Source organism: Duganella sp. FT27W, from assembly GCF_009295655.1.
Classification (GTDB): Bacteria; Pseudomonadota; Gammaproteobacteria; order Burkholderiales; family Burkholderiaceae_D; genus Rugamonas; species Rugamonas zoogloeoides.
This window is the reverse complement of the sequence record NZ_WHIV01000007.1, coordinates 1-114,151: the sequence shown is the minus strand read 5'-3', so window position 1 is coordinate 114,151 and position 114,151 is coordinate 1. Positions and strand designations below refer to the sequence as shown.

103 protein-coding genes and 1 rRNA gene (1 of these 104 cut by a window edge) are annotated in these 114,151 nt (G+C 63.5%); 36 read left to right on the top strand and 68 right to left on the bottom strand.

Features of this window, described 5'->3' with window-relative positions; genetic code table 11:
• Together F8197_RS27810 and F8197_RS27805 are read left to right on the top strand one after the other, a co-directional pair.
• Positions 1-200, top strand: the final stretch of a protein-coding gene (locus F8197_RS27810; RefSeq protein ID WP_152885273.1) for a class I SAM-dependent methyltransferase. Its footprint begins 1,348 nt before the window's first position; only the last 200 of its 1,548 coding nucleotides appear in the window; its start codon lies beyond the left edge, outside the window; the stop codon is at positions 198-200.
• A 40-nt stretch (positions 201-240) separates the two neighbouring features.
• Positions 241-1,779: a class I SAM-dependent methyltransferase gene (locus tag F8197_RS27805; protein WP_152885272.1), complete on the top strand. Its 1,539-nt coding sequence runs from the start codon at positions 241-243 to the stop codon at positions 1,777-1,779.
• A 16-nt stretch (positions 1,780-1,795) separates the two neighbouring features.
• On the opposite strand, the gene F8197_RS27800 is transcribed toward F8197_RS27805, so the two are convergent.
• Genes F8197_RS27800 through F8197_RS27790 form a run of 3 tightly spaced genes read right to left on the bottom strand, consistent with a single transcriptional unit; the run spans position 1,796 to position 4,363 of the window.
• Positions 1,796-2,764: a threo-3-hydroxy-L-aspartate ammonia-lyase gene (locus tag F8197_RS27800; protein WP_152885270.1), complete on the bottom strand. Its 969-nt coding sequence runs from the start codon at positions 2,762-2,764 to the stop codon at positions 1,796-1,798.
• A 14-nt stretch (positions 2,765-2,778) separates the two neighbouring features.
• Positions 2,779-3,405, bottom strand: a complete 627-nt coding sequence (locus F8197_RS27795; RefSeq protein ID WP_152885268.1) for a transcriptional regulator — start codon at positions 3,403-3,405, stop codon at positions 2,779-2,781.
• Positions 3,406-3,424: 19 nt separating this feature from the next.
• Positions 3,425-4,363: a pyridoxamine 5'-phosphate oxidase family protein gene (locus tag F8197_RS27790; protein ID WP_152885265.1), complete on the bottom strand. Its 939-nt coding sequence runs from the start codon at positions 4,361-4,363 to the stop codon at positions 3,425-3,427.
• A gap of 101 nt (positions 4,364-4,464) precedes the next feature.
• Here F8197_RS27790 and F8197_RS27785 point away from each other — a divergent pair, with 101 nt between their 5' ends.
• Together F8197_RS27785 and F8197_RS27780 are read left to right on the top strand one after the other, a co-directional pair.
• The gene (locus tag F8197_RS27785; protein WP_227012450.1) at positions 4,465-5,478 is read left to right on the top strand and encodes a LysR family transcriptional regulator; all 1,014 of its coding nucleotides are present in this window, start codon (positions 4,465-4,467) and stop codon (positions 5,476-5,478) included.
• 116 nt (positions 5,479-5,594) lie between these two features.
• A complete protein-coding gene (locus F8197_RS27780) occupies positions 5,595-6,053 on the top strand; it encodes a DUF2147 domain-containing protein (protein WP_152885263.1) in 459 nt (152 codons plus the stop codon).
• 104 nt (positions 6,054-6,157) lie between these two features.
• Here F8197_RS27780 and F8197_RS27775 read toward each other — a convergent pair whose 3' ends face one another.
• Positions 6,158-6,925, bottom strand: a complete 768-nt coding sequence (locus F8197_RS27775; protein WP_152885261.1) for a ThuA domain-containing protein — start codon at positions 6,923-6,925, stop codon at positions 6,158-6,160.
• 90 nt (positions 6,926-7,015) lie between these two features.
• Between F8197_RS27775 and F8197_RS27770 the strand changes: the two genes are divergently transcribed.
• Complete coding sequence (locus tag F8197_RS27770; RefSeq protein ID WP_152885259.1) at positions 7,016-7,396, top strand: YbaN family protein; 381 nt, start codon at positions 7,016-7,018, stop codon at positions 7,394-7,396.
• A gap of 6 nt (positions 7,397-7,402) precedes the next feature.
• Here F8197_RS27770 and F8197_RS27765 read toward each other — a convergent pair whose 3' ends face one another.
• The 11 genes from F8197_RS27765 to tyrS all read right to left on the bottom strand — a co-directional run bounded on the left by F8197_RS27765 (position 7,403) and on the right by tyrS (position 16,491).
• A complete protein-coding gene (locus F8197_RS27765) occupies positions 7,403-7,861 on the bottom strand; it encodes a YaiI/YqxD family protein (protein ID WP_152885310.1) in 459 nt (152 codons plus the stop codon).
• Positions 7,861-8,919: a Holliday junction branch migration DNA helicase RuvB gene (gene ruvB, locus F8197_RS27760; protein ID WP_152885257.1), complete on the bottom strand. Its 1,059-nt coding sequence runs from the start codon at positions 8,917-8,919 to the stop codon at positions 7,861-7,863. The genes F8197_RS27765 and ruvB overlap by 1 nt, the downstream gene beginning before the upstream one ends.
• Positions 8,920-9,027: 108 nt before the next feature.
• On the bottom strand, positions 9,028-9,606 hold the full coding sequence (gene ruvA, locus F8197_RS27755) for a Holliday junction branch migration protein RuvA (RefSeq protein WP_152885256.1): 579 nt from the start codon (positions 9,604-9,606) through the stop codon (positions 9,028-9,030).
• Between the two features lie 29 nt (positions 9,607-9,635).
• Entirely contained in the window at positions 9,636-10,208 is a 573-nt protein-coding gene (ruvC, locus tag F8197_RS27750) for a crossover junction endodeoxyribonuclease RuvC (RefSeq protein ID WP_056141688.1), read from the bottom strand.
• Positions 10,209-10,289: 81 nt separating this feature from the next.
• Positions 10,290-11,876 (bottom strand): bifunctional phosphoribosylaminoimidazolecarboxamide formyltransferase/IMP cyclohydrolase, encoded by a 1,587-nt coding sequence (gene purH / locus F8197_RS27745; protein WP_152885254.1) that lies wholly within the window; start codon positions 11,874-11,876, stop codon positions 10,290-10,292.
• A 98-nt stretch (positions 11,877-11,974) separates the two neighbouring features.
• On the bottom strand, positions 11,975-12,208 hold the full coding sequence (locus tag F8197_RS27740) for a helix-turn-helix domain-containing protein (protein WP_008445162.1): 234 nt from the start codon (positions 12,206-12,208) through the stop codon (positions 11,975-11,977).
• Positions 12,209-12,332: 124 nt separating this feature from the next.
• A complete protein-coding gene (dusB, locus tag F8197_RS27735; protein ID WP_373997004.1) occupies positions 12,333-13,349 on the bottom strand; it encodes a tRNA dihydrouridine synthase DusB in 1,017 nt (338 codons plus the stop codon).
• 109 nt (positions 13,350-13,458) lie between these two features.
• Positions 13,459-14,106 (bottom strand): histidine phosphatase family protein, encoded by a 648-nt coding sequence (locus F8197_RS27730; RefSeq protein ID WP_152885251.1) that lies wholly within the window; start codon positions 14,104-14,106, stop codon positions 13,459-13,461.
• Complete coding sequence (locus F8197_RS27725) at positions 14,103-14,771, bottom strand: YbhB/YbcL family Raf kinase inhibitor-like protein (RefSeq protein ID WP_152885249.1); 669 nt, start codon at positions 14,769-14,771, stop codon at positions 14,103-14,105. The genes F8197_RS27730 and F8197_RS27725 overlap by 4 nt, the downstream gene beginning before the upstream one ends.
• Positions 14,772-14,782: 11 nt before the next feature.
• Positions 14,783-15,241, bottom strand: a complete 459-nt coding sequence (gene dtd, locus F8197_RS27720; protein ID WP_152885247.1) for a D-aminoacyl-tRNA deacylase — start codon at positions 15,239-15,241, stop codon at positions 14,783-14,785.
• The gene (gene tyrS, locus F8197_RS27715) at positions 15,238-16,491 is read right to left on the bottom strand and encodes a tyrosine--tRNA ligase (RefSeq protein WP_152885246.1); all 1,254 of its coding nucleotides are present in this window, start codon (positions 16,489-16,491) and stop codon (positions 15,238-15,240) included. The genes dtd and tyrS overlap by 4 nt, the downstream gene beginning before the upstream one ends.
• 160 nt (positions 16,492-16,651) lie before the next feature.
• Here tyrS and F8197_RS27710 point away from each other — a divergent pair, with 160 nt between their 5' ends.
• Together F8197_RS27710 and F8197_RS27705 are read left to right on the top strand one after the other, a co-directional pair.
• Positions 16,652-18,046, top strand: a complete 1,395-nt coding sequence (locus tag F8197_RS27710) for a peptidoglycan DD-metalloendopeptidase family protein (protein WP_026637750.1) — start codon at positions 16,652-16,654, stop codon at positions 18,044-18,046.
• Between the two features lie 156 nt (positions 18,047-18,202).
• Positions 18,203-19,300, top strand: a complete 1,098-nt coding sequence (locus F8197_RS27705; protein WP_152885244.1) for an anhydro-N-acetylmuramic acid kinase — start codon at positions 18,203-18,205, stop codon at positions 19,298-19,300.
• 91 nt (positions 19,301-19,391) lie between these two features.
• Here F8197_RS27705 and erpA read toward each other — a convergent pair whose 3' ends face one another.
• The 4 genes from erpA to rplM all read right to left on the bottom strand — a co-directional run bounded on the left by erpA (position 19,392) and on the right by rplM (position 21,887).
• Positions 19,392-19,754 (bottom strand): iron-sulfur cluster insertion protein ErpA, encoded by a 363-nt coding sequence (gene erpA / locus F8197_RS27700; RefSeq protein ID WP_026637751.1) that lies wholly within the window; start codon positions 19,752-19,754, stop codon positions 19,392-19,394.
• Between the two features lie 97 nt (positions 19,755-19,851).
• Positions 19,852-20,889, bottom strand: coding sequence for an N-acetyl-gamma-glutamyl-phosphate reductase (gene argC, locus F8197_RS27695; RefSeq protein ID WP_152885243.1), 1,038 nt, complete (start codon positions 20,887-20,889; stop codon positions 19,852-19,854).
• A gap of 167 nt (positions 20,890-21,056) precedes the next feature.
• Positions 21,057-21,449, bottom strand: a complete 393-nt coding sequence (rpsI, locus tag F8197_RS27690) for a 30S ribosomal protein S9 (RefSeq protein WP_019924401.1) — start codon at positions 21,447-21,449, stop codon at positions 21,057-21,059.
• A gap of 9 nt (positions 21,450-21,458) precedes the next feature.
• Positions 21,459-21,887 (bottom strand): 50S ribosomal protein L13, encoded by a 429-nt coding sequence (gene rplM / locus F8197_RS27685; protein ID WP_019924402.1) that lies wholly within the window; start codon positions 21,885-21,887, stop codon positions 21,459-21,461.
• Between the two features lie 213 nt (positions 21,888-22,100).
• Here rplM and F8197_RS27680 point away from each other — a divergent pair, with 213 nt between their 5' ends.
• Complete coding sequence (locus tag F8197_RS27680) at positions 22,101-22,526, top strand: OsmC family protein (RefSeq protein ID WP_019924403.1); 426 nt, start codon at positions 22,101-22,103, stop codon at positions 22,524-22,526.
• 17 nt (positions 22,527-22,543) lie between these two features.
• Here the strand turns inward: F8197_RS27680 and coq7 are convergent, their stop codons facing one another.
• Together coq7 and F8197_RS27670 are read right to left on the bottom strand one after the other, a co-directional pair.
• Complete coding sequence (gene coq7 / locus F8197_RS27675; protein ID WP_152885241.1) at positions 22,544-23,185, bottom strand: 2-polyprenyl-3-methyl-6-methoxy-1,4-benzoquinone monooxygenase; 642 nt, start codon at positions 23,183-23,185, stop codon at positions 22,544-22,546.
• Between the two features lie 40 nt (positions 23,186-23,225).
• A complete protein-coding gene (locus tag F8197_RS27670; protein ID WP_227012449.1) occupies positions 23,226-23,660 on the bottom strand; it encodes a hypothetical protein in 435 nt (144 codons plus the stop codon).
• A gap of 132 nt (positions 23,661-23,792) precedes the next feature.
• Here F8197_RS27670 and F8197_RS27665 point away from each other — a divergent pair, with 132 nt between their 5' ends.
• From F8197_RS27665 to F8197_RS27650, 4 genes are all read left to right on the top strand, one after another.
• Positions 23,793-24,572 (top strand): ATP-binding cassette domain-containing protein, encoded by a 780-nt coding sequence (locus tag F8197_RS27665; protein WP_019924406.1) that lies wholly within the window; start codon positions 23,793-23,795, stop codon positions 24,570-24,572.
• Positions 24,573-24,575: 3 nt separating this feature from the next.
• Positions 24,576-25,772, top strand: a complete 1,197-nt coding sequence (locus F8197_RS27660) for an ABC transporter permease (RefSeq protein WP_152885239.1) — start codon at positions 24,576-24,578, stop codon at positions 25,770-25,772.
• A 173-nt stretch (positions 25,773-25,945) separates the two neighbouring features.
• Positions 25,946-26,839, top strand: coding sequence for an ABC transporter ATP-binding protein (locus F8197_RS27655; protein ID WP_152885237.1), 894 nt, complete (start codon positions 25,946-25,948; stop codon positions 26,837-26,839).
• Between the two features lie 8 nt (positions 26,840-26,847).
• The gene (locus F8197_RS27650) at positions 26,848-30,408 is read left to right on the top strand and encodes a M1 family aminopeptidase (RefSeq protein ID WP_152885235.1); all 3,561 of its coding nucleotides are present in this window, start codon (positions 26,848-26,850) and stop codon (positions 30,406-30,408) included.
• A 1-nt stretch (position 30,409) separates the two neighbouring features.
• On the opposite strand, the gene F8197_RS27645 is transcribed toward F8197_RS27650, so the two are convergent.
• The 5 genes from F8197_RS27645 to F8197_RS27625 all read right to left on the bottom strand — a co-directional run bounded on the left by F8197_RS27645 (position 30,410) and on the right by F8197_RS27625 (position 37,852).
• Positions 30,410-31,948 (bottom strand): methyl-accepting chemotaxis protein, encoded by a 1,539-nt coding sequence (locus tag F8197_RS27645; protein WP_152885233.1) that lies wholly within the window; start codon positions 31,946-31,948, stop codon positions 30,410-30,412.
• A gap of 191 nt (positions 31,949-32,139) precedes the next feature.
• Complete coding sequence (locus tag F8197_RS27640) at positions 32,140-34,818, bottom strand: DNA topoisomerase III (RefSeq protein WP_152885231.1); 2,679 nt, start codon at positions 34,816-34,818, stop codon at positions 32,140-32,142.
• 195 nt (positions 34,819-35,013) lie between these two features.
• Positions 35,014-35,478 (bottom strand): DUF494 family protein, encoded by a 465-nt coding sequence (locus F8197_RS27635; RefSeq protein ID WP_019924413.1) that lies wholly within the window; start codon positions 35,476-35,478, stop codon positions 35,014-35,016.
• A 67-nt stretch (positions 35,479-35,545) separates the two neighbouring features.
• Positions 35,546-36,661, bottom strand: coding sequence for a DNA-processing protein DprA (gene dprA / locus F8197_RS27630; protein WP_373997003.1), 1,116 nt, complete (start codon positions 36,659-36,661; stop codon positions 35,546-35,548).
• A gap of 168 nt (positions 36,662-36,829) precedes the next feature.
• Positions 36,830-37,852 (bottom strand): LysM peptidoglycan-binding domain-containing protein, encoded by a 1,023-nt coding sequence (locus F8197_RS27625; RefSeq protein ID WP_152885229.1) that lies wholly within the window; start codon positions 37,850-37,852, stop codon positions 36,830-36,832.
• 197 nt (positions 37,853-38,049) lie between these two features.
• Between F8197_RS27625 and def the strand changes: the two genes are divergently transcribed.
• The 3 genes from def to F8197_RS27610 all read left to right on the top strand — a co-directional run bounded on the left by def (position 38,050) and on the right by F8197_RS27610 (position 40,272).
• The gene (gene def / locus F8197_RS27620; protein ID WP_152885227.1) at positions 38,050-38,592 is read left to right on the top strand and encodes a peptide deformylase; all 543 of its coding nucleotides are present in this window, start codon (positions 38,050-38,052) and stop codon (positions 38,590-38,592) included.
• A 14-nt stretch (positions 38,593-38,606) separates the two neighbouring features.
• Entirely contained in the window at positions 38,607-39,554 is a 948-nt protein-coding gene (fmt, locus tag F8197_RS27615) for a methionyl-tRNA formyltransferase (protein WP_152885225.1), read from the top strand.
• A gap of 79 nt (positions 39,555-39,633) precedes the next feature.
• On the top strand, positions 39,634-40,272 hold the full coding sequence (locus F8197_RS27610) for an NAD(P)H-dependent oxidoreductase (protein WP_152885223.1): 639 nt from the start codon (positions 39,634-39,636) through the stop codon (positions 40,270-40,272).
• Between the two features lie 8 nt (positions 40,273-40,280).
• On the opposite strand, the gene F8197_RS27605 is transcribed toward F8197_RS27610, so the two are convergent.
• Positions 40,281-41,240, bottom strand: coding sequence for a DUF2145 domain-containing protein (locus F8197_RS27605; protein WP_152885221.1), 960 nt, complete (start codon positions 41,238-41,240; stop codon positions 40,281-40,283).
• Positions 41,206-41,667: a hypothetical protein gene (locus F8197_RS27600; protein ID WP_056141742.1), complete on the bottom strand. Its 462-nt coding sequence runs from the start codon at positions 41,665-41,667 to the stop codon at positions 41,206-41,208. Before F8197_RS27600 ends, F8197_RS27605 begins: the two co-directional genes overlap by 35 nt.
• A gap of 230 nt (positions 41,668-41,897) precedes the next feature.
• Between F8197_RS27600 and metH the strand changes: the two genes are divergently transcribed.
• Positions 41,898-45,671 (top strand): methionine synthase, encoded by a 3,774-nt coding sequence (gene metH, locus F8197_RS27595; RefSeq protein ID WP_152885306.1) that lies wholly within the window; start codon positions 41,898-41,900, stop codon positions 45,669-45,671.
• A gap of 22 nt (positions 45,672-45,693) precedes the next feature.
• Here the strand turns inward: metH and F8197_RS27590 are convergent, their stop codons facing one another.
• From F8197_RS27590 to rsmB, 10 genes are all read right to left on the bottom strand, one after another.
• Positions 45,694-47,016: an ABC transporter permease gene (locus tag F8197_RS27590; RefSeq protein ID WP_152885219.1), complete on the bottom strand. Its 1,323-nt coding sequence runs from the start codon at positions 47,014-47,016 to the stop codon at positions 45,694-45,696.
• 11 nt (positions 47,017-47,027) lie between these two features.
• A complete protein-coding gene (locus tag F8197_RS27585) occupies positions 47,028-47,978 on the bottom strand; it encodes an ABC transporter ATP-binding protein (protein ID WP_152885218.1) in 951 nt (316 codons plus the stop codon).
• Between the two features lie 229 nt (positions 47,979-48,207).
• Complete coding sequence (locus F8197_RS27580) at positions 48,208-49,485, bottom strand: EAL and HDOD domain-containing protein (protein WP_152885216.1); 1,278 nt, start codon at positions 49,483-49,485, stop codon at positions 48,208-48,210.
• A gap of 89 nt (positions 49,486-49,574) precedes the next feature.
• On the bottom strand, positions 49,575-50,360 hold the full coding sequence (locus F8197_RS27575; protein ID WP_056141753.1) for a class II glutamine amidotransferase: 786 nt from the start codon (positions 50,358-50,360) through the stop codon (positions 49,575-49,577).
• Positions 50,361-50,452: 92 nt separating this feature from the next.
• Complete coding sequence (locus F8197_RS27570) at positions 50,453-50,710, bottom strand: DUF3567 domain-containing protein (protein ID WP_019924426.1); 258 nt, start codon at positions 50,708-50,710, stop codon at positions 50,453-50,455.
• A 98-nt stretch (positions 50,711-50,808) separates the two neighbouring features.
• Complete coding sequence (locus tag F8197_RS27565; protein ID WP_373997002.1) at positions 50,809-51,216, bottom strand: GTPase; 408 nt, start codon at positions 51,214-51,216, stop codon at positions 50,809-50,811.
• Positions 51,209-51,934, bottom strand: a complete 726-nt coding sequence (locus F8197_RS27560) for a response regulator (protein WP_019924428.1) — start codon at positions 51,932-51,934, stop codon at positions 51,209-51,211. Before F8197_RS27560 ends, F8197_RS27565 begins: the two co-directional genes overlap by 8 nt.
• A gap of 77 nt (positions 51,935-52,011) precedes the next feature.
• Positions 52,012-54,306 (bottom strand): ATP-binding protein, encoded by a 2,295-nt coding sequence (locus F8197_RS27555; RefSeq protein WP_152885214.1) that lies wholly within the window; start codon positions 54,304-54,306, stop codon positions 52,012-52,014.
• Positions 54,307-54,315: 9 nt separating this feature from the next.
• On the bottom strand, positions 54,316-54,951 hold the full coding sequence (locus F8197_RS27550; RefSeq protein ID WP_152885212.1) for a DUF4390 domain-containing protein: 636 nt from the start codon (positions 54,949-54,951) through the stop codon (positions 54,316-54,318).
• Complete coding sequence (gene rsmB, locus F8197_RS27545) at positions 54,944-56,356, bottom strand: 16S rRNA (cytosine(967)-C(5))-methyltransferase RsmB (protein ID WP_152885210.1); 1,413 nt, start codon at positions 56,354-56,356, stop codon at positions 54,944-54,946. Before rsmB ends, F8197_RS27550 begins: the two co-directional genes overlap by 8 nt.
• Before the next feature lie 240 nt (positions 56,357-56,596).
• Between rsmB and argS the strand changes: the two genes are divergently transcribed.
• Genes argS through F8197_RS27510 form a run of 7 tightly spaced genes read left to right on the top strand, consistent with a single transcriptional unit; the run spans position 56,597 to position 62,895 of the window.
• Positions 56,597-58,306: an arginine--tRNA ligase gene (argS, locus tag F8197_RS27540; protein WP_152885208.1), complete on the top strand. Its 1,710-nt coding sequence runs from the start codon at positions 56,597-56,599 to the stop codon at positions 58,304-58,306.
• Positions 58,307-58,326: 20 nt separating this feature from the next.
• Positions 58,327-59,019, top strand: coding sequence for an SPOR domain-containing protein (locus F8197_RS27535; protein ID WP_056142040.1), 693 nt, complete (start codon positions 58,327-58,329; stop codon positions 59,017-59,019).
• Positions 59,020-59,048: 29 nt separating this feature from the next.
• Positions 59,049-59,720, top strand: coding sequence for a thiol:disulfide interchange protein DsbA/DsbL (locus tag F8197_RS27530; RefSeq protein WP_026637762.1), 672 nt, complete (start codon positions 59,049-59,051; stop codon positions 59,718-59,720).
• A gap of 36 nt (positions 59,721-59,756) precedes the next feature.
• The gene (locus tag F8197_RS27525; protein ID WP_152885207.1) at positions 59,757-60,548 is read left to right on the top strand and encodes an SDR family oxidoreductase; all 792 of its coding nucleotides are present in this window, start codon (positions 59,757-59,759) and stop codon (positions 60,546-60,548) included.
• Positions 60,545-61,381, top strand: coding sequence for a biotin--[acetyl-CoA-carboxylase] ligase (locus tag F8197_RS27520; protein ID WP_152885205.1), 837 nt, complete (start codon positions 60,545-60,547; stop codon positions 61,379-61,381). The genes F8197_RS27525 and F8197_RS27520 overlap by 4 nt, the downstream gene beginning before the upstream one ends.
• Positions 61,372-62,133, top strand: coding sequence for a type III pantothenate kinase (locus tag F8197_RS27515; RefSeq protein WP_152885203.1), 762 nt, complete (start codon positions 61,372-61,374; stop codon positions 62,131-62,133). Before F8197_RS27520 ends, F8197_RS27515 begins: the two co-directional genes overlap by 10 nt.
• Before the next feature lie 21 nt (positions 62,134-62,154).
• A complete protein-coding gene (locus F8197_RS27510) occupies positions 62,155-62,895 on the top strand; it encodes an SPOR domain-containing protein (RefSeq protein WP_373997001.1) in 741 nt (246 codons plus the stop codon).
• Between the two features lie 63 nt (positions 62,896-62,958).
• Here the strand turns inward: F8197_RS27510 and F8197_RS27505 are convergent, their stop codons facing one another.
• The 8 genes from F8197_RS27505 to F8197_RS27470 all read right to left on the bottom strand — a co-directional run bounded on the left by F8197_RS27505 (position 62,959) and on the right by F8197_RS27470 (position 73,632).
• A complete protein-coding gene (locus F8197_RS27505; protein ID WP_152885201.1) occupies positions 62,959-64,236 on the bottom strand; it encodes a septal ring lytic transglycosylase RlpA family protein in 1,278 nt (425 codons plus the stop codon).
• A 13-nt stretch (positions 64,237-64,249) separates the two neighbouring features.
• Positions 64,250-66,397 carry a penicillin-binding protein 2 gene (gene mrdA, locus F8197_RS27500; protein WP_152885199.1) on the bottom strand — a complete coding sequence of 716 codons (2,148 nt, stop codon included), beginning with the start codon at positions 66,395-66,397 and terminating at the stop codon, positions 64,250-64,252.
• A complete protein-coding gene (gene rodA, locus F8197_RS27495; RefSeq protein WP_152885197.1) occupies positions 66,394-67,548 on the bottom strand; it encodes a rod shape-determining protein RodA in 1,155 nt (384 codons plus the stop codon). The genes mrdA (F8197_RS27500) and rodA (F8197_RS27495) overlap by 4 nt, the downstream gene beginning before the upstream one ends.
• Positions 67,548-68,660: a rod shape-determining protein RodA gene (gene rodA / locus F8197_RS27490; RefSeq protein ID WP_056141788.1), complete on the bottom strand. Its 1,113-nt coding sequence runs from the start codon at positions 68,658-68,660 to the stop codon at positions 67,548-67,550. Before rodA (F8197_RS27490) ends, rodA (F8197_RS27495) begins: the two co-directional genes overlap by 1 nt.
• Before the next feature lie 10 nt (positions 68,661-68,670).
• A complete protein-coding gene (gene mrdA, locus F8197_RS27485; protein ID WP_152885195.1) occupies positions 68,671-70,650 on the bottom strand; it encodes a penicillin-binding protein 2 in 1,980 nt (659 codons plus the stop codon).
• 13 nt (positions 70,651-70,663) lie between these two features.
• Entirely contained in the window at positions 70,664-71,176 is a 513-nt protein-coding gene (gene mreD, locus F8197_RS27480; protein WP_152885194.1) for a rod shape-determining protein MreD, read from the bottom strand.
• Positions 71,173-72,495 (bottom strand): rod shape-determining protein MreC, encoded by a 1,323-nt coding sequence (gene mreC / locus F8197_RS27475; protein WP_152885192.1) that lies wholly within the window; start codon positions 72,493-72,495, stop codon positions 71,173-71,175. Before mreC ends, mreD begins: the two co-directional genes overlap by 4 nt.
• A gap of 93 nt (positions 72,496-72,588) precedes the next feature.
• Positions 72,589-73,632 carry a rod shape-determining protein gene (locus F8197_RS27470; protein WP_008445008.1) on the bottom strand — a complete coding sequence of 348 codons (1,044 nt, stop codon included), beginning with the start codon at positions 73,630-73,632 and terminating at the stop codon, positions 72,589-72,591.
• Between the two features lie 396 nt (positions 73,633-74,028).
• On the opposite strand from F8197_RS27470, the gene gatC reads away from it, so the two are divergent.
• The 5 genes from gatC to F8197_RS27445 all read left to right on the top strand — a co-directional run bounded on the left by gatC (position 74,029) and on the right by F8197_RS27445 (position 79,195).
• Positions 74,029-74,331, top strand: a complete 303-nt coding sequence (gatC, locus tag F8197_RS27465; RefSeq protein ID WP_152885190.1) for an Asp-tRNA(Asn)/Glu-tRNA(Gln) amidotransferase subunit GatC — start codon at positions 74,029-74,031, stop codon at positions 74,329-74,331.
• Between the two features lie 74 nt (positions 74,332-74,405).
• On the top strand, positions 74,406-75,890 hold the full coding sequence (gene gatA, locus F8197_RS27460) for an Asp-tRNA(Asn)/Glu-tRNA(Gln) amidotransferase subunit GatA (RefSeq protein ID WP_152885188.1): 1,485 nt from the start codon (positions 74,406-74,408) through the stop codon (positions 75,888-75,890).
• A gap of 5 nt (positions 75,891-75,895) precedes the next feature.
• Positions 75,896-77,371, top strand: coding sequence for an Asp-tRNA(Asn)/Glu-tRNA(Gln) amidotransferase subunit GatB (gatB, locus tag F8197_RS27455; protein ID WP_373997006.1), 1,476 nt, complete (start codon positions 75,896-75,898; stop codon positions 77,369-77,371).
• Between the two features lie 175 nt (positions 77,372-77,546).
• A complete protein-coding gene (locus tag F8197_RS27450) occupies positions 77,547-77,927 on the top strand; it encodes a BlaI/MecI/CopY family transcriptional regulator (protein WP_056141806.1) in 381 nt (126 codons plus the stop codon).
• Positions 77,924-79,195: a M56 family metallopeptidase gene (locus F8197_RS27445; protein WP_152885184.1), complete on the top strand. Its 1,272-nt coding sequence runs from the start codon at positions 77,924-77,926 to the stop codon at positions 79,193-79,195. Before F8197_RS27450 ends, F8197_RS27445 begins: the two co-directional genes overlap by 4 nt.
• Positions 79,196-79,203: 8 nt before the next feature.
• Here F8197_RS27445 and F8197_RS27440 read toward each other — a convergent pair whose 3' ends face one another.
• Positions 79,204-80,169, bottom strand: coding sequence for a LysR family transcriptional regulator (locus tag F8197_RS27440; protein ID WP_152885182.1), 966 nt, complete (start codon positions 80,167-80,169; stop codon positions 79,204-79,206).
• A 109-nt stretch (positions 80,170-80,278) separates the two neighbouring features.
• Here F8197_RS27440 and F8197_RS27435 point away from each other — a divergent pair, with 109 nt between their 5' ends.
• Positions 80,279-81,214: a sodium-dependent bicarbonate transport family permease gene (locus F8197_RS27435; protein ID WP_152885180.1), complete on the top strand. Its 936-nt coding sequence runs from the start codon at positions 80,279-80,281 to the stop codon at positions 81,212-81,214.
• A 2-nt stretch (positions 81,215-81,216) separates the two neighbouring features.
• Here F8197_RS27435 and F8197_RS27430 read toward each other — a convergent pair whose 3' ends face one another.
• Positions 81,217-81,588 (bottom strand): hypothetical protein, encoded by a 372-nt coding sequence (locus F8197_RS27430; RefSeq protein ID WP_152885178.1) that lies wholly within the window; start codon positions 81,586-81,588, stop codon positions 81,217-81,219.
• 81 nt (positions 81,589-81,669) lie between these two features.
• Positions 81,670-82,335 (bottom strand): orotate phosphoribosyltransferase, encoded by a 666-nt coding sequence (pyrE, locus tag F8197_RS27425; RefSeq protein ID WP_152885177.1) that lies wholly within the window; start codon positions 82,333-82,335, stop codon positions 81,670-81,672.
• 96 nt (positions 82,336-82,431) lie between these two features.
• Here pyrE and F8197_RS27420 point away from each other — a divergent pair, with 96 nt between their 5' ends.
• Positions 82,432-83,205 carry an exodeoxyribonuclease III gene (locus tag F8197_RS27420; protein ID WP_019924455.1) on the top strand — a complete coding sequence of 258 codons (774 nt, stop codon included), beginning with the start codon at positions 82,432-82,434 and terminating at the stop codon, positions 83,203-83,205.
• Positions 83,206-83,208: 3 nt separating this feature from the next.
• Here the strand turns inward: F8197_RS27420 and F8197_RS27415 are convergent, their stop codons facing one another.
• The 13 genes from F8197_RS27415 to F8197_RS27355 form a co-directional block, all read right to left on the bottom strand.
• Positions 83,209-84,117: a pseudouridine synthase gene (locus tag F8197_RS27415; protein ID WP_152885175.1), complete on the bottom strand. Its 909-nt coding sequence runs from the start codon at positions 84,115-84,117 to the stop codon at positions 83,209-83,211.
• A complete protein-coding gene (locus F8197_RS27410; RefSeq protein WP_152885173.1) occupies positions 84,117-85,007 on the bottom strand; it encodes a M48 family metallopeptidase in 891 nt (296 codons plus the stop codon). Before F8197_RS27410 ends, F8197_RS27415 begins: the two co-directional genes overlap by 1 nt.
• A complete protein-coding gene (locus F8197_RS27405) occupies positions 84,994-86,247 on the bottom strand; it encodes an AmpG family muropeptide MFS transporter (RefSeq protein WP_152885171.1) in 1,254 nt (417 codons plus the stop codon). Before F8197_RS27405 ends, F8197_RS27410 begins: the two co-directional genes overlap by 14 nt.
• Positions 86,247-86,855, bottom strand: a complete 609-nt coding sequence (gene metW / locus F8197_RS27400; protein WP_152885169.1) for a methionine biosynthesis protein MetW — start codon at positions 86,853-86,855, stop codon at positions 86,247-86,249. The genes F8197_RS27405 and metW overlap by 1 nt, the downstream gene beginning before the upstream one ends.
• Positions 86,852-88,021: a homoserine O-acetyltransferase gene (locus tag F8197_RS27395; protein WP_152885167.1), complete on the bottom strand. Its 1,170-nt coding sequence runs from the start codon at positions 88,019-88,021 to the stop codon at positions 86,852-86,854. The genes metW and F8197_RS27395 overlap by 4 nt, the downstream gene beginning before the upstream one ends.
• Positions 88,022-88,099: 78 nt before the next feature.
• Complete coding sequence (gene ptsP, locus F8197_RS27390; protein WP_152885165.1) at positions 88,100-89,848, bottom strand: phosphoenolpyruvate--protein phosphotransferase; 1,749 nt, start codon at positions 89,846-89,848, stop codon at positions 88,100-88,102.
• Between the two features lie 44 nt (positions 89,849-89,892).
• Positions 89,893-90,162, bottom strand: a complete 270-nt coding sequence (locus tag F8197_RS27385) for an HPr family phosphocarrier protein (protein WP_019924464.1) — start codon at positions 90,160-90,162, stop codon at positions 89,893-89,895.
• A gap of 65 nt (positions 90,163-90,227) precedes the next feature.
• Positions 90,228-90,629, bottom strand: coding sequence for a PTS sugar transporter subunit IIA (locus tag F8197_RS27380; protein WP_026637766.1), 402 nt, complete (start codon positions 90,627-90,629; stop codon positions 90,228-90,230).
• A 71-nt stretch (positions 90,630-90,700) separates the two neighbouring features.
• Complete coding sequence (gene gshB, locus F8197_RS27375) at positions 90,701-91,648, bottom strand: glutathione synthase (RefSeq protein ID WP_019924466.1); 948 nt, start codon at positions 91,646-91,648, stop codon at positions 90,701-90,703.
• Positions 91,649-91,691: 43 nt separating this feature from the next.
• The gene (gene gshA / locus F8197_RS27370; RefSeq protein WP_152885164.1) at positions 91,692-92,993 is read right to left on the bottom strand and encodes a glutamate--cysteine ligase; all 1,302 of its coding nucleotides are present in this window, start codon (positions 92,991-92,993) and stop codon (positions 91,692-91,694) included.
• Positions 92,994-93,172: 179 nt separating this feature from the next.
• The gene (locus tag F8197_RS27365) at positions 93,173-94,705 is read right to left on the bottom strand and encodes an ammonium transporter (protein ID WP_152885162.1); all 1,533 of its coding nucleotides are present in this window, start codon (positions 94,703-94,705) and stop codon (positions 93,173-93,175) included.
• A gap of 10 nt (positions 94,706-94,715) precedes the next feature.
• On the bottom strand, positions 94,716-95,054 hold the full coding sequence (locus F8197_RS27360; protein ID WP_008444920.1) for a P-II family nitrogen regulator: 339 nt from the start codon (positions 95,052-95,054) through the stop codon (positions 94,716-94,718).
• 11 nt (positions 95,055-95,065) lie between these two features.
• Positions 95,066-95,836 (bottom strand): TorF family putative porin, encoded by a 771-nt coding sequence (locus tag F8197_RS27355; protein ID WP_152885300.1) that lies wholly within the window; start codon positions 95,834-95,836, stop codon positions 95,066-95,068.
• Positions 95,837-96,129: 293 nt separating this feature from the next.
• Between F8197_RS27355 and F8197_RS27350 the strand changes: the two genes are divergently transcribed.
• Positions 96,130-96,429 (top strand): accessory factor UbiK family protein, encoded by a 300-nt coding sequence (locus F8197_RS27350; RefSeq protein WP_152885161.1) that lies wholly within the window; start codon positions 96,130-96,132, stop codon positions 96,427-96,429.
• A gap of 39 nt (positions 96,430-96,468) precedes the next feature.
• On the opposite strand, the gene F8197_RS27345 is transcribed toward F8197_RS27350, so the two are convergent.
• The 3 genes from F8197_RS27345 to F8197_RS27335 all read right to left on the bottom strand — a co-directional run bounded on the left by F8197_RS27345 (position 96,469) and on the right by F8197_RS27335 (position 102,075).
• A complete protein-coding gene (locus F8197_RS27345; RefSeq protein WP_227012446.1) occupies positions 96,469-98,118 on the bottom strand; it encodes a glycoside hydrolase 43 family protein in 1,650 nt (549 codons plus the stop codon).
• A complete protein-coding gene (locus F8197_RS27340; RefSeq protein WP_152885159.1) occupies positions 98,115-101,255 on the bottom strand; it encodes a glycoside hydrolase family 2 TIM barrel-domain containing protein in 3,141 nt (1,046 codons plus the stop codon). Before F8197_RS27340 ends, F8197_RS27345 begins: the two co-directional genes overlap by 4 nt.
• 88 nt (positions 101,256-101,343) lie before the next feature.
• On the bottom strand, positions 101,344-102,075 hold the full coding sequence (locus F8197_RS27335; RefSeq protein WP_152885157.1) for a hypothetical protein: 732 nt from the start codon (positions 102,073-102,075) through the stop codon (positions 101,344-101,346).
• A 181-nt stretch (positions 102,076-102,256) separates the two neighbouring features.
• Between F8197_RS27335 and F8197_RS27330 the strand changes: the two genes are divergently transcribed.
• Together F8197_RS27330 and F8197_RS27325 are read left to right on the top strand one after the other, a co-directional pair.
• Positions 102,257-103,840 carry a YifB family Mg chelatase-like AAA ATPase gene (locus tag F8197_RS27330; protein ID WP_152885156.1) on the top strand — a complete coding sequence of 528 codons (1,584 nt, stop codon included), beginning with the start codon at positions 102,257-102,259 and terminating at the stop codon, positions 103,838-103,840.
• Between the two features lie 27 nt (positions 103,841-103,867).
• Positions 103,868-104,806, top strand: a complete 939-nt coding sequence (locus tag F8197_RS27325; RefSeq protein WP_152885154.1) for a DUF6624 domain-containing protein — start codon at positions 103,868-103,870, stop codon at positions 104,804-104,806.
• Between the two features lie 14 nt (positions 104,807-104,820).
• Here the strand turns inward: F8197_RS27325 and F8197_RS27320 are convergent, their stop codons facing one another.
• Positions 104,821-107,109, bottom strand: a complete 2,289-nt coding sequence (locus F8197_RS27320; protein ID WP_152885153.1) for a hypothetical protein — start codon at positions 107,107-107,109, stop codon at positions 104,821-104,823.
• A gap of 195 nt (positions 107,110-107,304) precedes the next feature.
• On the opposite strand from F8197_RS27320, the gene F8197_RS27315 reads away from it, so the two are divergent.
• The 3 genes from F8197_RS27315 (at position 107,305) to F8197_RS27305 (ending at position 110,027) form a co-directional block, all read left to right on the top strand.
• A complete protein-coding gene (locus F8197_RS27315) occupies positions 107,305-109,023 on the top strand; it encodes a M1 family metallopeptidase (RefSeq protein ID WP_152885151.1) in 1,719 nt (572 codons plus the stop codon).
• Positions 109,020-109,529, top strand: coding sequence for a hypothetical protein (locus F8197_RS27310; RefSeq protein ID WP_152885150.1), 510 nt, complete (start codon positions 109,020-109,022; stop codon positions 109,527-109,529). Before F8197_RS27315 ends, F8197_RS27310 begins: the two co-directional genes overlap by 4 nt.
• Positions 109,530-109,685: 156 nt before the next feature.
• Positions 109,686-110,027: a DUF1840 domain-containing protein gene (locus F8197_RS27305; protein WP_026637769.1), complete on the top strand. Its 342-nt coding sequence runs from the start codon at positions 109,686-109,688 to the stop codon at positions 110,025-110,027.
• On the opposite strand, the gene F8197_RS27300 is transcribed toward F8197_RS27305, so the two are convergent.
• Together F8197_RS27300 and rrf are read right to left on the bottom strand one after the other, a co-directional pair.
• Positions 110,024-113,929 (bottom strand): two-component regulator propeller domain-containing protein, encoded by a 3,906-nt coding sequence (locus tag F8197_RS27300; RefSeq protein WP_193333588.1) that lies wholly within the window; start codon positions 113,927-113,929, stop codon positions 110,024-110,026. The two genes, F8197_RS27305 and F8197_RS27300, sit on opposite strands and share 4 nt — an antisense overlap.
• A 102-nt stretch (positions 113,930-114,031) precedes the next feature.
• A 5S ribosomal RNA gene (gene rrf, locus F8197_RS27295) occupies positions 114,032-114,144 on the bottom strand.
• Between the last annotated feature and the right edge of the window lie 7 nt (positions 114,145-114,151).

Genomic DNA, 114,151 nt, shown 5'->3' with positions numbered 1-114,151 from the left:
CGCAAGGCGTGCGCGGTGCGGCGGCCTGGAGCGAGTTTGCGTGGGCCATCGTGGCCGGCCAGGAGATGCCGCTACAGCGCGACGGCCAGCCGCTGACCACCGCCGCCGACCAGCTGGCCGAACTGCGGCGCAAGGCGGAAATTTTCGAAAGCGCGTACCTGGCCATGTACCAGCTGCTGGGCATCGCCGATACTGCGTGATGCATTTAAATATTATCAAGTCAAACCAAGGAATCGCACCATGAACGACTGGATCGGCGGCGATGTCGCAGATCTCAACTACACCCACGTCTACTACCAGGAACTCAGCCCCTTGCGGATTGCCATGGCCTTCGCCAGCGCCGGTCTGCAAACGCCGGCGAGCGGGATAGCCTGCGAACTCGGCTTCGGCCAGGGTGTCTCCGCCAATATCCACGCGGCCGCCGGCATCACCCGCTGGCACGGCACCGACTTCAATCCGGCCCAGGCGGCGTTCGCGCGCGATCTGGCCGCAGCCTCGGGCAATGGCGCGCAACTGGTGGACCAGTCGTTTGCCGAATTCGTCGTCCGCGACGACCTGCCCGACTTCGACTACATCTGCGTGCACGGCATCTGGTGCTGGGTGTCGCCCGCGAACCAGGCGCTGATCGTCGACTTCGTGCGCCGCAAGCTCAAGGTGGGCGGCGTGCTCTTCATCAGCTACAACTGCCAGCCCGGCTGGGCGCCGATGGCGCCGGTGCGCGGCTTGCTCACCAGTTATACTAATATCATGACCGCCCCCGGCGCCGGCCGCACCCAGCGCATCGACAGCGCGCTCGATTTCACCGACCGCCTGCTGGAAACCACACCCGCCTATTTCGCCGCTTATCCGCGCGTGGCGGAACGATTGAAGTCGCTGCGCGCGCAAAACCGTCAATACCTGGTGCACGAATACTTCAGCCGCGACTGGCAGCCGACGAGCTTTGCCGAGATGGCGGACATCCTCGGGGAAGCCAAGCTCACCTATGCCTGCTCGGCCCAGTATCTCGACCACATCGTCGAACTGAACTTGAGCCGGCCCCAGCATGCGCTGCTGGCCGAGCTGACCGACCCGGTCTTCTTCCAGAGCGTGCGCGACTTCATGGTCAACCAGAATTTCCGCTGCGATTACTGGGTCAAGGGCGCGCGCCCGCTGTCGCTGCTGGAAAAGGCCGAAGCCATGCGCCGCCAGCGCGTGGTGCTGGTGGCGCCACCGCATTTGTTCGAGCTGAAAATCACGGGCCGCGCCATTGAAGGCCAGTTGAGCGAAGCGATCTACCTGCCGCTGCTGCAACTGCTGGCGGACTACCAGCCGCACACGGTGGGCGAACTGGAAGCGGCGTTGGCGGACCAGGGCCTGACGCTGACGCAGGTGTTCGAGGCAATGCTGATGATGATCGGCAAAGGCAATGTGATGCTGGCGCAGGAAGCGGATGCCATCGAGGCCGCCACTGCCACCGCCCAGCGCCTGAACCTGGCCCTGTTCGAGCATGCGCGCAGCAGCGAGGAAATCGCCTTTATCGCGTCGCCGGTGCTGGGCGCAGGCGTGTCGGCGCCGCGCATCGTGCAGCTGTTCCTGCTGGCGCATGTGCAAGGCTTGCGCGGCGTGGCCGCCCTCACCGACTTCGTGTGGAACACGCTGTCGTCGCAGGATCACCGCATAGTCAGGGACGGCGTGCGGCTCGATGACCCGGCCGACAGCATTGCCGAAATCACGCTGCAGGCCGAACGCTTCGAGAAAGACTTCCTGGCGATGTACCTGGCGCTGCGCGTCATCGCCTGATCGCCTGATCGCCTGGTTATTGCGCCAGCAACTCGGCGTAACGCGCCACGTCGACGTTGCCGCCGCTGATGATGATGCCCACGCGCTGGCCTTGCAGCTGCTCTTTCATGGCGCGCGCGGCAGCCAGGCCCAGGCAGCCGGTCGGTTCCACCACGAGCTTCATGCGCGCGGCAAAGAAACGCATTTCCGCGCGCAACTGCGCATCGCTCACGGTCACAATATCGTCAACATCGCGGCGGATGATGGGGAACGTCAGGTTGCCCAGGTGCTGGGTCTGGGCGCCGTCGGCGATCGTCTTCGGGGTGTCGATGTGGACGATGCTGCCGCTGCGGAACGATTGCTGGCCGTCATTGCCCGCTTCCGGCTCCACACCGTACAGTTTGGTGGCCGGCGACAAGGCACGCGTGGACAGCGCCGAACCGCTCAGCAACCCGCCGCCACCGAGGCACACGAACAGCGTGTCGAGCGAGCCCACTTCCTCGAACAGCTCCTTGGCGGCCGTGCCCTGGCCGGCGATCACGTCGGCGTGGTCGTACGGCGGAATGAGCGTGAGGCCACGCTGCTGCGCCAGGTCGCGGCCGATCTGTTCGCGGTCTTGCGTGTAGCGGTCGTACAGCACCACTTCCGCGCCATAGCCACGGGTGGCGGCGATTTTCGATGGCGGCGCATCGTGCGGCATGACGATGGTGGCCGGGATGCCGGTCAGCTGCGCCGACAAGGCAATGCCCTGCGCATGGTTGCCGGACGAGAAAGCCACGACACCGGCACGGCGCTGCCCGGCATCGAACTTGGCCAGCGCGTTATACGCGCCGCGGAACTTGAACGCGCCCATGCGCTGCAAGTTTTCACACTTGAAAAACACTTCGGCGCCCAGCTCGCTGTTGGCGGTGCGCGAAGTCATTACCGGCGTGCGGTGGGCAACGCCGGCAATGCGTTCCGATGCAGCAACCACATCGGCATAGGTGGGCAGAGTTTGATCGGTCATGATGGTTTCCTTGATTAACGGGCGTCGTTGTAGACGGTGGCACGGGAGACGTTGAGGTAGGCGGCAACGATGTCCATCGCGCGCCGCACGTCGGACAGGCCGCTGTCCTTCAGTTCGCGCATCAGCGCGCGGCGCTCGTCGGCCTTGAGCGCGCGCGGCGTGGTGCCGTGGCGGGCGGCAAAGTCGTCGATGCGCAGGCGGATGGCGTCGGCGCCGGTGGGCTGCAGGGTATCGTTGACGGCGGCGACCGTGTCCACGCTGCCGAACTGGGTCAGCATGGTGTTGAGGCTGCGGAACACGGTGAGATCGACATTCAGGCACAGCGCCGCCACGTAGCGGCCGTCGCTGTCCTTGATGCCGACCGACGTGCTCTTGGCCAGGCGGCCGTCCGGGAAGGTATTCGGGTAGTTGGCGATCACCTGGTCGAAGTCGGGATCGGCCGCGCGCGCCAGCCCCAGCTCGGTAGCCGGCTCGCCCACGCTGCGCCCGGACAGGTTGTTATGAATCGCCAGAATGGCGTGCTCGGGCTCGGTCAGGTCATGCAGCACCACTTCGCAAAAAGGCGCCAGCGTCTTGCCCAGGCCATCGGCCACCTGCTGGAGCTGGGCCAGCAGGTTCTGGTGTTCGGAAGTTTTTTTCATCCAAACATATTATCTTGTTTTAGACTTTTTGTACAATACCTGGATTGAATGGCGATGCGTCGAGGTATTCCCATTCCAGCGCCAGCGGCATGTCGCGCAGCAGCCATTGTTCCACCTTGAAATCGAGCGAGCGCCCGGTGTCGCCGTCGAGATGGCCGGGGGCAAGCTCGTGCCATTGCAGCGTGACGGTGCCCGTCAGTTGCAGCAGGCGGCCCTTGTCGAAGTCGGGAATGATCAGCCCCGCATGGGGATCGACCGCGAAGTTGCCCAGCGTGTTGAACATGCTGTTGCCGTGATAATCGGGGATGCGCAAGGTGTGCTCGTCCAGCAGTTGCACGAAACCGCGGTTGCCGCCCCGGTGCGAGGCATCGGCGCCGCTGTCGGCGTGATGGCTGGCGATGAACACGGTATCGGCCTGGCGCACGATCTCTGCCACGGCGCCGCGCAGTACGGTGCCGCCGGCGGCCTGCTGCGGCAACACGCGCGGACCTGGCTGACTGCGCTGGCGCAACTGGCGGCGCTGGATGTACTGCGGGCAGTTCGGATACGCTTCCCGCACTTCAACCTCGACATGGCGCCCGTTGAGATGGCGGACCACGCCATTGACGCGGTAGCGGCGGCGCTTGCCGAGGTCGATGAACAGCATGCCCAGTTGCCCGCCCACGGCCAGGTTGGCCCACAGCGGATCGGCGGCATCACGCGCGGCAGCCGGCGCCTCGATCAGCACCGCGTCGCCGTCCGCGTGGACAAAGCCCGGTTGGCCGAACAGCATCGACGACCACATCCGTCCGGCGCTGTCCGCACTGGCCAACACCACCATGAAATGGCCGGCAATGAACGGCCGCGCGCCCGCCATCACGGTGGCAGAGATCATCCCGGTGCGCTGCTCGGCGATATGGCGCTGCCCGGCGCGTTGCTGCACGGCCAGCTCGCCGGCATGAAAAGTATGGTCGTCCATGGTCTGTCTCCCGATCGATTGCTGATGTTGTCATTGTGCGAAATAATGGGCCACGCGAGAATAGCCGCGCTGCGACAATCACCGTTTCGCCTGGAGAAAGAATGGACCAGTTTCACCTGATGAATGTTTTTGTTGCCACGGGCGAGGAAGCCAGCTTTGCCAGGGCGGCGCGGCGCCTGGACCTGTCGCCGGCAGCCGTCACCCGCGCCATTGGCGCGCTCGAGGAACAGTTGGGCGTCAAGCTCCTGCAGCGCACCACGCGCCACGTGCGCCTGACCGAGGCGGGCCAGCGCTACCTCGACGACAGCCGCACCATCCTGGCCAGCCTCGAGGAAGCCAACCAGGCTGCCGCCGGCATCAACGCAGCGCCCCGTGGCAACCTGTCGGTGACGGCGCCGGTATTGTTCGGCAAATTATTCGTGATGCCGGGCATCGTGCAATTCCTGGACAGGTATCCCGAGGTGGACGTGTCCGCCTGGTTCCTCGACCGCGTGGTCAACCTGGTCGATGAAGGCATGGACGTGGCCGTGCGCATCGGTCACCTGCCCGACTCCGGCCTGAAGGCGGCGCGCGTGGGCCAGGTGCGGCGCGTGCTGTGCGCGGCGCCCGCCTATCTCGACCGCCACGGCGTGCCCGCCGACCCGGCCGACCTGTCACGGCACACCATCATCTCCGCCAATCACATGTCGCCGCGCGTGGAATGGAAGTTCGGCGCGCAGGACGACCCGACTACGGTACGCCTGCACGCGCGCCTGACGGTCACCAGCAATGATGCGGCCATCACCGCAGCCGTCGCCGGGCTCGGCATCTGCCGCCTGCTGTCCTACCAGGTGGCCGACGACGTCGCTGCCGGCCGCCTGCGCATCCTCCTGGCCGAGCACGAGGAAACCCCGTGGCCGGTGCACGTGGTGCACCGCGAGGGCAAGTTCGGCTCATCGAAGGTGCGGTACTTCATCGACCTGCTGGTGGCCCACCTGCGCGCGCATCCGTACCTGCGCGACCTGCCGAAGGCCGAGCTGCACCTGCTCGACACCGGTCACTTCGCACTGGAAGAAGACAGCGCTGCCATTGGCGCCCTGATGCGCGATTTTCTCGGTCGTCACGTCAAGCGCTAACCGGGTGGCGGACCGGTGTGCGGTTTTCGACACCGTCCTCTAATCCAGGCGTATCGGTGCGCCGCAGTGCGGGACAGTTCGTATAATGGTCCAACAACAACCATTGGAGACCGATCATGAAACTGCTTGCCGCCACGGCTGCCGCCGCCACCGCCCTGCTCGCTTTTGCCGCCCCGCTTGCGCACGCCGCCGACCTGGCGTCGCCGGTGGGACTGTGGCAAAACATCGACGACGAGACCAACAAGCCCAAGGCGCTGATCCGCATCACCGACACCAACGGCACTCTGCAAGGCCAGATCGAAAAACTGTACCGCGATGCCGGCGAAGACCAGAATCCGCTGTGCGTGAAATGCGAAGGCGCCAAGAAGGACCAGCCGATCACCGGCATGGTCATCCTCACCGGCCTGAAGAAAGACGGCGACGAATACACGGGCGGCGAAATCCTCGACCCGGCCAAGGGCAAAACCTACAAGAGCAAGATGCACCTGACCGACGGCGGCAAAAAGCTCAGCGTACGCGGCTACATCGGCACGCCGATGCTGGGCCGCACGCAAACCTGGGTACGGCAGGACTGATTCAACTGCCTGCAACGACAACCAGCCGGCGTGATGCCGGCTTTTTTACGCCGCTCAGGGAACCGATGCGTTGGGCGCACGATAGCGGTGCGCGTGCGCCACGCCTACTGCTGTATGCCCTTGCCGGTGGCGGTCCAGTAAATGCCGCCCATCAGGTGCGCCAGGTATTGCGGGTCGCGGTACATTTCGCCGTTGTGGCCCAGCGAGGTGACGAATACCCGCCCCTTTTCAACCTGGTGATACCACGCCACCGGGTGGTCGCGGCCCATGCCTTGCGTGGTCTGGCCGGGCCAGATTTTGGTCGGGTCGTAGGTGCTTTCATCGACGTTCAGCACCGGGTGGATCGCGATGTTGTGGGGATTGTCGAAGATGTACCATTCGTCGCTCCAGATCCAGCGGTCGGGAATGCCGAATGTTGCCGGGAATTTTTTATCGACCACGTACGCCACGCCGGTTTGCAGCATCGGGTGGTTGCCCACCCGGCGGCCCACCAGCTTTTCAAACCACGGCCAGGTGTTGGGCGGAATGATCAGCGAGCGGTGCACCAGCATGGCGTTGCCGCCGCCGCGCATATAGTCCTCGAACTTTTTACGGCGCGCTTCGTTCAGTTCCTCGCCCGGCGTGTTGAGGAACATGATGGTGGCGTACTGTTTGAGATCGCCATCGAACGCCTCGGGTCGGTGCGTGTACACCACCTCGAACGCGTGCAGCTTGCCCAGCTTTTCCAGACTGTCGCGGGCGATCGGGATGTATTCGTAGTGGTATTTGCCGGGCATGGCAAACACCAGTATCTTGTACTGGTCGTCGGCGCGGCTGGGCGCGGCCAGCAGCAAGGTGGCGATAGCCAGCACGGCCAGCAGGATTTTTCGCATGGTTGTCTCCGTGATTTTGATCTAGTTAGCGCTAACATCGGACTGATCAATATACACGTTTTTACTACGCAAGTGATACGATTCTCGACGATGAAAATATTCCTGATCTTGGTGGGTTGGATCGCCGTGGCGCTCGGTGTGCTGGGCATCTTCCTGCCGCTGCTGCCGACCACGCCGTTCCTGCTGCTCGCCTCCGCCTGCTTCGCGCGCGGCTCCTCGCGCATGCACAACTGGCTGCAAACCAACCGCGTGTTCGGCAAATACCTGCGCGACTATGAAAACGGCCACGGCATGCCGCTGCGCGCCAAGGTCTGGGTGCTGATCTTCATGTGGTGCTCGATGGGGTATTCGATGTGGCGCCTGCAGCATTTGCCGGCGTTGCAAGTGCTGCTGGTGGTGATCGGCGCTGGCGTGACGATCTATCTGACGCGCTTCGTGCCGACCATGGTGATGGCGAAAAAGCCGGAGTAAGCCAGACTAAACCGGCGGCGTCGCATGCTTGCGCAAGTGCCGGTCCAGGCTGTTGGCAAAGCTCTGGCGGTCGCTCTGGCTGAAGGCGGCCGGGCCGCCGGTATCGACCCCACTGCCGCGCAGCTCATCCATGAAGGCGCGCATGGTCAGCATCTGGGCGATGTTATCGTTGGTGTAGAACTCGCCGCGCGGGTTGAGCGCAAAGCCGCCCTTCTTCAATACATCGGACGCCAGCGGAATGTCGCCCGTTACCACCAGGTCGCCCGGTGCCAGCAGGCGCACGATTTCCTGGTCGGCCACGTCGGCGCCGGACGGCACTTGCACCGAACGGATAAAGCGCGACGGCGGCACTCTGAGTAACTGGTTGGCTACCAGCGTGACCTGCAACTGCATGCGGTCGGCCACGCGGTACAGGATATCTTTTACGACAGCCGGACAGGCATCGGCATCGACCCAAATCTGCATCACAGGTCCGCCCACAGTTCGCCGTTGGGGCTGGTGCGCGGGGGCGTCACGCCGAAGTGGCGGTAGGCGGCCGGCGTGGCTACCCGGCCGCGCGGCGTGCGCTGCAAAAAGCCTTGCTGGATCAGATAGGGTTCGAGCACGTCTTCGATGGTGTCGGCCGCTTCGCCGATGGCTGCCGCCAGGTTGCCGATACCCACCGGGCCGCCGCCGAACTTGAACAGCACCGCTTCGAGCAGCTTGCGGTCCATCACGTCGAAGCCGACGGTATCGACATCGAGCATGACCAGCGCGGCATCGGCCGTGGCCTTGGTGATGTCGCCATTGCTTTTCACTTCCGCGTAGTCGCGCACGCGGCGCAGCAGGCGGTTGGCGATACGCGGCGTGCCGCGCGCGCGGCGGGCGATTTCCACGGCGCCGTCGGGGTGGATATTGGCCTTGAGCAGCGCGGCGCTGCGGGTGACGATCTTGGTCAGTTCCTCGGTGTTATAAAACTCGAGGCGGGCGACGATGCCGAAACGGTCGCGCAGCGGATTGGTCAACATGCCGGCGCGCGTGGTGGCGCCGACCAGCGTAAACGGTTGCAGGTCGAGCTTGACGGAGCGCGCAGCCGGGCCTTCGCCGATCATGATATCGATCTGGTAGTCTTCGAGCGCCGGGTACAGGATTTCCTCGACCACCGGCGACAGGCGGTGGATCTCGTCGATGAACAACACGTCGTTCGCTTCGAGGTTGGTCAGAATCGCGGCCAGGTCGCCCGGACGCTCGAGCACCGGGCCCGACGTCTGGCGCAGGTTGACGCCCATTTCGCGGGCAATGATGTTGGCCAGCGTGGTCTTGCCGAGGCCAGGCGGACCGAACAGCAAAGTGTGGTCAAGCGCCTCGCTGCGGTTGCGCGCGGCGGCAATAAAAATCTCGAGCTGGTCGCGGATCTTGGACTGCCCGACATATTCATCGAGAAGCTTGGGACGCAGGGCCCGTTCGATGGCCTCTTCGTTGGGCGACGTGGGCGCTGCGTCGATAATGCGCTGTTCGGTGAAGCTGTCGGTCTGGATGCTCATGCGTTACTTGGTCGTGGTGAATTGGTGCGAAATGCATGCAAAACAGGCGGATCCCGGCTTGCCAATGCACAGTGTAGGCTAGTTTGCGCAAACCGCCCAGCCAGTACATCACCCCTTGGATAACGCCTTCAACGCCTGCTTGATACCGTCCGACACGCCGGCGCCCGCCGGGACGGTTTTGAGCGCCAGCAGCGCTTCCTTGTCGGAGTAGCCCAGCGCCAGCAGCGCGTTGAGGATGTCCGATTGCGAGTCGGGGACCGATGGCGCGCCGCCGGCGCCGAGGTCCGCGCCCAGCTTGCCTTTCAATTCGAGCAGCAGGCGCTCGGCGGTTTTCTTGCCGATGCCGGGTACCTTGATCAGGCGGCCCGATTCCTGCAGCGTCACCGCCTGCGCCAGGTCGGCGATCGACATGCCGGACAAGATCGACAACGCGGTGCGCGCGCCGACGCCGCTGATCTTGATCAGCAAACGGAACACGGCGCGCTCGTCGGCATGGCCAAAGCCGAACAGCAAATGGGCGTCCTCGCGGATGGCCTGGTGGGTAAACAGCACCACCTTCTCGCCCACGTTGGGCAGGTTGTAGAACGTGCTCATCGAAACATCGACTTCGTAGCCGACGCCGCCGCAATCGACCAGCAATTGCGGCGGATTTTTTTCAAGCAAAATACCGGAGAGACGACCGATCATCGTGTGGACACCTTGTGAATGGGGATAAATTAGCCGACCAGGCGACCACGCTTCATGCGCAGGCCGGCCAGCGGACCGCCCAGCGCAGTGGCGCCTGCGGTGGTGGTCTTGATGCCGGCGCTGGCGATCAGGGTCAGCGTGTCGCGGCTGTGGGCGTGGCAGATGGCAATGCCGAGCGCGTCGGCGGCGTCGGTGCCGGGCAGGCCGGGCAGCGACAGCAACCGCGCCACCATGTCCTGCACCTGCGACTTGACGGCGCGGCCCGTGCCGACGACTGCCTGCTTGATCTGGGTAGGCGAATATTCGGCCACCGCCAGGTTGGCCGACACCAGCGCGCAAATCGCCGCGCCACGGGCCTGGCCCAGCAGCAAAGTAGATTGCGGATTGACGTTGACGAACACCTGCTCGATGGCCGAGCACTCGGGCTGGTAAATGCGCGCGACTTCAGCCACGCCGTCCAGGATCACCTTGAGGCGGGTAGGCAAATTGCCCTCGCCGCTCTTGATGGTGCCGGAAGCAATGTAGCGCAACTTGGCGCCCTGCTTGTGGATGACGCCAAAGCCGGTAGTGCGCAGGCCGGGGTCGATGCCGAGAATAATCATGCCGGGATTGTACTATGGCTAAAAATGATCATCCCCGCAAAAGCGGGGATGAAAGATCAAACTGTCGCTAAAGATTAATGATTAATGACGGAAATGGCGAACGCCCGTATAAACCATTACTACGCCGCGCTCGTCAGCCGCATCGATCACCTCCTGGTCACGCATCGAACCACCGGGATGGATCACGCAGGTTGCGCCCGCATCGACCACCACGTCGAGGCCGTCACGGAACGGGAAGAACGCGTCCGACGCCACGACCGAACCAGCCAGCGACAGTCCGGCGTTTTGCGCCTTGATCGAGGCGATGCGGGCCGAGTCGATGCGGCTCATCTGGCCGGCGCCCACGCCCAGGGTCATGTTGTTGCCGCAGAAGACGATGGCGTTCGATTTGACATACTTGGCCACGCGCCAGGCAAACATCAGGTCTTGCAATTGCTGCGGCGTCGGTTGCAGTTTCGAGACCACTTTCAGGTCGCCGACCAGCACGTTTTTCGAGTCGGCCGACTGCACCAGCAAGCCGCCACCGACGCGCTTGAAGTCCATGGCATTGACGCCATCGCCCAAAGGAATTTCCAGCAGGCGCACGTTCTGCTTGGCCGACAGGATCTGCTTGGCTTCAGCGGTAAACACTGGTGCGATCAGCACTTCGACGAACAGCTTGGCCAGTTCCACGGCAGCCGCCGCATCGACTTCCACGTTGAAGGCGATGATGCCGCCGAATGCCGAGGTCGGATCGGTTTGCAGCGCGCGCTTGTAGGCGTCGGCAGCGTCGGCGCCCAGGGCCACGCCGCACGGGTTGGCGTGCTTGACGATCACGCACGCGGCGCTCTGGTCGAAGCCGCCCATGCTTTTCACGCATTCCCATGCAGCATCGGCGTCGGCAATGTTGTTGAACGACAGTTCCTTGCCTTGCAGCTGGCGATAGTTGGCCAGCGCGCCTGGCGTAGCGACGACATCACGGTAGAACGCGGCCGACTGGTGCGGGTTTTCGCCGTAGCGCATGTCCTGCACTTTTTCAAACGCCACGTTCAGGTTCTTCGGATACGCGCCACGGGTGGCATGGGCGCGGTCCGGGCCCAGGCTGGTCAGGTAGTTGGCGATGGCGCCATCGTACTGGGCCGTGTGGGCATACACCTTGGTGGCCAGGCGGAAGCGGGTTTCGTAGCTGACGAAACCTGGGGTGTTGTCGGTGGTTTTCATTTCCGCCAGCACCACGCCGTAGTCGGCCGGATCGCAGATCACAACCACGTCCTTGTGGTTCTTGGCCGACGAGCGCAGCATGGCCGGGCCGCCGATGTCGATGTTTTCGATGGCGTCGTCGAGCGAGCAGTCTTCCTTGGCAACAGTGGCCTGGAATGGGTACAGGTTGACCACCACCATGTCGATGGTAGGAATGTCGTGCTCGGCCAGCTTGGCCATGTGCTCGGGGAAATCGCGGCGGGCCAGGATGCCACCGTGCACTTTCGGGTGCAGGGTCTTGACGCGGCCATCGAGCATTTCCGGGAAGCCGGTGTAGTCGGCCACTTCGGTCACGGCCAGGCCGTTGTCGGCCAGCATTTTGGCGGTGCCGCCGGTGGACAGGAGCTTGACGCCCATGGCGGACAACGCGCGAGCGAAGTCCAGCACACCGGTTTTGTCGGAAACGGAGATGAGAGCTGATTTAATCATGGCTGAAGGCTAAGTCGTTTAGCTAGGTGGTTTGAATGAGGAGAAACAATCGGCACAACGGCCGATCCCCAGCCGTCCACGCCGGAAAACGAAGGCCGTTACAGCAGGCCGTGCTCTTGCAATTTCTTGCGCAAAGTATTGCGGTTGATGCCCAGCATCTGCGCCGCGTGCGACTGGTTGCCGTCCGCGCGCGTCATGACCACTTCCAGTATCGGCTTCTCGACGGTCAGCACGACCATGTCGTAGATATTCGACGCCTGCTGCTCGCCCAGGTCGTTGAAGTAGTCTTCAAGGCTTTTCTGCACTACTTCCTGGATACTTTCTTTGCTCATTTTGTACGTTCTCAATAATCTGTTGACGCTGGTAAATCATCACCAAGCTTGTGGCCCGGGCGCTTACCCTTTTGATATGACTTTTTTAGTGCTTGCTGGCTTGCGGCTCGCTGATCACGACAGGCTATGCGGCTTGCAAATCTTCGGAGAGGCGGTATTGTAACCGCTCGCCCCACTGTCGCTGCGATTCGAAGAACTGGTCCACTGCCTCCAGCTGCGCCTCGGTGCACTCCAGCAGGTTCATCCGTTGCCGGAATGCCTCGCCGCCGGGCAGGTCGCGCACGTACCAGCCGATGTGCTTGCGTGCGGTGCGCACGCCCAGATAGTCGCCGTAGAAACCATAGTGGGCGCGCAGGTGTTCGTCCATCAGCGCGCGCACCTCGGCGATATAGGGCGCCGGCAGGTGCGTGCCGGTTTGCAGGAAATGGTCGATCTCGCGGAAGATCCACGGCCGGCCCTGCGCCGCGCGTCCCACCATTACCGCGTCCGCGCCCGTGTAGTCGAGCACGAATTTGGCTTTTTCTGGCGTGGTGATGTCGCCGTTGGCGACCACCGGAATCGCCACCGATTGCTTGACGGCAGCAATGGTGTCGTACTCGGCGTCGCCGGTGTAACCGTCGGCGCGGGTGCGGCCATGCAGGGTGAGCATGGCAATGCCGGCGTCTTCCGCGATGCGGGCAATCGCCAGCGCGTTCTTGTTCTCGCGGTTCCAGCCGGTACGGAATTTCAGCGTGACCGGCACATCCACCGCGCCGACCACGGCCGCGAGAATCTCACGCACCAGCGGCACGTTTTGCAGCAGGGCCGAACCGCACCAGCTATTGCAGACCTTTTTCACCGGGCAACCCATATTGATATCGATGATCTGGGCGCCACGCTCGACATTGAAGCGCGCGCAGTCGGCCAGGTCTTGCGGATCGGCGCCGGCGATTTGCACCGCTTTCGGTTCCATTTCGCCCGTGTGGTCGGTGCGGCGCGAGCTTTTTTCGGTCGCCCACAGGCGCGGATTGGACGCCGCCATCTCGGATACCGCGTAGCCAGCCCCCAGCTGTTTGCACAGCTGGCGGAACGGCCGATCGGTCACACCCGCCATGGGAGCGACAAATACGTTGTTACGCAGTAAATGGGGACCGATATGCACAGACGTTACCTGGTGGGAAAGGAGGAACCTTCTATTTTACCCCAAGGACTGCTCATTTAATAAGCACTATTTTTTTATTAAATCGGCAAGGGTATGCGCTTGACTTTGTTCAGATGATGTCGTCCAGGGCTATAGCCAGGTGCGCTACCTCGCCCCAGTTGTCGAGCACCAGCTTGCCGTCGGCATAATGAAACCGGTTGATACTGGCATTCTTGACCTGGAAGTCACGCGGGCTGTCGAGCTGCATGCCGACCGCCTCGCGGTACGCGCATTCGAGCACGCCGCCGTGGGCCACGATGGCAATCGTCTTGCCCGGATGTTGCTCGGCCCAGCGGCCGATGGCGCCAATCGCGCGCGCATAAAACTGGCGGAAGCTTTCGGCCACGCGATCACCTGCCGGCATCACGGCGTCGATATCGCGCGCCTGCCACAGCACGAAATCCTGCGGATATTGCTGCTCGATCTCGGTGTACAACATGCCTTCGAATGCGCCATAGCCGCGCTCGCGCAAGGCGGCGTCGGTGTGCACAGTGGCGTGGTCGTAGTGCACCGCCACCGCCTGCGCGGTTTGCAGCGCCCGTTGCAGGTCGCTCGAGACGATCAGGTCCAGCCCCTCCCCCGCCAGCGCCTCGGCCAGGGCGCGCGCCTGGCGTTCGCCTTCGAGGTTGAGCGGAATATCGATATGGCCTTGCAGGCGGCGCACGGCGTTCCACGCCGTTTCGCCATGGCGGATCAGTACTATCTTGGTAGTGTTCATGCAGTCTTCGGTTTGCCCCGTGCAGCTTTAGGCGCCAGGGCGGGATTGAGGGTGTAGGTGGCGATCAGTTGCGCTTCATCGATGATGTGGCCGTGGATGGCATTCAATACGTCGGCGCACGTAAACCGCGCGGCCAGTTCCAGGCGCGGCACGTCGAGCGCGTACAGGCGAAAAATGTAATGATGCACGCGCTCGTCGTTCCACGGCGGGCACGGGCCATCGTAGCCGTGATAGTCGCCAGCCATGGCGGCGTCGTGCGCGAACCAGCCGGTGTAATCGTTGAGTCCCTGGCGCAGCGCCAGGTCGCCCACGATGATCTCGGGGCCCGGCTTGCCATGCGGCGTGACAGCGTTCGATAACGCGCCAGCCGGCAGTTCGCGGCGCGACACGGGAATATCGACCAGGCTCCAGTGGAAAAAATCGCCGCGTGGCTCAAGCGCGGACAGCGACACATCGGCGCGGTTAACATGGGTAGCATCGACCGGCGCATCGCCGTCGATGCACAGCAGCACCAGCGACGCGGCGCCAGCCGGCACGTCGGTCCAGGCCAGGTGCGGGTTGCGGTTGCCAGATAGCACTACCTTGCCGCCCTGGTCCAGCACGCCAAAGGCATATTCGGCCGGCAAGGGGCGGCCATTACGCACACTGTCACTCACCAGCTTCATTGCTGCTTCCTTTATGTGGAACTCGGTTTCGCCGATACTTGCAACCAGAATGTCACCGGCCCGTCGTTGGTAAGCGTCACTTTCATGTCCGCGCCGAACTGGCCGGTCTGCACCACCGGATGCTTGCGCCTGGCCTGGTCCACGAAGTGGGAAAACAGGCGCAAGCCATCGGCCGGCGCGGCGGCCGGCGTAAACGACGGCCGGGTACCGGAGCGCGTGTCGGCGGCCAGCGTAAATTGCGGCACCAGCAGCAAACCGCCGCCAACGTCGGCGACGCTGCGGTTCATCTTGCCGGCATCGTCGCCGAACACGCGGTAGCCGAGCAGCTTGGCCAGCAGTGTGTCGGCCTCCTTTTCGGTATCGCCACGCTCGGCGCAGACCAGCACCATCAGGCCGGCGTCGATGGCGCCGATGGTGGCGCCATCGACCACCACGCTGGCGCTGGACACCCGTTGCAGCAGCGCGATCATGCGGTCAGCGTGACGCGGGCGAACTTGCGCTTGCCCACTTGCAGCACGAAGGTGCCAGCCTCGACCTTCAGCGCTTTGTCGCTGAGCACGGTGCCATCGAGGCGTACGCCGCCCTGATCGACCATGCGCATCGCTTCCGATGTCGATGGGCACAGGCCGGCCTGCTTGAGCAGTTGCGGCAGGCCCAGCGGCGCGCCGGTGAGCGCGACTTCCGGCACGTCGTCCGGAATGCCGCCCTTGGAGCGGTTGACGAAGTCGTTCAACGCTTCCTCGGCAGCGGCCTGCGAGTGGAAACGGGCGACGATTTCCTGGGCGATTGCCACCTTGGCGTCGCGCGGGTTGGCGCCGCCGGCGACTGTCGCCTTCAATGCGGCGATGTCGGCAATCGAGCGGAACGACAGCAAATCATAGTACTTCCACATCATCTCGTCGGACACGCTCATGATCTTGGCGAACATGGTGTTGCCCGGCTCGGTGATGCCGATGTAGTTGTTCTTGGACTTCGACATTTTTTCCACGCCGTCCAAACCTTCGAGCAGCGGCATGGTCAAAATGCATTGCGGCTCTTGCGCGTAGTCTTTTTGCAGTTCGCGGCCCACCAGCAGGTTGAACTTCTGGTCGGTGCCGCCCAGCTCGAGGTCGGCCTTGAGCGCGACCGAATCGTAACCCTGCATCAAAGGATAAAGGAACTCGTGGACCGCAATCGGTGTCCCACTCTTGAAACGCTTGGTGAAATCGTCGCGCTCCATCATGCGCGCCACCGTGTAGCGCGAGGCCAGCTGGATCAGCCCGCGCGCACCGAGCGGGTCGCACCACTCGGAGTTGTAGCGGATTTCGGTCTTGGCGGCATCGAGCACCAGCGAAGCCTGCTTGAAGTAGGTCATGGCGTTTTGCTCGACCTGCTCCTTGGTCAGTGGCGGACGGGTGGCGTTGCGGCCGGACGGGTCGCCGATCATCGAGGTGAAGTCGCCGATCAGGAAAATCACCTGGTGGCCCAGGTCTTGCAGCTGGCGCATCTTGTTGAGCACCACGGTGTGGCCCAGGTGCAGGTCGGGCGCGGTCGGATCGAGGCCCAGCTTGATGCGCAGCGGCACACCCGATTGCTCGGAGCGGGCCAGCTTCTGGGCGAACTCGCTTTCGATCAGCAACTCGTCGACACCGCGCTTGGTGATCGCGAGTGCCTCCTGTACATTGTCGCTCAATGGCAGAGCTTTCGAGGGAACCGGCGGCGTCGAAGAAGAGGTAGTCATAACTTTTGAGAGGTTTTTTTTCAGAAAAAGGTAGCAGTTGCCAGGAGTTTGTTATAATCCGTGATCCCATCAATCTTGCTCTACGAAAACGAACAACGATTAGAATTAGAAGAAAATAAACGTTCCTGAATAGTTCAAGCGGTAAATTCTAACTGATTGCATGAACCAAATACATAAATTCACGAGCTCACGCTTATATAAACTGGTCGGTTCCACGCCGAAGAAGCGCATCATCTCCGCTTCGGCCTTTGCCCTCACAGTATGTGCTTTTGGCGCTGCCGCAGTGGCGCCACTCGCTCCCGACGCGTCGGATTTGCCAGTGACATCGATTCAGGAAGCCGTTGCCATGCCGGATCTCGGCAAGCAAATCTCCGCACTCGAGCAGCAATCCTCCACCGAACAGTTCGTCCATGAAGAACGCGTACGCTCCGGCGATACGCTGGCAACGCTGTTGACCCGCCTCGGCGTGGACGACAACGATGCCGAGTCCTTCATCAAGAAGGACAAGATCGCCAAAGGCGTCATGCAGCTGAAAACCGGCAAGCGCGTTCAAGCGCAAACCGATGAAATCGGCAATCTGCAATGGCTGCGGGCGACGGTGGTCGATGGCAAGGACATGCCAGTGAAAAACATCACGGTCACCCGCAAGGGCGACAGTTTTGTTGCACAGGAGGAAGCTGCGAAGCTGGAACGCCGCGTTGAAATGCACGCGCGCACCATTTCGAGCAACCTGTACGCGGCAACCGATTCGGACAAGGATGGCGCCAAGCTGCCGGACGCCATCGTCAAGCAAATCATTGAAATGTTCTCCACCAACATCGACTTCCGCGGCGATGTGAAACGTGGCGACCGTTTTAATGTGGTGTACGAAACCTTCTGGCAAGATGGCGAATTCGTCAAGGCAGGCCGCATCCTGGCTGGCGAATTCACCAACCGTGGCACGACGTACCAGTCGGTCTGGTACGAAGATCCGCAAAGCAAGCAAGGTGGCGGCTACTATAGCTTTGACGGCAAGTCGCTGAAAAAGGCATTTCTGAAGTCGCCGGTGGAGTTCACCCGCATTTCGTCGGGCTTCTCGATGCGCGTGCACCCGGTATCGGGCCAGTGGAAGGCCCACAAGGGCATCGATTTCCCGGCGCCTATCGGCACGCCGATCCGCGCCGCAGGCGATGGCACCATCGAATTTGCCGGTACCCAGAATGGCTACGGCAACCTGGTCACCATCAAGCACTGGAACAACTACAGCACCGCCTACGCCCACATGAGCCGTTTCGGTTCGGGCATCAAAAAGGGCGGCAAAGTAAGCCAGGGCGATATCATCGGCTACGTAGGCAACACTGGCTGGTCCACCGGCGCCCACCTGCACTATGAATTCCGTGTTGGCGGCGAAGCCCGTGATCCGAACAAGATGAACGTGCAAGCCCAGGCACCTCTGACCGCCGCAGAAATGTCGCGTTTCAAGGTCTACGCTTCGGACATGACGCACCGCATCGCCCTGCTGCAATCGGGCCAGTCGGGCTTCAACGGTGGCAACACCCGCATGGCTGCCAAGTAATTCTTCCCCGCTGTACATCTTCATTCTAGAAAACAGGCCGCCGCATCGGCCTGTTTTTTTATCATCATGCGCCGCCACGGCGTCCGCTTCCGTGCGACAGCACACGCAAGCTCAGGCAAAATACATTTTTCCCAACGAATGACGTAAGGACGCGACATGGCTCTGTATATCGGTTTGATGTCGGGCACCAGCCTCGACGGTGTTGATGGTGCACTGGCGGACTTTTCCGGCGCCGACATCAACACGCGTGGCGCCGCCTACATCGCCTTCCCGCCCGCGCTGCGCGCCGAGCTGATGGCGCTGCAGGCGCCCGGCGATAACGAAATCGAGCGCGAAGCGGCTGCGGCGATTCAACTGGCGCGGCACTATGCCGACTGCGTGGCGGCCCTGCTGGCCGATGCCGGTCTTGCCGCCGCAGATATCACTGCGGTGGCCGTGCATGGCCAGACCATCCGCCACCGCCCCGAGCTGGGCTTTACGCGCCAGGTCAACCATCCCGCCCTGCTGGCCGAGTTGTGCGGCATCGACGTGATTGCCGACTTCCGCAGCCGCGACGTGGCCGCCGGCGGCCAGGGTGCGCCGCTGGTGCCCGCCTTTCACCAGGCGCTGTTCGGCAAGGCCGGCAGCACCCGGGTGGTGGCCAATATCGGCGGCATCGCCAATATCAGCGTGCTGGGCGGGGATGGCGCAGTCACCGGCTTCGATACCGGCCCCGGCAATGTACTCATGGACGCCTGGATCGCCCGCCACCAGGACAGAGAATACGATGCCGACGGCGCCTGGGCCGCCAGCGGCGTAGTGCTGCCGGAGTTGCTCGCGGAACTGCTGCGCGAGCCGTACCTGGCCCTGCCGCCGCCGAAAAGCACGGGCCGCGACCTGTTCCACCTCGACTGGCTCGACGCGCGCCTGGCCGTGTACCGCGAGGCTGCGCCCGCAGACGTGCAAGCCACGCTCACCCGCTTTACGGCCTTGTCGCTGGCCCAAGCCATACAGGCTCACGGCAGCGGCGCGGACGCCGTGTATGTATGCGGCGGCGGCGCCTACAACAGCGTGCTGATGAGCGAACTCGGGGCGGCGCTGGGCAAGCAGGTAATGGTGGCGTCCACCCAGGCACTGGGCGTGGCGCCGAACCGGGTGGAGGCGCTGGCATTTGCCTGGCTCGGTTACCGCTTCACCGAGCGGCTGGCGGGCAACCTGCCGGCCGTTACCGGCGCTGCGGGCGAACGGGTGCTGGGCGCGCTGTACCCGCGCTGACTGCTTCAGGACCACACATAAAAAAAGGCGGCACAACCGAAGTTGTACCGCCTTTTTACATGGTGCCGGGCGCCGCGTGTATGTCCGAAACTTACACCGAGAACGACGAACCGCAACCGCAGGTCGAGGTGGCCGACGGGTTCTTGATCACGAACTGGGCGCCTTCGAGGTCGTCCTTGTAGTCGATTTCCGCGCCGACCAGGTACTGGTAGCTCATCGAATCGATCAACAGCTCGACGCCGTTCTTGACCATGGTGGTGTCGTCTTCGTTGACGATTTCATCGAACGTGAAACCGTACTGGAAGCCGGAGCAACCGCCACCCTGCACGAACACGCGCAATTTCAGGTCGGGATTGCCCTCTTCCTCGATCAGTTGGGCGACTTTTTCGGCAGCGCTATCGGTAAACACGATAGGAGCTGGCATCACGTCCAGGCTTTCAGCAACAGCATTCATTTGAGACTCCTACGAGTTAAGCATTTAGCGGCCATTATAGACCTACCCTGACTTTCCTGCTCCGTCAACGTCAGATTTGGCGACGGAACCCAACAAATCAAGGCAGCAGCGCGATTTGTTTCAGTCCGGTCGTCTCTTCCAGGCCGAACATCAGGTTCATGCACTGCACAGCCTGGCCGGATGCACCTTTGACCAGGTTGTCCTGCACCACCAGCACGATCACGGTATTGCCGTTGTCGGGACGGTGCAGCGCCAGGCGCAGCATGTTCGAGCCGCGGGTGGAGCGGGTTTCAGGATGCGAGCCGAACGGCATCACGTCCACGAACGGGCTGTCCTTGTACTGCTCTTCGAACAATGCCTGCAGTTCCTCGTTGGTGACATCTTTGGTCAGGCGGCCGTACAGCGTGGAATGCATGCCGCGGATCATCGGTACCAGGTGCGGCGTGAAGATCAGAGACACTTTGTCTTCGGTGAACTTTTGCAGCTGGGCCGAGGTTTCGGGCGTGTGGCGGTGGCCGGCCACGCCGTAGGCCTTGAAGTTGTCGCTCGACTCGGAGAACAAGGTGCCGATTTCCGCCTTGCGGCCGGCGCCGGACACGCCCGACTTGCAATCGGCAATCAGGCCGCCGGCGTCGATCAGGCCAGCCTTGAGCAGCGGGTAGTAGCCGAGCTGCATGGTGGTCGGGTAGCAGCCGGGATTGGCGACCAGGCGCGCAGCCTTGATCGCGTCGCGGTTCAGTTCGGCCAGGCCGTAGGCCGCTTCTTCCAGCAGTTCGGGGCAGGTATGCTCGATCTTGTACCATTTTTCAAAGACGGCCTTGTCCTTGATGCGGAAGTCGGCCGCCAGGTCGATCACCTTGACGCCGGCCGCCAGCAGGGCGGGTGCCTGGGCCATGGCCACGCCGTGCGGGGTGGCGAAGAACACCACGTCGCACTGGGTCAGGTCGGCCTTGTCCGGCGACGAGAAAGCGATGTCCACGCTGCCGCGCAGCGAAGGGAACATATCGGCAACCGGCAAGCCATCTTCCTTGCGCGACGTAATGGCCGTCAACTGCACGTCAGGGTGGACTGCCAAGAGTCGCAGCAATTCCACTCCGGTGTATCCGGTGCCGCCGACGATGCCAACTTTGATCATGTTCTAATCCTTGAGTAGTGATGCGTGGAGAAATATTCGAGTGCCATTTTATCAGGCAACGACTACAGCCGCATGACAGTAGCCAGATAGCAAAAAAGCCGCCCGACACAAGGCCGGCGGCTTTTTGTACGGCACGCGGGACAAGCCCGCCTGCCGGAAGCGAAAAATTAACGCTTCGAGAATTGTTTTGCGCGACGTGCTTTGCGCAGACCAACTTTTTTACGCTCAACTTCACGTGCATCGCGGGTCACGAAGCCGGCTTTGGCCAGATCCGGTTTCAGCGCTGCATCGTAGTCGATCAGGGCGCGGGTGATGCCGTGACGCACAGCACCTGCTTGACCCGACTCGCCGCCGCCGTGCACGTTGACTTTGATGTCAAAACGCTCAACGTTGCCGGTCAGTTCCAGTGGTTGACGAATAACCATCAGGCCGGTTTCGCGCGAGAAGTACTCAGCAGCTGGCTTGCCGTTAACGATGATTTGGCCAGTGCCAACTTTGATGAACACACGAGCTACTGCACTCTTGCGACGGCCGGTGCCGTAATTGTAGTTACCGATCATGTCAGTTCCTTAGATTTCGAGTGCTTTAGGTTGCTGGGCAGCGTGCGGGTGCGAACCTTCGGCGTACACTTTCAGCTTCTTGATCATGGCGTAGCCCAGTGGGCCTTTTGGCAGCATGCCCTTGACGGCTTTTTCCAGAGCGCGACCTGGGAAACGCTGTTGCATTTTCAGGAAGTTGGTCTCGTAGATGCCACCTGGGTAGCCCGAGTGACGGTAGTAGGTCTTCTCGGTTGCTTTGGTGCCGGTCACGCGCAGTTTGCCTGCGTTGATGATGACGATGTAATCGCCGGTATCGACGTGAGGAGTAAATTCTGGCTTGTGTTTGCCGCGCAGTCGGAGTGCCACTTCGCTGGCAACACGTCCGAGGACTTTGTCCGTCGCGTCAATCACGAACCAATCACGCTGGACTTCATGGCCCTTAGCGGAAAAAGTTTTCATGTTGACTTCCTAAATATTAAAACACGCTCAAATGGTGGTTCCGCCATGGTTTCAGCGGACTCGGCCTTCTTATTTACTTTCCTGAGCGAACGGAAAGCCGACAAGTATAAGCGGCAACGACCGGCTGCGTCAACCCCGCTGTGGCTTGCAGGCCCTGAAAACACAGGCTGGGCGCGGGCCATTACAATAAGGCTACATAACTTGGAGAATGCGATGGAATGCAAAGTCAGCTGGAATGGCCCGTCGGGCATGAGTTTCCTGGCCCAGACCGGTTCGGGCCACCTGGTCAACATGGATGGCGCGCCCGAGGGCGGCGGCAACAATCTGGCGCCACGGCCGATGGAAATGGTGTTGCTGGGTACCGGTGGCTGCACCGCCTATGACGTGGTGCTGATCCTGAAAAAAGGCCGCGCCGATATTCGCGGCTGCGAATGCACGCTCAAGGCCGACCGCGCCGAGACCGATCCGAAGGTGTTCACCAAGATCAACTTCCACTTCACGGTGACCGGCAAGGGCCTGAAACCGGAAGCGGTGGAACGGGCGATCTCGCTGTCGCACGACAAGTACTGCTCGGCATCGATCATGATCGGCAAGACCGCCGAGATCACCCACTCGTTTGAAATAGTAGAGGTCGCTTAGTTATTATTTAGACGCGATCAGACACGATACGCAGTCGTGGTCATCACCTTGCCCATGACTGCCATGACGGCTTTCACCGGCGCCGGCATCTGCGCCGCGCCCAGTGCCTGCGCGGCCGCGCCGTGTTCGATTTCATCGAGCCGCATTTGATCCACGATCGCGCGCGATTTGATGTCCTGCGGCGGCAGTTTTTCCAGGTGGCTTTGCAGGTGGGCTTCCACCTGGCGTTCGGTTTCCACCACAAATCCCAGGCTTTTCGGGTCGCCCAGCAAGGCTGCTACCGTGCCCAGCGCATACGAACCGGCGTAGAACAGCGGATTGAGCACGCTGGTATGCGAACCGAGTTCGCCCAGGCGTTGCGCGGTCCAGGCCAGGTGGTCTTCTTCCTCGCGGCTCGAGTGCTCGAACTGCTGGCGGATTTGCTCGGTGCGGGCAAAGCGCGCCTGCGAGTTGTACAGCGCCTGGGCGCACACTTCCCCCACGTGATTCACCCGCATCAGGCCGGCGGCGTGGCGGCGTTCTTCTTCGCTGAGCTCGGCATCAGGCGCGAACTGGCCCGGGGTCGGTCGCGAAGCCGAGGCAACGCCAGCGATCACGCGCAGGGCCTTGTCGGCGCCGGAGATAAAACGGTCGAGGGGATTGTGGGAATGGGCAGCCATGGTCAACTCGCTTGTTGAAAGCGCCATTATAAGACGCCGGTTACGAATCCGCCTCTTCGCGCAGCTGCCGCTGGCGTTCGATGTAGTCGGCCACCGGGCCGCGCACGTCGATCTTCGAAATGTCCTTGGCCACGCCCAGGTTCAGTCCCAGCAAAAACGGAATGCTTTCCACCGGCACTTCGGTGCACAGTTCGCCGAACGATTTGAGAAAGCGCTTCGATTCCACCACCCGCACCACTTTTTCCCCGCTCATGTATTGCAGGACGCTGGTGATGGTGTGGCCCTTGCCGATTGCGTGATAGATGAAACGGTTGTAGTCGCGGTCGATCTGCTTGAAATCCAGGGTCTCCTTGGTCATCAGGCTCGACAGGTAGAACAGCCCGAGCGCGGTGCGAAAAAATCCCGTCGCTTCGCTGCGGTCCACGCCGGCCTGCATGACCGCCAACATTTTGTCTTTGATTTGGGGAGTCAACATGAGCGCCTCTCTTTGTAATCACTATAGCAAGCACCGGGGGCGATTTGTAGCGCGCCAAGTAACAAAGTGTGGCTTGGACGAATGTTTTTTCTCATGTTACTCTTGGGCACATTTTAAAAAAAGGACAACTTTATGATCGAGGTGAAAGGCTTGGCGAAGCGTTTTCGCCTGCCCAAGCGTGGCGCCGCGCCGGCCTCCGCGCGCGATGTGCGCGAACACGACGGCTGGTTCCACGCGGTGCGCGATGTGTCCTTCAGTTGCGCTCCCGGCGAAGTGCTGGGTTTGCTTGGTCCCAATGGCGCCGGCAAGACCACCACGCTGCGCCTGCTCTCCACCGCGCTGACGCCGGACGCCGGCAGCATCCACGCCAACGGCGTCGACCTGTTGCGCGATCCGCTGGTGGCGCGCCAGTATATCGGCTTCCTGTCCGGCAGCACCGGCCTGTACGGTCGCCTGACCGCGCGCGAAAACGTCGAGTACTTCGGCAAGCTGCACGGCATGCGCCCCGATCATCTGAAACGCCGCTGCGACGAACTGTTTACGTTGCTGGACATGAACGAGTACGGCAACAAGCGCGCCGATCAGCTCTCCACCGGCATGAAGCAGAAATGCGCGATCGCCCGCACCGTGGTGCACGAGCCGCAAATCGTCATCCTCGACGAACCCACCACCGGCCTGGACGTGATGTCGGCCAAGATCCTGCTCGACTTTATCGCCAGCTACAAGGCGCTGCGGGTGCCGCTGATCTTTTCCACCCACCACCTGCACGAGGTGGAAAAAGTGTGCGACCGCGTGTGCATCGTCAACCACGGCGTGACCGCTTTCCACGGCACCGTGGACGCGCTGCGCCACCTGGGCGGCAGCGCCGACCTGTACGACGCCTTTGTCGGCGTCATCCATCGCGGAGGCTAGACCATGTGGACCATCTACCTGAAAGAATTGCTGGAACTGATACGCGACCGCAAGACGTTCATTTTTACCATCGTCATCCCGGTGTTTGCCATGCCGCTGATCTTTGCCGCCTTCGGCATGCTGTCGTCGTCAATGTTCAGGCAGGCACGCGAAGCGGAGATGGCGTATGCAATTTTCGGCCAGGAGCACGCGCCCGCGCTGGCGCAGCGCTTCGCTGCCGAACCGAGCTTCAAGCGGGTGGCGCTGGCCGCGCCTGCCGACATCCGCGCCGCGATTGCCGACGAACGGATCAAGTTCGCGCTGGTGATCCCGGCAGCGGCGCAAAATACCCTGGCGCGCCGCGAACAATCGCACATCGAGCTGCATTACAACAGCGCCGCCACCATCGACGTCACCCGCAAGCGGGTTATAGCGGTGCTGGCCGTCGAAAACAATGCCTTGCGCCAGCAGGCGCTGGCCGACATGGGCCTCTCCGCGCCGCAGCAGCGCTACGTGCTCGATCCGGTCGCCCTGCTCGACCGTTCCACCGCCAACAAGCGCGAGCAAATGGGCGCGATGATGGGCGGCATGGTGCCGTACTTGCTGCTGATGGTGTGCCTGCTGGCCGCCATGTACCCGGCCATCGACACCGGCGCCGGTGAAAAGGAACGTGGCACGCTGGAAACGTTGCTGCTCGCGCCAGTCTCGCGCACGGCCATCGTGCTGGCCAAGTTCCTGATGCTCTTTACGGTAGGGCTGACCTCGGCGCTATTGATGATTGCCAGCCTGGGCGCGGTGCTCACCTTTGGCGGCCACTTGTTCAGCGGCGACCTGGCCCAGGTGGTGCGTTCGATTAACATGCTCGACCTGGCGCTGCTGGCGCTGATGCTGGTGCCCACGGCAGCCATCTTTGCCGCCATCCTGCTGGCGATCTCGATTTACGCCAAGAGCTACAAGGAGGCGGTCGGCATGATCTCGCCGCTGATCATCGTCATCATCCTGCCCACCATGGTGGCGCTGCTGCCCGGCGTGGAAATGAACTGGGGCTGGGCCATGGTGCCGCTGACCAACGTGGCGCTGGCCATGAAGGAACTGGTCAAGGGCACCATGGAATACCGCATGTTGTCGGCCATTATGCTCTCGTCCACGGTCACGGCCGGGCTGCTGCTGGCCATGTGCCGCTGGTGGTTCAACCGCGAACAAGTGCTGTTCCGCAATTAATCCTTGATTTGCCCGCGTTTTGGTGGGCGGTTTGCGCAGTCTGGCCGGCGGTTTCGGCCGCCTGTCGCAAGCGCCCCCCAAGTATGGAACAAATTCAATACAATGCCATCATGTGAAAAGTGTATGGCCTTGTAGAAACATGGTCCATGCGCAGGCAGAATCGGGGACTCAACATGGAATTACGCATCAGCAACTTGTCCAAGACCTACGCGAATGGCGTGGTGGCGCTGGACAATATTTCGCTCACCATCCCGGCCGGGATGTTCGGCTTGCTCGGCCCGAACGGCGCCGGCAAATCGACGCTGATGCGTACCCTGGCCACCTTGCAGGAGTGCGATGCCGGCTCGGTGTTCCTTGACGATATCGACGTGCTCGACGAAAAAGACGCGGTGCGCCGCGTGCTCGGCTACCTGCCGCAGGATTTCGGCCTGTATCCGAAGGTGACTGCGTACGAGATGCTCGACCACTTCGCCATGCTCAAGGGCTTGTCGAATCGCAACCGCCGGCGCGAGGTGGTCGATGGCCTGCTGCAACAAACCAATTTGTTCGAGGTGCGGCACCAGCGCCTCGGCGGTTTTTCGGGCGGCATGCGCCAGCGTTTCGGCATCGCCCAGGCGCTGCTGGGCGACCCCAAGCTGATCATCGTCGATGAACCCACGGCCGGGCTCGATCCGCAGGAGCGGGTGCGCTTCCATAACCTGCTGTCCGACATCGGCGACGACAAGACCGTGATTTTATCCACCCACATCGTCAGCGACGTGGCCGACCTGTGCGCCAACATGGCCATCATCAACCAGGGCCACCTGCTGCTGTGCGGCCCCACCCAGGAACTGATCCACGACGTCAGCGACAAGATCTGGGCCCGTTTCATCGACAAGCGCGACCTGCCCTCGTTCCAGATCCGCCATCCGGTCATTTCCTCGCGCCTGCTGTCGGGCCGCACCCTGATCCACGTGTACAGCGAGACCGATCCCGGCGACGGCTTCGAAGAAGCGCTGGGCGACCTGGAAGACGTGTATTTCGCCACCATCGCCGGCCGCCACCGCGCCGCCGCGAATTGCGACTAGGCCGCATCATGTTCGCCATCGCCCTCTTCGAAGCGCGCCAGCGCCTCAGGCTGCTCTCCACCTGGGTGTATTTCGCCGGCTTCCTGGCGCTCACCCTGCTGTGGATGGCCGCTGCCGGCGGCTATTTCAAGGGCTCGAGCATCGCCTTCGGCGCCACCGCCATCAACTCGCCACGCTCGCTGATGTTTACCGTCAGCGCGCTCGGGTCGCTCGGGGTGATCGTGATTGCCGCCGTGATGGGACGCTCGGTGCAGCAGGACTTCGAGCACGACATGCAGCACTTCTTCTTCAGCGCGCCGATCAAAAAGCACCAGTACATCTTCGGCCGCTTCCTCGGCGCCTACCTGACCCTGGCGGTGATCTTCACCAGCATCATCCTCGGCACCTGGCTGGGCAGCCTGCTGCCGGGCATCGATCCGGAACGGCTGGGTCAGCCCGGAGCGCCCGGTTACCTGGTGCCGTACCTGGTGGTGATTTTGCCGAACATCTTCATTTTCGGCGCCGTGTTCTTCATCCTGGCCGCGCTCACCCGGCGCATGCTGCCCGTGTACATCAGCAGCGTGGTCATGCTGATCGGCTACATCATCGCGCCGAGCCTGGCGCGCGATCTCGACTTCAAGACCCTGGCCGCGCTGATCGATCCGTTCGGCACCACGGCCGTGATCCGTCTCACCGAATACTGGCCCATCGTCGAGCGCAACACGCGCATGTTCTGGCCCGAAGGCGTGTACCTGCTCAACCGCGCGCTGTGGTCGTCGTTCGCGCTGGCGGGCCTGCTGCTCGGCTACTGGCGCTTCCACTTCATCGCCACCAGCGACAGCGGCCGCCAGGGCGGCGCCGAGGCGCCGCGCGTGCTCACTGCTGCCGCCACCAATACCGCAGAGGCGCCCGACTTCGCCTCGCGCAGCCTGGGCCTGCTGCTGGTACGCATGAGCTGGCTGAACCTGCGCGAAACCATCAAGAACATCTATTTCCTGGTGCTGGTGCTGGCCGGCGTGCTGATGATGGTGGCCAGCGGACTGGAATTCGCGCCGCTGTACGGCACCAGTACCTACCCTGCCACGTACCTGGTGCTCGAATCGGTATCCGAGACGTTCGCCCTGTTCATGATGGTGATCACCACGTTCTACGCGGGCGAACTGATCTGGCGCGAACGCGAAGCGCACATGGGGCAAATGCTCGACGCGCTGCCGGTGCCGGGCTGGCTGCCGCTGCTCGCCAAGCTGTTCGCGCTGATCGGCCTGCAGGCGCTCTTGATGCTGGTGGTGATGTTGACCGGCATGGCGATCCAGATCGGCAAGGGATATTTTGTGCTCGAACCCGGGCTGTACCTGTACCACCTGTTCCTGCTGCAACTTCCCGGCTATGCGCTGGGCGCCGTGCTGGCGATCGCGCTGCAAGTGCTGATCAACCAGCGCTACCTGGCGTACTTCGCCATGATCGTATATTACGTGACGGTGGTGACCATCTCTTCGCTGGGGCTGGGCGACCCGCTGCTGCTGTATGGCGAAATGCCGCGTTTCGTGTACTCGGCCATGAACGGCTACGGCCACTACCTGCCGCGCGAGCGCTGGTTCGAGGCCTACTGGGCCGGTGCGGCGATCGTGCTGATGGTGCTGGCGGTGCTGTTCTGGGCGCGCGGCACCAACGACGGCTGGCGCCAGCGCCTGCAACTGGCGCGCCGCCGCCTGAGCTTGCCGGTACTGACGGCAATGGCGGCGGGCGCCCTGGTGTTTGCTGGCGCCGGCGCGGTGCTGTTCTATAACACCCACGTACTCAACCGCTACCAGTCGGCGTGGCAAAAAGATGTGGCCCGCGCCGACTACGAGCGCCGCTACAAGCAGTACGCGGTGCTGCCGCAGCCGCGCATCACCGACGTCAAGCTCAATGTGGCGATCACGCCCGAGACGCGCAGCCTGGTCGTGCACGGCCGCTACATCTTGCAGAACAAGACCGCATGGCCGGTGGCCGACATCATCATCCACCAGGACCCCACCGCCACCGGCTGGCGCACGCGCTTCAGCCAGGCGGTGCGCCCCGGCGTGCAGGATGCCAACCTGGGCTTCTACAGTTACAGGCTGGCCACGCCGCTGGCGCCCGGTGCGCGCCTGGCGCTCGAATTCGACGTGGAGTTCATCCCGCGCGGCATCCTCGGCATGGGCCAGGACACGCCGGTGGTGAACAACGGCACCTTCTTCAACAACGGCGTGCTGCCGCACATCGGCTACCAGCCCTCGAACGAACTGGCCGACGCCCGCGACCGCCGCAAGCACGGCCTGGCGGCGCGCGAACGCATGCTGCCGCGCGACGACGCCGGCGGGCTGGCCAACAACTTCGCCGCCAACGATGCCGACGCCATCACCTTCGATGCCGTGGTCAGCACCAGCGACAGCCAGGTGGCGGTGGCGCCAGGTACTCTGGTCAAGGAATGGAGCGCCAAGGGGCGCCATTACTACCATTACCGGGTGGCGCAGCCGATGCTCAATTTCTACGCCTTCCAGTCGGCGCGCTACCTGGTAAAACGCGACTGGTGGCAGGACGTCGGCATCGAGATTTACTATCACCCTGGCCACGAGGCCAACCTCGAACGGATGAACCGGGGCATCAAGCAGTCGCTCGACTACTACACCCGCAACTTCGGCCCTTACCAGCACAAGGTGGTGCGCATCGTCGAATTTCCGCGCTATGCCACGTATGCGCAGGCGTATCCGAACACGATCGCGTATTCGGAATCGCTGGGCTTTATTGCCCGCGTCAACGACAGCAATCCGAAGGATATCGACTACCCGTTTTATGTGACCGCGCATGAAGTGGCGCACCAGTGGTGGGGCCACCAGTTAGTTGGCGGCAACGTGCGCGGCGCCAGCGTGCTGTCGGAAACCCTGGCCGAATATTCGGCGCTGATGGTGATGAAGCGCGCCTACGGCGAAGCGAAAATGCGGCGCTTCCTGTATTACGACCTGTACCAGTACCTGGTGGGCCGAGCGTTGGAGCGCAAAAAAGAAATGCCGCTGGCCGACAACGAGGGCCAGGACTATATCCACTACCGCAAGGGCAGCCTGGCGATGTACCAGTTGCAGGACCTGGTGGGCGAGGACAAGATCAACGCCGTGCTCAAGCAGCTGCTGGTCGAGCATGGCCGCAGCAGCGGCCCCTACCCGGGCGTGACGGTGCTGGTCGACGCCCTGCGCACGGTGGTCACGCCCGACCAGGCCTACCTGATCGATGACCTGTTCAACCACATCGTCCTGTACGACAACCGCGCAGTCGCCAGCACCGCGCGCAAGCTGGCGGACGGGCGCTACGAGGTCAACCTGGTGGTGAGCGCCGCCAAGTCGCGCTCGAGCGGCCAGGGCGTGGAACGCGACGTGCCGTTGAAAGACTATATCGACATCGGCGTGGACGACGACAACGGCGCGCCGCTGCTGCGCGAGCGCAAGCTGATCGACCAGAAGGACAACCGCTACACGGTCATCGTCAAAGCCCGCCCCACCAAGGCCGGCATCGACCCTGACAACAAGCTGATCGACCGCAAACCCGACGACAACATGATCAACGTCGAGCTTTGAACTAACGCAGTTTGAAGACCTGGACGACGGTGGTCAGGGCGTCGGCCTGGTCGTGCAGGGCGGCGGCTGCGGCGGCGGCCTCTTCCACCAGTGCGGCGTTCTGCTGGGTGACCTGGTCCATCTGGCTCACGGCCTGGTTGACCTGCTCGATGCCCGAGGTTTGTTCCACCGTGGCCGAGCTGATCTCTCCCATGATGTCGGTCACGCGCTGGATGCTGTCCACCACGTCGCTCATGGTCATGCCCGCTTGCGTTACCAGGGCGCTGCCGGTATCGACCTTGGCCAGCGAGTCGTCGATCAGCGCCTTGATTTCGTGGGCGGCAGTGGCGCTGCGCTGGGCCAGGGTGCGTACTTCGCTGGCCACCACGGCAAAGCCACGGCCCTGCTCGCCCGCGCGGGCCGCTTCCACGGCAGCGTTCAGCGCCAGGATGTTGGTCTGGAAGGCGATGCCATCGATCACGGAAATGATGTCGGCGATCTTGCGGGCCGAGCCGTTGATGGCCTCCATCGTCTCCACCACGTCCGACACCACCGCACCGCCACGGCGCGCCACGTCCGACGCAGTGAGCGCCAACTGGTTGGCCTGGCGCGCGTTGTCGGCGTTCTGGCGCACGGTCGAGGTCAGCTCTTCCATCGACGCGGCAGTCTGTTCCAGGCTCGACGCCTGCTCTTCGGTGCGCGCCGACAGGTCGAGGTTGCCGGCGGCAATCTGGCTCGAGGCCGACGAGATGCTTTCGGTACCGTTGCGCACCTCGTTGACGACGCCCACCAGGCCGTCGTTCATGGTGCGCAATGCCGCCAGCAGGCGGCCGGTCTCGTCGCTGCTATCGACCTCGATGCGGCTGGTCAGATCCTTGTTGGCGACGGCCACGGCAATGTCCACGGCCCGGCTCAGCGGCACCGTGATGCCGCGCGTCAGTCGCCATGCGAACCCGGCGCCCAGCGCCAGCACACCGAGTCCGAACAAGATCATGAAGCGGCGGCTGGACTGGTAGCTGGTTTCGATGGCTTCGGCCGTCGTGTCGATGGTGTGGCGCTGCATGGTCAGCAGCGACGCCAGCGCGTTCTGATAGGTAGCCGCCACCGGGATGAAGCGCTGTACCAGCACTTGTTCGGCCTCTTCCACCTTGCCGTCCTTTTTCAGCGCAATGATCTGGTCGCGCTCGGCCAGGTAGGTTTTGCGGGTGACCTGCATGGCGTCGAACAGGCGCTTTTCCTCGGCGGTGTCCAGCAGCGGTACGATCTTCTTCTGCAACGCTTCGATTTCCGCCACCGACGCCTTGGTTTCTTCGGCAAAGAACTGTCCCAGCGACGGATCGCTGCTCTTGGCAATCGCCGACGTGCGGCGCACGCTGGTGTAAATCAGGCGATACCAGTCGCTGATCATGCGCTCCTTGGCCAGTGGCTGCTGCATCATGTCGCGTGTGGCTTCGGCCACGCCATGCATGTGGCTCAGGCCAAACCAGGTTACCAGGGTCATCAAGGCTAAAACCAGGCCGAAGCCGCCCGCCAGGCGGGTGCCGATAGTCAGATTTTTCATAATTAGAGGGAAAATAAAGAGGATGGACAACAGGCCCATTTGGTGCAGTTAATGCATCAGGCAACACATTATTGCATTCAAGAACGATAGTTTGCAATTATTACCGCTAGTCGTGACTGCCGTATGACCACCGGACGAAAAAAATGGGCACCCGCAGGTGCCCATCATTTTTTGCCCGGCTCGCTACCAGCTTATTCGGCAGCAGCTGCCGCTTTTTTAGGCGCGGCCTTCTTGACGGCCGGCTTCTTGACAGCGGTTGCCTTGGTGGCGGTGGCTTTCTTGGCAGGCGCCTTCTTGGCCGGGGCTTTCTTGGCGACTGCCGCTTCCTCGCCGCCTTCGGCTTCCGGCTCAGCTTTCGCTGCGGCCTTGCCCTTGGCCGGGGCCTTGGCTTTGCGCTCTTCGAACTCGAAGCTGATCTTGCCGTCCTTGCCTTTTACCAGGAAGGCCTTGAACGGCCGACGCGTACGCTGCGAGACAAAGCCTGGCAGCAAATCGGTCTTGCCGTCGTTGAGCAGCTTGGCCATTTGTTCGGGCAGGATTTCCTGTTGCAGGATGATGCGGCCGCTGCGGAAATCGCAACCTTTCGGTTTCGCCACGGTTTGTTCGCAAACATAGGCCAGGCCCATTTCGTACACGCCGCCATTGCACTTGGGGCAAGGTCCGAGCGCGGTCTGGCCGGTGAAATCGACCGGTTCCGCATCTTCCGAATCGTCGTTCTGGCCGAAGTCGAACTCGAGCTTGAAGTTCTTGATTTCTTCGTCGCGGACGATGCGCAGGATGGCGGCAAACGGCCGGCCCATCTTCGAGCGGAAGCCTTGCAGCGGGCCGATGGTGCGGTCGCGCAGCAATTGCTCCACTTCGGGGATTTCGAACTGGCGGCTGCCCGGCGTTTTGCTCATCGAGAAATCGCACTTGGTGCAGGCAAAGCGGCGGTAGTTTTCCTTGACCACGCTATTGCAGTTCGGGCACGGCGTCACCAAGGTGGCATATTCGCCCGGGATGGTGTCGTTGTCGTATTCCTTGGCGCGCTTGACGATGACCTGCGTCATCTGGGCAATTTCACGCATGAATTCATCGCGCGAAATCTTGCCCTTTTCCATTTGCGACAGCTTGTATTCCCACTCGCCGGTCAGTTCCGGCGCGGTCAGCTCGTTCACGCCGAGTCCGCGCAGCAAGGTCATCAGCTGGAACGCCTTGGCGGTCGGCATCAGTTCGCGGCCTTCGCGCAGCAGGTATTTCTCGCTGATCAAGCCCTCGATGGTGGCGGCGCGCGTGGCTGGCGTACCGAGGCCCTTGCCGGCCATCGCATCGCGCAACTCGTCGTCTTCCACCAGCTTGCCCGCGCCTTCCATGGCCGACAGCAAGGTCGCCTCGGTGTAGCGCGCAGGCGGCTTGGTGACCAGGCCGTTGGCATCGACCTTGTCGGTCAGCACTTTTTCGCCCTTGGCGACCGGCACGATGTTCTTGTTGCCGTTGGCTTTGTCACCTTTTTCGTCGTCCGAAGTTTCCTTGCCGTACACCGCCAGCCAACCGGGGTTGGTCATGACCTTGCCTTCGGTCTTGAACTGGTGGCCCGACACTTCGGTGTAACGGGTGGTGACCTGGAACTCGGCAGCCGGGAAGAACACGGCCATGAAGCGGCGCGTGACCAGGTCGTAGAGCTTCTGTTCCGGCTCGGACAGGTTTTTCGGCGCAATCGTGGTCGGGATGATTGCGAAGTGATCCGAGATCTTGGTGTTGTCGAAAATCCGCTTGTTCGGCTTGACCCAGCCCTTGTCGAGGATCTGCTTGGCGAACTGGTGGTAGTTCGAATTCTCCTTGACCGTCTCCAGCGCCTGCTTGACCGTGTCCATATAGTCTTCGGGCAGGTGGCGCGAGTCGGTACGCGGATAAGTCAGTACCTTGTGTTTTTCGTACAGCGCCTGGGCCAGGCCCAGGGTGTTCTTGGCCGAGAAGCCGAAACGCGAGTTTGCTTCACGCTGCAGGCTGGTCAGGTCGAACAGCGCCGGCGCCATCGACGTGGTCGGCTTGGCTTCTTCGGTGACCACGCCCTGCTTGCCACGGCAAGCCAGCGCGATGCTGTCGGCGGCAGCCTTGCTCCACAGGCGCTCGGCGCGTTTTTCCGGATCGTTGTCGTCCTTCTTGAACTTGGTGTCGAGCCAGCGGCCTTCGTACACGCCGGCGGCGCACACGAACTCGGCGCGTACTTCCCAGTAGTCGCGCGGCACGAACTTCTTGATCTTCTCTTCACGCTCGACCACGATCGACAGGGTCGGCGTTTGCACGCGGCCCACGGTGGTCAAATAAAAACCGCCCTCTTTCGAGTTGAACGCGGTCATGGCGCGGGTGCCGTTGATGCCAATCAGCCAGTCGGCTTCCGAGCGGCAGCGGGCGGCGTCGGCCAGCGGCATCATTTCTTCGTCGCTGCGCAGCTGGGTGAAGCCGTCGCGGATCGCGCCCGGCGTCATCGATTGCAGCCACAGGCGTTTCACAGGCTGCTTGGCCTTGGCGTTTTGCGCGATCAGGCGGAAAATCAGCTCCCCTTCGCGCCCGGCATCGCAGGCGTTGATCAGGGCGGACACGTCTTTACGTTTGATCAGCTTGTTCAGTACCTTGAGGCGCGATTCGGTCTTGGCGATCGGATTGAGCGCGAAGTATGGCGGGATCATCGGCAGGTGGGCAAAGCTCCATTTGCCGCGCTTGACGTCGTACTCTTCCGGCACGGCAATTTCCAGCAGGTGACCGACGGCGGAGGACAGCACGTACTCGTCGGATTCAAAGTACTCATCGTGCTTGGTAAAGCCGCCAAGCGTCTTCGCGATGTCGTTCGCGACAGATGGCTTCTCGGCGATGATGAGGGTTTTGCTCATATTTGGTATCTCGTTTTTTAACACTTGGGGTGGTTTAGCATGCGCATCATACATGGATCGCGCCGCAGTCTGCACTTTTGCGTCGTCGATGGCAAGGGGGTGGCGTGACAGTGTTGTCGGAATGATAGCGTGAAAATTGGATAGCCGCCTGCGCGGGTATGACGGCGCGGCGGCTAACGGTACACGCGGGTTTGCTTAGTGGAGAAGACGAGGGGGGGCGTCGTCATCGGCACCAAACAAGTCATCGAACATCAGCGCGTCCGGTTCCTTGCCCTGGCTCCACAGCAGCATCAGCACGATCACCTTCAGCTGGCCGAGCGACACGGGCGCTTCTTCCAGCGACAACGCGCGCTCGATGACGATTTCGCGCTGCAGCGGCGTGAGTACCTTGGCCGATTCGAGAAACTGGATGAAACCGATTGCATCGGTGCCCAGCACATCGCGCTCTTCGTCGACGTAAATCCGCATGCCGGTGGAAGCGGCGGTGAGCGAGTGCTCGACGCCGGCCATGGCCGTGAGATCGTTAAGCCATACCAGCGCCTCGGAGATCTCGACGTCGTCAAAACCGACAGCCGACAGCTTCTTGGCCAATGCCTCCGGTTCCGGGCAGGCATCGGGACGGTAATACGTCTCGTAGAGATAAACTAGGATGTCGAACATGGCTCTACTCTATCAGTTAAAACAGATCGGACACAAGTAGCGACCCATTTACCGTGTGCAACACATTTTACGAACGCAGCCGTTGAAACCAGCCGCCCGGCAACCTTTCCAGCAGGCCGGCCAGCTCCAGCGCCAGCAACTGCCCTTGCAGCTCGGCAGCGGATTGCTGCAAGTGCACAGCCAGGGTCTCGGCGCGGATCGGTTCGTCGCCCATGGCGATCAGCACGCGATCGACAAAACTGTCGTCAAAATGCGACCCTGTTGCCACTGCATCAACGCCCATATTCAATTCCGACAACACGTCAGCTGCCGTCTCCACCAGCTTGGCGCCGTCGCGGATCAGCCGGTGGCAACCTTTCGACAAGGTTGCATGGACCGAGCCCGGCATTGCATACACGTCGCGGTCCTGGGCGACGGCCAGCCGCGCCGTGATTAGCGAACCGGACCTGGCCGCCGCCTCCACCACCAGCACCGCGCGCGCCAGGCCGCTGATCACTCGATTACGCCTTGGGAAGTTGTCACGCAGGGGCGGCGTGCCCAGCGCATATTCACTGACGATGCAGCCCTGCTCGGCGATACGGCGGGCCAGCATCTCGTTGCTGGCGGGATAGATTCGGTCGGCGCCGGTACCGATCACGGCCACCGTGCCGCCCGCGCCCGCCAGGCCGCCGGCGTGGGCGGCAGCGTCGATGCCCAGCGCCAGTCCGGAAACGATGGTCACGCCCGCCTCCGACAGCGCGCGCGCCATGCGCTCGGCGTTCTGCATGCCCATCAGGCTGGCATTGCGCGAACCCACCATGGCCACCGACAGGCGGTGCAGCAGCGCCGGATTGCCCTTGACGTACAGCATGAGCGGCGCGGCGGCAATCTGCCGCAGCAGCGCCGGATATTCGGGATGATCGTAGGTAAGCAGCAGGTTGCCCGGCTGGGCGCGCCAGGCTTGCACCGCTTCCACTTGCTGATCGAGATAGACCGGCGGCGGCGCCAGCAGGGCGCGGGCCCTGGCGGGCTTGACGACGGCGCGCAGCGTGTCGTACCCGGCCTGGAAAATCGCTTCCGGCGTGCCGAAGCGTTCGAGCAGCGCATGCGCCGTCATCAGGCCCACGCCATCGGTTTGCTCCAGGCGCAGCCAGGCCGCCAGCGCGGACGCCGTGGGGAGTAGAGAAAATTCCGTGGCTTGCACGGCAGAATTGAGAACCTATCTCAGCAGTGAGCAAGGCGCTGCTTGCGCGTCTCGCCAACGGGGCCGGCGTTGCTCGTCATCGCATGGAACGCCATGCTTCTTCCTCGCGCCTTGGCCCCGATGCCGATCCATCGCAATCCACTGCCTGCTCCCTACTGACATAGGTTCTCACTCCGGCGAGGTGGCGGCGTCGCCTACGACCACGGGCGCTGTCGCCTGCATGATCAGGCCGTAAGACACGCGGCCGAACACGCGGAAGATAAACAGGTTGCCCACCTGTTCGTCGGGCAACCTGACCTGCTGTTCGCGGCCGAACCAGCCCGTAGGGGCGGTCGCGTCGCGCACAGTTCTTCCCGCATGGTACAGGCGCAGCACCGAGCCGATATCGAGTCCGTCAAGCTTGCCGCGATTAATGCTGACCACCTGGTGCCGCCCGGCATACGTGACGCCGCCGTGCACGGCCAGCACCTTGGCGTCGATCCGGGTGGCGGGCGCGTGCGGCGCGTAGTGTTGCGCCGGCACCGGCGCCAGCGGTTTCAACTGGTCGCCCTTGCCCATTTCCTCTTTGGTGCTGGTCACGCGCGCCGTGTGCACGTCGCTGCCGGGCGCGGCCGGCTGCACCGTCACCGTGCCTAAATAATAGGCTTCGTGGGCGATCACCTGGCCGCTGTCCGGGTCTTTCAAGGGCCGGCCCGGGCGATACACCTGGAACGTGGTGGCGCCGCCGAGGTCGCCCCGAACATAAGCCTTGTCGCCTTCGCCAATAAAGACGTGGCCGTCTTCGGTGGCGACGATGCGCGGCGCGCGGGCCAGTTCGTCGTTTTCAATGATCAACGGCTGCGACAGGAACGGCTCGATCGCGCCGGGCGGAATCGAGGGGATGGCAGCGGCGCCAACGGCACTGCTGCGCACGGCTGGCGAGCGGCGTTCGGTGGGCACCGCCGGCGTATTTTGCGCGCCAGTGTTGTCACCGAGCCGCAGGCGGCCGGCGGCGCGGTCGAACCAGATCACCTGGTCCGGGTAAATCCAGTGCGGGTTGGCAATCTCGTCGCGGTTCATGTCCCACACGGTGGGCCAGCACCACGGTTGCTGGAGAAACTTGCCGGCGATATCCCACAAGGTATCGCCGCGCACGACCACGTGGCGGTCGGGGGCATCGGTGCGGAACTGGCAGCTGGCCGGGGCTGCCATGGCCGGGACCGCGCTAAATAGCATGGCTGCCGCTAAGCATGGGCCGACTGTGATAAAATTTTTCATTCGCGATCCAATCGATGCGGCAGCAAGCGTTGCCTGTATTGAATCAAATTCTGCCCACAAACCCCTGAACTAGCAAGCAAAACAGCGCCCGCCCCCGGCGTGATTGCGCGTTTACCGTACTCATTAAATATATGGCCATCCTGAACATTCTGCGTTACCCCGATCCACGCCTGCACAAGGTTGCCAAGCCGGTCACGGTTTTCGATGCGCGCCTCGAGCAACTGGTGGCCGACATGGCCGAGACCATGTACGACGCCCCCGGCGTCGGCCTGGCCGCGTCCCAGGTGGACGTGCACGAGCAGGTGGTCGTGATCGACATCACCGAAGAGAAAAACGCGCTGGTCGCGTACATCAACCCGGAAATCCTGTGGGCCAGCGACGACAAGCAAGTCTACGACGAAGGCTGCCTGTCGGTGCCGGGCATCTACGACGGCGTCGAGCGTCCGTCGAAGGTCAAGGTACGCGCCTTCGACGTCAAGGGCCAGCCGTTCGAAGTGGAAGCCGATGGCCTGCTGGCCGTGTGCATCCAGCACGAAATGGATCACCTGAAAGGCAAGGTCTTCGTCGAATACCTGTCGCCACTCAAGCGCAACCGCATCAAGGCCAAGCTGCAAAAGGAAGAACGCGGCATGGAACGCGAAGCGGCGCTGCGCGCCCAGGGTCGTCGCTACTAATAAAGAAAGAGCAGATGAAGATCGTCTTTGCCGGCACCCCGGAGTTTGCCGCCGTCGCCCTACAAGCCCTGCACGAAGCAGGCTTCGAGATCGCGCTGGTGCTCACCCAGCCCGACCGCCCCGCCGGCCGCGGCATGCAATTGCAGCCGTCCGCCGTCAAGCAGTACGCGGTGGCGCACGGCTTGGAAGTGTTGCAGCCGCTGTCGCTGCGCACCGACAGCAAAGACCCCGTGCGCGCCGAGCAGGCCCTGGCTGCGCATGAGCGCCTGCTGTCCACGCCGTACGAGGTGATGGTGGTGGCCGCCTATGGCATGATCCTGCCGGTCAGCACGCTCGACATCAAGCCCTGCCTGAACATCCACGGCTCGCTGCTGCCGCGCTGGCGCGGCGCCGCGCCGATCCACCGCGCCATCGAAGCCGGCGATCTTGAAACCGGCATCACCATCATGGAGATGGAAGAAGGCCTCGACACCGGCCCCATGCTGCTGACCGAAAAAATCGCCATCGGCCCGCACGACACCACCGGCATGGTGCACGACAAGCTGGCGGCCCTGGGCGGCAAGATGATCGTCGAGGCGCTCAATCAGATGAAGCATGGCCAGCTGGAAGCCGTGGTGCAACCGGCAGCAGGCGTCAACTACGCGGCCAAGATCAGCAAGGAAGAAGCGGCGCTCGATTTCAGCCAGTCGGCCATCGAACTCGATCGCAAGATCCGCGCCTTCAATCCGTTCCCCGGCGCGCATGGTTCCGTGGGCGGCGTGGTCGTCAAGCTGTGGGGCGCCGAGGTCACCGAAGGCGCCGGCCATCCGGGCCAGGTGCTGGCGGCCGACGCCCACGGCATCGTGGTCGCTTGCGGCAGCGGTGCGCTGCGCCTGACCATGCTGCAAAAGCCGGGCGGCAAACGCCTGCCGGCGGCGGAATTCATCAAGGGCTTCGCGCTCGAAGGACAAACCTTCGCTTGAGAAGGCGATTCAGGCGGGCTCGTACGCGGATTTGCAAGTTGCCTTAAACTGGACAACCACAATTCTTCTGGAGCCCTTTATGTCCGACCTGATCGACAAACTGAACTGGCGCTACGCCACCAAGAAATACAATCCCGCCAAAGCCCTGGAGCAGGACAAGCTCGATCGCATCTTGGAAGCGATCCGCCTGGCGCCCACCTCCTCCGGCTTGCAGCCGTTCGAAGTGCTGGTCGTGAAAAACCCTGACCTGCGCGCCAAGATCCGCGCCGTGGCGTGGAACCAGTCCGGCGTGAGCGAAGCGTCGCACTTGCTGGTGTTCGCGGCCTGGGACAACATCACCGAAGAACGCATCGACATGATGTTCGACATGACCAACGAGCAGCGCGGCTTCATTAACGAAGGCTGGGAAGCCTATCGCAAGCAGCTGAAAGCCATCGTTGCGGGCCGCACCGACGCGCAGAATGCCGAAGCGGCCGCGCGCCAGGTCTATATCGCGCTGGGCGTGGCGATGGTCGCTGCCGCCTTCGACGGCGTGGACAGCACCCCGATGGAAGGCTTCGACCCGAAAGCCGTGGACGAAATCCTGAACCTGGGCGAACGCAAGCTGAAAAGCGTGGTGATCCTGCCGCTGGGCTACCGCGAAGCCGAAGGCGACTGGCTGGCCGGCCTGAAAAAAGTGCGCCGTCCGCTGGCGCAAGTTGTCTCCGAAATCGCCTGATTGCGCACTTAATCGGTTAGCGATATCACCCGGTCGCCCGGTACGGGAACACAGCCGTCGGCGATCGGCGTCCAGCCGCGACGCACCACCACCTGTTTGTCGTCGTGGCACAGCTCCACCCGCTCGCTGGCAGGAAAACGGCCACGGATAAACCGCTCGACCGCCGCCGGCAAGCTGACCACCAGCTGCCGCGCCGCGCGGTCGTGGTCGGGATGGTCGTCCAGGTGCAGCAGCGGCACGAAACGGCCGGCCTGCATCAGCCACCACGAATCGACCGGCACCGGCGCCGGCGTGTACCGCGCCTCGCGCAGCCAGTCCTGGGCCCGTTCACGCAGATGGTCATCGGCGGCCAGGTCGCCCCAGCCGGCGGCCAGCATCTCCACCACCCACTGATTGCAATTCTGGTAGCGCGTGCTGAAGGCATAGGCATTGGCGCTGTACTGCGCGGCCAGCAGGTGGCCCACGCGCGGACCGTCGAGCAAGGCCGGGCGCAGCGCCAGGACCGCCTCGGGCGGCATGCGCACGATGCTGATGTAACCGAGGTGGGGGTCGTCGGTGCCGATGACGAAACCGGCCAGGCCCTGGTCGAAGATGCGCGGACGGCGTTCGTCGCAGGCGTAATAGAGCTGGCGCGCAGCCCAGACGCCAGCGTCGGAACGCCAGGCCAGCGCCGCGTGCGAATAGCGGATGCCGAAGCGGGAAAGATCGAGGCCGGAGCGGCTGACCAGCGCCACGCTCTCTTCTTGCGCGCCCGCCAGTTCTTCGCGCAGCACGCCGGCAAAGCGCAGCAGACGGCTTTGTTCGACGGCCGTCAGTTCCTGCGAGCGGTCGCAGAAGCGCGATGCACCTGAAGTGCTGCCGGCGTGGGCGCAGCCGGCAGCCGCCAGCCAGGCCAGCCAGACCAGCGCCAGCGTGGCAAAACGTTTCAAGGCGTTACAGCGTGACCGGACGCGAGGCCAGCTCGCCATACCACTCGTCGGCCAGCACCAGGTAGAACGGCTGGCGGTTGTCGATGCGGCCGAACTCGATGCCATAGACACGGTTCTGCGCATACAGCGCATCGCCGGCAGCCAGCTTCTGCTGGGTGAACGTCGATTGCGGCATATCGAGCACCACGCGCTGCTGGCCCTCGCCTTCGCGCTGCAAGGTCAGGCGGGTGCGGTCGGCACGGTCAGGGGTGATGCCGATTTCGAGGATGCGGTAGTTACCGTCGGCCACCTTGCGCTTGTCGCCGCTCGAGCTGTTGCTCGAATCGCCCAGCGAGTCCGAGACGCTGCCGCTCGACGCGGAACCGGCGCTCGACGCCGACGAGGCGAAACTCTCGGCCTGCGCCTGCAGGGTAAGGCCAAGCGCGGCGGTGGCGACCGCCAGGCGGAGTAAAGACGAAATAGTCATCAAAAATTCCTTAAACGAGGGAGCTGCCAGTATAAAGGTAGGCGGGTGTTACTTCATAGCACTACCTGAGCCGGGCCAGCCAGTTCGGACTTCCGGAAAACCGCAGATTGTTGTTCCAACGCAGCGGTCGGCTGAAGCTTATTCAGCAATGCCGTATAATTTTAGACCCGCGATGTCCCTGCCCCATCCTCTGAAGGTATCAAATGAATAACTCCGTGTTCCGTCCCGTCATGTCCAAGGCCGATGCCCAGCTGCGCGAGATCCTCGCGCGCCGCATCATGATCCTCGACGGCGCGATGGGCACCATCATCCAGCAATACAAGCTCGATGAAACCGCGTACCGTGGCGGACCCGCAGGGCGCTTCATCGACTTCGCCGCGCCGGCCGACAGCGGCGCGCGCGAGCTGTTCGTCAAGGGGAACAACGAGCTGCTCACGCTGACGCAGCCGCAGATCATCCAGGAAATCCACGAGCGCTACCTGGCGGCCGGCGCCGACCTGATCGAAACCAATACCTTCGGCGCCACCACGATCGCCCAGGACGACTATCACATGGCCCACCTGGCCTACGAGATGAACCTGCAGGCGGCCAAGCTGGCGCGCGCCGCGTGCGACAAGTACAGCAGCGCCGACAAGCCGCGCTTTGTGGCCGGCGCCTTGGGTCCTACGCCGAAAACCGCATCGATCTCGCCGGATGTGAACGACCCCGCCGCCCGTAACGTCACGTTCGACCAATTGGTCGCTGCGTACCACGAGCAAACCCGCGCGCTGGTCGAAGGAGGCGTCGATGTGCTGCTGGTCGAAACCATTTTCGATACGCTCAACTGCAAGGCCGCGCTGTTCGCCATCGAAAAATTCTACGACGAGAATCCCGGCCAGGAACGCCTGCCGCTGATGATCTCCGGGACTGTCACCGATGCGTCGGGCCGCATCCTGTCCGGCCAGACCGTGCCGGCCTTCTGGAACTCGGTGCGCCATGCGCGCCCGCTCACCATCGGCCTCAATTGCGCGCTGGGCGCGGCGCTGATGCGCCCTTACGCCCAGGAGCTGTCGCAGATCGCCGATACGTTTGTCTGCATCTACCCGAATGCCGGCCTGCCCAACCCGATGAGCGACACCGGCTTCGACGAGCTGCCGGCCGATACCTCGGCGCTGCTGCGCGAATTCGCCGAAGCCGGTTTTGTGAACATCGCCGGCGGCTGCTGCGGCACCACGCCTGACCACATTGCCGCCATCGGCCAGATCCTGGCCAAGACCGAGCCGCGCTCCGTGCCGCAAGTGCCGGTGGCGCAGCGCCTGTCGGGCCTCGAACCCTTCACGATCGACGAGAATTCGCTGTTCGTCAACGTGGGCGAGCGCACCAATGTCACCGGCTCGAAAGCGTTCGCGCGCATGATCCTCAACGAGCAGTACGACGAAGCGCTGTCGGTCGCGCGCCAGCAGGTGGAAAACGGCGCCCAGGTCATCGACATCAACATGGACGAGGCGATGCTCGATTCGCTCGCCGCCATGACGCGCTTTTTGAACCTGATCGCGTCCGAACCCGATATCTCGCGCGTGCCGATCATGATCGACTCGTCGAAATGGTCGGTGATCGAAGCGGGTCTGAAATGCGTGCAAGGCAAATCGATCGTCAACTCGATCTCGATGAAGGAAGGCGAAGAAGAATTCATCCGCCAGGCCAAGCTGTGCCTGGCCTACGGCGCCGCCGTGATCGTGATGGCGTTCGACGAGAAAGGCCAGGCCGACACCTTCGAGCGCAAGATCGAAATCTGCGAGCGCGCCTACCGCCTGCTGGTGGACCGCGTGGGCTTCCCGCCCGAAGACATCATTTTTGATCCGAACATCTTTGCCATTGCCACCGGCATCGAAGAGCACAACAACTACGCGGTGGACTTCATCAACGCTACCCGCTGGATCAAGGACAACCTGCCGCACGCGAAGATCTCGGGTGGCGTGTCGAACGTGTCGTTCTCGTTCCGCGGCAACGATCCGGCGCGCGAAGCGATCCACACCGTGTTCCTGTACCACGCCATCAAGGCCGGCATGACCATGGGTATCGTCAACGCCGGCATGGTGGGCGTCTATGACGACCTGCCGGCCGAACTGCGCGAACGGGTGGAAGACGTAGTGCTCAATCGCCGCGACGACGCCACCGAGCGCATGATCGACATCGCCGGCACTTTAAAAGCCGGCGCCGGCAAGCAGGATGCGCAAAACCTCGAGTGGCGCGACGCGCCGGTGGAAAAACGCCTGGCGCACGCGCTGGTACACGGCATCACCCAGTTCATCACCGACGACACCGAAGAGATGCGCCAGCAGGTACTCGCTGCCAACGGCCGCCCGATCCACGTGATCGAAGGCCCGCTGATGGACGGCATGAACATCGTCGGCGACCTGTTCGGCCAGGGCAAGATGTTCCTGCCGCAGGTGGTCAAGTCCGCGCGCGTGATGAAGCAGGCCGTGGCCCACCTGATCCCGTACATCGAGGAAGAAAAGCTGGCCGAGGAAAAGCGCACCGGCATCGTCGCCAAGCCGAAGGGCAAGATCGTCATGGCCACCGTCAAGGGCGACGTCCACGATATCGGCAAGAACATCGTCACCGTGGTACTGCAATGTAATAACTTCGAGGTCGTGAACATGGGCGTGATGGTGCCCTGCTCCGAGATCCTGGCGCGCGCCAAGCTGGAAAACGCCGACATCATCGGCCTGTCCGGCCTGATCACGCCATCGCTCGAAGAGATGGCGTACGTGGCGAAAGAGATGCAGCGCGACGACCACTTCCGCATGCTGAAAATTCCGCTCTTGATCGGCGGCGCCACCACCAGCCGCGCTCACACGGCCGTGAAAATCGCCCACAACTACGAAGGCCCCGTGGTGTACGTGCCCGATGCATCGCGTTCGGTATCGGTGGCGCAGTCGCTGCTCACGCCCGAGAGCCGCGAGCAGTACATCCAGGAGATCACCGACGACTACCAGCGCATCCGCGAACAGCACGCCAACAAGAAGGCGCTGCCGATCCTGTCGATCAAGGATGCGCGCGCCAACCGCATGAAGCTGTCGTTCGACGGCGCCTGCGCGCCGGTCAAACCAAAGTTCATCGGCCGCCGCGAGTTCCGCAATATCGACCTGGCCCTGATCGCGAAATACATCGACTGGGGTCCGTTCTTCCAGACCTGGGACCTGGCCGGCCCGTTCCCCGCCATCCTCACCGACGAGGTGGTGGGCGAAGCGGCGACCAAGGTGTTCGAGGAAGGCCAGGCCATGCTGAAAAAGCTGATCGACGGCCGCTGGCTCACCGCCAACGGCGTGATCTCGCTGCTGCCGGCCAACACCGTCAACGACGACGACATCGAGATCTATACCGACGACACCCGCACCACCGTGGACTTCACCTATTACGGCCTGCGCCAGCAGGGTGTCAAACCGGTGGTCGATGGCGTGCAGCGCCCGAACCAGTGCCTGTCCGACTTCATCGCGCCGAAAGACTCCGGCGTCAAGGACTACATCGGCATGTTTGCCGTGACGGCCGGCCTGGGCATCGAGAAGTACGAAAAACGCTTCGAGGATGCGCACGACGACTACTCGTCGATCATGCTCAAATCGCTGGCCGACCGCCTGGCCGAAGCGTTTGCCGAATACCTGCACGAGCGCGTGCGCAAGGACTTGTGGGGCTATGCGCCGGACGAAGCACTGACCAACGACGAGATGATCGCCGAAAAATACCTGGGCATCCGCCCGGCGCCCGGCTACCCGGCCAACCCCGAGCACACGGTCAAGCGCGAGATGTTCAACACCATGCAGGCCGAAGATATCGGTATGATCCTGACCGAGTCGTATGCGATGTACCCGGGCGCCGCCGTCTCCGGTTTCTATTTTGCGCACCCGGAATCGAAGTATTTCGTGGTCGGCAAGATCGGCGACGACCAGGTGACCGACATGGCCGCGCGCCGTGGCGTGGACAAGCTGGAAGTGGAGCGCTGGCTGGCGCCCAACCTCAGTTAAGCACAACTAGAACCGCACCAATTTACCCGCGCCCGTCGCGGGTAAATTTTGCCACCGCCAGTCCGCCGAACAGCACCGCAAACCCCAGCAGCCCCGCGATCGACGGCGCCGCGCCGGCCAGTCCCAGGCCGCGCCACGTGACGGCGTCAAAACCATCGATGGCCCAGCGCGTGGGCATCACCAGCGTGGCCGTCTGCATCCACTGCGGGAAGATGAACGACGGCACCCACGCGCCGCCCAGCACCACCATTATCAGGGTCGCAAACACGGCGATGCCGCGCGCCGCTTCCGGCGTCTTGCCAAAGGCCGCGATCAACAGGCCGAACGATGCGGTGACCAGCGCGAAGCCCACGGCCACACCGAGGAAGCCCGCCAGGCTGCCCACCTGCACGCCAAAAATCAGCGCCGCACACAGGAAGATCGCACACAGCAGGCCGACCGCGATCACGGTCGCCGACACCGCGCGTCCCGCCAACACGGTGGCCAGCGATATCGGCGCTGCCAGCAGCCGGTTCCAGATCCCGAGCCGGCGCGCGGCCAGCATGGCGATGCCCATCTCGATACCCATGAACAGGATGAACTGCACGCCCATGCCGCCGAACGAATGGGCGTAGCCATTGTATTTGGGGCCGCTGGACAGGGCCTCGTCGCGAGTGGCGAACGGCATCGACATGCCGCCTGCCTCGAATTCGGAGTCGGCTTTGGCGCCGGTGCGCGCCTGTTCCGCGTCCGCCACCGCGCGCTGGTCCTGGAATTTTTTCAGGCTGTCGAGGAAGTCGCCCAGCTGCGCGGCGGCGGGATCGGTGCGGGCCGCCTCGCGCACTTCGGCCAGCTGCCTGGCGGTGGTGGCGGCACCGGCGCTGCCCATTACGGCCGAACTGGTGGTCTGCATCACCTGCTGCGTGAGCAGGCCCTTGACCATCGCCAGCACCGTCGATTGCGATGGGTCGTAGTACAGCGGCAGCTCGGGTTTTTTTCCCTTGGGGCCGGCAAACAGCGCGCTGTCGGCAGCGTCGCCGAAGCCGGCGGGGATCACCACCGCGACCGCGAGTTTACCGGCGCGTACCTTTTCCTGCGCCTCTACCTCGGTCAGCTCGGTGACCCGCAATGTGCTTTCGGCTTTCAGGCCGGCGGCGATCTTGCGGCCGCTGGCCGACTGGTCGAGCACCACCAGGCCGATGTCGATCTTGCCGGTATTCGACTTCGACGCGCCGCCGAACAGCGAACCGAAAATCGCCGCCAGCAGCACCGGCATCAGCAAGTGCAGCATCAGCGCACGCTTGTCGTTGACGTACAGGATCAGGTCCTTGCGGACCAGTGCGAGGAAGGGAGTGATGGCTGTCATGGTGGTTCCCGTCAGTCGCGCAGGCTGCGGCCGGTAAGGTTGAGGAAGATGTTTTCCAGCGACGTGCGGGCGGTGGCGAAATGCAGCACCGGGATGTCTTGCGCCGCCAGCCAGGCCAGCACCGGCGCCGCGTGCACGCTGGCAGCGAGGTCGATATCGAGTGCGGCGCCCTCGGTGCGGATGGCGGTCACACCCGGTTGCGCGCGCAAGGCGCCGAGCAGCGCGGCCGTGGGCGGCACGGCCAGTTCCGCATGCAAGGCCGCCTGCGCGGGCAGGCGCTGGTACAGCGCGGCCGGGGTTTCGTCGGCCAGTACGCGGCCGTGGTCGATGATGACGATATGGTCGGCCAGCCGCTCCACCTCTTCCATGTAATGGCTGGTGTAGATCAGCGAACGGCCTTGCGCCTGCAGGGTTTCGAGCGTGTCGAAGATGGCGTTGCGGCTTTGCGGATCGACGCCCACGGTCGGTTCGTCAAGGATCAATAATTGCGGGTCGTGCAGCAGCGCGGCGGCGATATTGAGGCGGCGCTTCATGCCGCCCGAGAAGGTCGATGGCTTGTCGCGCGCGCGGTCGGCCAGGTTGACCAGCGCCAGCACGGCGTCGCAACGCTGCTTGAGGTGCGCGCCCTTCAAGCCATACAGGGCGCCAAACAGTTTGAGGTTGTCGATGGCGGGCAGGTCTTCGTACAGCGCCAGGTCTTGCGGCACATAACCGATGTTGGCCTTGGCGGCACTGGCGCCCTGCCCGACCGGCGCACCGTCCAGCGTGATGGTGCCGGTGTCGGGACGCAGCAGGCCGCAGATCATGCCGACAGTTGTCGATTTGCCGGCGCCGTTGGGGCCGATCAGGCCGACGGTCTGGCCTTGCCGCACCTGGAACGACACGCCATCGACCGCCCGCCGCTCGCCATACGATTTGCTGATGCCGTCCACCTGAAGCAGTACCGGTAATCTTGCCGCCATGATCATCCTTGCTGTTTTGACAGCAGACGAGCATAGCGTTTTGCTATCTATGCAGCAAGTTACAAATCAGCAATCTAGCGTTTTTCCCAAACATACAACAACCGTCTCGGGGTGCCTCGAAAACCGTAGCGAGCGGCTTGCTATCGTCTCGAGTAGCGCAAGCGTACGGAAGTACGCTGAGCAACGCAGAGGCGATAGCAGGCCGCGCAGTAGGTTTACGAGCGCCCCATCATAAAGCGTAGCGGACGACGTTATCGCTCCACTCGAAGGCGGCCAGCTCAAGCTCGACCAGCTCTTCCGGGCTCATCGCCAGCTCACGCAGCGCGGGCAATACCTGGTGGTCGAGTTCCTCGATCCGTTCCAGCGACTCGGCCAGGGTCAGCAGTTCGCCATAGAAACCGGTACGGTCGAGCAAGGCGGCCGCGACTTCGTCAATTACGGGGATCTGGCCGAGGATTTCGTACATCGGCATGCCAAACAGCGTGTCCATCAGCGACATGATGCCGACCGTGAATGCGACATCGGCTGCGTGCGGTTCGCGCGGGCGCAGCCGGCTGGCCAGCAGTTCGAGCAGGCGGCCGCGCGTGGTGGCCAGCATCAGCAGCGGCGTCATGCTGTGGCCGCGCTTGCTCGGTTCGGCATACAGCATGATTTGCAGCCAGCGCTGCAACTGGCGCCGGCCCAGCAGGGTCAGGGCCTGGCCCAGCGAATCGATGCGCTGGCGCGCACCCACGGCCGGGGTGTTGACCAGTCGCAGCAGGTTCAGCGCCAGCGAAACGTCGCGCTTGATGGCGCGCTCGATTTCCGGATTATCGGCGTCGGACGTGACCAGGGTCATCAGTTCCATCACCGCCAGTTGCGACGGCGACAGCTTCTTGCCGCTCATGATCACAGGCTTGGAAAAATAATAGCCCTGGAAATAGTCGAAGCCGAGGTCGAGCGCGTTCTTGAATTCTTCCCGCGTCTCGACTTTTTCCGCCACCAGCTTCTTGCGCTGCTGGTGGAACTGCGGCGCCAGCTGCATCAGGGTGGACAGCGGCGTGTGGTGCACATCCATCTTGACGTATTGCACCAACGGCAACAGGGCAGCGGTTTGCCCCGCCTCGTGGCCGCCGTGCAGGGCAAACTGGAAACCGTGGCTGGCCAATTCGTGCATACGCTCAAGCAACTCCGGCGTGGCCACCACGGTGCCGGCGATTTCCAGCACCACGCGTTGCGGTGGCAGGAAGGCGAAGATATCGGTCAGCAACACGTCGGCATCGACATTGACGAAGCCGCGGGCCTCGCCGATCGTCCGTTCCATACCCAGCTGCGAGGCATGGGCAATCACGGCCGCCGTGGCGGACAGCTCGTCGGTGACCAGCGCCGGCCCCACCGGCTCGTTACGAAACAGCAACTCGTATCCGAACAGCGCCTGGTTGCGGTCCAGGATGGGCTGGCGGCCCAGGTAAAATTCGCGCACGCGCAGCTTGCGGGCGCCGTCGTCGTTGGCGGAAAGATCGATCATGTGCGTCAGTCAAAAATATTGGGCAGGTCGCCTACCATTTTGACAGCAATGCCTGCCCATGTGGCGATCACTGATTGTGTTTCGCCGCTTTAATCGCCGCTTTGCATCGTTTGTTGCGGGGCGCCATCAATAAACAGCTTCAGCTCACCTGGTGCGAAGGCAATCCAGCGCTCGTTGGTGGTCAACGGTTCGGTGACGATTACCGCCACGCGGTCGTCCGGCGTGGTGACCTGGGCGAAATCGACGGTGACATCCTCATCCGACAGCATGGCGGTGTCGAACGGATGCTGGCGCACCAGGTAGAACAGGCGGGTGGAGCAATGGGCAAACAGCTCGCCGCCCGACGACAGCAGCATGTTGAAGGTGCCGTGGGTGGCGATCTCGGCCACCAGCGGTTGCAGCGCCGCGTGCAAATCGTCGCGCGTGGGCCGTTGCTCGCCGAAACGCGCGCGCAACTGCTGCAAGATATAGCAAAAAGCCCGCTCGCTGTCCGTGGTGCCCACCGGGCGGAAAGCGCCGTTGAGCAGCGGATTGAATTCCTTGAGGTCGCCGTTATGGGCGAATACCCAGTATTGCCCCCACAGCTCGCGCACGAACGGGTGGCAATTTTCCAGCGCGACCTGGCCTTGGGTGGCCTTGCGGATGTGGGCAATGACGTTGGTGGACTTGATCGGGTAGTTCTTGATCAGCTCGGCAATCGGCGAAGCGATCGCGGCCTGGTGATCGACGAAGTGGCGCACGCCGGCGCCCTCGAAGAAGGCGATACCCCAGCCGTCGTGGTGGTGGTCGGTGCGGCCGCCGCGCATGGCGAAGCCGGTAAAGCTGAACACAATGTCGGTTGGCACATTGCAGTTCATGCCCAGAAGTTGGCACATGATGATCTCTTAAAATGAAGCTGGCGTGCGCATCGTAACCGAATCGGCCCCCGATGCGCAGCCATAAAGAGCACCTGCGCCGTATTTATACCTTAATGCAACAGCACCGGCTGACTCATGAGCTCATCGTAACTGCCCAAAAATTCATCGATTTCAGCCATGGTGGGCTCGTTGGCGATCAGTTCGTTGACATCGCGACGGAAGTTTTGCGCCAGGACGCCATTGATGAAGATCTCGCGCTTGCCGCCTTTGTCGACGATTTCATAGCCGCCAAAGCGCAAGGCGTCCAGAGTGCGGTCGGCGCCAAACTCGACAACGCTGTACTGCTCGCTGTTATAGATGAGATTCATATTGCTTCCTTTCTCCAGGGGGCCTGCTTGGTTACACTCTCAGCCTGTTAAATAGGGCCGAAAGCAGATGATTCAAGGGCTTGCTGTAGTGCCGGCTTTCAGGCCGCGATATCGGGTTGCAATGCCAGCAAAGCATCGTACGGCGGCCCGGACAGCCACTCGCGCAGCAGTGCCAGGTGCTCGGCCGAGGCCAGGCTGATGTAGAGCTGAGCGGGGGGACGGCGCAGCACACGGTTCAATGTTACCCGTAAAACGAGATTGCCGCTGCAATGCAAACAGCCGGGTGCGATCCGGATAACATTCGCGGCATATTTTGGAGGGGAATCTTCAAACACCAGGGCCGAGCCGCCATCGGACAGGCCTTCGAGGATGATGGCGCTGGGCACGCCCGGCTGCAGCAGCGCGGCAATGGCGGTCTCGCGCGCACCGGCGCGGGGGCCCGTGACCAGCCACGTGGGCACCGGCGCCCGGGGGCCGGCGGCCACCGTGGCGTTGACGTCAGTCACGGGCTGAGGCGGCCTTTTTTGCCAGTTTGCCCGGCTCCACACCCAGTTGCTTGAGCTTGCGGTACAGGTGGGTACGCTCGAGACCGGTTTTCTCGGCCACGCGCGTCATGCTGCCGCCTTCGCGCCCCAGGTGGTGCTCGAAGTACATGCGTTCGAACGCATCGCGCGCCTCGCGCAGCGGCAGGTCGAACGACAGGCTGAACGAGTGGTTGTCGGCGCCGGCCACGGTGGCGCCGCCGCGCACGGCAATCGCCGCTGCCGGGTTCGGTGCATTGAAGGCTGCGCCGGGCGCTTCCTCGGGCTGGGCCGCCAGTACCGGGCGCGGCGCCACTGGCGGCGTGCGCACGGTTTCCTGGGCGCGCGTGAGGCCCGCCTGCACTGCCTTGAGCAGTTTTTGCAGCGCGATCGGCTTCTCGAGGAAGTTCAGTGCGCCGATGCGGGTGGCCTCGACCGCCGTATCGATGGTCGCGTGGCCCGACATCATGATCACCGGCATCGTCAGCAAACCATCACGCTGCCATTCCTTGAGCAGGGTCACGCCGTCGGTATCGGGCATCCAGATATCGAGCAATACCAGGTCGGGTGCACCGGCGGCACGCGCCTCGCGCGCCTGCTGGGCGTTTTCCGCCAGTTGAATTGCGTGTCCTTCATCGCTGAGGATTTCCGAGAGCAACTCGCGGATGCCCATCTCATCGTCCACTACCAGTATGTTTGCCATCTTCCCTCGCCTTCTACATGTCGCCGTCGTGCGGCGTCGTTTGCTTATTTATTTTCTAAATGCGTTGCTTACTTCGATTAAACATTTTGCATTGTCGGCGCTAACTTTAACAGCAAAATCAATATGGACGCGCCACTTCTTTCAGTGTGGTTCTGGATATCGATTCTGCCGCCGTGTTCGTCGATAATCTTCTTCACCATCGCCAGGCCCAGGCCGGTTCCGCGCGCCTTGGAAGTGACATATGGTTCAAATGCGCGCGCCAGGATCTTGGGCGCGAAGCCGGGACCATTGTCGCTGATCGACAGCCGCACCGCCATCCGTTCGCCACCGTCCGCGCCCCGATAATGAATCGCTTCGGTGACCACGTCAATCCGCGGCGCCGGGGCGTCCGCCGGCAACTCGGCCATGGCATCCTGGGCGTTTTGCAGCAGGTTATGTATGACCTGGCGCAACTGGGTCGCATCGCCCATGACTGGCGGCAAGTTTTGCGCCAGTTGCGGGTGGATGATGTCGCTGCTCTCGCCGCTCAGGTACAGGTCGAGGATTTCGCCCACCAGCGCGTTCAGGTCGAGCGGATGCAGCACCGCCGGCGGCGTGCGCGCATAGTCGCGGAAGTCGTCCACCATGCGCTTCATGGCCGCCACCTGGTTGACGATGGTGGTCGTGCTCTTGGCCAGCAGCTCGGTATCAGGCGAAACCAGCTTGCTTTCCAGTTTCATTTGCAGGCGCTCGGCCGATAGCTGGATCGGCGTCAGCGGATTCTTGATTTCGTGAGCCAGCCGGCGTGCCACCTCGCCCCAGGCGATCGAGCGCTGCGCCGAAATCACGTCGGAAATATCGTCGAACACCACCAGGTAGCCGCTGCCGCCCTCGATCGGCAGGCGCGAGCCGCGCGTGAGCAGGGTCAGATCGTGGTCGTCCAGGCTGGCCGAGCGGCGCGGCACCTCGATCTGGCGCTGCCAGTGCGTGCGCTGGGCGGTGCGCCCGGCGGCCGACTGCGCGCTCTGGGCGGCAAAGCCGGCCACGATGGCGGCGCCGAACTCCTGCATGCCGTCCACTTCGTCGAGCTTGCGACCGATCATGGTCATGCCCGGCAATTGCAGGATGCGCTCGACCGAATCGTTAAAGCTGATCAGGTGGAATTCGGCATCGAGCACCATCACCCCGGCCGACATATTGGCCAGCACCGATTCCAGGTGGGCCTTGGCGTTTTGCAGCGCCGTGCGGTTGCGCTCGACCGCGCTGCGGGCATCCGACAGTTGCCGCGTCATGGTATTGAACGATTGCGTCAGCGTGCCCAGCTCGTCGGACGTGGCGACGATCGGCCGTGGCGACAGGTCGCCCTCGGCCACCGCGCGCGTGCCCTCGGCCAGCAGCAACAGCGGCTGGGCCAGGTCGCGGGCGATCAGGAAGGCGCTGGCAATGGCGCCAAACACTGCCAGCAGCAGGGTCAGCGTCAGGGTGACGATATACATCTTGCGCAAGCCCACGCGCGCGACGAAGCGTTCCTTGTAATTGGAATAGGCACTGCGGATGGTCTCGCCGTTGGCAGCGAGCTTGGCGGGCGCCAGCTGGATCAGTTGCAGGTAGCGCGGCGCCAGGCGGAAGCCGTTGGGCCGCACCACCTCGGGAATGGCCATCACCACGCGCAGGCGCAGCTGGCTGGCGCTGTCCGGCTGGTTGACGGGCGCGGTGGGGACATCGATCAGGTTGCTGCGCAGTTCGTTGCCGCCCTCGGGTGCACCGTAGGACACCTCGCTCTTGGCGCGGGCCATCATCTCCCTGGTGGGCAGGTCGGCGCTGAGGTTGCCGCCGCTACTGGCGCGGGCGCTGACCACCAGGCCGCCTTCGGCATCGACAATGATGGCGTTCTGCATGCCGGGATGATTCTTGACCAGTTCGGCGAGCATCTGGCGCTCGGTACCGGTGGGTTCCTGGGCCAGCCGTTCGGTGGCGCGGGCTGCGGTCACGGTCAGCTCGCCGAGCGCGGCGTCGAGCCCGGCACGGCTGAGGTCGATACCGGCCTCCAGCGCCTCTTCCACCGGCACGTTGAACCAGGAATCGATCGAATGCGAGACGAACTGCACCGACACCAGGAAGATCACCAGCCCCGGCAGTACGCCGATGGCGGCAAACAGCAGCACCAGCCGGGTCATCAGCTTGGAGCCGAACTTGCCATCCTTGTAACGGCCGTACAGGCGGAACAGCGAGATGGCGACGAGCAGCAGCAGCGCGCCGGCCACCGCCGCGTTCAGGCCCAGCAGCCAGGCATAGTAGCGGTCGAAGAAGCCGGAGTTATCGGAGGCGGAAGCCAGCAGGAACAGCAGGATGCTGACGAAGGCGCCGCCGACGACCGCAAAGTACCGCAGCATCCTGCTCACTTATTCGGCCCTGTAAAGGAAGGATTTTTTGTCCGACGCCAGGCGCCATTCATTGTTGTTGAGGGCGTTGATCTGGATCGGCTTGGGCAGGTAGTTGGGGTCGAGCCCCATCGACAGCTTGACGGTATAGGTTTCGCCCACCTTGAGCGCGCCGCGCGGCGCCACGATCCAGCGGTTGGGGCGGCGGATCTGGAACAGCGCGTCGTCGAGCGACGAATAGCTTTGCGCCACGCTGCCGGTGATGCCCACCGTGTACTGGCGGGTGAGCACGTTGAACCAGATCTTGGCGGTCTGGCGCGCGACGATGGCTTTCTCGTCGAACCAGTACCAGCGCGGGCGCGAGAATTCGATGGTGGTGGTGAAGTACAGCGGCACGCCGTATTGCAGCGCGTCTTCCAGGCCGTGATTGAGGTCGAAACCGTAGGTGGCCGACAGGCGGTAGCCTTCTTCGGTCGCTTCCACGAAGGCGCGCTTGATCTCGACGCCGTCCGCAGCGCGAGCCGCCTGCGGCATGGCGCAGGCAAGGAGCAGCAGCAAGGGGCCGATCAACAGGCGCAGAAATCGAAGGGTCACGGTGCTCAACAGGTGCGGGGTGGCTAAAGCTTGGGCAAAATCGCTGGCAAAACGGTTACGCATTTTTCTGGAACAGCGCGTAGAACAAACCATCGTGATCCTGCCCGTCGCCACCGGCGGGAAGCAATTGGCCCGGCGCGTCGAGGCGCGCGGCGCCGTGGCGCATGGCAAACGCGGCCGCCTGCGCCTCGGATTCCTGGGGCCACAAGGAACATGTCACGAACAGCAATTTACCACCGGGGGCAAGCATCTGCCAAAGGTTGTCGAGGATTTTGGCCGAAAGTGTTGCAAGTTGGAGCGTGTCGCCCTTGCGGCGCAACCAGCGGATATCGGGGTGGCGGCGCACGATGCCCGACGCCGTGCACGGCACGTCGGCCAGGATACGGTCGAACAACTGACCGTCCCACCAGTCCGAGGTCTCGGCCGGAGCAGCCTTGAGTTCGGCGTCCAGTTGCAGCCGTTCGAGGTTTTCGCCCACCCGCGCCAGCCGCTTGGCGTCGGCGTCAAGCGCGGTCACGTGCACGTTGGCCAGTTCCAGGATGTGGCAGGTTTTGCCGCCCGGGGCAGCGCAGGCGTCGAGTACGCGCATGCCATCGACCACATCGAGCAGCGGCGCGGCCAGCTGGGCGCCGGCGTCCTGCACCGACACCACGCCGTCGTTAAAGCCGGGGATCAGGCTGACGGCCACCGGTCTGACCAGGCGCACGGCCGACGGGCCGATGCGGGTGGCGGCCATGCCGGCCTGCTCCAGCACGGCCAGGTAGTCTTCCACCGAGCTTTTACGCACGTTGACGCGCAAGGTGAGCGGCGGCGCGGTGTTGCCGGTGGTGAGCACGCCCTGCCAGTCCTGCGGCCAGGCCGCGCGCACGGCGTCGATCCACCATTGCGGGTAGTTCCAACGGGCCAGCGGCTGCAGCGACGCGGTATCGAGCAGATTCTGGCGCTCGCGCAGGAAGCGGCGCAGCACGGCGTTGACCATGCCTTTGGCGCGCGCGGTGTCCGGGTGCGCTTCGGCGGCGGTCACGGTCTGATCGACCACGGTGAATTCTTCGTACGGCGCGGTCTCGTCCGGGGCATTGATCAGCGCCAGCGCGCAGGCCAGCAGGGCCGCCACCAGCGGCTCGGGGGCTTTCGGGGCCATCAGGCCCACCAGGGTTTCGCTCTGGCCCAGCTGGCGCATGCAGCGGTAGCTGATGTCCTGCATGGCGCCGCGCGCCTGCGGCGTGGCATCGCCACCGAGGCGGGCCCACACCTGCACCAGCGCCTGTGGCAGGTTGGTGCCGGTGCGCACCAGCGCCACGGCTTGCGCCGCGCCGATCAGGGAAAATGCGAGGGAATCCGGTTTGAGGCCGGTATTAAAACCTGTTTGCAGCGCCGGCTTGAGGTCGCGCGCGTGGCTGGCGCGCAGCTTGGGCGCAGCGGGCTTGGCGGGGGACTTCAGGGAAAGTGTCGGTCGCTGCTTGTTCATATGCTAATTCCAGATGGCGGCCGGCAGCCGTGATCGCGCAGTATACAGCAGCACCTTTCATATGGCGATGATAAGCGCGGGCGGCAGATGTAAATCTCGTTTCAGATACCGACGCGCGGTGACCGGGGTCGGGCAAACCAGTATAATATTTGCAGTTTGGCTCGTGCTTCCGCGCCTGCCCGAAGCGTAACACTTCGCATTTTGATGATTATTTAGCGCGGCTCCGCCGCCACCCTGCTCATGCTCGCCCAACAAAAACAAGATATCACCGCCCTGTTCCAGGCCGCCCTTGCTCCGATCCTCGCTGGCACGGAAGTCTCCGCCAACGTCGTGCTCGAGCGCCCGCGCGATCCGTCGCACGGCGACGTCGCCTGCAACATCGCCATGCAACTGGCCAAGCAACTCAAGATGAACCCGCGCGAGCTGGCTACCCGCCTGGTCGATGCGCTGCGCGCCGATCCTGCCGCCGCCGGCCTGGTGGAGTCCGTGGATATCGCCGGCCCCGGCTTCATCAACCTGCGCGTGACCGCAGCGGCCAAGCAGGCCGTGGTCAAGGCCGTGCTGGCCCAGGGCGCAGCGTACGGTCGCAGCGCCACCGGCACCGGCCAGAAAGTGATCATCGAATTCGTCTCCGCCAACCCCACCGGTCCGCTGCACGTGGGCCACGGCCGCCAGGCCGCGCTGGGCGATGCGCTGTCGTCGCTGTTTGGCAGCCAGGGCTACGACGTTACCCGCGAGTTCTATTACAACGACGCCGGCGTGCAGATTCAAACCCTGGCCAACTCGGTGCAGGCACGCCTGCGCGGCCACAAGCCCGGCGACGCGGCCTGGCCCGAATCGGCCTACAACGGCGACTACATCGCCGACATCGCCGCCGACTTCCTGGCCAAAAAGACCGTGTCGGCTTCCGACGGGGCGCCGGCCACCGCCTCGGGCGATATCGAGGACATCGAATCGATCCGCGCGTTTGCCGTGACGTACCTGCGCAACGAGCAGGACATCGACCTGCAGGCGTTCGGCGTCAAGTTCGACAACTACTACCTCGAATCGTCGCTGTACCAGGACGGCAAGGTCGAAGCCGCCGTGGACATGCTCAACAAATCGGGCAAAACCTACGAGGAAGAAGGCGCGCTGTGGCTGCGCACCGAAGACTACGGCGACGACAAGAACCGCGTAATGCGCAAGACCGACGGCACCTACACGTACTTCGTGCCCGACGTTGCGTACCACATCGTCAAGTTCCAGCGCGGTTACAACCAGGCCATCAACGTGCAAGGTTCCGACCACCACGGCACCATCGCCCGCGTGCGCGCCGGCCTGCAAGCGGTCGGCCTGGGCATTCCGCAAGGCTTCCCCGACTACGTGCTGCATAAAATGGTCACTGTCATGAAGGGCGGCGAAGAGGTGAAAATCTCCAAGCGCGCCGGTTCGTACGTCACCGTGCGCGACCTGATCGAATGGTCGGGCGGCGGCGATGACACCCGCGGCCGCGATGCCGTGCGCTTCTTCCTCATCTCGCGCAAGGCCGATACCGAATTCGTGTTCGACGTCGATGTCGCGCTGAAAACCTCGGACGAGAACCCGGTCTATTACGTGCAGTACGCCCACGCGCGCATCTGCCGCATGCTGGAACAGTGGACTGGCGACGAAGCCTCGCTGGCCAACGTGGACCTGGCGCCGCTCACCGCCCCTACCGAAGCGACCTTGCTGGCCACCCTGGCTGCGTACCCGGAAACGCTGGCGCGCGCGCAAGCGGAGCTGGGCCCGCACCAGATCGCGTTCTACCTGCGCGACCTGGCCGCCAACCTGCACAGCTTCTATTTCGCCGAGCGCGTGCTGGTGGACGACGAGGCGCTCAAGGCTGCGCGTATCGCGCTGATGGTCGCCACGCGCCAGGTGCTGCGCAACGGCCTGGCGCTGATCGGCGTTTCGGCTCCCAATAAAATGTAATGATCAGGATCTCCAGCACAATGACTTTCCGCACTCCGCAGCTCCGTACCCCGCGCCAACAGGGCAATACCTTCGTCGGCATCGTTATCGGCCTGGTCATCGGCCTGGCCGTGGCGGTGGTCGTGGCGCTGGTGATCAACAAGGGCGCCTCGCCGTTTACCGACAAGGCCCGCAACAGCAAGTCGGCCGAAACCACGGCGGGCCAGGCGGCCGATCCGAACAAGCCGATGTACGGCAACAAGGAAGCGGCACGCGCCGCCGCCAAGGACCTGGGCCGCGAGCCGCCACCACCGGCGCCGGCCACCCCGCCGCCGCCCGAGCCGGCACCGGCCAAGGCGGCCGACCAGTTGCAGGCCGTGGTCGACCGCATCCAGGGCACGCCGGCTGAAAAGCCACGCGCCTCCAACGTCACGCCGGTGCCGACCGGCAAGGCACCAACCACTGCGGCCACCACGCCAGCGGCCGCCGGCGACGAGAAATACATCTATTACCTGCAAGCGGGCGCGTTCCGCGAAGTGGCCGACGCCGAAAGTGCGCGCGGCAAGCTGGCCCTGCTCGGCTTCGAAGCCACGCTGTCGGACCGCACCACCGATACCGGCGTGCTGCACCGCGTGCGCATCGGCCCGTTCCAGCAGGTCGAGGCGATGAACAAGGTGCGCAGCAAGCTGTCGGAAAACGGCATCGATGTGGCTGTCGTACGCAATCAGAAATAACTGAGCAAAAGTAAATCCAAGGAGTGAAGATGCGAGTCCTGAAATACGCAGTAAGCGCCATGCTGATGAGCGCCGTGGTCCTGTCGGCCTCGGCCTCGCCTACCGATCCGAAAAACGGCGTCGAATACCGCACCCTGCCCACGCCGCAACAGGCCGACGCGAAAAAAGTGGAAGTGATCGAATTCTTCGACTACGCCTGCCCGCACTGCTACGCGCTCGACCCGTCGCTGCAAGCCTGGATCAAGAAGCAGGGCGGCGCCATCATCTTCAAGCGCGTGCACATCTCGCGCACCGGCACCGACCTGCCGCAGCAAAAAATGTTCTACACGCTCGAATCGATGGGCCTGATGAACGACGCCATGAACACCAAGATCTTCACCGAGATGCACGTCAACCGCAATCGCATGAACCGCGACGAGCTGGTGTTCGACTTCATCGCCAAGCAGGGCGTCGATCGCCAGAAGTTCATCGACACCTATCGCGGTTTCGGCGTGCAGGGCCAGGTGCGGCGTGCCTCGTCGCTGATGGATACCTACGGCGTCGATTCGTGGCCGATGTTCGCCATCGATGGCAAGTACGTGACCTCGCCGGCCATGTCCGACGAAGCCACCAAGGCCGCCACCACCGAAGCGCAACTGCACGCGCAGGGCTTCCAGGTGATGGACGTACTGGTCGCCAAGGCGAAAGCGGAAAAGAAGTAAGCATGTCCCGCCCGGACGCGCCCATGGAGCGCCACCATGCAGCCTGAGTGGAGCCACCAGCGCGTGTTCATCACCGGCGCCTCGAGCGGCATCGGCGCCGCGCTGGCCGCGCATTACGCGGCACTGGGCGCCACGCTGGGCCTGCTGGCCCGGCGCGGTCCGGCGCTCGATCAGCTGATCGCCACCCTGCCCCAACCTGAACGCCACCGCGCCTACGCGGTCGATGTGCGCGACCACGCTGCCATTGCCGCTGCCGCGCAAGACTTCATCACCTGTACCGGTGGCATCGACGTGGTGATCGCCAATGCCGGCATCTCGGTGGGCACCCTCACCGAATACGCCGAAGACTTGCCGGTGTTCGCCGACATCGTCGCCACCAACCTCACCGCCACCGCCGCCACGTTCGCGCCATTCATCGCCACCATGAAGGCGCAGCGCGCGCCGGCACGGCTGGTGGGCATCGGCAGCGTGGCCGGCATCCGTGGCCTGCCCGGCGCCGAAGCGTACAGCGCGTCCAAGGCCGCCGTGATCAGCTACTGCGAATCGCTGCGCCTGGAGCTCAAGCCTTACGGTATCAAGGTTGTCACGCTGTGCCCCGGCTATATCGACACGCCAATGACCCGCGTCAATCCGTACCCGATGCCGTTCCTGATGGCGCCCGATCGCTTCGCCGCGCGCGCTGCACGCGTTATCGACGCCGGCAGCAGCTATGCCGTGATTCCGTGGCAGATGGGCGTGGTGGCCAAGGTGCTGCGCCTGCTGCCCAACCCGGTGTACGACTTCGCCTTCGGCAAGGCGCCGCACAAACCGCGCAAACAAACTTCATGAACAATCACTCCACGCTCGTCTCTCCAGCCGCAGTCACCGCGCTGTGTGCCGCCAGCGCCAGCCACGTGGCGATCGAAGCGGTGTTTGAGACCGGTTCCACCAATGCCGACCTGCTGGCGCGCCTGAACGACCTGGGCACCTTGAGCGGCCCGCTGCTGCGCATCGCCGACCAGCAAAGCGCGGGACGTGGCCGCGCCGGACGCAGCTGGCTGTCCGCGCCCGGTGCGGCGTTGATGTTCTCGCTGGCGTGGCGCTTCCAGGGTCCGCTGCACCGCATGACCGGCCTGCCGATGGCGGTCGGCGTGGCGCTGGCCGAAACCATTGCCGGCCTGGGCGTACCGGTGCAGATCAAGTGGCCCAACGACCTGCTGAAGGGCGGCGACAAGCTGGCCGGCATCCTGGTCGAAACCTGCGTCGATAAGACAGATGGCGCCATCTGGGCCGTGATCGGCACCGGCATCAACCTCCTGATGCCCGATGCGCTGGAACAGCAGATCGGCCGCAGCGTGGCCGCCGCCCCGTGGCTGGCGCAAATGGACCGCAACGCGCTGGTGGCCGCGCTCCTGAACCGCCTGGCAGCGGTGCTGGCCGAATTCGACGACACCGGCTTTGCGCCGTTTGCCGAACGCTGGAACGCGCTGCATGCGTGGCACGGCCGCGAGGTTGTTCTGCTCGACGACGGCCAGGTGCTGCAACAGGGCCGCGCCGTGGGCGTGGACGCCATCGGCCGCCTGCTGCTCGATACAGCAGGCGGCCGGGTCGAAGTCCTGTCCGGCGATGTCTCGCTGCGGCTCTCTCCCGAACAATCAACCGGAAACACCCCATGCTCCTGATCGATGCCGGCAACACCCGCGTGAAATGGGCGCTGGCCGCCAATGATGCCGCCCCGGGCGACTGGCTCGAACACGGCGCCGTCACCCATGCCGACCTGCCGCAGCTGGAACTGGCATGGAGCGAAGCCGTGGCGCGCCACGGCGTGGGTCGCATCGTGATCGCCAACGTGGCCGGCAACGCGCTGCGGGTGCAGCTCGAGTACGTGCTGCAGCGGGCGTTTCCGGCGCTGGACCTGGACCAGGCGATTACCTGGTTCGCGTCTTTGCCGGCATTGGCGGGTGTGACCAACGGCTACCGCAATCCCGCGCAACTCGGGTGCGACCGCTTTGCTGCCGCCATCGGCGGCCACGCGCTGGCGCCGGGCCAGTCCATCATCGTCGCCAACTGCGGCACCGCCACCACCATCGACGCCATTACCGCCGACGGCTTTTTCCTGGGCGGTATGATCCTGCCGGGACTGGGCCTGATGGCTGGCGCGCTGGCGCGCAACACGGCGCAGCTCCCCCGCATTGCGCACGACGCCAAGCTGCCCGACGGCTTCGCCGACAATACCGACGACGCCATCCTGAGCGGCTGCATGGTGGCCCAGAGCGGCGCCATCGAACACGCGTTTGCCCAGCATGGCGCGGCCATGTGCATCCTGTCCGGCGGCGCCGCGCCGCATATCGCACCGCTGCTGACGGTGCCGTACCGCCTGATCGACAATGTAGTGCTGATCGGCCTGCACGCCTCGGCCGCTGCCGACATTTAACCGTTCCAACCAGGGAAGCCCGTGCTGAAATTTATCTTCTGTTCGCTGTTGGCCGTCAATGCCGCGCTGTTCGCGTACGGCCAGGGCTACCTCGGGCATTTCAGCGGCAACGAGCGCGAACCGCAGCGCCTGCAGCGCCAGCTCAACCCCAAAGACCTGACACTGGTATCGTCCGAGCGCGCGCACCGCACCGAGGCGAGCGCTCCTGCGGTTGCCGCCAATGCTGCCACCGACACTGACACTGACGCAGCTACTGCCACTGCCGCCGGCGCTACGCCTGCTGCCAAGCCGGCGCCGCCGCTGGCCTGCGTGGAAATCGGCAGCTTCGTGCTGGCCGAGGCGCGCCGTTTCGAGGCACGCCTGGCGCCGCTGCAACTGGGCGACCGCCAGTCGCGCCGCAACCTGCCCGGTACCGAGGTGTCGAGCTACATCGTGCACATCCCGCCGCAAGGCAGCAAGGAAGCGGCCGACCGCAAGGCCGCCGAGCTGCGCGGCCTGGGCGTGACCAACTACTACGTCATTTCGGATAATTCGCCGCTGCGCTACGGCGTGTCGCTCGGCGTATTCAAGACCGAGGGTGCAGCGCAAAACCAGCTGGCGATGCTGGTCAAGCAGGGCGTGCGCACCGCGCGCGTCACGCCGCGCATGAGCGGCAGCCGCCTGCTGGCGTTCCAGTTCCGCGATGTCGCGCCATCACTGAAGGCCGATCTCGACAAGATCCGGGCCGACTTCCCCAATACCGACGTTCGTACCTGCCGCTGAGACCTGCTTCAGTGCGGAGAAGGCAACGGCCTCATTCGCTACCGCAACCGGTTCTGCACTGCGTTAGCGCTGGATCACCAATGGCTTGAGCTTGAGCGCCGATGGCAGATTGCCGATCGCGTCCTGCGCCGCCTGGCGGCTGGCGAACGGGCCGCTGAACAGGCGGAACACGGGACCGCTCTGCACCACGTGCAACGCCGCCAGCGCGGCGCCGGCCAGTTGGCCTTGCAACTGGCGCGCGCCGTCCGGGCGCGAGTAGGCGCCCAGTTGCAGGTAGTAGCCGCCGGCCAGGGCTTCGTCCTGTGTCGCTGGAGTTGCCGGCACTGCCGGCACCGCCGGCGCGGCGGCTGCCGCAGGCGCGGCCTTTGCGCCGTCGCCCAGCATCAGCGCTTCGATCTCGGAAGCCGGCACCGCGCGCGGCGCCAGCACCAGCGCCGGCTTTTCGTCATCGCCCCTGAACGACGACAGGCGCTTGTCCGGCGATGCCTGCGGCGACTGCGACGCCAGGCGCGGCCCGCTGGTGGTCGAGACGCCGCCGCGAGTGGCCAGCATGCGGTCGATCTCGGCCGGCAGGATGCGCTCCACTTTCAATTCGTGACTGCCCTTGTTGAGCAGGCCAAGCTTGAGCGCCGCCGTGTACGACACATCGATTACGCGCTTGGAATGGAACGGTCCACGGTCATTGATGCGCACCACCACGGTGGCGCCGGTGAGCATGTTCGACACCCGCGCATACGATGGAATCGGCAGCGTGGGATGGGCGGCCGTCATCTTGTACATGTCATACAGTTCGCCCGACGACGTGCGCTGGCCGTGGAATTTTTTCCCGTACCAAGTACCCATGCCCACCTGGGTAAACGGCTCGTCGTCGGTGATCGGCGTGTAGGTTTTACCGAGCACCACGTACGGGCGGTTGGAGCGCGGAAGCAGCGGATCGTTGCGCACCTCGGCGTCCGGCACGGCGGCCAGGTTCTCGGGCGGATTGTCACCGGGACCGTCGTCCTGGTAGTAGCCACCGCGCCCGGAATTGGCCGGCGGCAGCACCGGCAGGCCCGGTTGCGCCTTGCCGGTGGGCGGCGCCTTGATCACGGGACCGCCCACGCGCGAGGTGCGTGGCAGCCGTTCGTCAGGCGTGCTGGCGCAACCGGCCAGCACGGCGGCCAATAACAGTGGGACCAGCAGCGGCGCCTTTACCGTTGCTGGCACCGCGCCGTGTGGCGTTTGGCGTGACGCCCGGTTTGGCGTGCGGGCTGCCGCGTAGCCCAGCGCGTTGTCGGCCCATTCCGGTTCCGCGTGGTGGCCGCACGAGCGGGCGGGCGTGGTGTTGAAGCCTGGCCTCATGTCGTCATCCTTTTCAGTTCTTGCGGACCGCTGGCGCGGGCTGCGTGGCGGGCGTGGGCGCCGCCGGGGCTGGCGTTGGGGCCGGCGCGGGCGCCGGTGCCGGCGTTGGTGTTTGAGCCGGTGCCGGTGCCGGTGCTGGCGCGGGTGCCGGCGTAGTCGGCGGCTGCGCCGTCGGCATCAGTCCCGGCGCCTGGTTGCCCTGCGCTTCGAGGCGCGCGGCGGCGGCCTGTTCTTCGAGCGTCTGGCCTTCGACCGGCAGGATCTCTTCGGCGTCTTCCTTCTCTACCTTGGTGGTGTCCTTGCCGGCCGGGCGCTTGCCCAGCAAATAATAATCGATGGCCTTGCGCGCGATCGGCGCCGCTTCGAGGCCGCCCATGCCGGCGTTTTCCACCACCAGCGCCAGCGCGATGCGCGGTTTCTCGGCCGGTGCAAAGGCGACGAACAGCGCGTTGTCGCGCAGGCGTTCGGCCAGCCTGGCTGCATTGTACTTCTCGCCTTTCCGGATCGTGATCACCTGCGCGGTACCGGTCTTGCCGCCCACGCGATATTCGGCGCCGGTAAAGGCGCGTACGCCGGTGCCGCCGGCTTCGGTGGTCACGCCCACCATGGCGTTCTTGATGAAGTCGATGTTTTCCTGCTTGAGCGGAATCCGGTAACTCTCTTTCGAGACCGTGAGCGTGCGTGCCCGGGTGCCGCCGTTTTCCAGGATTTTCACCAGGTGCGGCTTCATCACCACGCCGTTGTTGGCCAGGTTGGCCATGGCGTGGGCGATCTGCAGCGGCGTGTAGGCGTTGTAGCCCGAGCCGTTGCTGACCGAGATCGTGTCACCGCCCACCCAGCGTCCGGCCGAACCCTTGAAGCGCTTGCGCTTCCAGTCCTGCGACGGCAGCACGCCGGTTTTCTCGCCGATCAGGTCGATGCCGGTCTTCTGGCCGAAGCCGAACGGCTTCATGAAATCGTGGATCATGTCGATGCCCATGTCGTGACCGAGCTCGTAATAATACGTGTTACACGAGACCACGATCGATCGGTGCATGGCCACCGAGCCGTGGCCGCCCACCACGTCATCGTTGAAGCGGTGCCCGCCCAGCATGTAGAAACCGGGGTCGTAGGTGGCATAGGTGGTGGTGCGCTTGCCCAGTTCCAGCGCGGCCAGCGCCATGAACGGCTTGAAGGTCGAGCCGGGGGCATAGGTGCCGGACAGCGGCCGGTTCACCATCGGCCGGTCGAGCGAGGTATTGAGTTCGTTCCAGCTCTGGGTGTCGATGCCGTCCACGAACAGGTTGGGGTCGAACCCCGGGCGCGAGACGTAGGCCAGGATGTCGCCCGTCTCCGGCTCGATGGCGACCAGCGCGCCACGGCGCTCGCCAAAGGCGTCTTCCACCACTTTTTGCAGTTCGATGTCGATCGACAGGATCAGGTTGTCGCCGGGCGTGGCGGGCTTGCGCGACAGCGTGCGGATGGCCCGGCCGCCGGCCGACACTTCCACTTCTTCGTAGCCGGTGCGGCCATGCAGCTGCTGCTCGTAGCTCTTCTCCAGGCCTTCCTTGCCGATATGGTCGGTGCCGCGATAGTTGGCGGTGTCCTCGCGCTCGTCGATGGCGGCGGCGTCGGCACGGTTGATGCGGCCGATGTAGCCGATCACGTGCGACGCCGTCTCGCCCAGCGGGTACTGGCGGAACAGGCGCGCCTGCACTTCCACGCCGGGAAAACGGAAGCGCTGCGCGGAAAAGCGCGCCACTTCCTCGTCGGAGAGGCGGGTGCGCAGCGGCACGCTCTCGAAGCGTTTCGACTCTTCCATCAACTTCTTGAAACGGCGCCGGTCCTTGATTTCGATATTGACCAGCGTCGATAGCTGCTCGATGGTGTCGTCCAGCGACGCCGTGAGTTTCGATGGCGTGATCTCGAGCGTGTAGGCCGAATAGTTATTCGCCAGGACCACGCCGTTGCGGTCGTAGATCAGGCCCCGGTTGGGCGCGATCGGCACGATGGCGATGCGGTTCTCTTCCGCCTTGACGGCGAAGTCGTCGTGCTTGATCACCTGCAGCCAGATCAGGCGCGCCAGCAGCAGCGCAAAGCACACGAACACCACGCCGACCAGCACCGCGATGCGGGTGCGGAACTCGCGCAGTTCGCGCTCGGTATCCTTGATTTCGATCATGCCGTCACTCCCCAGGACGGCGCATGACTGCCGGCGCCATGGCGCACGGTGCGGGTGAAGTGCGAAATGCTCATCAGGATGCCGGCGCCGATCCCGAGGGTAAACAGCGCGGTGCCGCCGTAGCTCATGAACGGCAGCGGCACGCCGACCACCGGCACGATGCCGCTGACCATGGCCATGTTCACGAAGGCGTAGGTAAAGTAAATCATGGTGATGGCGCCGGCTAGCAGGCGCGTGAAAAAGGTGGGCGCATTGAGCGCAATCGACGTGGCGCGCCAGATCAGCAGCAGGTACAGCGTGACCAGCACCAGGTTGCCCGCCAGGCCGAACTCCTCGGAGAACACGGCAAAAATGAAATCGGTGGTGCGCTCGGGGATGAACTCCAGGTGGGCCTGGGTGCCGTGGGTCCAGCCCTTGCCGCCGGCGCCGCCGGAGCCGATGGCGATCATCGACTGGATGATGTGGAAGCCCTGCCCCAGCGGATCGTGGTACGGATCGATGAGTGTGAGCACACGCTCGCGCTGATAGTCGTGCAACATGGTCCACAGCACCGGCAGCGCGGCGCAGCCCATCACCACCAGCGCGGCCAGCACCTTCCAGGCCAGGCCGGCCAGGTAGATCACGGCGCCGCCGGCGGCCACCACCAGCAAGGCGGTACCCAGGTCGGGCTGGCGCGCGATCAGGAACACCGGCACCGCCAGCAATGCCGCTGCCGCCGCATAGGTGTGCCAGCGCAGGCGCCCGGCCTGCAGCTGGAAGTACCAGGCCAGCATCAGCGGCATGGCGATCTTCATGAATTCCGACGGCTGGATCTGCACGCCCACAGTGATCCACCGGCGCGAGCCGCCCTTGATGGTGCCGAACAGTGCCACCGCCGCCAGCAGCAGCACTGCCAGCGCATACACGGGAGCGGCCAGCCGCATCAGGGTTTGCGGCGGCGTGTTCGCGGCCAGCCACATGACGACGAACGCCGCGCCGATATTGCGCAACTGGTCGGTGACCTTGCCGGGAATTGCCAGGCCGGCCGAATACAGCGTCACCAGCCCCACCGACAGCAGCAGCAAAATGATCAGCGCCAGCGGCAGATCGAACACCGCCACGTAGGGCCGTACGCGCTGCACCAGCGAGCCCCCGGGATTCAACGCCGCCATCAGGTCTGCACCAGCTTGCGGTGGCGCTGGATGCTCATCAGGATGCCGCCGGCCAGGCCGAGCGTGAGCAGCGCGGTGCCGCCGTAGCTCATGTACGGCAACGGCACGCCCACCACCGGCAGGATGCCGCTGACCATGCCCATGTTGACGAACGCGTAGGCGAAATAGATCATCGTCATGGCCCCGGCCAGCAGGCGGCTGAACAGGTTGGCCGCGTTCCCGGCGATCATCAGGCCGCGTCCCACCAGCAGCAGGTACAACAGCAGCAGCAGCAGGTTGCCGATCAGGCCGAACTCCTCGGAGTACACCGCGAAGATGAAGTCGGTGGTGCGCTCGGGGACGAATTCGAGGTGGGCCTGGGTGCCGTGGGTCCAGCCCTTGCCGGTCATGCCGCCCGAGCCCACCGCGATGGTGGACTGGATGATGTGGAAGCCCTTGCCCAGCGGGTCGGAGGTGGGGTCGATCAGCGTCATCACGCGTTCGCGCTGGTAGTCGTGCAGCAGGGTCCAGATCACCGGCAGGCTGGCGCCGAACAGCACCAGCAGCACGCCGATGGCCTTCCACGCCAGGCCGGCCAGGAAAATCACCGTAAAGCCGGCAGCGACCACCAGCAGCGCCGTGCCCAGGTCGGGCTGGCGCACGATGAACAGCACCGGCGCCATCAACAACACGGCGGCGAGCAGGTACGAATGCCAGCGCAACTGGCCGGCGCGCTGCTGGAAGAACCACGCCAGCATCATCGGCGTGACGATCTTCATGAACTCCGACGGCTGGATGTCGATACCGAGATGCAGCCAGCGCCGCGCACCGAGCTTGATGATGCCGAACAGCGCCACGCCGACCAGCAGTATCATGCCGGCCGCGTACGCCGGCACGGCGATGCGCATCATGGTTTGCGGCGAGATATTCGCGGCCAGCCACATCACCAGGAACGACAGCACGATGTTGCGCACCTGGTCTTCCATCTTGCCGGGAATGCCGATGCTGGCCGAGTACAGCGTGATCATGCTCACCGTCAGCAGGGCGACGATGATCAGGGTGAGCGGGCCATCGAACACCGTGAAGTATGGGCGAAGGCGGCGCCCCAGGGAGCGCCTTTCGTGGATGCGCATTGCGGGTTCCTTATTCGGTATTGCCCGGGGTGTCCACACCCGGTTTGGGTTCGACCACGCCATGTTCGGCCTCGATGTCGTCCACCGAGCGCAGCACGGCGTCTTCCTTCGGCACCGGCGTGGTGTCTTTCTGGTTCGGGCGCTTGCCCAGCAGGTAGAAGTCGAGCGCCTTGCGCACGATCGGCGCGGCCACGGCGGCGCCAAAGCCGCCGTTCTCCACCACCACCGCAATCGCGATGCGCGGCTTGTCGGCTGGCGCAAAGGCCGTATAAAGCGCGTTGTCGCGCAGGTGCGCGGCCACCAGCTTGGCGTTGTACTTCTCGTTCTTCTTGATGGCGAACAGCTGCGCGGTGCCGGTCTTGCCGCCCGAGACGTAGCCGGCGTTGGCAAACACCTTGGCCGCCGTGCCGCTGGTGGTCACGCCCACCATGGCGCTCTTGATGAAATCGACGTTCTGCTGCTTGAGCGGGATGCGGTAGCTCTCGCGCGCCACTGTCAGCTGGCGCGCATGGGTGCCGCCGTCCTCGAGGATTTTCACCAGGTGCGGCTTCATCACCACGCCGTTGTTGGCCAGGTTGGCCACTGCGTGCGCCATCTGCAGCGGCGTGTAGTTGTTGTAGCCGTTGCCGATGCTGATCGAAATGGTGTCGCCAAGCTGCCAGCGCTGCGCGGCCGCGTTCTTTTTAAAGCGGTTGCGCTTCCACTCTTTCGATGGCAGCACACCCTGCTTTTCGTGTTCGAGGTCGATGCCGGTCAGCTGGCCGAAACCGAACGGCTTCATGAATTCGCTGATGGTATCGATGCCCATCTCGTTGCCGAGAATGTAGTAATAGGTATCGCACGATTCCGAGATCGACTTGAACATGTCCACCGTGCCGTGGCCGCCCGGCTTGTCGTCGCGGAAGCGGTGCCCGCCCAGCGTGAAGAAGCCGGCGTCGTGGATGCTCTGGCCCGGCGTGCGGTAGCCGCGCTCCAAGGCAGCGAGCGCCATGAACGGCTTGAAGGTCGATCCCGGCGGGTAGGTGCCGGACAGCGGCCGGTTGACCATCGGCCGGTCGAGCGAGGTATTGAGTTCGTTCCAGCTCTGGGTGTCGATGCCATCGACGAACAGGTTGGGGTCGAACCCCGGGCGCGAGACATAGGCCAGGATGTCGCCGGTTTCCGGTTCGATGGCGACCAGCGCGCCGCGCCATTCGCCGAACGCTTCCTCGATCACCTTTTGCAGTTCGATGTCGATCGACAGGATCAGATTGCTGCCGGGCGTGGCGTTGCGGCGCGACAGCGTGCGCACGGCGCGTCCGCCAGCCGATACTTCCACCTCTTCGTAGCCGGTGGTGCCGTGCAGCTGGCGTTCGTAGCTTTTCTCGATGCCTTCCTTGCCGATATGGTCGGCGCCGTTGTAGTTGGCGCCCTGGTCGCTGTCGGCCAGCGCACGGGCCTCGGCCTGGTTGACGCGGCCGATGAAGCCGATCACGTGCGAGGCGGTTTCGCCCAGCGGATACTGGCGAAACAGGCGGGCCTGGATTTCCACGCCGGGAAAGCGGAAGTGCTGGGCCGTGAAGCGCGCCACCTCCTCGTCGGTCAGGCGGGTACGCAGCGGCACGCTCTCGAAACGCTTCGATTCTTCGAGCAGGTGGCGGAAGCGCTTGCGGTCCTTGATGTCGATCGCCACCAGTTTCGACAGCGCGTCGATGGTTTCATCTAACGACGCGGTCAGTTTCGACGGCGTGATCTCGAGCGTGTACGCCGAGTAGTTGCGGGCCAGGACCACGCCGTTGCGATCGACGATCAGGCCCCGGTTGGGCTGGATGGGCACCAGCGAGATGCGGTTGTCCTCGGCCTTGACCGCGTAGTCTTCGTGCTTGATCACCTGCAGCCACACCAGGCGCGCCAGCAGCAGGACAAAGCAGGTGAGCACCACGCCGCCCACCACCGTCAGGCGCAGGCGGAACTTGTGCAGTTCCAGCTGGTTGTCCTTGAGCTCAGTCATGCACTAGCAACCGTCAGATCGGCCGCGTGTGATCGCGGTCCACCGCGCGCCGCTGCGGCGCCAGCAGCAGCCACGACGCCACGGGCCACAGGCACACCGCCACCACGCTCTCCAGGAAGAAATACCACGCCGGCGACTGGCCCGACGCGAAGAAACGCACCAGCAGCTGCACCGCCTGCGCCATGACCAGCAGCGGAAATACGTGCGTGGCCTGGGTCGCCAGCGGGAACCAGGTCACGCGCCGGTGCAGCATGATGGCGAAGTACGACAGCAAGGTGTACGACAGCGCGTTCTCGCCCAGCAGGGTGGAGTCATGCACGTCCATCAGCAGGCCGAGGAAAAAGGCCGTGCCGATGCCGACGCGGCGCGGCTGGTGCACGCCCCAGAACACCAGCGCCAGCGCGACGAAATCGGGCACGCCGATCAGGTGGCCCCACGGCAGCAGGTTCAGTAAAAAGGCGCACAGCAGGCTGAAAGCGATGAACAGCGGGCTGACCGGCAGAAGAATGTAGTGAGGACGGTTCATCGGGCCGGTTCCTTGGTGGGGGTGACGGCAGGCGTACCGGCGGCCGGCGCTCCGGCGGCCGGCGCTCCGGTGGCAGGTGCCCTGTTGGCGGGGACGGTGGCTGGCGTCCTTGCCGCTGGCGGGGTGACAGCCGGCGTACCGGCGGCGGGTGCTCCGGCGGCGGGCGCTCTGGTGGACGGGGTAGCAGCAGCTGGCGTGCCGATGGCGGGCACTCTGGTGGCTGGGGTAGCAGCAGTAGGCGTGCCGACAGCCGGCGTAGCAACTGGCGTGGCGGCAGTTGGCGCACCAGTTGCCGGCGCTGCGGCTGGCGGCGTCGCAGCCGGCGCCTTCGGTATCAGGTCGGACCCCGTGGCGGCAGCCGTACCGGCAGCAGGTGCAGCACCGGCAGCCGGCGCCTCTTCCTTGGCCGGATCCTTGATCGGCGCCATGCGGTTGTTGCCCTTGCGTGGTACGCGCGGTTCTTCATCGGGCGGACGTGGCGCGATTTCGGGGGGCGACATCAGGATCAGCAACTGGCGGTTGTTCTGGATGCCGGCCAGCGGCTGGCAGATCACTCCACCAAAAGCGCCGTTGGCGTTGCTGTCCACCTGCGTCACGCGGGCCACGGCCAGGCCGGCCGGGTAGATGCCGTCGAGACCGGACGTGACGACGATGTCGCCGACCTTGATGTCGGCATTGGGCGCAGTGAAGCGCAATTCCAGCGAGCCGATCTTGCCGCGGCCATAGGCCACGCTGCGCAAGCCGTTGCGCAGCAGTTGCACGGGAATGGCCTGGTCCTTGTCGGTGAGCAGTGTGACTTCCGACGTGAACGGGAACACGCGCGTGACCTGCCCCACCACGCCCTGGTTGTCGATCACGGGCAGTCCCAGCGAGACATCGCTGTTGCTGCCCCGGTTGAGGATGATCTTGCGGCTGCTGGCGTCGCGCGCGTCGTACAGCACTTCGGCCAGCATCGACTTGGTGGGCACTTGCTCGCGCGCGCCCATCAGGCGGCGCAGCTGGTTGTTTTCGGCCGTGCGCAACTGCGCCTGCTGCAGCGCCTGGGCATCGGCGATCTGCTGGCGCTTGAGTTCATCGACCTGTTTCTTCATCTCCGCGAGCGAGGAGAAGTAATCGCCGGCGCCATAAATGGCGTCGCGCGGCAGCAGTGCCACCATTTGCAGCGGGTGCAGCACGGTGCCGACGACCTGGCGTACCGCGCCCAGGGTGCGCATCTGCGAATCGACCAGCAGCAGCACGATCGATATGCAGGCGAACACCGTCATCTTGACCCGAGCCGAAGCGCCTTGCTTGAAAAGTGGCGGAGGACTGTATTCCATGACTTTCAATAATCCGGCGCTCCCGCGCCAACCAGACTGTCAACTCACCCAATGAACCGGGGCCGCTTAGCGGCCCCGGTTTTATCTATCGGATCACTCGTAGGAGAAGATCGATCCCAGCTGGTCCATGCGCTCGAGCGCCATGCCCGAGCCGCGCACCACGCAGGTGAGCGGATCTTCGGCCACCAGCACCGGCAGGCCGGTTTCTTCCATCAGCAAGCGGTCGAGGTCACGCAGCAGCGCGCCGCCGCCGGTCAGCATCATGCCTTTTTCGGCGATGTCGGCGCCCAGTTCGGGAGGGGTCTGTTCCAGCGCGTTTTTCACGGCCGAGACGATGTTGTTGAGCGGGTCGGTCAGCGCTTCGAGAATTTCGTTCGACGAAATGGTGAACGAACGTGGAATGCCTTCGGACAGGTTGCGGCCCTTGACTTCCATTTCCTTCACTTCCGACCCCGGGAAGGCCGAACCGATGGCCTTCTTGATCGCTTCGGCGGTCTGCTCGCCGATCAGCATGCCGTAGTTGCGGCGGATGTAGTTGACGATCGCTTCGTCGAACTTGTCGCCACCGACGCGCACGGAGCCTTTATAGACCATGCCACCCAGCGAGATGATGCCCACCTCGGTCGTACCGCCGCCGATATCGACCACCATCGAACCGGTGGCATCCGACACTGGCAGGCCGGCGCCTATTGCCGCTGCCATCGGTTCTTCGATCAGGTACACTTGCGAAGCGCCGGCGCCCAGCGCCGATTCGCGGATCGCGCGGCGTTCCACCTGGGTGGAACCGCACGGCACGCAAATGATGATGCGTGGCGACGGACGGAAGAACTTGGAGTCGTGCACCATGCGGATGAACTGCTTGAGCATTTGCTCGGTGACGGTGAAGTCGGCGATCACGCCGTCTTTCATCGGGCGGATCGCCTCGATATTGCCGGGAACCTTGCCCAGCATCTGCTTTGCTTCCTTGCCGACTGCCTGGATCGTCTTCTTGCCGTTCGGGCCGCCCTCTTGGCGGATCGCAACGACCGACGGTTCATCCAGGACGATGCCCTGGCCGCGTACGTAGATCAGAGTGTTGGCCGTGCCCAAGTCGATGGCCAGATCGGTGGAAATATACCTGCGTAAAAAACCAAACATGTGTGTCCTGTGGCGCCACTGAAGTGCGCGTAACCGTTATAAGGAAATCCGTGAGGAGAAACTCGAAAAACCTACTGCGCGTCCCGCTATCGCCGCTCCGTTGCTCAGCGTACCTCCGTACGCTTCCGCTACTCCCGACGATAACGAGCCGCTCGCTACGGTTTTTCAAGTTTCCTAAATGCTGCGGCAGCAATCATTCAGCGCCGGCAACGCATCAACCCGCCATTCTACCTTATAATTTGAATGCGATTTACCGAAAATCGGCCCGAAAGTGTATCAGTCGAGTCCGCAAGATAAGCGGCAATCGTCGGCTTTTACCGGCGATTTAGCGGAATTTCAAGTTTTTATCATTGTAACAATTTAAACATTTGCGCGGCTTCCCCCGCGCCCTACGCCATGTCCCTGACCCTATCCGACGTAACACGTATTGCCAAGCTGGCACAACTGGAGATGAGCGAAGCGCAGAGCGCCACCGCTCTCGACCAACTGAACGGCATTTTCGCGCTGGCCGGGCAGATGCAGGCAGTCGATACCGACGGTGTGGCCCCGCTGAGCCACCCGCTGGCCGCCCACATGAATAATATCGCCCTGCGCCTGCGCGAGGACAACGCCACCGAAACCAACCGCCGCGACGACTACCAGGCCGTGGCGCCGAAGACCCAGGACGGCTTGTACCTGGTGCCCAAGGTCATCGAATAATCGCTTGACCGAGTAAGCACCCGGGCAACCGGACCGCCGCACCTGCCGCCGTACCGAATTCCGAATTGAACGCCATGCACACCAAAACCATTAAAGAGCTGTCCGCATTGCTGCAAAGCAAAGCCATCACCGCCACCGAGCTGGCCACGCATTTCCTCGACCGTATCGAGCAAAGCGACCTGAACGCCTTCCTGCACGTGGACCGCGCCCTCACCCTGGCCCAGGCCGCCGAGGCCGACGAACGTATTGCCAATGGCACCGCCACGCCGCTGACCGGCGTACCGATCGCCCACAAGGATATTTTCGTCACCCGCGACTGGCGCTCCACCGCCGGCTCGAAGATGCTGGCCAACTACGTGAGCCCGTTCGACGCCACCGTCGTGGAAAAGTTCCGCGCCGCCGGCATGGTCACGCTGGGCAAACTCAATTGCGACGAATTCGCCATGGGCTCGGCCAATGAAAACTCGGCCTTCGGCCCGGTGAAGAACCCTTGGGACAAGACCGCCGTACCGGGCGGCTCGTCCGGCGGTTCGGCCGCTGCCGTGGCCGCGCGCCTGGCGCCAGGCGTGACCGGCACCGACACCGGCGGTTCGATCCGCCAGCCGGCCGCCTTCTGCGGCATCACCGGCATCAAGCCGACCTATGGCCGCGTGTCGCGCTTCGGCATGATCGCGTTTGCCTCATCGCTGGACCAGGGCGGCCCGATGGCGCAAACCGCCGAAGACTGCGCCCTGCTGCTCAACGCCATGGCCGGTTTCGACGAACGCGATTCCACCAGCCTGACGCCGGAACTGGGCGGCATCGACGAAGATTTCACCCGCGAACTGGGCCAGCCGTTGACCGGCCTGCGCATCGGCGTGCCGAAAGAGTATTTCGGCGAAGGTCTGGCCAAGGACGTGGAAGACGCCGTGCGCGCCGCGCTGGCCAAGTACGTGGAACTGGGCGCCACCCTGGTCGATATCTCGCTGCCGAATACGGCGCTGTCGATTCCCGCGTACTACATGATCGCGCCGGCCGAAGCATCATCGAACCTGTCGCGCTTTGACGGCGTGCGCTTCGGCCACCGCGCCGACGGCTACAAGGACCTGGGCGATATGTACCGCAAAACCCGCGCCGAAGGTTTCGGCGCCGAAGTCAAACGCCGCATCATGGTCGGCACCTATGTGCTGTGCCACGGCTACTACGACGCCTATTACCTCAAGGCGCAAAAGATCCGCCGCCTGATCGCCGAGGATTTCGAAGCGGTACTGAACGGCCCCAACGCCGTGTGCGACGTCATCATGGGACCGGTAGCCCCGACCGTGGCCTGGGACCTGGGCGACAAGTCCGACGACCCGGTCGCCGCCTACCTGGCCGACATCTTTACCCTGTCCACCAGCCTGGCCGGTTTGCCCGGCATGTCGATTCCGGTCGGTTTCGGCCAGGGCGACAAGAACGCCAACCGCCCGGTGGGTCTGCAAATCATCGGCAAGCATTTCGGCGAAGCGAAACTGCTGAACGTCGCCCACGCCTACCAGCAGGCGACCGACTGGCACACCCGCGCACCGAGCGGTATCTAAAGAATATAAGCGAGAACAATATGGAATGGGAAGTCGTCATCGGTGTTGAGAACCACGTGCAGCTCACCACCGCATCAAAAATCTTCAGCGGCTCGCCGACCACGTTCGGCGCGGCCCCCAACACCCAGGCCAGCCCCGTGGACCTGGCGCTGCCGGGCGTGCTGCCGGTCATGAACAAGCAGGCCGTCGATCGCGCCATCCGCTTCGGCCTGGCCGTGGGCGCGAAAATCGCGCCGGCATCGATCTTCGCCCGCAAAAACTATTTTTACCCGGACTTGCCCAAGGGCTACCAGATCAGCCAGTTCGAAGACCCGGTCGTCATCGGCGGCGCGGTCACGTTCGGCTATGAAAAGGACGGCCAGTTTGTCACCAAAACCGTCAACCTGACGCGCGCCCACCTGGAAGAAGACGCCGGCAAATCGCTGCACGAAGATTATGCCGGCATGTCCGGCATCGACTTGAACCGCGCCGGCACGCCGCTGCTGGAAATCGTCTCGGAACCGGAAATCCGCAGCGCCGCCGAAGCGGTGGCCTACTGCAAGGCCCTGCACTCGCTGGTGATGTGGCTCGGTGTGTGCGACGGCAATATGCAGGAAGGCTCGTTCCGCTGCGACATCAACGTGTCCGTCCGCCCAAAAGGCCAGACCGAGTTCGGCACCCGCTGCGAGATCAAGAACCTGAACTCGTTCCGCTTCATCGAGGAAGCCGTGCACGTCGAAGTGCGCCGCCAGATCGAACTGATCGAAGACGGCGGCAAGGTCGTGCAAGCGACGCGCCTGTACGACCCGGACCGCAAGGAAACGCGCGAAATGCGCAGCAAGGAAGACGCGCAAGACTACCGCTACTTCCCGGACCCGGACCTGCCGCCGCTGGTCATCTCCAACACCTGGATCGAGCAGGTCAAAGCTGCGATGCCGGAACTGCCGGACGCCATGCGCGCGCGCTTCATTTCCGACTACGCGCTGCCGGAATACGACGCGCTGGTGCTGACCGCCTCGAAAGCGATGGCCACCTATTTCGTGGCCGTGGTCGATGCTGCCGGCAAGGACAACGCCAAGGCCGCCGCCAACTGGCTGATGGGCGACGTCTCGTCCACCGTCAACCGCGAAGGTGTCGATATCGGCGACGCCCCGGTGAAACCGGCGCAACTGGCACTGATGCTCAAGCGCATCGCCGACGGCACCATCAACAACAAGACCGCCAAGGAATTGTTTGGCGATATGTGGGCGGCCAAGTCCGACGACGACAACCTGGTCGATGCGCTGATCGAGTCGAAAGGTCTGAAACAGATTTCGGACACGGGCGCGCTCGAAGCGATCGTCGATGAAGTGCTGGCTGCCAACGCCAAGTCGGTCGAGCAGTACCGCGCCGGCAAGGAAGCGGCCATCAACGCCCTGATCGGCCAGGCCATGAAAGCCTCGCGCGGCAAAGCCAACCCGGCCCAGCTGACCGAACTGCTGAAAGCCAAGCTGGCTGGTTAAATCCTTTCAGCGCCAGATCACGCCCCGCCAGCGCCAGCTTGCGGGGCGTTTTTTTATCCAGACATAGACATCAATGTCTACAATCCACCACAACCAGAAAAACCGGCTCGAATAAAGTATACATTTTTGTCTAGACAGACTACTCTACAACCACTGCCCCCCTACACACACCACCATGAGCATCCCGAAACCTACCGCCGCCGAGCTGGAACTGTTACAAACCCTGTGGCCGCTCGGCGCGTCCACCGCCAAGCAGGTGCACGAAGCGATGCTGGCACACAAGCCCGATCTCGCGTACGGCACCGTGCTGCGGCTGATGCAGATCATGCACACCAAGGGCATCCTGATCCGCGACGAAAGCCAGCGCTCGCATATCTATGCGCCGGCGCAGGCCCGCGACTCGCTGCAAACCAACCTGCTCCGCGACCTGATCGACAAGGCATTCTCGGGCTCGGCCAAGGCGCTGGTGCTGGCGGCGCTGCGCTCGGGCATCTCCAAAAAAGAGCGGGCCGAAATCGAGGAATTGCTCAAGGATAAGGGCGACCAACAACCATGAACGCCTTCATCGCCATGCTGGGCGCCACCCTGGTCCACTTCCTGTGGCAGGGCTTGCTGATCGGCTGCGCCACCGCCGTCGTGCTCGCGCTGCTGCGCAACAGCCGCGCCGAATACCGCTACCTGGTGGCGTGCACGGCCTTGCTGGCTTGTCTGGCCTGGCCCGCGCTGGGCCTGGTCGAACGCCTCGGCAACGGCGCGGCGGTACCAGGTGAAGCGGCTAGCATGATGCAGTTCGCGGTCCGCAACATGGTCGGCAACGGTCAACTGATCGACCTCGGTGCTGCCGTCCGGAGCATTGTCAGCGTCTGGGCGCTGTGCGCGGCCGTGCTGTCGGTACGCATGGCGCTGGGGCTGCTGTGGATTGAACGCACGGTCCAGCGCAATGCCGGTCGCCACGATCCGGTGCAGGCACGCTGGCAGGCTCGGCTGTCGCAGATGGCGCAGGCGTTCGGCATCACGCGCCAGGTGCGCCTGAGGATGGTCGAAGTGCTGGCCAGCCCGGTCACGGCCGGCTGGTGGCGTCCCGTGGTGCTGGTGCCGGCCGCGCTGGCCGCCCGCATGCCGCCCGACTTGCTCGAGGCGCTGCTGGCGCACGAACTGGCGCACGTGCGCCGTCACGATTACCTGGTCAACCTGCTGCAGAACGTGATCGAAACGCTGCTGTTCTACCACCCGGCTGTCTGGTGGCTCTCGAACCGCATCCGTGCCGAACGCGAACTGATTGCAGATGATTTCGCAGCAAGGCAGCTCGGCGAACCGCGGCGTCTGGCGCTTGCTTTATCCGAACTGGAACGTCTCCAGTTCTCCACCCACCACCTGGCCCAAGCGGCCAACGGAGGAAATCTGATGGATCGTATTAAACACCTGATGCGCCCTGCCCCGCAGGCCCTGAACTGGAAAGCCGCGATTCCGATGCTGGGACTGGCGCTGGCCTGTGTCGCGATTTATGCCGAAGCAACGGCAGCGGAGGCCACCACGGCTAAAGGAAAAACGGCAAAGGCCGTGGTCAATTTCGACAAGTGCGCGCTGCCCGAGTGGCCGGCAGCAGCAGTGGCCCAGCAACGCACCGGCAAGGTCGTCCTCGGCTTTTTGATTGCCGCCGATGGCAAGGTCAAGTCCAGCAAGGTCGAGCAGTCGAGCGGTCATGCCGACCTGGACCAGGCAGCCCGCACCGCCATCGAGAAATGCAGCTTCATCCCAGCGACCACGGCGGGCAAACCGGTCGCGTCGTGGCTGAAGATGATGTACGACTGGAACCTGAAGTAAGCAATTGCTCAAGGACGCGCAACCGGCATGAAATGCGCGTCCAGCCCGGCAATGCCGGGCGCCACCCAGTCGGGTTCCACGCACTCGTGCAGGTGGCCGGCGATAAACCGGATCAGGCTGTGCGCCGGCGCCGACAGGCGGCGGTCCTTGCGCGCCACCAGGTACCAGTTGCTTTCGAGCGGAAAGCCGGCCACCGGCAGCACTGCCAGCCGTTCGCGACCCTCCTGCAAGGTGTGCTCGGAAATCACCGACACGCCCAGCCCCGACGCCACGCTCAGGCGGATCGCCTCGTTGCTCTCGACCTGCATGGTGTTGCCCAGATCCATGCCCTGGGCGCTGAGCCACGACTCGAACATCATCCGCGTGGCCGACCCCGGCTCGCGTACCAGGAAGCGTTCGCCGCGCAGCTGCGCCATCGTCACCGGCGGCCCGCCAGCGGCCCAGTGATCGAGCGGCGCGATCATCTGCAGCGGATTGCGCAGGATGCGCGCAGCTTGCACCTGCGGGCCGCTCGGCGGATGGCTGAATACGTAGAGCTCGTCCTCTTGGCGCTCGAAGCGGCCCACGATCTGGGCCCGGTTGCCCACGCTGAGCGTGATGCCGATATCGGGAAACTGGCGGTAAAACGCGCCCATGATGCGCGGCAGCACATACTTTGCGGTGGTTACCACGGCGACATGGATGTGGCCGGCCGAGCCCCCGCGCGCGCGCTCTAGGTAACCGTTGAAATCGTCGAAACGGCCCAACACGTCGCAAGCAGCGCAAAACAATTCCTCGCCCACCGCCGTGCGCTCGAAGCGCCCGTCTTTTTGCTCGAACAGCGGTGCGCCGACCGCCTCGGCCAGCCGTTTCATTTGCAATGAGACGGTGGGCTGGGTCAGGTGCATGGCGCGGGCGGCGGCAGAGATACTGCCGCTGCGCACCACTTGCACATAGATTTGCAACAGGCGAAAACTCAGGTGGCGGATGTTCATGCGGTTCGATCCATAGACGATGCTCTATGAGCTATTGCAGAAGGTTTTATTATTCAATATACGCGGTGGTCGGCACAATGGCGAGCATTCCAATTAGAAACTTCTCTTCATGCCAGACATTGTTATCGCTTTCTTCGCCCTCGGCCTGTGCGCCGGCCTCGTCAAGTCAGACCTGAAACTGCCCTCTCCCACGTACGACACGCTGGCCATCCTGCTGATGCTGGTGCTCGGCTTAAAAGGCGGCATGGCGCTGCACGGCCATGTCACCGGCGCCATGGTGGTCGAACTGCTGGTGGTGGCCGCGCTCGGCGTGGCGCTGCCGCTGCTGTGCTACCCGGTACTGCGCCGCCTGGTGCGGCTCGACCGTCCCAACGCGCTCAGCATTGCAGCCCACTACGGTTCGGTCAGCGCCGGCACCTTTGCCGTGGCCCTGGCCCTGGCTGAACACGATGGCCTGGCCGTCAGTCCACAAACCACCTTGTACCTGGTGATGCTGGAACTGCCGGCCATCGTGATGATGTTGTGGTTGCACCACCGGCGCCAGGGCGGCGCAACGTCGGGCCACGGCGGCATGGCCATCTGGCGCGAAGCGCTCACCAGCCGCGGCGTGGTGCTGCTCGGTGGCGGCGTGGTGATCGGTGCTTTGTACGGGCCGCAAGGCATGGCGCCAATCGCGCCGGTGATGCTGGGCGGGTTCAAGGCCATGCTGGCGATCTTCCTGCTGGAAATGGGCTTGTGCACGGCGCGCGTGTGCCGGCCACTGCCGTTGCAGCAATGGCGGCTGATGGTGTTCGCGGCGGTGGCGCCGTTCGTGCTGGCCTGGGCCGGGATCGGCGTCGCCACCGTGCTGGGGCTGCCGCCGGGCACCACGCTGGTGCTGGCGGCGCTTACGGCCAGCGCATCCTATATCGCGGCGCCGGCAGCAATCCGTGCAGCCATCCCGCAGGCCGACATCGGGCTGGCGATGCTCGCTGCGCTGGGCATCACGTTCCCGGTCAATGTGCTGCTGGGGTTGCCGCTGTACCGGTTGTGGCTGGGCGTCTGAGGTCAGGCCGTGATGCTGAGGTTGATGCCCATTTCCACCAGCAGGGTCAGGTCCGCCAGCGAGAAGTCGAGCGTGGGCGTGGCTGCGCCGCGTTCGGAGCTGAACGAGATGCGCAGCTCGGCGGCCACGTCGGCGCGCTCGAAGTGGATGCCGCGCGCAGCCGATTCGGCCAGGAAGGTACGGATCGCCTTGAGCAGTTCGTCGGGATTGTCGTCGGTTGCGAGGCGCACGTAGAAGCCGGAGTCGATGCGCACCCGGCCGTCGGGCTTGACATCGCCACGGCGCCAGTCGCCATCGGGCTCGATCGGCAAGCCGTCGCGGATGTCGGTCAGGCCGTCATCGCCGCCGTGTACTTTCAGTGTTGCAATGTTCATGTGCGCCTCGATTGTCCACGGTCTGTACGCCGCGCTAAAAGGTTACACCATAGAAATATCGGTGTCTACCAATGTAGCACTTTATGCAATTCCGTAGCGCTCGCGATAGGCGGCCACCGCTTCCTTGTGTTGCTGCAACTGCGGATCGGCGCCGGCGCCGTTCAGGTAACCGAACAAATCGTCGAGGTTGCCGATGGAGATCACCGGGATATTGTATTGCAGCGCCACTTCCTGCACCGCCGAGTTCGGGGACAGTTGACCATCCTTGCCGGCGCGCTCCATGCGGTCGAGCGCGATCAGTACGGCACACGGCTCGGCGCCGGCAGCGCGGATCATGTCCACCGACTCGCGCACCGAGGTGCCGGCCGAAATCACGTCGTCGATGATGACCACCTTGCCGGTCAGCTTGGCGCCGACCAGGGTGCCGCCTTCGCCGTGGTCCTTGGCTTCCTTGCGGTTGTAGGCAAACGAGGTGTTGCGCCCCTTGCCGGCCAGCGCCATCGCGGTGGCCGACGCCAGCGTGATGCCCTTGTAGGCGGGGCCGAACAGCATGTCGAACTCGACGCCCGAGTCGAGCAGGGTTTGCGCGTAAAACTGCGACAGCTGGGCCAGGGTGGCGCCGTCATGGAACAGGCCGGCGTTGAAGAAGTACGGCGACTGGCGCCCGGCCTTGGTGGTGAACTCGCCAAAGCGCAATACTCCGGTCTTGACCGAAAACGCGATGAAATCCTGACGTAAATTGCTCATGCTGCCTCATTTCTGTTTAGTTCTGGAAAGTGCCGACATTTTACCGCTACACTAACGCATTCCAAAATTTCGACGCTTTTTTAAGCAGCTGCCACCATGCCAAAAATCATTTCCGCCAACCTGAACGGCATCCGCTCCGCCTCGTCCAAGGGTTTCTTCACCTGGCTGGCCAAGCAGGATGCCGATTTCGTTTGCGTCCAGGAGCTCAAGGCGCAAGCGCCGGACATGACGCCGGAGTTCCTCAACCCGGGCGGCTACCACGGCCATTTCCACTACGCCGAAAAGAAGGGCTACTCGGGCACCGGCATCTACAGCCGCATCGAGCCGGACCGCGTGGTGATCGGCTTCGGCGCCCCCGAGTTCGACCGCGAAGGCCGCTACGTGCGCTGCGACTTCGGCAATTTGACCGTGATTTCCGTGTACTGCCCGTCCGGCTCGTCCGGCCCCGAGCGCCAGGAAGCCAAGTTCCGCTTCATGGACCTGTTCCTGCCGCACCTGCAACTGCTGCACGCGGAAGGCCGCGAAGTGGTGATCTGCGGCGACTGGAACATCGCCCATAAAGAGATCGACCTCAAGAACTGGAAAGGCAACAAGAAAAACTCCGGCTTCCTGCCCGAGGAGCGCGAATGGATGACCCGCATCTTCGACGAAGTGGGCTACGTCGATGTGCACCGCGGCCTCGACCCGCGCGAAGAGCAGTACACCTGGTGGAGCAATCGCGGCCAGGCGTACGCCAAGAACGTGGGCTGGCGCATCGACTACCACGTCGCCACCCCCGGCATCGCCGCCCGCGCCACCACCGTGGCCGTGTACAAGGAAGAGAAATTTTCCGATCATGCGCCGCTGATTATCGATTACGCGCACGAGTAAAAATCAAAGACTGCGCTGGCTCGAAAATTCGCGCCAGTCGCCGCTGAGCGGGTCGAGGAAGCAGATGCGGCGGGCCAGCAGTTTGAGCGGGTTGGCGTAGTCGTCAGGCCCGCTTGGGAGTGTCACTGGATAAAAGGCGTCGTTCAGGATCGGGATGCCCAGCGAGGCCAGGTGCAGGCGCAGCTGGTGCTTGCGGCCCGTGTGGGGGAACAGGCGGTACAGGGTGGCCTTCTCGCGGTGTTCGATGACGTCGATGATGGTTTCCGAGTTCGGTTCGCCCTCTTCCTCTTTCATGATGAAGAACTTTTCGCCATCGACCATGCGGCTCTTGTACGTGAACGGGAACTGCACGCCGTCCAGGCGCGGCGCCAGCGCTTCGTATTCTTTCTCGATCACGCGCTGCTGGAACAGAGACTGGTACGCGCCCCGGCTCTCCTGGCGGCGCGAGAAGATCACCACGCCGGCCGTTTCGCGGTCCAGCCGGTGAATTGGCGTGAGCGCCGGTTCGCCCAGGGTTTTCTTCAGCCGCACCAGCAGTGTCTCGTGCAGGAAGCGGCCGGTTGGCGTCATCGGCAGAAAATGCGGTTTGTCCACCACCACCAGGTGGTCGTCCATGAACAGGATCTCTTCCAGGAACGGGATTGGCGTTTCGACTTCGTCCAGCTCGCGATAGTAAAAGATGCGCATGCCGCGCCGGTAAGCACTATACGGCGCCAGTGGTTTGCCGTCGCCATCGACCACGTGGCCGCGCGCCATGCGTTCGCGCCAGGTGGCTTCCGGTACGTCGGCAAAGCGCGCGGCCAGGAAGGTGATCATGTCGGGCCACTGGCCTTCGGGCAGCCACAAATAGCTGGGCGCGACGCCGTCGCGCATCGGCAACGGATGCCGATCCGCCGGGGACGGCGCCGGCATCAGGATTTCGGCAGCGCCAGCGAGCGGTATGGCGGCAGCTTGTTGACGTCGAGCCCCTTGGCGCGTGCGTACACGGGCAGCACCAGGTTCATGTGGTCGTTCATATTCTTGATGCGGTCGCTGCCGGTCGGGTGGGTGGAAAGGAAGCTGATAGGCTGGTTCTTGTTGATCGCTGCCATTTTTTGCCACAACGCTACGCCGGCGCGCGGATCGTAGCCAGCGCGTGCAGCCAGATCGATACCCACCAAATCGGCTTCCGATTCATCGGACCGCGAGAACTTCAGTGCAGCACCTTGCGAAAAAACCCCTGCTGCCACATCGCCGAGCCTGGGATCAACCCCCAAATAAGCAGAACCAACCGCGCCAACAACGCGACTAAGCCCTTGAGTCAAGGTGTTCTTTCCAGCCTGTGCGCGCGCATGTTCGCGCAGCGCGTGGGCGATTTCGTGGCCCATCACGGCGGCAACTTCGTCGTCGGTGAGATTGAGCTTGGTCAGGATGCCGTTATAAAAGGCGATGCGTCCGCCCGGCATGCAGAATGCATTGACGGTGGACGAATTGAGCAGGTTCACTTCCCACTTCCAGTTGGCGGAATCGGGGTTCCAGCGCTTGGTGAACGGAATCAGGCGGTCGGCAATCGCGCGCAGGCGTATCAGTTGCGGGTTGCTGTCGGTGGCCACCGCGTCTTTTTCGTGGGCCTGCTTGAGCATCTGGTCGTACTGCAGTTTCGACTGCTGGTTGACCTGGTCGGCGTCGCCACCAATGCTGCGCAGGCGCGACATTCTCTCGACCGGGATGCCGTCGTTTTGGGCCAGGGCCGGCAGCGCCGGCAGCACGCTCATCGCACAGGCCAGCGCCAGCGCGGCGCGCTTGAATTTAAGCTTTTTCATCTCGTTTATTCCATGGAGCGATTTTAGGGAGCATCAGCATGGCCGGAAAAGCCAGCATGAAGCAGACCATAAAGAACCAGAACCAGCCGGTTTCCGCGACAATATACCCTACCGACGCATTGATGAATGTGCGCGGCACCGCTGCCAGACTGGAAAACAACGCGTACTGGGTGGCCGTGTAGCGCGGGTCGGTGGCGCGCGACATGAACGCCACCAGTGCGGCCGAACCGAGCCCCAGGCTGGCAAATGCCTCAAAACCGAACACGGCGCTCAGCAGGAACGGGTCGGGCCCCACCTCGGCCAGCCAGGCAAAGCCGAGAATCGCGATCGCCTGCAACACGCCGAATACCCACAGCGCGCGGTTGATGCCAAGCTTGATCATCCAGATGCCGCCCACCGCGCCGCCGGCCAGGCTGGCCCACCAGCCGGTAGCGTTGGCGGCCAGGCCGATCTGCTTGGTGGTAAAACCGATATCGAGGAAAAACTTGGTCGATAAGGCGGTGGCCATGGTGTCGCCGATTTTATACAGCAGCACAAACATGATGATGATGATCGCCTGTTTCAAGCCGTCGCGCTGGATGAATTCCTTGAACGGCAAGACGATCGCTTCCTCCAGGTTCTTCGGTGGTGCGCCATACACGGCTGGCTCCCTGGCCAGCAAGGTGCATATAAAACCGGGCAGCATGAACGCGGCCACGATCCAGAACACGGCCTGCCACGACATGCTGTCCGCCAGTACCAGTCCCAGCGCGCTGGGAATCAGGCTGGCCGCCTTGTAGGCATTGACGATAATGGCCGCGCCCAGGCCCTGCTCTTCTTCGGCCAGGATTTCGCGGCGATAGGCGTCCACCACCACGTCCTGGCTGGCCGACAGGAAGGCGATCGCCGCCACCGCCAGCACGATCAGGGACAGCTCCTGCTTCGGATCGAACATGCCCACGCCGCCGATCACCAGGAACAGGCCGATCTGCGTGACCGCCATCCAGCCCCGGCGCCGGCCCAGGCGCCCGATGCTGTAGCGGTCCATCAGCGGCGCCCACAGGAATTTGAAAGTGTACGGGAACGTCATCAGGCCGAACAGGCCGAGCGCCTTCACATCGAGTCCGGCCGTGGCCAGCCACGCCTGCATCAGGTAAATCAGCGTGTAGAGCGGCAGCCCAGAGCTAAAGCCCAGGAACAAAATCGAAACGGTACGGCCGTTCAGGTAACTCAGCCATTTCTTCTGTTCCGGGGCGTTCATCAATGAGCTTTCTTGCGAAGGCGGAATACCGCCAAATCGCCACGCAGGTTGGGCAGGAAGTCCACGCGGCGGCCCTCGGCCAGCGCCACGCAGTCGATCACCTCGACGCCGCAGTCATGCGCCAGGTCGCGGAAGTCGTTGATGGTGGCGCAGCGCAGGTTGGGCGTGTCGTGCCATTCGTACGGCAGCGATTTTGATACCGGCATGCGCCCGCGCAGCAGCGCCACGCGGTGCGGCCAGTAGGCGAAGTTAGGGAACGAGACGATCACCTCCTTGCCCACCCGGACGATATCGCGCAGCAGCGCTTCCACGTGCTTCATCATCTGCAGCGACGACAGGCACAGCACCGTGTCGAAGCTGTTGTCGCCAAACAGCGCCAGGCCGTTTTCCATATCCTGCTGCACCACCTGCACGCCGCGGCGGGTGCTGGCCAGCACCTTGTCGTCGGCGATCTCGATGCCGTAGCCGCTGCAGCGCTTATCGCTTTGCAGGTAGTCCATCATCACGCCGTCGCCGCAGCCGACGTCCAGCACGTGCGCGTTGGCCGGCACCCAGTGGGCGATAAAGGCGAGATCGGGACGGGCCGCGCTCAAGTCGTCGAAATTCATGCGGCCTCCTTGACTGCGTTGATGTCATTCCAGACCCGGTCGTAGTACGCACGCACCAGGTTCAGGTAGCGCGGGTCTTCCAGCAGGAAGGCGTCGTGGCCATGGGGGGCGTCGATTTCGGCATAGGTCACTTGCCGGCGGTTGTCGATCAGGGCCTTGACGATCTCCTGGCTACGCTCGGGCGAGAAGCGCCAGTCGGTGGTGAACGACGCCAGGAAGAATTTGGCGCGCGTGGCGGCCAGCGTCTTCGACAGGTCGCCGCCGTGGTGGCGCGCCGGATCGAAGTAGTCGAGCGCCTTGGTGATCAACAGGTACGTGTTGGCGTCGAAGTATTCGCTGAACTTGTCGCCCTGGTAGCGCAGGTACGATTCGATCTCGAAGTCCACGCCGAAGTCGAATTTATAGGTGCCGGTGGCAGCGATGTCGTCAGCCACGGCGCGCAATTTGCGGCCGAATTTTTCAGCCATGTCGTCGTCCGACAGATAGGTGATGTGGCCGACCATGCGGGCGACCCGCAAGCCGTTTTTCGGCACCACGCCGTACTCGTAAAAGTCGCCGCCGCGATAGTCGGGGTCGGACAGGATTGCCTGGCGGGCGACGTCGTTGAAGGCGATGTTTTGGGCGGACAGCTTGGCGGTGGACGCGATCACCACGCAGTGGCGCAGGCGGTCCGGGTACATGATGCTCCAGGCCAGCGCCTGCATGCCGCCCAGCGAGCCGCCCATCACGGCGGCAAACTGGGTGATGCCCAGCTGGTCGGCCAGGCGCGCCTGGGCGCTCACCCAGTCTTCCACGGTGACCACCGGGAAGGTGGCGCCGTACGGCTTGCCGGTGGCGGGGTTGGTGTGCATCGGGCCGGTGGAGCCGAAGCACGAGCCGAGGTTGTTGATGCCGATGACGAAGAACTTGTCGGTGTCGAGCGACTTGCCCGGGCCGACCATATTGTCCCACCAGCCGGTGCTTTTCGGTTTGCCTTCGTATTCGCCGGCCACGTGGTGCGAGGCGTTCAAGGCGTGGCAGACCAACACCGCGTTCGATTTGTCGGCGTTCAGGGTGCCGTAGGTTTCGTACATCAGCATGTAGTCGCGCAGTGCGGCGCCGCTTTGCAGCGGCAACGGTTCGGCGAAGTGCATGGTTTGCGGGGTGACGTATCCCAGGGATGACATGATGGTTTCGATTTTTTTATTGGGGCGGCCCCACGGGCCATCTATCAAGGTGGGACCGCGAGGATGGGTCCCACCGACTTACAAGAGCTGTAATTGTTCGACCGCGTCTGCAATTACACCTGGTTCCATCGAGCGCATGATCTTGCGGGTTTGCGGCATGATGCGCGCAAGGTCGCTGTTCAGGATTTCCTGCTTGACCGAGAGCAGTTGCGCCGGATGCATGGAGAACTCGCGCAGTCCCAGGCCCAGCAACAGGCGGGTGAGCTTGACGTCGCCCGCCATTTCGCCGCACACGGCGACGTCGATCCCGGCTTTATGCCCGGCCGCAATCGTCATGGCGATCAATTGCAGCACAGCCGGATGCAGCGGATTGTAAAGGTGTGCGACCTCATAATCAACCCGGTCGATCGCCAGCGTGTACTGGATCAGGTCATTGGTACCGATCGACAGGAAGTTCATGCGCTTGACGAACATCGGCAGCGCCAGCGCCGCGGCCGGGATTTCGATCATCGCGCCCACGTCCACGCTCTCGTCGAACTTGACGTGCTCTTCGCGCAGCTCCGCCTTCGCTTGCGCGATCATGGCCAGCGACTGGTCGATCTCGAACGCGTGCGCCAGCATCGGGATCAGGATGCGCACCTTGCCGAACGCCGACGCGCGCAAAATGGCGCGCAGCTGGATCAGGAAAATCTGCGGCTCGGCCAGGCAGTAGCGGATCGCGCGCAGGCCCAGCGCCGGGTTCAACGCCGTGTGCTCGGCCTGGTCGAGCGGCTTGTCGGCGCCGATGTCGAGCGTGCGGATCGTCACAGGCCGTCCCTTCATGGCCACCACGGCTTTCTTGTACTGCTCGAACTGCTCGTCCTCGGACGGCATCTTGCCCTTGCGGCCCATGAACAGGAACTCGGAGCGGAACAAACCGACGCCGTTGGCGCCCGCTTCCATCGCGGCCGGGCAGTCGTCGGGCAGCTCGATATTGGCCAGCAGCGTGATCTCGGTGCCATCCTTGGTAATGGCCGGGGTTTTCTTCAGCTTGCCCAGTTTTTTGCGGGCGCGGATCGCCGCGTTCTGGCGGTCGCGGTACTGCTCGAGCACCACCACGCTGGGGTTGGCGATGACCACGCCGGCGTCGCCGTCGATGATCAGCCAGTCGTCCTGCTCGATCAGGGTCGAGGCGCCCGACATGCCCACGGCTGCCGGGATGTCGAGGCTGCGGGCGACGATGGCCGTGTGCGAGTTCTGGCCGCCGACATCGGTGACAAAACCGATGAACGAGCGGTCGCGGAATTGCAGCATGTCGGCCGGCGAGATGTCGTGCGCGACGATGATCATCTGCGGCTGGAATTCGTCGTCGCCCACCTTGACCGGCGGCGGCAAAATCTGCGCTGTACCCATCAGTACTTTTAAAACGCGTTCGGCCACCTGCTGGATATCGGCCTTGCGCTCGCGCAGGTACGGGTCTTCGATCTCGTCGAACTGCGCCGACAGTTCATCGATCTGGGTAAGCAGCGCCCATTCGGCGTTGTAGTGGCGCGCGCGGATGATGTCGAGCGGCGCCTCGGAAATCATGGGGTCGGACAGGATCAGCGCGTGGACGTCGATGAACGCGCCCAGTTCCGTCGGGGCGTCCTTGGGCAGCTCGTTCCACAGGGTTTGCAATTCCTTGTGCACCTGGGCCAGTGCCTGCTGCAGGCGCAGCACTTCGGCTTCGAGATGTTCCTCGGCCACCAGGTAGTGCTTGACGTCGAGCGCGGCAGGCGCCAGCTTGTGGGCGCGGCCAATCGCAATCCCGCGCGACACCGGGATGCCGTGCAAGGTAAACGAAGCCATGGGGGCGCCGGAATAAGGACGGGAGCGGCCGCGATCCGAAGGCATTACTCGCCTTCGCCGAACTTGTCGTTGACCAGTGCAGTGAGGGCCGCGATGCATTCCTTCTCGTCGGCGCCGTCCGCTTCGAGCAGGACCTTGGCGCCCTTGCCGGCAGCCAGCATCATCACGCCCATGATGGACTTGGCGTTGATGCGGCGCGAATTGCGACTCAGCCAGACATCGCTCTGGAATTTGGCGGCCAGCTGGGTGAATTTGGCGGACGCGCGTGCGTGCAGGCCGAGCTTGTTGATAATCTCAAGTTCTTGCTGAATCATTTTTATATTGTCTCTTCGAAAAACTGCGAGAAAGCCGCACTCTAAAAATCCCGCGCCAGTCGAATTTATCCGACGCGAATCCGGTTATCGACGCGCACCGCCCCACTTTGCGCACCGGCCAGGGCCATCTCGACGACCACGTCCAGCGTATCGCGGCGGTAGGTGATGGCCCGCAACAGCATCGGCAAGCTGATGCCGGCGATCACTTCCACCCTGCCCGCGTCCGCCAACCGGTCGCAGCAATTGGACGGCGTACCGCCCTTTACGTCCGTCATGACCAGCACGCCATCGCCGTCGTCGAGCCGTTTGATCGCCGCCGCCGCCAGTTGCTGGACCTGGCCGAGATCCTGGTCGGCAATCACATCGATCGCTTCCAGCAGCTCGGTGGGACCACGAAACACGTGGGCGCAGGCGGCAATAAATGCCTGTCCCAGCGGCGCGTGCGTCATAAGCAGTATGCCAACCATATTCTTAATCCGCCAGTGAGCGCGGACTAAATTGCGGCCGTCCGGCAAAATTATTTTGAATTTGCATCTTTTTAACCCGCCGACACGGCAGCTTCCACCGCGTCGATGAAGGTGGCCGCCACCGGAAAGCCTGCTTGCTGCGTGATTTCCTGGAAGCAGGTCGGGCTGGTGACGTTGACTTCCGTCAGGCAGTCGCCGATCACGTCCAGGCCCACCAGCAGCAAGCCGCGCGCAGCCAGGGTCGGGCCGATGGCGTTGGCGATCTCGAAATCGCGCTCGGTCAATGGCTGGGCCACGCCGAGGCCGCCGGCGGCCAGGTTGCCGCGCACTTCGCCGTTTTGCGGAATGCGGGCCAGCGAAAACGGCACCGGTTTGCCGGCGATGACCAGGATGCGCTTGTCACCCTTGGCGATGTCCGGGATGAAGCGCTGCGCCATGATGGTCGTTGCACCATTTTGGGTCAGCGTCTCGATAATCGCGCCCAGGTTCATGGCATCGGGCTTGACGCGGAAGATGCCGGTGCCGCCCATGCCATCGAGCGGCTTCAGGATGATGTCGCCATGCTCGGCCTGGAAGGCGCGGATGCGGGCCTCGTCGGCCGTCACCAGGGTGGGCGACGTGTATTGCGGGAACTGGGCAATCGCCAGTTTTTCGCTGTGGTCGCGGATCGCCGACGGCTTGTTGAATACTTTGGCGCCCTGGGCTTCGGCCAGCTCGAGCATGTAAGTGCCGTAGATGTATTCCATGTCGAACGGCGGGTCCTTGCGCTGGACGATGGCGTCGAACTCGCCCAGGTTGGTTTCCACCGCCGGCGCGGCGCGGTACCAGTCGGTAGCGTCGCCGGTAAAGCTGATCTGCGACGCCTTGGCCGTGGCGATACCGCCCAGCACTGCCATATCCTTTTGCTCGAAGGCATACACGGTGTGGCCGCGCCGGTTGGCCTCGACCATCATGGCGTAGGTGGAGTCCTTGTAAGTCTTGAACGTGGCTAACGGATCTGCGAGAAAAGCGATTTTCATGGATGCTTCCGGTTTGGTGAAGATCTGATTTTAGCCGAGATTCTCAATACACTTCCGGATTGGGGTCGGTGCGCTCCATCTCCAGCGACGCTGCCAGCAGCGCCAGCCGCGCCACCACTCCGTACACGTAGAACCGGTTGGGCGCTGCGGTGCCCGGTTTGGCCTTCAAATCGGGCACCGCGTGCTGCTGCGCGAACGCCAGCGGCACGTACTGCGAGCCCGGGGCATTGAGGTTCTGGTCGATGCCCTTCTCGGCATGAACGCGGTAAAAACCACCGACCACGTAGCGGTCGATCATGTACACGACCGGCTCGGCGACGTCGTCCTTGATGCTCTCGAAGGTGGGCACGCCTTCCTGGATAATGAAGTCGGTGACTTCCTTGCCATCCTTGATGACGATCATCTTGTCGCGCTGGGCCTGCGTCAAGTCCTTGATTTCACTGGAATCCTTGATGGTCAGGATGCTGGTGCCATAGGTGCCGGCGTCGGGCTTGATGATCACGAACGGCTTTTGTTCCTTCATGCCGTACTCTTTGTATTTTTTCTTGATCTTCGAGAGCAGCGTATCGACATTGGCGGCCAGACACTCGTAGCCCTCGCCGGTGCGGAAGTTCACCGCATCGCACTTGGCGTGCAGCGGGTTGAACATCCACGGATCGACACCGATCAGCTTGCCGAATTTCTTCGCCACTTCGTCGTAGGCGTTCAGGTGGTTGCTCTTGCGGCGCAGCGCCCAGCCCGCGTGCAGCGGCGGCAGCAGGCTTTGTTCGTGAATATTCTGCAGGATGTCGGGAATGCCGGCCGACAGGTCGTTATTGAGCAGCACCGTGCACGGATCGAAGTCTTTCAACCCCACGCGACGGCCATTGGCCGAGCGTACCAGCGGTTCCACCACCAGCATATTGCCGTCCGGCAGAGCGATCGGCGTGGGCTGGGTTACTTCCGGCGACAGCGAGCCGAGGCGCACGTGCAAGCCGGTCTGGCGGAAAATCTGCATCAGGCGGGCGACGTTTTGCCAGTACGTGGGGTGGCGCTGGGTGATTTCCGGGATCATCAGCAGGTTGCGCGCGTCGGGGCAGTACTTGTCGATCGCGGCCATGGCGGCCTGTACCGACAAGGGCAGCATCTCGGTAGCCAGGTGGTTGAAACCGCCGGGAAACAGGTTGGTGTCCACCGGGGCCAGCTTGTAGCCGGCGTTGCGCATATCGACCGAGCAATAGAATGGCGGCGTGTGCTCTTGCCACTCGAGGCGGAACCAGCGCTCGATGGCAGGAGTGGCGGCCAGGATCTTTTCTTCGAGGTCGTGGAGCGGGCCGGTCAGGGCCGTGGCGAGATGGGGAACCATGTTTACTTCCTTAAATGATGCGGGAGGCCGACCCTCCAGGCACGCTGAAACACCGAATATTACCTTGTGGACAACCTACATCGGGGCGATAACCCTATTTTAAAGGCGGAAATAAAAAAAAGCCCCCGCACAAGTGCGGAGGCTTTTTCAACAACGTTGCAACGCTATTACATGTCGGCTTACATGTGGTAAGCGGACTCGCCGTGGGTGGTGATGTCCAGGCCTTCGCGTTCCTCTTCTTCCGGTACGCGCAGACCGATCACCATGTCCACCAGCTTGAAGGCGATGAAGGCAACCACTGCCGACCAGACGATGGTGACGCCCACGCCGGTTGCCTGGATCAGCACTTGACCGCTGATCGAGTAGTCGGCCGATGGCTTGTTGGCCACGTAGTCGAAGATGCCCTGGCCACCCAGCGACGGCGCAGCGAACACGCCGGTCAGGATGGCGCCCAGGATGCCGCCCACGCCGTGCACGCCGAACACGTCCAGCGAGTCGTCGGCGCCCAGCAGGCGTTTCAGACCATTCACGCCCCACAGGCAGATCACGCCAGCGAGCAGACCCATGATCAGCGCGCCCATCGGACCGACGAAGCCGCAAGCCGGGGTAATCGCGACCAGGCCCGATACCGCACCCGAAGCGCCACCCAACATCGATGGTTTGCCTTTGAAGATCCATTCAGCGAAGACCCACGACACGGTCGCAGCTGCGGTGGCCAGCAGAGTGTTGATGAAGGCCAGGGCCGAGATGTCGCCAGCTTCCAGCGGCGAACCGGCGTTGAAACCGAACCAGCCGACCCACAGCAGCGAAGCGCCGATCATGGTCATGGTCACCGAGTGCGGCGCCATCGATTCGCGGCCGTAGCCGACGCGTTTGCCGATCACGTAAGCACCGACCAGGCCGGCAACAGCGGCGTTGATGTGCACCACGGTACCGCCGGCGGTATCGAGCGCGCCGTGCTGGAACAGGTAACCGGCTTTGGCGGTTTCGGTGGCCAGGGTCGCGGCATCCTTGATCGCGTCAGGACCGGTCCAGAACCAGACCATGTGGGCGATTGGCAGGTAAGCGAAGGTGAACCAGATCACCACGACCAGCAGGACGGCGGTGAACTTGGCGCGTTCGGCAAAAGCACCGACGATCAGCGCGCAGGTGATCGCTGCGAACGTGGCCTGGAAGGCAACGAACATGAACTCCGGAATCACCACGCCCTTGCTGAAGGTGGCGGCATAGGCGAAGGTGCCCTTGACCGGATCGTAGATATTGTTGAGGAAGGTGCGGTCATGCAGGTTGCCGAAGAACGCATTGCCTTCGGTGAACGCCAGCGAGTAACCGTAGATACACCACAACACGACGATCACGGCGAAGATCATGAAGATCTGCATCAGGATCGACAGCATATTCTTGGAACGGACCAGGCCGCCGTAGAACAGGGCCAGGCCAGGAATCGTCATCATGACCACCAGCAGCGTGGCAACCATCATCCAGGCGTTGTCGCCCTTTTGCGGCGTTGGCGCAGCGGCAGGAGCGGTTTCAGCCACTGCGGCGGTGGCCGCCGCAGGCGCAGCGGCGGGTGCAGCGGCAGCTTCCGGTGCAGCGGCGGTGGCGGCGGCCACCGGCGCATCAGCCGGCTTGGCATCTTGCGCATGGACCGGTGCGGCAAGAGCGAACAGCAGAGATACCCCAGCTAGCAACGTTGTTATAGTTTTCTTCATCTAAATCCCCTTAAAGAGCTTCGTTACCGGTTTCGCCGGTACGAATGCGGATCACCTGTTCCAGGTTGTACACGAAGATCTTGCCATCACCGATTTTGCCGGTGCGGGCCGCGCCTTCGATCGCTTCGATCGCCTGTTCGACGATGCTGTCATCGACAGCCGCTTCGATCTTGGTCTTCGGCAGGAAGTCCACGACGTATTCGGCGCCGCGATACAGCTCGGTATGTCCTTTTTGACGACCGAAACCCTTTACCTCGGTCACCGTGATGCCCTGCACGTTGATCGCCGACAGGGCTTCGCGGACTTCATCGAGCTTGAACGGCTTGATAATGGCGGTAATCATTTTCATGAGAGCCTCGCTTAGAAAGTTTTGGAAATAGTCACAACTGCGCCCGATTTACCGAGGTTTTTGCCGTTGCGGCCGACGTATGCATCGGTATTGGTCTTGACGCCGGCAACCGACACCGAGAACACGCCGAAGTCCTTGGTCACGCCGACCTTGTAGTCGCTATAGCTGACCGGGCCATTGTTCTTGACGTTCTGGTGGCCGGCATGGAGGTTGAGCACATAGCCGTCATAGACGTCATAGTTGAACTGGCCGTCGAGGTAGCCGCTGTTCTTGCTGTCAGGCGTGCCGAACAGGTTGCTGGTCGAGTGCGAATACTTGATCGAGAACGGGCCGGCACTCACCTGGGCGTACAATTCGAAGGTATTGGCGCTGGTGGCGAGCTTGTTCGAAGGATAGGCGTAGTACAGCGCGCCGACGTCGTAGGCGAAGGTGTCATTGATCTGGCCGCGCTTGCCGGCATAGACGTCGAATTCATACGAGGCATCGCCGCCGCCGTCCTTGATCCACTTGATATTGGTGGCCCAGGCCCCCACATATACACCGGTGGGGTTGTTGACATAATCAACACCGCCCTGCACGGCTGGTTGCAGACGGGTTTGCGAAATGCCGCGGTAACGGTAATCGCTGACAACGGCGACGTTATAGGAAATCTGGTTGTCTGGTACGGCTTCGGCAGCGGGTTGCGCTTCCTGGGCCTGCGCCGAGGCGCTCATGGTGGCGAATGCCAAAGTCAACGCTGCTGCTGTCAGGGTTCGGGTCAGGCTTTTGTTTTGGCTCTTCATCATTTTGTCCTTGTAGTTATCGAAACTGAATACAGATACTAGGTGCGATGCGGGTAAAATCCTTGTGAAGCGAAGCGTTAAGCATTCCCTGGCTTCTATAGCAGAATGCGTGCCAGCTAACGTTGCCTGGTAGATAGCAGCTTTGGCTGCTTTGTCATGGGCGACAGGGCGCCGGCTCTGACAAAAGTGATAATTTGGAAGGAAAGTTGGCCGCGCTGTTTGAATTTGCACCACACCGATACACGGACGCACTTCAATGGTGCATCCGTCCAGCCACCAGATCAAGGAATATTATGGATATGAATACTTTTTTTAACGACTTGCAGAACAAGATCTCCAAGGCCGTCGAAAATTCGCCCGCCAAGGACATCGAGAAGAACGTCAGGTCCATGATGACCCAGGGCTTCTCCAAGCTCGACCTGGTCACCCGCGAAGAGTTCGATATTCAAACCCAGGTGCTGGCCAAAACCCGCGCCAAGCTGGAAGCCCTGGAAACGCGCCTGGCGGCGCTCGAAGCGAAAGCCGCACCGGCCCAGCCGGCTGCGGTGGTGCCGGAACCTAAAGTGGAGATCGCCAAAGGCGAGGTGCTGTAAGCAAGCTGCCGGCGGGTAATCTGCCGGCTATTGTCGAGATTATTTGCCGACGCGGAAGTAGTCGGCATAGAGATATGCCGGGGCGCCGCTGGTTCCCGGCGCCCGCGTTGCCAGCAAGCCCACTTGCGCGCCCACCCAGCGTCCCACACTGGCCATGAACGGCTGCCCCGCCAGCGTGTACTGCTTGCCGTCCAGGCTGTAGGAAAAGCGCACCATTGCGCCGTCGCTTATTTGCGCCCGCAGGTACAACGATTTTTTATCTGCATGTTTGTCCGCTCCCTGGTCCAGCGGCCTTAACACCTGCACCTGCTCCTTGCAGGCGGCAGCCGGTTCCGCGCAGGTGGCCAGCACCAGCTCCCTGCCATTTTTGCCCTGCTGCACGCCGATCCACGCGTATTGAATCCCCAGCACCACCAGGCCCGCGCGGCTCACGTCACCCTGCACGGCGATGCGGGTATCGACCGTGAAGGCCGGCGCCGGGAATTTTTGCGTCAGCACCGAAGGCACGTCGCGCACGCTGCCACCCACCGGCGCCGCCTGCGCATGCAACCGCAAACTGCCCTGCTTGGCGTTGAGTTCATACCAGCCCGGCGCCTCGTTGGCGTTCCACTGCCATTGCAGCCCCAGCTTGGGCGCATTGAATTCGTCGCCTGCCGGTGGCGCTTTGATGCCGCTGTCATTGCCGGCCGGCTTGTCGTGCACCAGCACCGGCTCGCCAGTGCCCTTGCCAGCTTTGTCCTCGCCGATCACCGGCCAGCCGTCGTGCCAGCGCATCGGCTGCAAGTGGACGATGCGGCCGTATGCGCGCTTGTCCTGGAAGTGATAGAACCAGTCGCGTCCTTTCAGATCATCGACCCACGCACCCTGGTGCGGGCCGTTGGTGGTGGAGCCACCTTGCGCCATCACGATGCGGTCCTGGTACGGCCCGGCGATGGTGCGCGAGCGGAATACCGACTGCCAGCCGTGTTCCACGCCACCGGCCGGCGCGAAGATGTAGTAGTAGCCGTCCTTCTTGTAGAACTTCGGACCTTCGAGCGTGGTGTAGCCACTGAGCTTGTTGCCGTCGATGATGTCTTTACCGCGCTGGTCGAGCAGCGTGCGCGCTTCGGGGTCCATCTCGCGCAAGGTCAGGATGTTGTTGAAGCCGGCGCGGCTCTTGGCCCACGCGTGCACCAGGTAGGCCTTGCCGTCGTCGTCCCACAGCGGCGACGGATCGATGATGCCTTTGCCGGGCAACAGCAGGTGCGGCTCGCTCCACGGTCCGGCAAAGCTGGTGGCGGTGATCACGTACACGCCGAAATCGGGATCGGGATAGAAGATCCAGAATTTGCCGGCGTGATGGCGCAGCGACGGCGCCCACACGCCCTTGCCCGGCTGCGGCGTGGCAAATGCCTGCGCCGGCACCAGCTTGGGCAGCGCATGGCCCACCAGTTCCCAGTTGACCATGTCGGTCGATTGCAGCAGCGGCAGCCCCGGCGCGTTGCTGAAGCTCGACGCGGTCATGTAGAACGTGGCGCCCACGCGGATGGCGTCGGGATCGGAATAGTCTGCGTACAGGATCGGGTTCTGGTAGCGGCCATTGCCGAGGTCGGCCACCCACGGGCCGCCCGGTTGTGCGGGAGTTTGAGCAGTGGTCCACGGCGCGCTGCACAGCAGCGCCAGCGCGGCGGCGGTTTTCATTATTTTCATTTTGTCTCCTGCGGTTTGGCAGCAAGCGGCGCGATGGTAAAGCTGTAGCTGGCCGGTTCAAGCTTGATGCGGTACTTGACGTGAGCGCGGCCGGTGAGGTTCCAGCCGGTGTCGCCGCCTACGCCGCTCTGGGCCAGGTCGATCAGCAGCGAGCCGTCGCCATGCGGTGCAATCTCCGAGCTTTTCCAGGCGCCACGCGGACGCAGGTACAGGTCTTCGTAGGGGAACGCCAGCGCGTTGACCGACAACGGCGCGGCGCCCTTGACGGTGATGCCGCTGCCCTGGGAGTTGAATAGCGACAGCCAGCGCACGCCGGTCTTGTTGCCGCTTTCCTGCGGACGGCTGTAGCCGTGGTACTGGTCCGCCACCTTGCCGGTGTAGCGGCCGATGGCGTAGCCGGTGGCGCGGTCGGCATACGATTCCTGCGGCCCGCGGCCGTACCACTCGATGGTGTCGAGCGTGTTGTCGTTGTCGAAGCGCAGGCCCAGGCGCAGCGGATCGGGCAAGTCGTCGCGCAGCGGCCTAAACGTCGCCGCCACACCGAGCGCGCCATCCGCATCAAGCGTATACGTCGTTTCCCAATGGGCGGCGCCGGCGCCAAAGCTATACAAGACTTTTACCCGGTTGCCGTCCAGCGTGACCGACCGCACGTGGCGTTGTTCCGAGAACGTCTTCCAGACCTGGTGCGTCTTGTCCACGCCCGCGCCTTCATCGTTGTCGATCAGCCCGCGCCAGAAGTTCGGTGCGCCGCCCTTGAGCACGGTCTTGCCGTTCACCGCATAGTCCACCAGGCCGGTCTTCGCATCGAGCCGCAGGACGGCCGGGCCGCCAGCGAGGCGGATGTCGTCGCCAGCGCGCGTTGGCTGCACCGCTTTGGCCGTCGCCGCCGGTTTGGAAGCTGGCACCGTGACGAACTGCGACCAGCCCACCATCGTGCCAGCCGCCACGCCCTTGACCGAATCGGTGCGGGCTTTGGCGCGCAAGGTCACCAGTTGTTCGCCGCCGGTCGAGCGCAGCTTGGGCAGCCTGATCTCGATCTGGCGGCTGGCGCCCGCAGCGACGGCCGGCACGGTCAGCGCACCGCGCGTGACCTCGTTGCCGTCGTTGGTGAGCACCCAGTCGAAATCGAGGTCGGACGTATCGCGGAAGTCGTAGCGGTTGACCACCGTGACCTTGCCGGACCTGGGATCGCCCTCGAACACCAGCGGCGAATACACTTTTTGCACTTCGTAGTATTCGGGATCGGGCGTGCGGTCGGCGCGCACCACGCCGTCGCCCACCACGCTGTTGTCGCCCACCTTGGGATTGACGTCGAAGCCGGACGCCCAGTAGCGGCGGCCCTTGTCGTCGGTGGCAAACACGGTCTGGTCCACCCAGTCCCAGATAAAGCCGCCCTGCAGTTTTTTATGGGCGCGGATGACCTGCCAGTAGTCTTCCATGTTGCCGAGCGAGTTACCCATCGCGTGCACGTACTCGCACTGGATCATCGGCTGGGTGAAGCGCGGATCGACCGCGTAATCGACCATCTTTTCGATGTCGTCGTACATCGGCGCATAGATGTCCACGTAGGCATTGGGCTTGTGGGTTTCGCCGATGGTGCCGTAGCCCAGGTAGCTGACCAGGCGGGTGGGATCGTTGGCGCGGATCCATTGCGCCGCGTGTTCGAAATTGGGACCGGTGCCGGCTTCATTCCCCAGCGACCAGAAGATGATCGACGGCGCATTCTTGTCGCGTTGGACCATGCGCGAGACGCGGTCGAGGTGGGCCGCGCGCCACTGCGGCTTGTAGCCGAGCTGCACCTGTTCGCGGTAGCCGGGCACCTTGGAGTGGTCGCCCAAATGCATGTAGGCGTGCGATTCGATATTGGCTTCGTCCATCACGTACAGGCCGTATTCGTCGGCCAGGTCGTACCAGCGCGGATCGTTCGGATAATGCGAGGTGCGCACGGCGTTCACGTTCGCCTGCTTCATCATCTCCACGTCCTTGCGCATCAGGTCCAGCGACATCACGCGGTACGTGACCGGATCGTGCTCGTGGCGGTTGGCGCCCTTGATCACGATGCGCTTGCCGTTGACGCGTACTTCGCCATCCTTCATCTCCACCGTGCGAAAACCGATGCGGCGCGACGTGGCCGACACCAGCTTGCCGTCGGCATCAAGGTATTCGATCAGCATGCGGTACAGGTTGGGTGTCTCCGCCGACCAGGCACGCACCTTGGGCAGCACGCCATCGATGGTGGCGGCACTGCCGTCGATCTTCGCCTTGCGGGCGAATACTTCGCGCTCGCCGTCGAACAGCGTGACCGCGATTTCGCCCGCTGTCGGCGCACCGGCCAATTCGGCCTTGAGCTTGAACACGCCGTCGGTGTACTGTTTGTCGAGCAGCGCGGTGACAGTGTAGTCGCGCAGCCAGGCTTTGGGTTCGGCGTACAGGTACACGCTGCGCTCGATGCCGGACAGGCGCCAGAAATCCTGGTCTTCCAGGTACGAGGCGTCTGCCCAGCGATAGACTTCGATCGCGATATTGTTCTTGCCCGGTTTGAGGTAGCGATTGAGCTTGAATTCGGCCGGCAGCTTGGAGTCCTCCGAGTAGCCCACCTTCTCGCCGTTGACCCAGATGTAGTAAGCGGAACCCGCCGCGCCCACGTGCAGGAACACTTCGCGCCCCTCCCAGCCGGCCGGCACCACGAAGTCGCGGCGGTACGAGCCCACGTCGTTGAAGGCGTCTGGCACATGCGGTTCGTTGAGCGGGAACGGGTAATCGACGTTGGTGAAAATCGGCTTGCCGTAGCCCTGCGCCTGGATCATGCCCGGCACCTGGATGGTGCCCCAGCGGCTGGTGTCGAAATCGTTTCGGTAGAAATCTTTCGGCCGCTCGCCGGGCGTATTGGAGTGGGCAAACTGCCAGGTGCCGTCGAGCGACAGGTAGTACTGCGAGGCGGCCATGTCGCCGGCCACCGCCTTGTCGCGGCTCTCGAAATTGAAGAACGTCGCCTTCATCGGTTCGCGGTTCACGGCCACCACTTCCGGTTGCTGCCACTCGGTGAGCGTCGTTGGTGCGGGGGCGGCGTGCACTCCGGCCGAGAGGGACGCCAGCGCCAGCAGGCATGCGTGGACAGAAGCGGTTTTTTTGGCCATGGGCTGTTCTACCTTTTCATGAAAACGATGACAAAGATACCAACGCCGAGTATAGGCGATGGACGGCGCCGGAGGTCATGCCCTCCGGTCAATTGCTTGCGCGTTTAGGCAGCGCGATGGTGAAGGTGGTGGACCACAGCCGCGAGGGCGCCCCCATGGGAAGCAGCACATCGCCGTCACCCGCACTGGAACTGGCGCTGGCGTCGTCGCCCAGCTTCGACAAATCCCAGCGCACCGACACCGGGTACTGCCTGCCGTCCGGTGGCAGCAGCACCAGTGCATTGCCTGCGACGGCAAGGCCACCACGCTCGACGCGCAGCGCGCTGGTGGCGGGCGGTGGCAGCGTTGGACCTGGCGTCGTATCGGGCGGCGCGGCGGCGCGGCGCTTGGGCGGTGGCGGTTCCACCGGCGCCTGGTAGTGCACCACCAGGTCGCCCTGCACGTCGCGCGGTGACGTCCATTCGCGCAGCTTGCCGTCCGGTCCCTTGACGTCGCGCGTGGCCAGCGGCACGTTGCCGTGGCTGTCGCGCACCGTCAGTTCCTTGAGCGTGACGGCCACCGTCTCCCCTTGCTCGACCGCGAGCGGCAGCTGCAACAGCGCAGTATCGGCGCCCACCTGCACATCGGGCACCTTGAGCGTGACATCGACCACGCCGATGCCGGCGCCAGCCTTGTCCGGATGGTTGAACGGCGCTGGCTGCAGCAGCAGCAACAGCAGGCGTGGCGGCGGTGGTGCGGCCGCCGCTGCATCCTGATCCGGCGCTTGCGCCATCGCACCGCCCGTCGCCAGCGCCAGCAACCCGGCCTGAATGGTCCGCAAACCCAATCGATGAATCACAGTGGCAATGCGCATATCGGGCTCCACAAAAATCGACGATCAACAACTTTACCATCTATCAATGTTTCCTTGCGCAAGGTAGCACCGCCTCTGCCGCAGATCAAGGCCCGGCCTGGCCAACCCGCTACACTCGCGGCAGCCCGTGACCACGTAGGGGAAACACATGAGCCTGGCCGTACTCAAGAGCCGCGCCCTCGCGGGCATGAAAGCGCAGCAAGTCAATGTCGAGGTGCACCTGGCCAACGGTTTGCCGGCCTTCACCATTGTCGGCCTCGCCGATACCGAAGTGAAGGAAGCCAAGGACCGCGTGCGCGCTGCGATCCAGAACGGCGGCTTCGAGTTTCCCGCCCAGCGCATCACCGTCAATCTCGCGCCGGCCGACCTGCCCAAGGAATCGGGGCGCTTCGACTTGCCGATCGCACTGGGCATCCTGGCCGCCTCGCGCCAGATTCCCGCCGCTATCCTGGACCAGTACGAGTTTGCCGGCGAGCTGTCGCTGTCCGGCGAGTTGCGGCCGATCCGGGGAGCACTGGCGATGTCGCTGGCGATGACGCGCGATGCCGGGCATGATTGCGCCCACAATGGCGAGCACGGTAAAGATTCCACCAAGCGGCGCACTCCGCCCGGTAAAGCTGACGGGCGTGGCTTCATCCTGCCGCAAGCCAATGCCGACGAAGCGGCGCTGGTGAACGGCGCCGCCATCTACCCGGCCAGCTCGCTGCTGCAAGTGTGCGCCCACCTGGCGGCCAGCTCACACGAGGCGATGCTGACCCGGCATACGTCTGCGCTGGCGGTGGCCATGACCGAGGTGGCCGACCTGGCCGACGTCAAGGGCCAGTTCATGGTCAAGCGCGCGCTGGAGGTGGCGGCGGCCGGCAACCACAGCCTCTTGATGGTGGGACCGCCCGGCGCCGGCAAGACCATGCTGGCAGCGCGCTTTCCCGGCCTGCTGCCGCCGATGACCGACGACGAGGCGCTGGAAGCGGCGGCCGTGCAGTCGCTCACCGGCGGCTTCCGGATCGAGGACTGGAAGCGCAGGCCCTTTCGCGCCCCGCACCATACGGCATCCGGCGTGGCATTGGTGGGCGGCGGCGGCTATCCGCGTCCCGGCGAAATCTCGCTGGCCCATCGCGGCGTGCTGTTCCTCGACGAGCTGCCCGAGTTCGACCGACGCGTGCTGGACGTGCTGCGCCAGCCGATGGAGTCGGGCCGCGTCACCATCTCGCGCGCGGCGCAGCAGGCCGAGTTCCCCGCCCACTTCCAGCTGATCGCCGCGATGAACCCGTGCCCGTGCGGCTACCACGGCCATCCCAGCGGCGTATGCAACTGCACGACCGAGCAGATCGCCCGTTACCAGGGCCGCGTTTCCGGCCCCCTGCTCGACCGCATCGACATGCAGATCGAAGTCTCCGCCGTGGAACCCGACACCCTGGCCGCCGACGCCGACGGCGAACCGTCCACCGCTATTGCCGCCCGCGTGCAGCGTGCGGCCGAGATCCAGCTGGCGCGCCAGGGCAAGCGCAACCAGTACCTTACCACCCGCGAAATCGACCGCCTGTGCAAGCCCGACAAGGCGGGCAAGGCCAAGCTCAAACGCAGCATGGAACACTTCCAGTGGTCGGCCCGCGCCTACCACCGCATCCTGCGCGTGGCCCGCACCATCGCCGACCTGGCCGGGGCGGAAGGGATCGGCGAACAGCATATCTTGGAGGCGGTGCAGTATCGGAGGGCATTGAAGGATCGGTGAGCGCTCGGGCTGTGAGAGAATCACACCATGAATTCAACCCGCAGACAACCAATCGCCGTCGCCGCGCTCCTGTTCGCAGCGCTCACCGGTACCGCCCGCGCCGAAGACACACCTGCACCAACTCCGGCCATCCAGCCCATCCCCTACTCCGGCAAAATCGTCAGCGCCACCGGCACCGTGCCGGAGCAAGCCGCCATCTTTGCCGACTGCCAGGATGGCAGTGAGCGCATCCATGGCCAGATCGAAGCCGACACCTACCGCCTCGACCTGCCGCCAGCCATCACATGCACCGTGGTGCTCGGTGACACGGATTGGGAAGCCGATGCCCAACTGGTGTCCGATGCTGCCACCGCCCTTCCGCAAACCATGCTGATATACCCGCTGCCGGTGCCGCAGCCGGAGATCGCACGCGAACTGATCGAGATGGGTGCGCAGGACCGCGCGGTGCGCCAGGCCTGGGCTGCCGGCAAACGCGATGCCGCGTCAGAAAAAAAATTTGCGGCGGATGATCGCAAACGCCAGCGGCGCCTGCGCCAGATCATCACTACCAAGGGCTGGCCGACGATTTCGATGGTGGGCGCAGAAGCTGCCAACGAGGCGTGGCTGGTTGCGCAGCACGCCCCGCCTGCGCAGCTCAAGCACTGGGCGGTGTTCATGCGCGCGGCAGCAGCCAGGCACGAAATCAAGCTGGTCAACCTGGCCACCACGCTGGATCGCGTGCGCATGTATGAGAAGCGGCCGCAGATTTACGGTACCCAGTACAGCACCCGCGAGGATGGTGCGATCCAGTTCTACCGGATCGAGGACATTGCCAATATCGACAAGCGGCGCCTGGAAATGGGCATGTCCTCGTTTGCCGCGTTGCAGGCGCAACTGGCCAAGCCACCCAAACCGGCAGAGCCAACCAAACCTGCCGAGCCGGCCCCTCCTGTTACTCCTGCCACCCCTGCTACTGCTGGGGAATAGCTTCCTGAATCAGCTCAAACCTCCCACTGTACCTTCACCGTCAACGACTTGTTGGTAGTATCGGGATCGCGCGTGCTGTCGCGCGAAAAGCCCACCGACATTGAGCGGCCGTGGCGCCACAGATGACGGTATAACAGCGAGCGGTGCATCTGCCGGTCGGCCCACGGCTCCAGTCCCGAGACGCCGTCGTCGCGGCGCGCGGCCGACGTGGTTTGCGCCAGCAGCCGCAATGAATCGGCAGCCGTGAAGTGCAGCATACCCAGCGCGCGCCAGCCGTTGTCCACGAATGCCGGCCGGCCCAGGGTGCCCTGCACCCACGCGCGGTTGAGCCGGAAATCGGTCTCGATCGACCAGCCACGCGTGCCAGGCAATGGCAGGCGCAAGCCCAGGTCCACGATGGCATTGCCGCCGCTGCCCACGCGGTCGGCATCGACGTCGAGCTGGCGGCCCAGCGTGACCTCGGCATTGAACTTGGTCATCCACGACAGCGGCGACGATTCGAAACCGAAGTGCACGGCCGGCACATCGTGCAGAGGCCCCAGGCGGCGGCCGCGCTGCTGGTCGAAGCCAAGGTTGGCCCACAGGTTGGTCTGGCGGCCGGCGCGGAACCAGATCCCCGGCTGCAGCTTGCGCTCGACAACCTGGTTGGCCTGCTGGTCCAGCCGATTATCCGACAGAGTACGGATCTCGTGCACGCCCAGGTGCGCCTCGAATTCGTACAGTTTCAGCTCGGCGCCGCCAAGCGCCAGCGTGCGTCCGCCCAGCCGCCGGTTGAGATTGATGTCGGTCTTGAGCACGCCCGCCTGCGGCACAAAGCCGTTGTCGTTCACAAAACCCGGCGTGATCGCCTCCAGCTGCAACTCGTTCCACCAGGCGTCGCTGATGCTGGTGAATTTGCCGAGCGCGTAGCCGCCGTGGCGCGTGGCCACGCGGGCGCTGCGCGCCACCGGTTCTTCCACGAAGCCGGCGCTGGTTTGCGAGTGCATCAGCAGCCACAAGGCCTGCTGGCCGTCGCCGCGCCATTGGCCGTCAAAACCTGCCACCTCGTTGCTGCCGGCGTTGCCGTAACTGCGCTGCGAGACGAACGCGCCCATCACCGTGTGCTCGCCATGCCAGCGCGTGCGCACCATGCTGGCCAGGGTGCGCCGGGTTTGCGCGTATTCGGCCGTCTCGTAGGCGCCGCCGCGCAGCACCACGCCGCCCTCCTGGTCGCGCAAGCTCATGGCGGTGGCGTCGGCGCCGGCGTCGCGCCAGGTCGCGCGCAAGCCCCATTCCGGGTCGGCCACGGTGCGCGAATAAAATGCCGACAGCGGCAGTCCCAGCACGTCCGCGCTTTCGAGGAAAAAGCCGCGCTTTTCCGGCAGGCTCAGGGCGATGCGGCTGGCGCCCGACGACGTGGGTTCGTCGATTTCCACCTGCGAGAAATCGGGATTGACGGTGGCGTTGAACACCCAGTCGGCGCGCGGCCGAGCATTGATCTCCAGGCCTACGCTGGCGCGGTCGCCGCGCTGGCGCCCCGTTTCATCGCGGTCGCGGTTGGAACGCATGGTCAGTTCCGGCTTGAGTTCCACGAAGCTGCGGTCGCGCACCGCCGCCACCGTATCGCCCATGCCGCCCACGTCCTGCAACAGCGCGATGTGGCTCAGCGAGCCGTTTTTGAGCGGGGTGCTGGTGAGCAGCAGGCCATCCGCGTGCGGCACGCTGCGCTCGATCATCACGCGCCAGGTCTTGCCGTCGGCGTAGGGAAAGCGCAGGTTCGACAGCGGCCAGCGGATCTCCATGGTATAGCCGTCGGCCAGGCGTTTGACTGCTGCGTCGATCGGAAAGTCCGGTCCCAGGTCCGACTCGTCCAGGTCGGCGCGATAGATGCCGTCGCTGAACACGCCGGCGATATTCACGCGTACGAATTGCGCCGCGCGGCCATGTCCCGTGGGGTCGAGCCACACGCCGATGAAGTCCTGGTCCAGGCTCACCTTGTCGCGCCGCGTCAGGGTGCCGCGCATGCGCTCGGGCGCGTCGTCCCAGGCGCGGATGCCGAACACCAGCGCACCGTCGTCGATCAGCAGTTGCACCGTGGTGCGCAGGTTGGCCGGCGCCGGCTTGCCGTCGGCGGGGAGAAACTGGTGGAAGGCGTCGAACACGGGGGCGGCGCGCCACGCGTCGTCATCGAGCGCGCCATCGACACGCAAAGTGGCGGTGCGGTCGGCCAGCATGGCTGGCAATGGCGGAACACGCTGGTGGCGTTCGTCCTGCTCCACGGCCGCCACATCGCCGGCGGCAAACATGGCAGCAAAGCCTGCCATGCGAAATACCCTGAAAATTGAATCCACTCTAGCCCCTGTTTTGTGCGCAGCAGTTTACCGCAACAAGATGCTTTTTTGAGAACTATTTTTGAGAAGATCGTCCACGCTAAATTCTGTCGAAGCACGCGCATAACATCACTTGTTCGCCACCCTTGCTGCTATATTCAGCATTGCCTTCAACTTGCCGGAATCCGCATGACACGCCTGCCTCTTCTGCTTGCCGCCAGCGCTATGCTGGCCGGCTGCGCCACCGCCCCTGCACCGATGACCGACTTCACCGCCAACTCCGGCAGCCCACGCGCGCCCGAGCAACTGGCGGTCACGTTCGAGCATGCCGATGTGGCGCTGCGCGTCGATCCTGCGACACAAAGCATTAGCGGCGACACTGCGCTCACCTTCACCGCCACTGCGCCGCTCACCCGCATCGCGGTGGAACTCGACCGCAACCTGCCGATCGACGGCGCCAGTGTGGACGGCGTGGCCTTGCCGGCAGCGGCCATCAGCAATCCCGACGGCCGCCTGTACCTCACCTTGCCCAAACCGCTGCTGGCGGGCGAGCGCACCACCGTGCGCATCCGCTACCACGGCGTGCCGCACGTGGCAAAACGGGCGCCGTGGGACGGCGCCTTCGTGTGGGCCAGGACCGCCGACGGCCAGCCGTGGATTGCCACCACGGTGGAAGGCGAAGGGTGCGATCTGTTCTGGCCCTGCATCGATCACCCGATGGGCAAACCGAAACTGATCGACCTGCACATCACGGTGCCGTCGCCCCTGGTCGTCGCCGGCAACGGCGTGGCCACCGGAATGACGGAAAAAGACGGCTGGCGCACCTACGACTGGCGCGCCAGGAATCCCAGCACCTACGGCGTGTCGCTCAACATCGGGCCGTACGAGGTGCTGGCGGGCGACTACGTGAGCCGCTACGGCAATACCATCCCGCTGCGCTACTGGTACCTGCGAGGGGATGAGGAAAACCGCAAGAAGGCACAGGGACTGTTCGACGAATTCACGCCCATGCTCGATTTCTTCGAAAGCCGCATCGGTCCTTACCCGTTCGGCGACGAAAAAATGGGTGTGGTCGAAACCCCGCACCTGGGCATGGAACACCAGACTATCAACGCCTACGGTAACAAGTACCTGAAGTCGCCGTACGGTTACGACTGGCTGCTGCACCACGAGCTGTCGCACGAATGGTTCGGCAACCAGATGACCAACGCCGACTGGGACGACATGTGGCTGCACGAGGGCTTCGGCAGCTATATGCAGCCGCTGTACCTGCAATCGCTGCGCGGCGAGATGGCATTCCAGGCCGAGTTGTTTAAGCAGCGCCAGGCCATCAAGAACAAGGCGCCCATCGTCAGCGGCAAAACCCAGCGCATCCAGGATGTGTACGATGCCGATAAAGGCGGTCCTGGCAACGACATCTACGTCAAGGGTTCGCTGATCCTGCACACGCTGCGCAACCTGGTCGGCGACGACGCCTTTTTCCGCGCCACGCGGCGCATGGTATACGGTACCGACACGCCGGTACCGGGCCAGTTGCAGCCGCGCTGGAGCAGCACGAAGGAATTCATCGGCATTGCCAACGAAGCGGCTGGCCGCGACCTGGGCTGGTTCTTCGACGCCTACCTGTACCACGCCGCGCTGCCCGAACTGGTCGAGACGCGAACCGGCGACCAGCTCACGCTGCGCTGGCAGCTCAAGAACGGCGGCGCCTTCCCGATGCCGCTCGAAGTGCGCGTCAACGACCGCATCGAGAAGCTGCCCATGACGGACGGCCAGGGCGTGCTGACGCTGCCGCCGCGCGCGCTGGTCACCATCGATCCGTACTCGCGCGTGCTGCGCCGCGCTGCGCACATCGAGGCATGGCAAGCCGACGAAGCGGCGCGCAAAAAGAGCAAGGCCGCCAAATGAACGCGCGCCTGCTGGCGGTCCCGCTGCTGGCGCTCGCGCTCAGCGCCTGCGACCCTCACTACAACTGGCGCGACTACCGCAGCAAGGACGCGCCGTACAGCGTGCTCCTGCCCGGCAAGCCGGCCACGCACGCGCGCGATGTGCGGCTGGGCGAGCTGCCGGTGCGGATGACGATGACGGCAGCCGAAGTGGACGACGTGGTATTCGCCGTGGGCAGCGCCGAGTTGACCGACGCGGCGCAGGTGCCGGCCGCGCTGCTGGCCATGCAGACTGCGCTGGCGCGCAATATCGGCGCCACCATCACCAGCCAGGCCACTGCCGCCAGTGGTCCACAGACGACCGTCAGCATCGAAGCGAAAGGCATGCGCAATGGCGAACCCACGCTGCTGATCGGCCGCTTCATCGCGCGCGAACGCCGCGTGTACCAGGTGGTGGTGATGGGCGCCGAGCGCCATATCGCGCGCGAGCAGGTGGCGACCTTCCTCGACTCGTTCAAGCTGCAATGAACAGAAATAGTTTGAAACAATTTGCTCGCTTAGAGTTGGCTTAACTGTTAGGTTTGCCTCTTCCAAACATTCAGAAATGAATTAAAGTGGTCTTACGGCGTGCCCGCCAACGAGAGCCGGCGCACCGCACTGTCCAACAAAATCAAGAGGCGCATCATGTTAATCACGTTCAAAACCCGCTACAGCCCTGAAGTGTTGATGTACCAGGAACATGCCCAACGCATCCTCGACCTGCTGCACAAAAATCCCACGCGCGGCGTGATCACGGCCACCGAAGCGGCCGAGGCGCTGTCGGTGCTGGAAGACCAGGTGGCCGAAAGCAAACTGCATCCCGAAACTGATATCGAATACGACATCCACGCCCACGAGCGCGAGGAAGGCGAGACGGTCGAACATGCGCTGGCCCAGCGCGTGGGCTTCGCGGCCCGCGCCTATCCGCTGGTGGAGATGCTGCGCCTGGCCAAGCAGGAAAACCAGCCTATCGTCTGGGGCGTCTAATCGCCTGCCAGCGAGGCCTGTAACGGCAGGTCGATGGTGAACCGCGTCCCCACGCCCACGGCGCTGTCGACGCGGATCGCGCCATCGAGCAGCGAGCTGACGATGTTGTAGGTGATGCTCAAGCCCAGGCCATTGCCGCCCTGCCCCAGCTTGGTGGTGAAGAACGGATCGAAGATCCGGGCCTGGTGTTCCAGCGTGATGCCGCAGCCGTCATCCTCGAACACGATGCGAACGTTTTCCGTCCCCACCCGTACCGCCCACAACCGGATCAAGCCATCTTCGCGACCGTCGAACGCATGCAGCAGCGCGTTGTTAATCAGGTTGATGATCACCTGGCCATAGGGACCGGGGAAGCTATCCATCTCGATATCGTCCGGCATTTCCAGCACCATCCGGTGGCCGGCCTTGCGGATCTGGTTTTTCATGGTGGTGACGATTTCGGCGCTGGCCTGGTGCAGGTTGAAGCGGCGCCGCTTGGCGCTGGCCTGGTCCACCGCCACCTGTTTAAAACTGTTCACCAGTTCCGCTGCGTTGTGCAGGCTGCGCATCAGCAGCGTGGACGCCTCGCGCGACGCCTCGATGTAGTGCTTGAGGTCCGAGCGGCGCAGCGCGTTGTCGGCGTGGCGCGCTTCGATATCGGTAGTCTTCGCTTCCAGCGTGCTGGCGATCACCAGGCTGTTGCCGATCGGCGTATTGAGTTCGTGGGCGACGCCGGCCACCAGCGACCCCAGGGCCGCCAGCTTTTCGCGCTCCACCAGTTGCTGCTGCGCGTCCTGCAACTGGCGGTACGAATCGGCGTTGGCAAACGCCACCGCCACGTACGAGGCCAGCGTGGTCAGCATGTCGAGATCGATGCGCTGGTAGGCGTTGGCGCGGTAGCTGTGCACCGTGATCACGCCGCGTACCTGCCCCGACACCGAGATCGGCACATAGATCAGCGAGCGCGGCTCGGACGGCAGCGAACCGTCTTCCAGGGTGCCCATGTGCTCCGCGTCCGACACCAGCGCCAGGTTGGCGATATAGCGCGGGTAGTCCTGTTCCAGGTCGTTGATGAACACTTCCTGCGCATGGTTGATGCACCATACGGCCAGCTGGTTCGGCTCCAGCATGCTGCGGGTATAGGGCGTATAGCGTTTGCCCTTTTCCATGGCGAACGGGTACTCGATCAGCTCCTGTTCCGGGCGATAGATGCCGATGCCGAACACGCTGGCGTCCATCAGCGCATGCACCTGCTGGTACAACATCGACATGATCGCCTCGCTATCGAGATTGGCGGTCAGGCGGCGGCCGATATCGGACAGTAGCGAGATATTGCGGTGCGCCTGTTCCACGCTGTCCTTTTGCCGTTCCACTTCGCGCTTTTCGTGTTCGACCGATTCCTTCTGCTGCACCAGTTCGCGGGTACGTCCGATCACTTCGTTTTCAAGCGTCTGCTTTTGCCGCACCAGCCGCCGGATGCGCAGGCGGAACAGCAGGTAGCCAAGCCCCACCGCCAGTGCCAGAACCAGCAGGCGGAACCACCACTGCTTCCAGAACGGCGGCGTGATCACCACTTCGAGCGCCACCGGCTCGTTGTTCCAGATGCCGTCCTTGTTCGACGCCCGGATCCGGAACACGTAGCGGCCGGGGTCGAGGTTGGTGTACGTGGCAAACCGCCGGCCGCTATCGGTGTTGACCCATTGCGGATCGAAGCCCTCAAGCTGGTAGGTGTAGCGGTTGCGCTGCGGGTCGGCAAAATGCAAACCGGCGAATTCGATCGTGAACATGGCGTCGCGCGGGCCCAGGGTGACCGACCTGGCCGCGTCCAGCGGACCGCGTGTCAGCACGTCCTCGCGCATGATGGCGGTCAGGATCGACTGGTTGAAAATCGAGAAATCGGTAATTGCCACTTGCGGCGGCATCGGGTTGTCGTGGATGCGGTTCGGGTTAAATGCGGTCAGGCCGCCCAGGCCGCCAAAGTACAGGGCGCCGTCGGCCGCCCGATAGCCGGCGCCGATGTAATACGACCCGTCGAGCAAGCCATCCTTGGCAGTGTATTGCTTGAACACGCCCTTGGCCGGGTCGAACATGTCGATGCCACCGGTATTACTGATCCACAGTCGCCCCTTGGCATCGCTCAGGATGGCGCCGATCGGATCAGATGGGTAGCCTTCGCGCACCGGGTAAAATCGGAACCGCAACTCGCCATCGGGGCCAGGGATGGCTTTACACAGGCCGGCGCCGGTGCCCACCCACATGACGCCCTTGGCGTCTTCGTGCAGATACTGCACGCGCTTGTGGCACAGGCTGTCTGGTTGCCTTGGCTGGTGTCGGTAATGGCGAAATTTGCCGGTCTCGCGATCAAAGCGTTCGAGGCCACTTTCGGTACCAACCCACAGCACGCCGGCACGGTCCTCGAGCAGCGCCTTGATGCGGCCTTCGAGGCTGTCAGGATTCCCCGGGTCCGGGCGATAGGTGGTCACCGCCAGTGTGCGGGGATCAACGCGATGCAGTCCAGCCGGGGTGCCGATCCAGATCACGCCACTCCGATCAACCAGTATGCGCTGGACCAGGAGCGATATCGGGCGGGTGTCAAGCGCGATCCGCGTAAAGCGGGCGCTGACCGGATCGCGCCACGCCACGCCGGCGTCGGTAACAACCCAGAGGCGGTCCTGGTGATCAGTGGCCAGGGCCAGCAATTGGTTGCTGGGCAGGCTGGTCGGATCCTCGGGTACGGTACGCCAGATTTCGGTAGTGCCGCGCACCGGATCGAGGCGAGTCAGTCCATCGGCCGTACCGAGCCACAGTTTATTGCCGCCTGCGCTGGCAATCGCGCGCACCTTGTTGTTGCTGATGCTGTTGAGGACGCCTTCGTGTTCGGTGTACCGCTCGAATCCGCCACTCAGCAAATCTACCTTGTCGAGGCCGGTGTACCAGTTGCCGACCCAGAGCGTGCCCGTGCGGTCCTGGTACAGCGCACTGATACGGTTGCTGGAAATGCCGCTCTTGTCGAGATTGTTGGCGCGGTAGTGGTGCAACTGGCCTTGCAAGGGATCGCGGCGCAGCAATCCGTCATCCTGCAACGCAATCCATAAATGGCCTTCGCTGTCTGGCAGCATGGCGGTAACCTGGCGGTTCGCCAGGGCCGCTCCGCCCTCGAGCGGCAACTGCTCGGCAATATCACCGTTCATGCGCCAGGTTTGCAGACCGTGCACCCCCGCCACCCACACCAAACCATCGGCACCCACTGCCAGCATGTCGATGGCGCCCGCTGTCGTCGCTGCCTCTTTCGACACCAGATGGCGGAACGTGCTGGCGCCGGCCGGCATCAGGTCCAGTCCACTGGCAGTGGCCAGCCACAGGTTGCCTCGTTGGTCGCGCCTTATGGCGTTGATGCGGTCATCGCCAGGCGTACCGGTATCGCCGGGCACGTGGCGCAGCGCGCGTATCGTCCCCGTAGCGGTATCGAAGTGCTGCAGGCCGTCGCTGGTAGTGAGCCACAAGCCGTCCTTGCCGTCGCCAATGATGTTGGTAACCGAGAGACTGCCAGGTGCAATGTGTTGGTGGATGAAACTCTGGGTGTCCTGATCAAATCGATCGAGGCCTCCCTTGGTGCCGATCCACAGCCGTCCCTGGCCGTCTTCATACAGCGCCTGGATAAAGTTATCGGCCAAACTGCGGGAGTCAACGGGATTGTTCTTGAAGGAAGTGATGCGATAACCGTCGTAGCGGCTCAGGCCTGCCTGGGTACCGATCCACAGGTAGCCCTGGCGGTCTTGTACGATTATTGTGACCGACTCCTGTGGCAATCCGTCTGCCACACCCAGGTGATCGAACCGCAAACTGAGCGGCGCGCCCACGGCGCTTGCTGCCAGCCAAAGCCAGGCAAACAAAATAGCCAGACGCGTTGCACGATTTAACATTTCTTTCACCCCGAGTTGAACTTATTGTAATTCAGAAATATCGGGAGAAATGAAAAAAGCCCCACCAGCGTTGTTTGCTGGTGGGGCTTTTAGGAATAACTAGCCTGACGATAACCTACTTTCACACTGGTTGCAGCACTATCATCGGCGCAAAGTCGTTTCACGGTCCTGTTCGGGATGGGAAGGGGTGGGACCGACTTGCTATGGTCATCAGGCATTGAA

Excerpts from the sequence above, each read along its gene's own strand:
- ruvA (WP_152885256.1), bottom strand. The coding sequence starts at position 9,606 with ATGATCGGTCGTCTCTCCGGTATTTTGCTTGAAAAAAATCCGCCGCAA.
- ruvC (WP_056141688.1), bottom strand. The coding sequence starts at position 10,208 with ATGATTATTCTCGGCATCGACCCCGGCCTGCGCACTACCGGCTTTGGC.
- F8197_RS27535 (WP_056142040.1), top strand. The coding sequence starts at position 58,327 with ATGACTTTCCGCACTCCGCAGCTCCGTACCCCGCGCCAACAGGGCAAT.
- F8197_RS27625 (WP_152885229.1), bottom strand. The coding sequence starts at position 37,852 with ATGGCAGCCCCGGCCAGCTGCCAGTTCCGCACCGATGCCCCCGACCGC.
- F8197_RS27785 (WP_227012450.1), top strand. The coding sequence starts at position 4,465 with ATGGACCAGTTTCACCTGATGAATGTTTTTGTTGCCACGGGCGAGGAA.
- F8197_RS27610 (WP_152885223.1), top strand. The coding sequence starts at position 39,634 with ATGTCCGACCTGATCGACAAACTGAACTGGCGCTACGCCACCAAGAAA.
- F8197_RS27405 (WP_152885171.1), bottom strand. The coding sequence starts at position 86,247 with ATGAACGCCCCGGAACAGAAGAAATGGCTGAGTTACCTGAACGGCCGT.
- F8197_RS27360 (WP_008444920.1), bottom strand. The coding sequence starts at position 95,054 with ATGAAAATGATTACCGCCATTATCAAGCCGTTCAAGCTCGATGAAGTC.
- F8197_RS27305 (WP_026637769.1), top strand. The coding sequence starts at position 109,686 with ATGTTAATCACGTTCAAAACCCGCTACAGCCCTGAAGTGTTGATGTAC.
- F8197_RS27385 (WP_019924464.1), bottom strand. The coding sequence starts at position 90,162 with ATGATTCAGCAAGAACTTGAGATTATCAACAAGCTCGGCCTGCACGCA.
- F8197_RS27555 (WP_152885214.1), bottom strand. The coding sequence starts at position 54,306 with ATGCTGCGGTACTTTGCGGTCGTCGGCGGCGCCTTCGTCAGCATCCTG.
- mrdA (WP_152885199.1), bottom strand. The coding sequence starts at position 66,397 with ATGATCGAAATCAAGGATACCGAGCGCGAACTGCGCGAGTTCCGCACC.
- metH (WP_152885306.1), top strand. The coding sequence starts at position 41,898 with ATGTCCAAGGCCGATGCCCAGCTGCGCGAGATCCTCGCGCGCCGCATC.
- gshA (WP_152885164.1), bottom strand. The coding sequence starts at position 92,993 with ATGGTTCCCCATCTCGCCACGGCCCTGACCGGCCCGCTCCACGACCTC.
- F8197_RS27445 (WP_152885184.1), top strand. The coding sequence starts at position 77,924 with ATGAACGCCTTCATCGCCATGCTGGGCGCCACCCTGGTCCACTTCCTG.
- F8197_RS27505 (WP_152885201.1), bottom strand. The coding sequence starts at position 64,236 with ATGAGGCCAGGCTTCAACACCACGCCCGCCCGCTCGTGCGGCCACCAC.
- rpsI (WP_019924401.1), bottom strand. The coding sequence starts at position 21,449 with ATGATCGGTAACTACAATTACGGCACCGGCCGTCGCAAGAGTGCAGTA.
- F8197_RS27470 (WP_008445008.1), bottom strand. The coding sequence starts at position 73,632 with ATGTTTGGTTTTTTACGCAGGTATATTTCCACCGATCTGGCCATCGAC.
- F8197_RS27395 (WP_152885167.1), bottom strand. The coding sequence starts at position 88,021 with ATGTCATCCCTGGGATACGTCACCCCGCAAACCATGCACTTCGCCGAA.
- F8197_RS27580 (WP_152885216.1), bottom strand. The coding sequence starts at position 49,485 with ATGATCGATCTTTCCGCCAACGACGACGGCGCCCGCAAGCTGCGCGTG.
- F8197_RS27410 (WP_152885173.1), bottom strand. The coding sequence starts at position 85,007 with ATGAAAAAGCTTAAATTCAAGCGCGCCGCGCTGGCGCTGGCCTGTGCG.
- F8197_RS27350 (WP_152885161.1), top strand. The coding sequence starts at position 96,130 with ATGGATATGAATACTTTTTTTAACGACTTGCAGAACAAGATCTCCAAG.
- purH (WP_152885254.1), bottom strand. The coding sequence starts at position 11,876 with ATGATTAAATCAGCTCTCATCTCCGTTTCCGACAAAACCGGTGTGCTG.
- F8197_RS27340 (WP_152885159.1), bottom strand. The coding sequence starts at position 101,255 with ATGGCCAAAAAAACCGCTTCTGTCCACGCATGCCTGCTGGCGCTGGCG.
- F8197_RS27655 (WP_152885237.1), top strand. The coding sequence starts at position 25,946 with ATGGAATTACGCATCAGCAACTTGTCCAAGACCTACGCGAATGGCGTG.
- coq7 (WP_152885241.1), bottom strand. The coding sequence starts at position 23,185 with ATGGCTGCCCATTCCCACAATCCCCTCGACCGTTTTATCTCCGGCGCC.
- F8197_RS27570 (WP_019924426.1), bottom strand. The coding sequence starts at position 50,710 with ATGAATCTCATCTATAACAGCGAGCAGTACAGCGTTGTCGAGTTTGGC.
- ruvB (WP_152885257.1), bottom strand. The coding sequence starts at position 8,919 with ATGAGCATCCAGACCGACAGCTTCACCGAACAGCGCATTATCGACGCA.
- F8197_RS27330 (WP_152885156.1), top strand. The coding sequence starts at position 102,257 with ATGAGCCTGGCCGTACTCAAGAGCCGCGCCCTCGCGGGCATGAAAGCG.
- F8197_RS27660 (WP_152885239.1), top strand. The coding sequence starts at position 24,576 with ATGTGGACCATCTACCTGAAAGAATTGCTGGAACTGATACGCGACCGC.
- gshB (WP_019924466.1), bottom strand. The coding sequence starts at position 91,648 with ATGAAAATCGCTTTTCTCGCAGATCCGTTAGCCACGTTCAAGACTTAC.
- F8197_RS27430 (WP_152885178.1), bottom strand. The coding sequence starts at position 81,588 with ATGAACATTGCAACACTGAAAGTACACGGCGGCGATGACGGCCTGACC.
- F8197_RS27665 (WP_019924406.1), top strand. The coding sequence starts at position 23,793 with ATGATCGAGGTGAAAGGCTTGGCGAAGCGTTTTCGCCTGCCCAAGCGT.
- F8197_RS27730 (WP_152885251.1), bottom strand. The coding sequence starts at position 14,106 with ATGAACACTACCAAGATAGTACTGATCCGCCATGGCGAAACGGCGTGG.
- F8197_RS27640 (WP_152885231.1), bottom strand. The coding sequence starts at position 34,818 with ATGAGCAAAACCCTCATCATCGCCGAGAAGCCATCTGTCGCGAACGAC.
- F8197_RS27705 (WP_152885244.1), top strand. The coding sequence starts at position 18,203 with ATGGCTCTGTATATCGGTTTGATGTCGGGCACCAGCCTCGACGGTGTT.
- F8197_RS27525 (WP_152885207.1), top strand. The coding sequence starts at position 59,757 with ATGCAGCCTGAGTGGAGCCACCAGCGCGTGTTCATCACCGGCGCCTCG.
- rplM (WP_019924402.1), bottom strand. The coding sequence starts at position 21,887 with ATGAAAACTTTTTCCGCTAAGGGCCATGAAGTCCAGCGTGATTGGTTC.
- dtd (WP_152885247.1), bottom strand. The coding sequence starts at position 15,241 with ATGATCGCGCTGCTGCAACGGGTGTCCAGCGCCAGCGTGGTGGTCGAT.
- mrdA (WP_152885195.1), bottom strand. The coding sequence starts at position 70,650 with ATGACTGAGCTCAAGGACAACCAGCTGGAACTGCACAAGTTCCGCCTG.
- fmt (WP_152885225.1), top strand. The coding sequence starts at position 38,607 with ATGAAGATCGTCTTTGCCGGCACCCCGGAGTTTGCCGCCGTCGCCCTA.
- F8197_RS27325 (WP_152885154.1), top strand. The coding sequence starts at position 103,868 with ATGAATTCAACCCGCAGACAACCAATCGCCGTCGCCGCGCTCCTGTTC.
- F8197_RS27300 (WP_193333588.1), bottom strand. The coding sequence starts at position 113,929 with ATGTTAAATCGTGCAACGCGTCTGGCTATTTTGTTTGCCTGGCTTTGG.
- gatA (WP_152885188.1), top strand. The coding sequence starts at position 74,406 with ATGCACACCAAAACCATTAAAGAGCTGTCCGCATTGCTGCAAAGCAAA.
- metW (WP_152885169.1), bottom strand. The coding sequence starts at position 86,855 with ATGAATTTCGACGACTTGAGCGCGGCCCGTCCCGATCTCGCCTTTATC.
- F8197_RS27795 (WP_152885268.1), bottom strand. The coding sequence starts at position 3,405 with ATGAAAAAAACTTCCGAACACCAGAACCTGCTGGCCCAGCTCCAGCAG.
- F8197_RS27650 (WP_152885235.1), top strand. The coding sequence starts at position 26,848 with ATGTTCGCCATCGCCCTCTTCGAAGCGCGCCAGCGCCTCAGGCTGCTC.
- mreD (WP_152885194.1), bottom strand. The coding sequence starts at position 71,176 with ATGAACCGTCCTCACTACATTCTTCTGCCGGTCAGCCCGCTGTTCATC.
- F8197_RS27320 (WP_152885153.1), bottom strand. The coding sequence starts at position 107,109 with ATGGCAGGCTTTGCTGCCATGTTTGCCGCCGGCGATGTGGCGGCCGTG.
- F8197_RS27800 (WP_152885270.1), bottom strand. The coding sequence starts at position 2,764 with ATGACCGATCAAACTCTGCCCACCTATGCCGATGTGGTTGCTGCATCG.
- F8197_RS27365 (WP_152885162.1), bottom strand. The coding sequence starts at position 94,705 with ATGAAGAAAACTATAACAACGTTGCTAGCTGGGGTATCTCTGCTGTTC.
- F8197_RS27635 (WP_019924413.1), bottom strand. The coding sequence starts at position 35,478 with ATGTTCGACATCCTAGTTTATCTCTACGAGACGTATTACCGTCCCGAT.
- F8197_RS27440 (WP_152885182.1), bottom strand. The coding sequence starts at position 80,169 with ATGAACATCCGCCACCTGAGTTTTCGCCTGTTGCAAATCTATGTGCAA.
- F8197_RS27415 (WP_152885175.1), bottom strand. The coding sequence starts at position 84,117 with ATGCCGGCGCCGTCCCCGGCGGATCGGCATCCGTTGCCGATGCGCGAC.
- erpA (WP_026637751.1), bottom strand. The coding sequence starts at position 19,754 with ATGAATGCTGTTGCTGAAAGCCTGGACGTGATGCCAGCTCCTATCGTG.
- F8197_RS27765 (WP_152885310.1), bottom strand. The coding sequence starts at position 7,861 with ATGCAGATTTGGGTCGATGCCGATGCCTGTCCGGCTGTCGTAAAAGAT.
- F8197_RS27575 (WP_056141753.1), bottom strand. The coding sequence starts at position 50,360 with ATGTGCCAACTTCTGGGCATGAACTGCAATGTGCCAACCGACATTGTG.
- rodA (WP_056141788.1), bottom strand. The coding sequence starts at position 68,660 with ATGCGCATCCACGAAAGGCGCTCCCTGGGGCGCCGCCTTCGCCCATAC.
- F8197_RS27380 (WP_026637766.1), bottom strand. The coding sequence starts at position 90,629 with ATGGTTGGCATACTGCTTATGACGCACGCGCCGCTGGGACAGGCATTT.
- F8197_RS27560 (WP_019924428.1), bottom strand. The coding sequence starts at position 51,934 with ATGGCAAACATACTGGTAGTGGACGATGAGATGGGCATCCGCGAGTTG.
- F8197_RS27710 (WP_026637750.1), top strand. The coding sequence starts at position 16,652 with ATGAACCAAATACATAAATTCACGAGCTCACGCTTATATAAACTGGTC.
- argC (WP_152885243.1), bottom strand. The coding sequence starts at position 20,889 with ATGATCAAAGTTGGCATCGTCGGCGGCACCGGATACACCGGAGTGGAA.
- F8197_RS27355 (WP_152885300.1), bottom strand. The coding sequence starts at position 95,836 with ATGAAGAGCCAAAACAAAAGCCTGACCCGAACCCTGACAGCAGCAGCG.
- F8197_RS27725 (WP_152885249.1), bottom strand. The coding sequence starts at position 14,771 with ATGAAGCTGGTGAGTGACAGTGTGCGTAATGGCCGCCCCTTGCCGGCC.
- F8197_RS27530 (WP_026637762.1), top strand. The coding sequence starts at position 59,049 with ATGCGAGTCCTGAAATACGCAGTAAGCGCCATGCTGATGAGCGCCGTG.
- F8197_RS27435 (WP_152885180.1), top strand. The coding sequence starts at position 80,279 with ATGCCAGACATTGTTATCGCTTTCTTCGCCCTCGGCCTGTGCGCCGGC.
- F8197_RS27605 (WP_152885221.1), bottom strand. The coding sequence starts at position 41,240 with ATGGCGAGCTGGCCTCGCGTCCGGTCACGCTGTAACGCCTTGAAACGT.
- tyrS (WP_152885246.1), bottom strand. The coding sequence starts at position 16,491 with ATGACTACCTCTTCTTCGACGCCGCCGGTTCCCTCGAAAGCTCTGCCA.
- argS (WP_152885208.1), top strand. The coding sequence starts at position 56,597 with ATGCTCGCCCAACAAAAACAAGATATCACCGCCCTGTTCCAGGCCGCC.
- F8197_RS27775 (WP_152885261.1), bottom strand. The coding sequence starts at position 6,925 with ATGCGAAAAATCCTGCTGGCCGTGCTGGCTATCGCCACCTTGCTGCTG.
- F8197_RS27680 (WP_019924403.1), top strand. The coding sequence starts at position 22,101 with ATGGAATGCAAAGTCAGCTGGAATGGCCCGTCGGGCATGAGTTTCCTG.
- F8197_RS27520 (WP_152885205.1), top strand. The coding sequence starts at position 60,545 with ATGAACAATCACTCCACGCTCGTCTCTCCAGCCGCAGTCACCGCGCTG.
- F8197_RS27585 (WP_152885218.1), bottom strand. The coding sequence starts at position 47,978 with ATGGCGGCAAGATTACCGGTACTGCTTCAGGTGGACGGCATCAGCAAA.
- F8197_RS27780 (WP_152885263.1), top strand. The coding sequence starts at position 5,595 with ATGAAACTGCTTGCCGCCACGGCTGCCGCCGCCACCGCCCTGCTCGCT.
- F8197_RS27670 (WP_227012449.1), bottom strand. The coding sequence starts at position 23,660 with ATGTTGACTCCCCAAATCAAAGACAAAATGTTGGCGGTCATGCAGGCC.
- mreC (WP_152885192.1), bottom strand. The coding sequence starts at position 72,495 with ATGGAATACAGTCCTCCGCCACTTTTCAAGCAAGGCGCTTCGGCTCGG.
- F8197_RS27515 (WP_152885203.1), top strand. The coding sequence starts at position 61,372 with ATGCTCCTGATCGATGCCGGCAACACCCGCGTGAAATGGGCGCTGGCC.
- ptsP (WP_152885165.1), bottom strand. The coding sequence starts at position 89,848 with ATGGCTTCGTTTACCTTGCACGGCATCCCGGTGTCGCGCGGGATTGCG.
- rsmB (WP_152885210.1), bottom strand. The coding sequence starts at position 56,356 with ATGAACAAGCAGCGACCGACACTTTCCCTGAAGTCCCCCGCCAAGCCC.
- F8197_RS27450 (WP_056141806.1), top strand. The coding sequence starts at position 77,547 with ATGAGCATCCCGAAACCTACCGCCGCCGAGCTGGAACTGTTACAAACC.
- F8197_RS27420 (WP_019924455.1), top strand. The coding sequence starts at position 82,432 with ATGCCAAAAATCATTTCCGCCAACCTGAACGGCATCCGCTCCGCCTCG.
- F8197_RS27310 (WP_152885150.1), top strand. The coding sequence starts at position 109,020 with ATGAACGCGCGCCTGCTGGCGGTCCCGCTGCTGGCGCTCGCGCTCAGC.
- F8197_RS27315 (WP_152885151.1), top strand. The coding sequence starts at position 107,305 with ATGACACGCCTGCCTCTTCTGCTTGCCGCCAGCGCTATGCTGGCCGGC.
- F8197_RS27600 (WP_056141742.1), bottom strand. The coding sequence starts at position 41,667 with ATGACTATTTCGTCTTTACTCCGCCTGGCGGTCGCCACCGCCGCGCTT.
- F8197_RS27645 (WP_152885233.1), bottom strand. The coding sequence starts at position 31,948 with ATGAAAAATCTGACTATCGGCACCCGCCTGGCGGGCGGCTTCGGCCTG.
- pyrE (WP_152885177.1), bottom strand. The coding sequence starts at position 82,335 with ATGAGCAATTTACGTCAGGATTTCATCGCGTTTTCGGTCAAGACCGGA.
- F8197_RS27790 (WP_152885265.1), bottom strand. The coding sequence starts at position 4,363 with ATGGACGACCATACTTTTCATGCCGGCGAGCTGGCCGTGCAGCAACGC.
- F8197_RS27805 (WP_152885272.1), top strand. The coding sequence starts at position 241 with ATGAACGACTGGATCGGCGGCGATGTCGCAGATCTCAACTACACCCAC.
- rodA (WP_152885197.1), bottom strand. The coding sequence starts at position 67,548 with ATGGCGGCGTTGAATCCCGGGGGCTCGCTGGTGCAGCGCGTACGGCCC.
- F8197_RS27550 (WP_152885212.1), bottom strand. The coding sequence starts at position 54,951 with ATGCGTAACCGTTTTGCCAGCGATTTTGCCCAAGCTTTAGCCACCCCG.
- gatC (WP_152885190.1), top strand. The coding sequence starts at position 74,029 with ATGTCCCTGACCCTATCCGACGTAACACGTATTGCCAAGCTGGCACAA.
- F8197_RS27740 (WP_008445162.1), bottom strand. The coding sequence starts at position 12,208 with ATGAGCAAAGAAAGTATCCAGGAAGTAGTGCAGAAAAGCCTTGAAGAC.
- F8197_RS27345 (WP_227012446.1), bottom strand. The coding sequence starts at position 98,118 with ATGAAAATAATGAAAACCGCCGCCGCGCTGGCGCTGCTGTGCAGCGCG.
- F8197_RS27590 (WP_152885219.1), bottom strand. The coding sequence starts at position 47,016 with ATGACAGCCATCACTCCCTTCCTCGCACTGGTCCGCAAGGACCTGATC.
- def (WP_152885227.1), top strand. The coding sequence starts at position 38,050 with ATGGCCATCCTGAACATTCTGCGTTACCCCGATCCACGCCTGCACAAG.
- F8197_RS27770 (WP_152885259.1), top strand. The coding sequence starts at position 7,016 with ATGAAAATATTCCTGATCTTGGTGGGTTGGATCGCCGTGGCGCTCGGT.